Annotated in this window: 98 protein-coding genes (1 of these 98 running past the window's edge); 23 read left to right on the top strand and 75 right to left on the bottom strand. The window is 42.1% G+C overall.

Going from position 1 to position 115343, the window contains the following annotated elements; translation table 11 throughout:
* From J2W55_RS25545 to J2W55_RS25535, 3 genes are all read right to left on the bottom strand, one after another.
* A protein-coding gene (locus J2W55_RS25545; RefSeq protein WP_310103369.1) for a TonB-dependent receptor crosses the window boundary here: on the bottom strand, positions 1 to 1070 show its start. Its footprint begins 1492 nt before the window's first position; the window shows 1070 of its 2562 coding nt (coding positions 1–1070); it begins with the start codon at positions 1068 to 1070; its stop codon lies beyond the left edge, outside the window.
* Positions 1071 to 1231: 161 nt separating this feature from the next.
* A complete protein-coding gene (locus tag J2W55_RS25540) occupies positions 1232 to 2644 on the bottom strand; it encodes a sugar porter family MFS transporter (RefSeq protein ID WP_310103365.1) in 1413 nt (470 codons plus the stop codon).
* Positions 2641 to 4461 (bottom strand): class I mannose-6-phosphate isomerase, encoded by a 1821-nt coding sequence (locus J2W55_RS25535; protein ID WP_310103362.1) that lies wholly within the window; start codon positions 4459 to 4461, stop codon positions 2641 to 2643. Before J2W55_RS25535 ends, J2W55_RS25540 begins: the two co-directional genes overlap by 4 nt.
* A 270-nt stretch (positions 4462 to 4731) precedes the next feature.
* Here J2W55_RS25535 and J2W55_RS25530 point away from each other — a divergent pair, with 270 nt between their 5' ends.
* From J2W55_RS25530 to J2W55_RS25510, 5 genes are all read left to right on the top strand, one after another.
* Complete coding sequence (locus J2W55_RS25530; protein WP_310103359.1) at positions 4732 to 5460, top strand: GntR family transcriptional regulator; 729 nt, start codon at positions 4732 to 4734, stop codon at positions 5458 to 5460.
* A gap of 272 nt (positions 5461 to 5732) precedes the next feature.
* Entirely contained in the window at positions 5733 to 7217 is a 1485-nt protein-coding gene (locus tag J2W55_RS25525) for an aldehyde dehydrogenase (NADP(+)) (protein WP_310103355.1), read from the top strand.
* A gap of 698 nt (positions 7218 to 7915) precedes the next feature.
* Positions 7916 to 9052 carry an MFS transporter gene (locus tag J2W55_RS25520; protein ID WP_310103353.1) on the top strand — a complete coding sequence of 379 codons (1137 nt, stop codon included), beginning with the start codon at positions 7916 to 7918 and terminating at the stop codon, positions 9050 to 9052.
* 216 nt (positions 9053 to 9268) lie between these two features.
* Positions 9269 to 9442 (top strand): hypothetical protein, encoded by a 174-nt coding sequence (locus tag J2W55_RS25515; RefSeq protein WP_310103350.1) that lies wholly within the window; start codon positions 9269 to 9271, stop codon positions 9440 to 9442.
* A 24-nt stretch (positions 9443 to 9466) separates the two neighbouring features.
* A complete protein-coding gene (locus J2W55_RS25510) occupies positions 9467 to 9595 on the top strand; it encodes a hypothetical protein (protein WP_310103347.1) in 129 nt (42 codons plus the stop codon).
* 99 nt (positions 9596 to 9694) lie between these two features.
* On the opposite strand, the gene lpxB is transcribed toward J2W55_RS25510, so the two are convergent.
* From lpxB to rpmB, 8 genes are all read right to left on the bottom strand, one after another.
* Positions 9695 to 10807 (bottom strand): lipid-A-disaccharide synthase, encoded by a 1113-nt coding sequence (lpxB, locus tag J2W55_RS25505; RefSeq protein ID WP_310103344.1) that lies wholly within the window; start codon positions 10805 to 10807, stop codon positions 9695 to 9697.
* Positions 10808 to 11065: 258 nt separating this feature from the next.
* Positions 11066 to 11839 carry a 5'/3'-nucleotidase SurE gene (gene surE / locus J2W55_RS25500; protein ID WP_310103341.1) on the bottom strand — a complete coding sequence of 258 codons (774 nt, stop codon included), beginning with the start codon at positions 11837 to 11839 and terminating at the stop codon, positions 11066 to 11068.
* 85 nt (positions 11840 to 11924) lie between these two features.
* The gene (bshC, locus tag J2W55_RS25495) at positions 11925 to 13553 is read right to left on the bottom strand and encodes a bacillithiol biosynthesis cysteine-adding enzyme BshC (RefSeq protein ID WP_310103339.1); all 1629 of its coding nucleotides are present in this window, start codon (positions 13551 to 13553) and stop codon (positions 11925 to 11927) included.
* 46 nt (positions 13554 to 13599) lie between these two features.
* Positions 13600 to 14934, bottom strand: a complete 1335-nt coding sequence (gene rimO / locus J2W55_RS25490) for a 30S ribosomal protein S12 methylthiotransferase RimO (protein ID WP_310103336.1) — start codon at positions 14932 to 14934, stop codon at positions 13600 to 13602.
* A gap of 53 nt (positions 14935 to 14987) precedes the next feature.
* On the bottom strand, positions 14988 to 15953 hold the full coding sequence (ftsY, locus tag J2W55_RS25485) for a signal recognition particle-docking protein FtsY (RefSeq protein WP_310103333.1): 966 nt from the start codon (positions 15951 to 15953) through the stop codon (positions 14988 to 14990).
* Positions 15954 to 16186: 233 nt separating this feature from the next.
* Complete coding sequence (locus J2W55_RS25480) at positions 16187 to 16351, bottom strand: DUF4295 domain-containing protein (RefSeq protein ID WP_310103329.1); 165 nt, start codon at positions 16349 to 16351, stop codon at positions 16187 to 16189.
* Positions 16352 to 16442: 91 nt separating this feature from the next.
* Entirely contained in the window at positions 16443 to 16625 is a 183-nt protein-coding gene (gene rpmG / locus J2W55_RS25475; RefSeq protein ID WP_067063463.1) for a 50S ribosomal protein L33, read from the bottom strand.
* A 104-nt stretch (positions 16626 to 16729) separates the two neighbouring features.
* Positions 16730 to 16963, bottom strand: coding sequence for a 50S ribosomal protein L28 (gene rpmB / locus J2W55_RS25470; protein ID WP_022830076.1), 234 nt, complete (start codon positions 16961 to 16963; stop codon positions 16730 to 16732).
* Positions 16964 to 17211: 248 nt separating this feature from the next.
* Between rpmB and acs the strand changes: the two genes are divergently transcribed.
* Both acs and J2W55_RS25460 read left to right on the top strand, forming a co-directional pair.
* The gene (acs, locus tag J2W55_RS25465; RefSeq protein WP_310103275.1) at positions 17212 to 19113 is read left to right on the top strand and encodes an acetate--CoA ligase; all 1902 of its coding nucleotides are present in this window, start codon (positions 17212 to 17214) and stop codon (positions 19111 to 19113) included.
* Positions 19114 to 19201: 88 nt separating this feature from the next.
* On the top strand, positions 19202 to 19387 hold the full coding sequence (locus J2W55_RS25460; RefSeq protein WP_310103272.1) for a CsbD family protein: 186 nt from the start codon (positions 19202 to 19204) through the stop codon (positions 19385 to 19387).
* Positions 19388 to 19433: 46 nt separating this feature from the next.
* On the opposite strand, the gene J2W55_RS25455 is transcribed toward J2W55_RS25460, so the two are convergent.
* The 10 genes from J2W55_RS25455 to J2W55_RS25410 form a co-directional block, all read right to left on the bottom strand.
* Positions 19434 to 20366 carry a hypothetical protein gene (locus tag J2W55_RS25455; RefSeq protein ID WP_310103270.1) on the bottom strand — a complete coding sequence of 311 codons (933 nt, stop codon included), beginning with the start codon at positions 20364 to 20366 and terminating at the stop codon, positions 19434 to 19436.
* A 4-nt stretch (positions 20367 to 20370) separates the two neighbouring features.
* Positions 20371 to 21279, bottom strand: a complete 909-nt coding sequence (locus J2W55_RS25450) for a hypothetical protein (RefSeq protein WP_310103267.1) — start codon at positions 21277 to 21279, stop codon at positions 20371 to 20373.
* Between the two features lie 119 nt (positions 21280 to 21398).
* Positions 21399 to 22583 carry a M20 metallopeptidase family protein gene (locus J2W55_RS25445; protein ID WP_310103264.1) on the bottom strand — a complete coding sequence of 395 codons (1185 nt, stop codon included), beginning with the start codon at positions 22581 to 22583 and terminating at the stop codon, positions 21399 to 21401.
* Positions 22576 to 23040, bottom strand: coding sequence for an SPOR domain-containing protein (locus tag J2W55_RS25440; RefSeq protein ID WP_310103261.1), 465 nt, complete (start codon positions 23038 to 23040; stop codon positions 22576 to 22578). The genes J2W55_RS25445 and J2W55_RS25440 overlap by 8 nt, the downstream gene beginning before the upstream one ends.
* Positions 23041 to 23095: 55 nt before the next feature.
* Entirely contained in the window at positions 23096 to 26404 is a 3309-nt protein-coding gene (gene secA, locus J2W55_RS25435; protein ID WP_310103258.1) for a preprotein translocase subunit SecA, read from the bottom strand.
* A gap of 171 nt (positions 26405 to 26575) precedes the next feature.
* On the bottom strand, positions 26576 to 27499 hold the full coding sequence (locus J2W55_RS25430) for a bifunctional riboflavin kinase/FAD synthetase (RefSeq protein WP_310103255.1): 924 nt from the start codon (positions 27497 to 27499) through the stop codon (positions 26576 to 26578).
* A 77-nt stretch (positions 27500 to 27576) separates the two neighbouring features.
* Positions 27577 to 28296, bottom strand: coding sequence for a tRNA pseudouridine(55) synthase TruB (gene truB / locus J2W55_RS25425; RefSeq protein WP_310103252.1), 720 nt, complete (start codon positions 28294 to 28296; stop codon positions 27577 to 27579).
* 175 nt (positions 28297 to 28471) lie between these two features.
* Positions 28472 to 29266 carry an undecaprenyl-diphosphate phosphatase gene (locus tag J2W55_RS25420; RefSeq protein ID WP_310103249.1) on the bottom strand — a complete coding sequence of 265 codons (795 nt, stop codon included), beginning with the start codon at positions 29264 to 29266 and terminating at the stop codon, positions 28472 to 28474.
* 97 nt (positions 29267 to 29363) lie between these two features.
* Positions 29364 to 29642: a DUF3098 domain-containing protein gene (locus J2W55_RS25415; protein ID WP_310103246.1), complete on the bottom strand. Its 279-nt coding sequence runs from the start codon at positions 29640 to 29642 to the stop codon at positions 29364 to 29366.
* 44 nt (positions 29643 to 29686) lie between these two features.
* The gene (locus J2W55_RS25410) at positions 29687 to 30565 is read right to left on the bottom strand and encodes a cell division protein FtsX (RefSeq protein WP_310103243.1); all 879 of its coding nucleotides are present in this window, start codon (positions 30563 to 30565) and stop codon (positions 29687 to 29689) included.
* 223 nt (positions 30566 to 30788) lie between these two features.
* On the opposite strand from J2W55_RS25410, the gene J2W55_RS25405 reads away from it, so the two are divergent.
* Positions 30789 to 30992, top strand: a complete 204-nt coding sequence (locus J2W55_RS25405) for a hypothetical protein (RefSeq protein ID WP_310103240.1) — start codon at positions 30789 to 30791, stop codon at positions 30990 to 30992.
* 17 nt (positions 30993 to 31009) lie between these two features.
* Here the strand turns inward: J2W55_RS25405 and J2W55_RS25400 are convergent, their stop codons facing one another.
* The 3 genes from J2W55_RS25400 to J2W55_RS25390 form a co-directional block, all read right to left on the bottom strand.
* Positions 31010 to 32809 (bottom strand): ABC transporter ATP-binding protein, encoded by a 1800-nt coding sequence (locus J2W55_RS25400; RefSeq protein ID WP_310103237.1) that lies wholly within the window; start codon positions 32807 to 32809, stop codon positions 31010 to 31012.
* Between the two features lie 158 nt (positions 32810 to 32967).
* Complete coding sequence (gene truA, locus J2W55_RS25395; RefSeq protein WP_310103234.1) at positions 32968 to 33768, bottom strand: tRNA pseudouridine(38-40) synthase TruA; 801 nt, start codon at positions 33766 to 33768, stop codon at positions 32968 to 32970.
* A gap of 118 nt (positions 33769 to 33886) precedes the next feature.
* A complete protein-coding gene (locus J2W55_RS25390) occupies positions 33887 to 34417 on the bottom strand; it encodes a DUF892 family protein (RefSeq protein ID WP_310103231.1) in 531 nt (176 codons plus the stop codon).
* Between the two features lie 133 nt (positions 34418 to 34550).
* Between J2W55_RS25390 and J2W55_RS25385 the strand changes: the two genes are divergently transcribed.
* Entirely contained in the window at positions 34551 to 35018 is a 468-nt protein-coding gene (locus J2W55_RS25385; RefSeq protein ID WP_310103229.1) for a DUF4293 domain-containing protein, read from the top strand.
* 118 nt (positions 35019 to 35136) lie between these two features.
* Here the strand turns inward: J2W55_RS25385 and J2W55_RS25380 are convergent, their stop codons facing one another.
* Positions 35137 to 35925, bottom strand: coding sequence for a class I SAM-dependent methyltransferase (locus J2W55_RS25380; RefSeq protein WP_310103227.1), 789 nt, complete (start codon positions 35923 to 35925; stop codon positions 35137 to 35139).
* Positions 35926 to 36143: 218 nt separating this feature from the next.
* Here J2W55_RS25380 and J2W55_RS25375 point away from each other — a divergent pair, with 218 nt between their 5' ends.
* Positions 36144 to 37982, top strand: coding sequence for a DEAD/DEAH box helicase (locus tag J2W55_RS25375; protein ID WP_310103224.1), 1839 nt, complete (start codon positions 36144 to 36146; stop codon positions 37980 to 37982).
* Between the two features lie 423 nt (positions 37983 to 38405).
* Here J2W55_RS25375 and J2W55_RS25370 read toward each other — a convergent pair whose 3' ends face one another.
* Genes J2W55_RS25370 through J2W55_RS25360 form a run of 3 tightly spaced genes read right to left on the bottom strand, consistent with a single transcriptional unit; the run spans position 38406 to position 40124 of the window.
* Positions 38406 to 38735 carry a hypothetical protein gene (locus J2W55_RS25370; RefSeq protein WP_310103221.1) on the bottom strand — a complete coding sequence of 110 codons (330 nt, stop codon included), beginning with the start codon at positions 38733 to 38735 and terminating at the stop codon, positions 38406 to 38408.
* Between the two features lie 40 nt (positions 38736 to 38775).
* Positions 38776 to 39087 (bottom strand): hypothetical protein, encoded by a 312-nt coding sequence (locus J2W55_RS25365; RefSeq protein ID WP_310103218.1) that lies wholly within the window; start codon positions 39085 to 39087, stop codon positions 38776 to 38778.
* A 29-nt stretch (positions 39088 to 39116) separates the two neighbouring features.
* Positions 39117 to 40124 carry an NAD(P)H-dependent glycerol-3-phosphate dehydrogenase gene (locus J2W55_RS25360; RefSeq protein WP_310103215.1) on the bottom strand — a complete coding sequence of 336 codons (1008 nt, stop codon included), beginning with the start codon at positions 40122 to 40124 and terminating at the stop codon, positions 39117 to 39119.
* Between the two features lie 128 nt (positions 40125 to 40252).
* Between J2W55_RS25360 and J2W55_RS25355 the strand changes: the two genes are divergently transcribed.
* The 4 genes from J2W55_RS25355 (at position 40253) to J2W55_RS25340 (ending at position 47178) form a co-directional block, all read left to right on the top strand.
* Positions 40253 to 41446 (top strand): hypothetical protein, encoded by a 1194-nt coding sequence (locus tag J2W55_RS25355; protein WP_310103211.1) that lies wholly within the window; start codon positions 40253 to 40255, stop codon positions 41444 to 41446.
* 58 nt (positions 41447 to 41504) lie between these two features.
* Positions 41505 to 41666 (top strand): FeoB-associated Cys-rich membrane protein, encoded by a 162-nt coding sequence (locus tag J2W55_RS25350; protein ID WP_310103208.1) that lies wholly within the window; start codon positions 41505 to 41507, stop codon positions 41664 to 41666.
* Between the two features lie 66 nt (positions 41667 to 41732).
* Positions 41733 to 45113 carry a trifunctional glycoside hydrolase family 18/polysaccharide deacetylase/glycosyltransferase family 2 protein gene (locus J2W55_RS25345; protein ID WP_310103205.1) on the top strand — a complete coding sequence of 1127 codons (3381 nt, stop codon included), beginning with the start codon at positions 41733 to 41735 and terminating at the stop codon, positions 45111 to 45113.
* 112 nt (positions 45114 to 45225) lie between these two features.
* Entirely contained in the window at positions 45226 to 47178 is a 1953-nt protein-coding gene (locus J2W55_RS25340) for an alpha-L-fucosidase (RefSeq protein WP_310103203.1), read from the top strand.
* A 17-nt stretch (positions 47179 to 47195) separates the two neighbouring features.
* Here the strand turns inward: J2W55_RS25340 and ispF are convergent, their stop codons facing one another.
* Positions 47196 to 47678, bottom strand: a complete 483-nt coding sequence (ispF, locus tag J2W55_RS25335; protein WP_310103200.1) for a 2-C-methyl-D-erythritol 2,4-cyclodiphosphate synthase — start codon at positions 47676 to 47678, stop codon at positions 47196 to 47198.
* A 2-nt stretch (positions 47679 to 47680) separates the two neighbouring features.
* Complete coding sequence (porV, locus tag J2W55_RS25330; RefSeq protein WP_310103197.1) at positions 47681 to 48823, bottom strand: type IX secretion system outer membrane channel protein PorV; 1143 nt, start codon at positions 48821 to 48823, stop codon at positions 47681 to 47683.
* Positions 48824 to 49063: 240 nt separating this feature from the next.
* Between porV and J2W55_RS25325 the strand changes: the two genes are divergently transcribed.
* Positions 49064 to 50755 (top strand): SUMF1/EgtB/PvdO family nonheme iron enzyme, encoded by a 1692-nt coding sequence (locus J2W55_RS25325; protein ID WP_310103194.1) that lies wholly within the window; start codon positions 49064 to 49066, stop codon positions 50753 to 50755.
* A 329-nt stretch (positions 50756 to 51084) separates the two neighbouring features.
* Here J2W55_RS25325 and J2W55_RS25320 read toward each other — a convergent pair whose 3' ends face one another.
* From J2W55_RS25320 to J2W55_RS25170, 31 genes are all read right to left on the bottom strand, one after another.
* Positions 51085 to 52491 carry a RagB/SusD family nutrient uptake outer membrane protein gene (locus tag J2W55_RS25320; protein WP_310103191.1) on the bottom strand — a complete coding sequence of 469 codons (1407 nt, stop codon included), beginning with the start codon at positions 52489 to 52491 and terminating at the stop codon, positions 51085 to 51087.
* Positions 52492 to 52503: 12 nt separating this feature from the next.
* Entirely contained in the window at positions 52504 to 55563 is a 3060-nt protein-coding gene (locus tag J2W55_RS25315) for a SusC/RagA family TonB-linked outer membrane protein (protein WP_310103188.1), read from the bottom strand.
* Between the two features lie 117 nt (positions 55564 to 55680).
* Positions 55681 to 56181, bottom strand: a complete 501-nt coding sequence (locus tag J2W55_RS25310) for an acyl-CoA carboxylase biotin carboxyl carrier protein subunit (RefSeq protein ID WP_310103186.1) — start codon at positions 56179 to 56181, stop codon at positions 55681 to 55683.
* A gap of 114 nt (positions 56182 to 56295) precedes the next feature.
* The gene (locus tag J2W55_RS25305; protein ID WP_374726386.1) at positions 56296 to 56916 is read right to left on the bottom strand and encodes a DUF4159 domain-containing protein; all 621 of its coding nucleotides are present in this window, start codon (positions 56914 to 56916) and stop codon (positions 56296 to 56298) included.
* A gap of 38 nt (positions 56917 to 56954) precedes the next feature.
* Positions 56955 to 57665, bottom strand: coding sequence for a 16S rRNA (uracil(1498)-N(3))-methyltransferase (locus J2W55_RS25300; RefSeq protein ID WP_310103180.1), 711 nt, complete (start codon positions 57663 to 57665; stop codon positions 56955 to 56957).
* A 115-nt stretch (positions 57666 to 57780) separates the two neighbouring features.
* Entirely contained in the window at positions 57781 to 59121 is a 1341-nt protein-coding gene (locus J2W55_RS25295) for a hemolysin family protein (RefSeq protein WP_310103178.1), read from the bottom strand.
* Between the two features lie 7 nt (positions 59122 to 59128).
* A complete protein-coding gene (locus tag J2W55_RS25290) occupies positions 59129 to 59674 on the bottom strand; it encodes an inorganic diphosphatase (protein ID WP_310103175.1) in 546 nt (181 codons plus the stop codon).
* Between the two features lie 14 nt (positions 59675 to 59688).
* Entirely contained in the window at positions 59689 to 60333 is a 645-nt protein-coding gene (locus J2W55_RS25285; RefSeq protein WP_310103173.1) for a DedA family protein, read from the bottom strand.
* Between the two features lie 57 nt (positions 60334 to 60390).
* A complete protein-coding gene (locus J2W55_RS25280) occupies positions 60391 to 61767 on the bottom strand; it encodes an NADH-quinone oxidoreductase subunit N (RefSeq protein ID WP_310103171.1) in 1377 nt (458 codons plus the stop codon).
* 26 nt (positions 61768 to 61793) lie between these two features.
* The gene (locus tag J2W55_RS25275) at positions 61794 to 63263 is read right to left on the bottom strand and encodes a complex I subunit 4 family protein (RefSeq protein ID WP_310103168.1); all 1470 of its coding nucleotides are present in this window, start codon (positions 63261 to 63263) and stop codon (positions 61794 to 61796) included.
* 25 nt (positions 63264 to 63288) lie between these two features.
* Entirely contained in the window at positions 63289 to 65202 is a 1914-nt protein-coding gene (nuoL, locus tag J2W55_RS25270) for an NADH-quinone oxidoreductase subunit L (protein WP_310103166.1), read from the bottom strand.
* Positions 65203 to 65336: 134 nt separating this feature from the next.
* Entirely contained in the window at positions 65337 to 65666 is a 330-nt protein-coding gene (gene nuoK / locus J2W55_RS25265) for an NADH-quinone oxidoreductase subunit NuoK (protein ID WP_310103164.1), read from the bottom strand.
* Positions 65666 to 66163 carry an NADH-quinone oxidoreductase subunit J family protein gene (locus tag J2W55_RS25260; protein WP_310103162.1) on the bottom strand — a complete coding sequence of 166 codons (498 nt, stop codon included), beginning with the start codon at positions 66161 to 66163 and terminating at the stop codon, positions 65666 to 65668. Before J2W55_RS25260 ends, nuoK begins: the two co-directional genes overlap by 1 nt.
* 59 nt (positions 66164 to 66222) lie before the next feature.
* Positions 66223 to 66720, bottom strand: a complete 498-nt coding sequence (locus J2W55_RS25255; RefSeq protein WP_310103160.1) for a NuoI/complex I 23 kDa subunit family protein — start codon at positions 66718 to 66720, stop codon at positions 66223 to 66225.
* A gap of 16 nt (positions 66721 to 66736) precedes the next feature.
* Positions 66737 to 67771: an NADH-quinone oxidoreductase subunit NuoH gene (nuoH, locus tag J2W55_RS25250; protein WP_310103158.1), complete on the bottom strand. Its 1035-nt coding sequence runs from the start codon at positions 67769 to 67771 to the stop codon at positions 66737 to 66739.
* Positions 67771 to 68760 (bottom strand): NADH-quinone oxidoreductase subunit G, encoded by a 990-nt coding sequence (locus J2W55_RS25245; RefSeq protein WP_374726385.1) that lies wholly within the window; start codon positions 68758 to 68760, stop codon positions 67771 to 67773. Before J2W55_RS25245 ends, nuoH begins: the two co-directional genes overlap by 1 nt.
* Positions 68761 to 68873: 113 nt before the next feature.
* Positions 68874 to 70238 (bottom strand): NADH-quinone oxidoreductase subunit NuoF, encoded by a 1365-nt coding sequence (gene nuoF / locus J2W55_RS25240; protein ID WP_310103150.1) that lies wholly within the window; start codon positions 70236 to 70238, stop codon positions 68874 to 68876.
* Between the two features lie 7 nt (positions 70239 to 70245).
* A complete protein-coding gene (locus J2W55_RS25235; protein ID WP_310103148.1) occupies positions 70246 to 70770 on the bottom strand; it encodes an NADH-quinone oxidoreductase subunit NuoE family protein in 525 nt (174 codons plus the stop codon).
* A complete protein-coding gene (locus tag J2W55_RS25230) occupies positions 70763 to 71974 on the bottom strand; it encodes an NADH-quinone oxidoreductase subunit D (protein WP_310103145.1) in 1212 nt (403 codons plus the stop codon). Before J2W55_RS25230 ends, J2W55_RS25235 begins: the two co-directional genes overlap by 8 nt.
* A gap of 113 nt (positions 71975 to 72087) precedes the next feature.
* Positions 72088 to 72591, bottom strand: coding sequence for an NADH-quinone oxidoreductase subunit C (locus J2W55_RS25225; protein ID WP_310103143.1), 504 nt, complete (start codon positions 72589 to 72591; stop codon positions 72088 to 72090).
* Positions 72591 to 73133, bottom strand: a complete 543-nt coding sequence (locus tag J2W55_RS25220; protein ID WP_183566843.1) for an NADH-quinone oxidoreductase subunit B — start codon at positions 73131 to 73133, stop codon at positions 72591 to 72593. Before J2W55_RS25220 ends, J2W55_RS25225 begins: the two co-directional genes overlap by 1 nt.
* A 144-nt stretch (positions 73134 to 73277) precedes the next feature.
* Positions 73278 to 73649, bottom strand: a complete 372-nt coding sequence (locus J2W55_RS25215; RefSeq protein WP_310103136.1) for an NADH-quinone oxidoreductase subunit A — start codon at positions 73647 to 73649, stop codon at positions 73278 to 73280.
* 76 nt (positions 73650 to 73725) lie between these two features.
* Complete coding sequence (locus J2W55_RS25210; protein ID WP_310103131.1) at positions 73726 to 75417, bottom strand: tetratricopeptide repeat protein; 1692 nt, start codon at positions 75415 to 75417, stop codon at positions 73726 to 73728.
* Positions 75418 to 75443: 26 nt separating this feature from the next.
* Positions 75444 to 76349 (bottom strand): PstS family phosphate ABC transporter substrate-binding protein, encoded by a 906-nt coding sequence (locus J2W55_RS25205; RefSeq protein ID WP_310103129.1) that lies wholly within the window; start codon positions 76347 to 76349, stop codon positions 75444 to 75446.
* Complete coding sequence (locus J2W55_RS25200) at positions 76339 to 76569, bottom strand: hypothetical protein (RefSeq protein ID WP_310103126.1); 231 nt, start codon at positions 76567 to 76569, stop codon at positions 76339 to 76341. The genes J2W55_RS25205 and J2W55_RS25200 overlap by 11 nt, the downstream gene beginning before the upstream one ends.
* Before the next feature lie 4 nt (positions 76570 to 76573).
* Positions 76574 to 77404 carry an energy transducer TonB gene (locus J2W55_RS25195; RefSeq protein WP_310103124.1) on the bottom strand — a complete coding sequence of 277 codons (831 nt, stop codon included), beginning with the start codon at positions 77402 to 77404 and terminating at the stop codon, positions 76574 to 76576.
* Positions 77405 to 77451: 47 nt separating this feature from the next.
* Entirely contained in the window at positions 77452 to 77994 is a 543-nt protein-coding gene (locus J2W55_RS25190; RefSeq protein WP_310103121.1) for an ExbD/TolR family protein, read from the bottom strand.
* A gap of 6 nt (positions 77995 to 78000) precedes the next feature.
* Positions 78001 to 78618 carry an ExbD/TolR family protein gene (locus J2W55_RS25185; protein ID WP_310103120.1) on the bottom strand — a complete coding sequence of 206 codons (618 nt, stop codon included), beginning with the start codon at positions 78616 to 78618 and terminating at the stop codon, positions 78001 to 78003.
* A gap of 89 nt (positions 78619 to 78707) precedes the next feature.
* The gene (locus J2W55_RS25180) at positions 78708 to 79544 is read right to left on the bottom strand and encodes a MotA/TolQ/ExbB proton channel family protein (RefSeq protein WP_310103117.1); all 837 of its coding nucleotides are present in this window, start codon (positions 79542 to 79544) and stop codon (positions 78708 to 78710) included.
* A 401-nt stretch (positions 79545 to 79945) separates the two neighbouring features.
* The gene (locus tag J2W55_RS25175) at positions 79946 to 80281 is read right to left on the bottom strand and encodes a translation initiation factor (RefSeq protein ID WP_310103114.1); all 336 of its coding nucleotides are present in this window, start codon (positions 80279 to 80281) and stop codon (positions 79946 to 79948) included.
* Positions 80282 to 80285: 4 nt separating this feature from the next.
* Entirely contained in the window at positions 80286 to 81173 is an 888-nt protein-coding gene (locus J2W55_RS25170) for a diacylglycerol/lipid kinase family protein (RefSeq protein ID WP_310103112.1), read from the bottom strand.
* A gap of 217 nt (positions 81174 to 81390) precedes the next feature.
* On the opposite strand from J2W55_RS25170, the gene metK reads away from it, so the two are divergent.
* On the top strand, positions 81391 to 82641 hold the full coding sequence (gene metK, locus J2W55_RS25165) for a methionine adenosyltransferase (protein WP_310103109.1): 1251 nt from the start codon (positions 81391 to 81393) through the stop codon (positions 82639 to 82641).
* Between the two features lie 101 nt (positions 82642 to 82742).
* Here metK and fabF read toward each other — a convergent pair whose 3' ends face one another.
* Positions 82743 to 83987: a beta-ketoacyl-ACP synthase II gene (gene fabF / locus J2W55_RS25160; protein ID WP_310103106.1), complete on the bottom strand. Its 1245-nt coding sequence runs from the start codon at positions 83985 to 83987 to the stop codon at positions 82743 to 82745.
* Positions 83988 to 84429: 442 nt separating this feature from the next.
* On the opposite strand from fabF, the gene J2W55_RS25155 reads away from it, so the two are divergent.
* A complete protein-coding gene (locus J2W55_RS25155; protein WP_310103103.1) occupies positions 84430 to 85311 on the top strand; it encodes an NAD(P)H-binding protein in 882 nt (293 codons plus the stop codon).
* Positions 85312 to 85389: 78 nt separating this feature from the next.
* On the opposite strand, the gene J2W55_RS25150 is transcribed toward J2W55_RS25155, so the two are convergent.
* Positions 85390 to 87135 (bottom strand): PQQ-dependent sugar dehydrogenase, encoded by a 1746-nt coding sequence (locus J2W55_RS25150; protein WP_310103101.1) that lies wholly within the window; start codon positions 87133 to 87135, stop codon positions 85390 to 85392.
* A 187-nt stretch (positions 87136 to 87322) separates the two neighbouring features.
* On the opposite strand from J2W55_RS25150, the gene J2W55_RS25145 reads away from it, so the two are divergent.
* Positions 87323 to 88636: an amino acid permease gene (locus J2W55_RS25145; protein WP_310103099.1), complete on the top strand. Its 1314-nt coding sequence runs from the start codon at positions 87323 to 87325 to the stop codon at positions 88634 to 88636.
* A gap of 250 nt (positions 88637 to 88886) precedes the next feature.
* On the opposite strand, the gene J2W55_RS25140 is transcribed toward J2W55_RS25145, so the two are convergent.
* The 7 genes from J2W55_RS25140 to J2W55_RS25110 all read right to left on the bottom strand — a co-directional run bounded on the left by J2W55_RS25140 (position 88887) and on the right by J2W55_RS25110 (position 103272).
* Positions 88887 to 91160, bottom strand: coding sequence for a GH92 family glycosyl hydrolase (locus tag J2W55_RS25140; protein WP_310103095.1), 2274 nt, complete (start codon positions 91158 to 91160; stop codon positions 88887 to 88889).
* Between the two features lie 71 nt (positions 91161 to 91231).
* The gene (locus J2W55_RS25135) at positions 91232 to 92254 is read right to left on the bottom strand and encodes a hypothetical protein (protein WP_310103093.1); all 1023 of its coding nucleotides are present in this window, start codon (positions 92252 to 92254) and stop codon (positions 91232 to 91234) included.
* A 37-nt stretch (positions 92255 to 92291) separates the two neighbouring features.
* Positions 92292 to 94472 (bottom strand): hypothetical protein, encoded by a 2181-nt coding sequence (locus J2W55_RS25130; protein WP_310103090.1) that lies wholly within the window; start codon positions 94470 to 94472, stop codon positions 92292 to 92294.
* A gap of 70 nt (positions 94473 to 94542) precedes the next feature.
* On the bottom strand, positions 94543 to 95292 hold the full coding sequence (locus J2W55_RS25125) for a DUF3823 domain-containing protein (protein WP_310103087.1): 750 nt from the start codon (positions 95290 to 95292) through the stop codon (positions 94543 to 94545).
* An 11-nt stretch (positions 95293 to 95303) separates the two neighbouring features.
* The gene (locus J2W55_RS25120; RefSeq protein ID WP_310103084.1) at positions 95304 to 97229 is read right to left on the bottom strand and encodes a RagB/SusD family nutrient uptake outer membrane protein; all 1926 of its coding nucleotides are present in this window, start codon (positions 97227 to 97229) and stop codon (positions 95304 to 95306) included.
* A 15-nt stretch (positions 97230 to 97244) separates the two neighbouring features.
* On the bottom strand, positions 97245 to 100421 hold the full coding sequence (locus J2W55_RS25115; protein ID WP_310103082.1) for a SusC/RagA family TonB-linked outer membrane protein: 3177 nt from the start codon (positions 100419 to 100421) through the stop codon (positions 97245 to 97247).
* Between the two features lie 280 nt (positions 100422 to 100701).
* Positions 100702 to 103272, bottom strand: a complete 2571-nt coding sequence (locus J2W55_RS25110) for a Kelch repeat-containing protein (protein WP_310103080.1) — start codon at positions 103270 to 103272, stop codon at positions 100702 to 100704.
* Between the two features lie 419 nt (positions 103273 to 103691).
* On the opposite strand from J2W55_RS25110, the gene J2W55_RS25105 reads away from it, so the two are divergent.
* On the top strand, positions 103692 to 106487 hold the full coding sequence (locus J2W55_RS25105; RefSeq protein ID WP_310103077.1) for an outer membrane beta-barrel protein: 2796 nt from the start codon (positions 103692 to 103694) through the stop codon (positions 106485 to 106487).
* Between the two features lie 5 nt (positions 106488 to 106492).
* Entirely contained in the window at positions 106493 to 107269 is a 777-nt protein-coding gene (locus tag J2W55_RS25100) for a GLPGLI family protein (RefSeq protein WP_310103074.1), read from the top strand.
* Between the two features lie 186 nt (positions 107270 to 107455).
* On the opposite strand, the gene J2W55_RS25095 is transcribed toward J2W55_RS25100, so the two are convergent.
* From J2W55_RS25095 to J2W55_RS25075, 5 genes are read right to left on the bottom strand one after another with little or no spacing between them, the layout of a single operon-like run.
* On the bottom strand, positions 107456 to 108244 hold the full coding sequence (locus J2W55_RS25095) for an SDR family oxidoreductase (RefSeq protein ID WP_310103072.1): 789 nt from the start codon (positions 108242 to 108244) through the stop codon (positions 107456 to 107458).
* A 31-nt stretch (positions 108245 to 108275) separates the two neighbouring features.
* Entirely contained in the window at positions 108276 to 109553 is a 1278-nt protein-coding gene (gene fucP, locus J2W55_RS25090; protein ID WP_310103068.1) for an L-fucose:H+ symporter permease, read from the bottom strand.
* Positions 109554 to 109594: 41 nt separating this feature from the next.
* Entirely contained in the window at positions 109595 to 110806 is a 1212-nt protein-coding gene (locus J2W55_RS25085) for a DUF6786 family protein (protein ID WP_310103065.1), read from the bottom strand.
* 7 nt (positions 110807 to 110813) lie between these two features.
* Positions 110814 to 111671, bottom strand: a complete 858-nt coding sequence (locus tag J2W55_RS25080; protein ID WP_310103062.1) for a fumarylacetoacetate hydrolase family protein — start codon at positions 111669 to 111671, stop codon at positions 110814 to 110816.
* A 22-nt stretch (positions 111672 to 111693) separates the two neighbouring features.
* A complete protein-coding gene (locus J2W55_RS25075) occupies positions 111694 to 112866 on the bottom strand; it encodes a glycoside hydrolase family 172 protein (protein WP_310103059.1) in 1173 nt (390 codons plus the stop codon).
* Positions 112867 to 113182: 316 nt separating this feature from the next.
* Here J2W55_RS25075 and J2W55_RS25070 point away from each other — a divergent pair, with 316 nt between their 5' ends.
* The 3 genes from J2W55_RS25070 (at position 113183) to J2W55_RS25060 (ending at position 115002) form a co-directional block, all read left to right on the top strand.
* Complete coding sequence (locus J2W55_RS25070) at positions 113183 to 113767, top strand: Crp/Fnr family transcriptional regulator (protein WP_310103056.1); 585 nt, start codon at positions 113183 to 113185, stop codon at positions 113765 to 113767.
* Between the two features lie 132 nt (positions 113768 to 113899).
* Positions 113900 to 114616 carry a pirin family protein gene (locus J2W55_RS25065; RefSeq protein ID WP_310103053.1) on the top strand — a complete coding sequence of 239 codons (717 nt, stop codon included), beginning with the start codon at positions 113900 to 113902 and terminating at the stop codon, positions 114614 to 114616.
* An 86-nt stretch (positions 114617 to 114702) separates the two neighbouring features.
* Positions 114703 to 115002 carry a response regulator gene (locus J2W55_RS25060; RefSeq protein WP_310103050.1) on the top strand — a complete coding sequence of 100 codons (300 nt, stop codon included), beginning with the start codon at positions 114703 to 114705 and terminating at the stop codon, positions 115000 to 115002.
* Positions 115003 to 115343 lie beyond the last annotated feature (341 nt).

The raw sequence follows: 115343 nt of genomic DNA, 5'->3' as shown, positions 1-115343 counted from the left end.
GTGTTCTCGCTCGTCCAGTAGCCGCGTAACTGGTAAATGTTATTTTTAATCTCCACAGCATGTTGCTGCAAAATATAGCCGGATAGCCGGAAACGATTGGCTCGCTGGTAAATATTGTCCAGATCGGCAAAGCGAAAAGTATAGTTTACCCTCGTATTGTCATTCAGTTTATAAGCCAGCCCAACATCCACCTTTACATTATGCAGATCGTAATTGGTTACCTCCTTTTCGGCATAACCTGTTCGTGCAATGGAGTATTGTTTGCCACCCAGCGTCACCGTTTTTCGGTCTGATGATTCATTGCCATAGCCATTTACCGGATCATAACCCGGGTTATCCGGTCCCGCCGCTATGCCCAGTTTAGCGTTTGCGGTCGCGTTCAAATCCGTGGTGTTATTGGCTATCCAATCATATCCTGCAGTATAGGTTCCATTTAGCTTAAAGGCGAATTTTGGGGATATGGCTTTAGCTATCCGGAAACTGGTCTCTGAAAATAGTTTAGCCGAGGTTTCCTTATCACCAATGTGATTTATCCCAGTTTTTTGCTGGATACTGACGCCCTGGCTGGTAAAAGGGTCTTTAGTAATAAAATTGGCCAAGCCGTTAATGGCATTCAGTCCGTACAATGCTGATGCTGTACCCGGAATAATCTCCACGCTTTCTATATCCAGATCACTTGGCCCCAGGGCATTACCTATAGGGGCACCTATATGTGGGGCCTGATTATCAACCCCATCAACCAACTGGGTAAAGCGCACATTGGTAGTGTTGGCAAAGCCTCTGGTATTGATGATCCTGAAACCGAGACTGGGCGTTATTAATTGTACACCTTTCACATTCTCCAATGCGTCAAAAAACGATGGCGCTGCCGACCGCTTAAAATCCGCCGTTGTCATTTTTTCGATACTTACCGGCGAACGTAAAATATTCTCGCTAATGCGTGATGCCGAAACCACTACCTCATTCAGTTGACGTTTTTTTAATTGTGTGGTATCATCTTTTTGAGGTACAGTATCAGTCGCGATTACTTTTTTTCGGCTTTGAGCATAAAGTACGCTACAGATAAGCATCGTAAAAACTAACAAAAAGTACTTTTTGTGCATAAGGAATGTTTTCTGCTAATTTATTCGATATATTTTTATTTATATAACGATATTTAAAATAAAACCAATCCTGATAAGAATTGGTTGCCACGCCCCGGATTAATATGCCCGGCTTTTCTCCACTATTATCAATGCGTTTCTTTCCAGTAAGCTTCGATGTTTTCAAGTGAGCGTCCTTTGGTTTCAGGTATAAGTTTCCAGGTGAGCCACAACGCAGGCGAGCAGCACAATGCAAACAGCCAAAACGTCCATGAGGCGCCCAGGCCCTCCAACATAACGGGTGTTAACTGTCCGACTAAAAAATTCCCAATCCATAATGAAAGTGTAGCCAAAGCCACGGCTTTACCCCTTATGGCATTAGGAAATATTTCGCCAACTACCACCCAACAAATCGGACCGAACGAGAATGCGAAACAAGCTATAAAAGCCAAAATAAAGATCAATATCCACAATCCCGAAGTAATACCCAGGGCAAACAGGATACCAATGATAATCAGTGAGAACACCGCGCCGCCAACACCCGCAAACAATAGTGGCCTGCGGCCCCATTTATCAATCGTAAAAATGGCCACAAAGGTAAATACTACATTAACCAGACCTATGGTTACCTGTCCTCCTAACGCGTTGTTAAGGGTGAAGCCAGCTTGTTCCAATATCCGGGGGCCATAGTAAATAACTGCGTTTATACCGCTCACCTGGGATAAAAACGGCAATAACAACCCAATCCACAAAGCCCGGCGGTAAACAGGCGTAAAAAGTTCTTTTAGCGAACCCTCATCAGTATTCCCCTTCAAAACAGTAAAAGCATCTATTTCCTTTTGTGCGGCTTCTGTACCATCTATTTTTATGAGGACAGATGTGGCACTCTGTATTTTCCCCTTTAGCAGCAACCACCTTGGCGATTCGGGGACTAAAATCAGGCAGATCAAAAATATACCGGCTGGCACAGCTCCCAAACCCAACATCCCCCGCCAAAGTTCTGTCGAAAGTATTTTGCTCATACTTGTATCAAGGGCGTTGGGTGCATGGCTGGCCAGGTACGCGTTTGAAAAATAGGCCAATACAATGCCTGTAGTTAAAGCCAGCTGATAAAGGGATACCATCATTCCCCGAAAACGAGACGGCGAAAATTCAGAAATATACAGTGGCGATACCATCGAGGCTACGCCAATGCCCAAACCACCAATTAGCCGAAATAAAATTAATATTGTAAATGAGCCTGAAAGCATACAGCCTAATGCCGACACAAGGAACAAAATAGCTGAAATAATCAGTACGATTTTGCGGCCGTATTTATCGCTTAATTTGCCTGAACAGCTTACGCCAATGATACAGCCCAGCAACGCACAGCTCACAAACCACCCTTCGCTAACTGCATTTAAACCAAAATCGTGTTTGACAAGGCTTACAGTCCCTGAAATTACCGCGGTATCAAACCCGAATAAAAATCCGCCGAGAGCGGCAACCAGGCAAACAAGATACAAATAAGCATTGCCCTTTTTTTGCTCTCGGGGGTTTACTGTAGCTGATACTTTGGTCATTTTAAAAAGGCTTTAATAACTTTTGCACGTTTTTTACCCAGGTTGGTAAGGGTATATGATATTGCTGCCGCGGGTACAACAAAGGTTTCGGCGTAGGCAAAAACCTGTTCGGTACCATTAGCGGTTTTTATAGATATTGCCGATCCTTCAACCAGCATCATTACGTGACACCTGTTATCGGTTTCAACGGTAAAATCTTTATCAAATTCCATCCGGTGAATATCATAAAAATGTTCAGCATGCGTTGGCAAGTGAACCAGCTGCCAGTCATTCCCCTGTTGTATAACCGAAGGCTTTGATATAAGCTCATCCCTAACACGGTCACCCTTACGGCTAAAATCCAGATTATTAAAAGCGTGGTCAATATTAATAGGCCTGGGGTTACCGTCAAGATCAAGCCTTAACCAATCGTACATTTTAAAGGTAAAAATGTAAGGGGTAGCGCTTATCTCCAACACGAGGTTATTAACTCCTGCGCTGTGCACGGTTCCATTTGGAATTAAAAACAGATCGTGCTTCCTGGCTGCATGGGCCTGTACATAGTTTTCTATTTTAACCTCTTTGTTCCCGGCCTGGCTTTCCTCCAGCACTGCCCGGAACTCTTTTGGCTCCATATTCTCCTGAAAACCTAAATAAACCCTGGCTTTATCCTTGCAATCCAGTATATAATAGGTTTCGTCCTGGGTTATGGTTTCGCCAAAATTATCCTGAATATATTTTAATTTAGGATGGCATTGGATTGACAGGTTACCGCCATCAAAGGTATCCAGAAAATCAAACCGGATGGGAAACTCATCGCCAAACTGTTCTGCATGATTGCCCAGCACTTGATTGCGGTTATGGAACATCAAAAAATCAAAAGATGCCTCAAGCAAATAGCCGTCGCTTTCAAATATCAAACCATTCTCGGGTACAATAAGCTCAAAGGACCATGCATAGTTAACCACATCTTTATTGATATTCTTAATATGCTCCCTTATCCAATGACCGCCCCAGGCACCCGGCTCAAACCATGGCCTAACCCTGATAACCGAATTACTGATATGATTCAGCCCAGCAGCAAAATCAGTTTTGTGCATCCAGTTAATATTATCAGGCCATTGACCATCAACTATTACTGCTATTTGTTCAATTATATATTTTTTATGCGCGTTTAATAAAACCCAGTCAACAAAATAAAAGCGCTTGTACATATAAAACGGCTCATGTGCTTCACAGGCGCCCAGGTTTGTAACTGAACCTGCCCGCATCCTGAACTGTAATTCATTTTTAGGCAGATCTATATAAATTACGGGAACATTCCAGCCGCTTAGTGTGGCACCGGTGCCTATAATAATATTAATATCATATTGTTCATCGGGGAGCTGAGCGGTTAGCTTGTCCAGTTGAAAAAGATCGCTAAGCGATAATGTACACTTTGTACCCCAAACAGCGTCAGGCGTACCCAAAAAGGGGCATAACAATGCTTCAATCGCCGTTTCAGCCTTTAAATATGCGCACGTATTTATCCAGTTTGCGGTTAAACCTTTTGTGGTAAAATACTTATTTATCTCTGCCTGTATCTTATCCCAGGAAACTCCCACATAACCATCAATAAGCACCGTTCTTTTATCCGCTATGTATTGCGCCAGTGAATCATACCCGGTAAAAATTTTATTCTTTCCTAATGAACATACCGGGTAAATATTATACTCATCTTGCGAAGTATCTGTTCCGGTTAGTTTAAAGGGCATTAAAAATTGCGAGGATTTGCGAAGAGAAGCATCATCAGCTTGCTGATGAGCAGAAGTATTTGAGGCAGATTGATTGATTTTCATTTATTGTATTAATGTACCTACATATTTATTTTGCTTATAAATACCCATCAGGGGTTATGCTTTGGTAAAGTAACATTCAAAACAATTCAACTTACTATTTATTATGTACAAACATATAAATAATTCTATTATGCAAATAGTTTTCAACTTAATTTATTTTTATACGTAAACAAGCAAGCTGCTAATACTAAAAAATATTTGGATACGTCTTTATGTAGTAACAAATAAACTGTTAATGAAAATAGTTATTATTGTAATTTCCCCGGATAAATGAAATACGCTATAGATCATAAAAGCCCTATTCCTTTACATATACAGGCTGAAACCCTTTTAAGAAAGTTGATAGCAGAAGAAGAATACCGCGAAGGGAAATTATTACCGAACGAGGTTGACCTTGCCAAGAAACTGGCCATATCACGTACCACCTTAAGGCAAGCCATCAACAAGCTGGTTTTTGAAGGATTGCTGGTACGTAAAAAAAGATTCGGCACCAAAGTAGCTCAGGCGGCTGTAAGCTCAAAATCAAATAACTGGCTTAGCTTTTCGCAGGAGATGGCCTTAAGGGGGATACCGATCAAAAATTTTGAACTGCATGTAACCTGGGTTTTTCCGGATGAGGCCTTAGCCAATTTCTTTGAAATAAAAACGGACCGCAAAATATTAAAGATGGAACGGGTTAGAGGCCGTACCGACGAGCCGTTTGTATATTTCGCTTCTTATTTTCATCCGCGTGTTGGTCTCACAGGCGATGAGGATTTTAAAAGGCCATTGTATGAAATGCTGGAGCAGGACCATTCGGTTATTGCCACACTGTCAAAAGAAGAGATCAGCGCCAAGGCCGCAACCACTTTTATTGCCGAAAAACTAAGGGTAGCAATTGGCAGCCCGGTTCTGTTCAGAAAAAGATTTGTTTATGACCAGGGCGAAAGACCAATTGAATATAACCTTGGCTATTACAAGGCTGATAGTTTTGTTTATACGGTAGAGAGTTCCCGCTAATTTTTTCTTCCAATATATAACCCAAAAAACATCGGTGTTTTATCCCGGAAAGCGAGGGCTTTTCAAAAAAGCACCAATCATATCCGAATAGTACAGGATCAATCCTATCGCAATATAATTACCTGATACTTGGTAATTTTTTTGTTAAAAAGCCAAAATCCTACCATTAATAGGTAGTATCAATGAACTTTTCTGAACCATGTTTCAATATATTTGTTAAAATATATTCGGCTAAAACCGTTCCTGTTACATAACATTTTATAAGATCTGCCATGGCTAACCAGTTTAAAGAAGCAAGCGTTGAAGAAATAAATCAGGTAATGCAGCGCTCGCATGCTGCATTTGAAATTTTCCAGAAAAAGAGCATCCAGGAAAAAAGTACATTTTTAGATACTATAGCGAGTGAAATTGAGGCACTTGGTGATGCCCTGTTGCAAAAAGCATCTGAAGAAACCAACTTACCCATACCTCGTTTAACCGGCGAGCGTGCCCGCACTACCGCACAATTGCGAATGTTTGCCACTATGCTTCGCGAAGGCAGTTGGGTAGAAGCAACCATTGATACAGCATTACCAGAAAGAACCCCGCTGCCCAAACCCGATCTGCGAAAAATGCTGATCCCATTAGGGCCGGTAGTGGTTTTTGGGGCCAGTAATTTTCCGTTCGCCTACTCTACTGCTGGCGGCGATACTGCCAGTGCGCTGGCAGCAGGTTGTCCGGTTGTGGTAAAAGCACACCCCGCCCATGCCGAAACGTCTGAAATGGTATACACTGCCATCAAAAAAGCCATAACCATCTGTAATATGCCCGAAGATGTTTTTCAACATGTACATGGCACCTCGTTTGAAAGCGGCAAGGCCTTAGTACAAGCCGAACATACAGCTGCAGTAGGCTTTACAGGCTCAACGGTGGGCGGTAAGGCCCTGGTTGATTATTCGGCACAAAGAAAAAATCCGATACCGGTTTTTTCAGAAATGGGCAGCATTAACCCGGTTATCTTTTTAGAAGATACGCTTCAAAAAAATGCGGCTGCACTGGGCGCTCAGTATGCAGGATCCATAACTTTGGGTATGGGCCAGTTTTGTACCAACCCTGGTTTAATGCTGGCGATTGAAAGTGAAGCTCTGCACAATTTTCTCGATCATCTAAGCACCGGTATTGAAGCAGTGCAGCCGGCCAAAATGCTGCACGCGGGCATTCATTCGGCCTACGTTAAAAAAAGTGGCGAAGCACTTAAGCAACAGGATGTAACTTTGGTAAAGCAGGCTGCTATAGCAGCCCATGATATTGAAGCGCGGCCTGCGGTTGCCCTGGTAAGCGGCGAAGCATTTTTGGCAAACCCATTGCTTCATGAAGAAGTTTTTGGACCATACTCGCTCATGGTAAGTTGTAAGGACGAACAGGAATTGATAACTGTTTTAAAATCCGTATCCGGACAGCTTACTACTACAGTAATGGGCACCATTCAGGATTTGACCGACCATCAGGCACTGGTAGATATATTGCCGTCGATTGCAGGCCGGATCTTATTTAATGGCGTACCTACAGGCGTTGAGGTTTGTGCCAGTATGGTACATGGCGGCCCTTATCCGGCTACTACAGATAGTCGTTTTACGGCGGTTGGCATTAATGCGGCAAAACGCTGGGTACGGCCGGTATGCTATCAAAACTGGCCCAACAGTTTATTACCATTAGCCTTGCAAGATGCCAACCCATTAAATATTTGGCGTATGGTTGATAACGAGTGGAAAAAATAGCGGGCGATCATTCATTTATATTTGGCTAAAGAGCTTACCAGCCCTTTAAAATAAGTAAAGCCCCTGATGGGCAGGGGCCTTTACTAACCAATTATAAACCTAAATTATGAGAAGACTTTTTTGTGTTTTTATTATAGTGTAAAACTAACACTAACTTTCAAATTACCAAAATTTATTTTGTAATTTTTTTGTAACATTTCCCAATTAACTCCACATCCCCTATTTGATTGTCAAAAATACTAATAAAAATTTGATAAAATTATAATTTTTTAAAGTTGTTTTAAATAATACACATTAATAACAAAATACAGACCGAATTATTATGTGATGCTATTTTAATTTTGCCAATTTGATGTTTTTTAACAAATTTTAACATTAAAATCAACCGAAATATCCCAAAACCGTCAGATTAAGATCCATTTTTAATGACATCATGAAAAAAAAGGATAAAAGCACGATAAAAAATGAATTTTTCAAATAAAATCATTGAAAAACATCGTCAAACAAACTCGCTTTGTTAAAATATTAAACTCTTTAAATTCCATCTTATTATTTATTGTGAAATAAAAATTACTTAAAACAAGCATTCATTTCAAAATGCTTTGTCATTTTTGCGCCTAATTTGATACTTAAACAAGATAATGACGGTTAGCCATACAAAAAATCACCCGCATTTAACTCAATTTACATTATGGACAATGACCATTGCAACAGCACTGGTTGTGGCCAATATATATTATAATCAGCCCCTGCTTGCTGATATTGCACATACTTTTAATATAACTGATAAAAAGGCGCAGCAACTGTCGTTATTTACACAAATTGGCTATGCCTGTGGCTTGCTTTTCATTGTTCCATTGGCCGATATGGTAAAACGGAAACGCCTCATAGTGATAGATTTTGTGCTCATGATCCTTTCATTATTGATCAGCGCTGTTGCACCATCTATTTTTATATTAACTATTGCAGGATTTCTGCTTGGCCTATCATCAATTGTGCCCCAGCTATTAATACCCATGGCAGCCCATTTGGCGCAACCGCATGAACGCGGTAAAAAATTAGGTTTTATAATGGGCGGCCTGCTGATAGGCATACTGCTATCCCGTACCTTAAGCGGCTTTATAGGTGAGCATTTTGGCTGGCGGTTTATGTTTTATGTAGCTGCTGGTTTAATGGTGGCAATTTGGCTGATGATATTTTTCTTTTTACCAGAAGTTGAACCCGATTATAAAGGCAATTACAAAAAGCTAATGAGCTCGCTCATCCACCTCATTAAAACCCAACCCAAATTACGTATGGCGGCCTTTAGAGGGGCGTTATGCTTTGCAGGCTTTAGCGCATTTTGGACCACGCTGGTGTTTTTATTAAAGCAACCTCAATTTAATGAAGGCAGCGCCGCAGCCGGCGCTTTTGGTCTTGTGGGTGCATTTGGCGCACTGGCAGCCGGACTAATGGGCAGACTGAGCGATAAAATGGATTCTTATAAATTATCCGGCTTTACCTTATCGCTGGTGCTGATCTCCTATATTATTTTTTATTTCTCAAGCCATAGTATAATCGGGCTAATTATAGGAGTGATCATTTTAGACATGGGGGTACAGGCAACACATATTTCAAACCAGTCGATCATTTTTGCCTTGATACCAGAGGCCCGAAATCGTCTAAATACGGTTTACATGGTGTCTTATTTTATAGGCGGTTCTTCGGGTACATTTTTAGCCAGTCTTCTCTGGAGAAACTATCAATGGAACGGGGTATGTGCTATAGGCGGTGGACTGGCAATTATAGCGCTGGCTGCGCACCTGTTAAACTACCATAAAAATGTACGGAATTAGTACTACTGTTCGAAAACCGATAGCCTGATACGTCGATTATTTTGCAGCGTTTATATGTCTGCATAAAAAAAGCGTATTTTTTTCCAGAACAAAAACCTTTCATAAACAGTCGTTTACGTGTAATCACCAAGAAAAAATAGATCTTTTATTTATTTTTTTTTCAATAGTTAAATTTTTGGCATTGAATTGGAATAGTACTTATTAAACACCACTGTTATGGAAACCAAGAAGAAAACGGTTAAGGAAGAGGAAAAAGAATGGGACAATCCGGTGGAGCCAACAAAAACATCAGATGAACGTGATGAAGAACAAATATTAAGACAATATAAAGAAGCTAAACGCCGGAAAGATAACCTTACCGAAGACGACGAACCCAAAAAAGAAAACTAAAATTAATACTATAAAACTAAAACTATGAAAGCGAACAAAAAATCATCAACCAGCAAATTAGTATCAAGTTTTGATAATCAGTTAAAAAGGATCATTATGACTGACTTGAAAGCCATAAAAGCCAGGAATCAATTTTTACGCATTGCTTCTTAACAAACAGCAATAAACAGATAACGGTACAAACATCGCCGCTATCTGATCAACATATACACTTTACCTATGAAAACAATAGAGCCCTGCCAAAACAGGGCTTTATTTATTTAATGCATATTTAACAATCAATGCAGCGGCTTTTGCAGATGCTCCCGGCTGTCCCATCCGCTCATTAAGCTCCCTATAATTGGCCAGCATATTTTGACGATATGCTTCATCGTTGACCATCAGGTTAAGTTGTTCCGTTATTTTTAATGCGGTACACTCCTCCTGTATCAACTCTTTTACCACGCCCTTGTTCATGATGAGGTTAACCAATGATATAAACTCCAGTTTTACTACCATACGCGCTATGGCAATGGTAAGAGCATTGCCTTTATAAACAACTACCTGGGGCACATTGAATAAAGCAGTCTCCAATGTAGCTGTTCCCGAAGCAACAATAGCCGCGTGAGCATGGCTCAATAAGTTGTAAGTAGCGTTAAACAGCACAGGAATGTCCTCATCTTCTAAAAACTGGTCATAATACCCCTTATCAAATGATGGTGCGCCAGCTATTACAAACTGATAATCAGTAAATCTACCTGCCACATTTATCATTTCGGGTAACAATTTACTGATCTCCTGCCTGCGGCTGCCGGGCAGCAAAGCAATGATCTTTTTGCCCGTAAGCTGGTACTGTTGTAAAAAATCGGCATCTGGTTTAAAAGCAGCGATGGCATCGAGCAGGGGGTTACCTACATAGTCAACGTTCATACCCCAAGTTTTATAAAATTCAACCTCGAAGGGCAGTATACAAAACAAATGGTCGACTATTTTTTTGATCTTCAGTACCCTTTTCTGATTCCAGGCCCATACTTTGGGTGATATATAATAGTTTACGTTTAAACCGATGGATTTGGCATAAGCGGCAATTTTTAAGTTAAACCCCGGAAAATCAATAAGTATCAAAACATCAGGCTGCCATGTTTTGATATCCAACTTGCACTGTTTTAGATTTTTTAGGATAACCGGCAAATTTAAGATCACCTCTACAAAACCCATAAACGCCATATCGGCGTAATGCTTCACCAATGTACCACCCGCGGCCTGCATCAGATCGCCCCCAAAAAAACGAAATTCCGCGTCCGGGTCAAGCTCCTTCAGTGCCTTAATCAAATTAGCTCCATGCAGGTCTCCCGAAGCTTCGCCGGCTACCAGGTAGTATTTCATTTAATTGGTTGTAATTTAAATATAAAAACCGCCAGCATAAATATAAAGGTGACAGCCGCAATACCCATGACTGTTTTGTCCAGCTTTTTCCTGGAACAATAGCGCGCTATTAACAAATTCAAACCAATAGCTACCAGATATGGCACCCCCGGTTTATTAAATATTAAGAAATTGCCCTTTAATATGTACAGAAAAACAAACACACTTATCACGGGCAATGTTAATCCGTAAATTATGCCGGCCATTATACTATTGTTCTTAAGCATTGAATTTCCAGTTATTTAAAAAAGGGATAGCGTGATGGGCCGTCATGTCAAACTGTATAGGCACTACTGATACGTAATTATGCTCTAACGCCCACACATCTGTATCTTCGCCGCCGTCATTTAGCTGAAAAACGCCGGTTAACCAATAATAAGGCCGTTTATGCGGGTCTATCCGTTCGTCAAATTCTTCGGCCCATTTGGCATTGGCCTGCCTGCAAATCTTTATGCCTTTTATATTATCGCTGTTGGGAAAGTTTACATTAAGTAACGTGGCCTGGGGTAGCCCGTTTGTTAAAACCTGCAACGCCAGCTCTTTAACATATTTTATACAAGGGCTAAAATCGGCTTGCAGGGTAAAATCATCTAAAGAAAATCCAATCGACGGGATACTCTCAATTGCGCCCTCCACGGCCGCCGACATGGTACCCGAGTACAAAACATTGATTGAGTTATTTAAACCATGATTAATACCAGATACACACAGATCTGGCTTTTTGCCTTTGAATATTTTATTTACAGCCAGCTTTACACAATCAACCGGTGTGCCTGAACAACGGTACATTTCAATACCTTCATATATTTCAACCTTGTCCAAACGCAATGGCTTGCCTATAGTAATAGCATGCCCCATACCAGATTGCGGACTATCAGGTGCTACCACCACCACTCTGCCAATATCGCTCATGGCATCCATTAAAGCTTTTATACCGGGGGCAGTAATTCCATCATCGTTTACAACAAGTATAGTAGGTTTTGCAATTTCCATGCGCGAAATTACTCATATTTGAGGTAAAACGGGTAAACTAAAAGGTCGGTTAAAAGCAGGGGGAAGATTAGTAAAATTCCTAAGCTTATGCCTCTGTGAGGATAGTAAATTCAAAATCCAATGGTTCAAAATGGCGAATGAGTTCGTCAATGAATGATTGCCCCCATTTTACGTACATTAACCCAAAGTTTTCTGTACGTTCCTGCAGACTATCTTTTGGAAAAAGCTCCGCTTTTACTGCCGATAGCTGCTCAAGCCTTACCTGGTAGTTGCGTTTTTCGGCCTTAATTAGTTTCTTTTCCAGGTTATCAACAGCGTGTTTAAGACGCGCCTGTACCGCCGCTGCCGATGGTGATAATGTAGGATCGATCTTATAGGAACGCAGCTTTATTTTTTCAAAAACAGCGCTTAACTGGCGCCATTCTTCTTCCAGTGACAGATTATGTTCGCTATGTTTTTTTATCCATTCAGCCTGCAGGATATCCGTTTGTTTAAACAGGTTGGCGGCATCAAGATCCATGCGTTCAATTTTTGCGGCTTGTTCTTTACGTACTATCAAAGCCGAATTGCGCAATATCAAAATAGGAAAATCAACCTTGTAAAAATCAAAGTTTGATTTCAATTCCAGCCAGTACACAATCTCGGCGCCACCACCTATGTAAGCAATATTGGGTAGGATACACTCCTGGTACAACGGACGCATGACCACGTTGGGGCTAAATCGCTCGGGAGCTACTGCAATTTCCTGTTTTAACTCAGCCTCGGTAAAGCGAATATCTGTATTCATTACCTGGTAGCCATCCTGCTCAAAAACTATGCGCTCACGCAATTGATCTTTCAGATAAAAAAAGTTTATTTCGCGCGGATTAACCTGTATGTGTACACCCAGCTTTTGTAAAGCCTCATTAGTAGCGCTGATATTTTTAAAGCTGTTTTGCCCAATAATGTCCTGTTCCATAATTGGGGCAAACTGTTGTTTAAACTCGTGATCGTCGGCATCAATAATTACCAACCCGTACTGTCCAAACAATGAGTTGACCAGGTATCGGGTGGCATCGGCAAGTTTATCAAAACGGGTATAAGCGGTCTCCACAATTTCGGCAAGGTCTTTCGAGTGCCCCTCAATTCCTAAAACACCTTTATACTGGTTTAGGGCCTGGCGCATGGTATCGGGATTTATACGCCCCGTTGCCCCCGACGCTTCGTACCACCAGTGCACTTTTTTACCGCCTATGTTAGTGTAATTGATCTCGGCAAAGTCATGATCTTCACTGGCCATCCAGTATACCGGTACAAAATTCTTGTCAGGATGGGCAGCTTTTAACTGCTGCGTCAATTTAATGGCGGTAGCAATTTTGTAAAGGAAATATAAGGGACCTGCAAATATGTTAAGCTGGTGACCGGTAGTTATGGTATAGGTATTGTTGAGTTTAAGAAGCTGTAAGTTTTGAGTTACCTGTGGTTGTACATTATATGTGTTAAGGTTTGTGCCGGCTTCAATACTTTCGGGCTTAACAGCATATTGTTTGGTTAATACACGTACCAATGTTTCCCGGTTGGCTACAACCTTTTTGTTCTTCAACAGATCGGCAAAGCCGTCCATATCAGGACGGTAGTTGTAAAAGGGTCTGAGATCGGCCCGGTTTTCGAGATAATCAATAACTGTCGGCGAAAAAAAACCGGTGCTTTTATAACTTGTACAGGAGGCTTCCATTAATCCAAATGTAAAATCATTACTGGTAATGTGCCACAAATTAGCATTATTTTACAATTTGTCCATAAAGGTCAAAGTCTTCTGCGCTGTCAACCTTTACATTAACAAAGCTTCCAACAGTTGCATAATCAATACTGGCATCTATCAAAACCTCGTTATCCACTTCGGGCGAATCATATTCAGTTCGGCCAACAAAGTAATTACCATCTTTTTTATCAACCAATACTTTAAAGGTTTGCCCTATTTTTTCCTGGTTCTTGTCAAATGAAATACCCTGCTGAATTTCCATAATGGCATCGGCGCGTTGTTGTTTTATCTCATCGGGCACATCGTCAACCAAAGAATGGGCGTGGGTTTTTTCCTCGTGCGAATAGGTAAAGCACCCCAGGCGGTCAAACTGCGTTTCTTCAACCCACTGCTGCATTTCTTCAAAATCCTGCTCGGTTTCGCCCGGATAGCCTGTGATAAGCGTAGTACGCATAGCAATACCAGGAACCTTATCACGGATCTGGTTTACCAGGTCGATGGTTTTTTGCTTAGTGATACCCCGGCGCATTGATTTCAGCATATCATCGCTGATGTGCTGTAAAGGCATATCCATGTATTTGCAAATATTGGCACGCTCATTCATCACATCCAGAATTTCCATCGGAAAACCTGATGGATAAGCATATTGCAGCCTGATCCATTCCACACCATTAACATCAGATAAACGGCGCAGCAATTCATCCAGGTTGCGTTTACCATACAGGTCAAGTCCATAATAGGTTAAGTCCTGGGCTATCAGTATCAACTCCTTTGTGCCGTTTTTAACAAGGGCCTGCGCGTCTTTAACCAGTTGGTCAATAGGTGTGCTCAGGTGCTTACCGCGCATTAGCGGAATAGCGCAAAATGAACACGGACGGTTACAACCTTCGGCAATTTTAAAATAAGCAAAATGTGATGGCGTGGTTAATAACCGCTCGCCAATGAGTTCATATTTATAATCCGCACCAACTGAATGCAGCAGGTTTTGCAGATCATTGGTGCCAAAGTACGCATCAACGTTAGTAATCTCGGCTTCCAGTTCGGGCTTATACCGCTCGCTCAGGCAACCGGTTACAATTACTTTGCCCACCTTGCCCTGCTCCTTTAGCTCGCTGTATTGCAAAATGGTATCAATAGATTCCTGCTTGGCATTATCAATAAAACCGCAGGTATTTATTACAATGATATCATCGCGGTTTACCTTATCAGCCTCATGCACTACATCAAACTGGTTGCCTTTTAGCTGGCCCATCAATATCTCAGAATCGTATATATTTTTTGAGCAGCCTAAAGTAACCACGTTTACACGGGGTTTAACTACTTTTTTGGGCTGATAGATTTCTTTTGTCTTCATTTTATCTCAATGCGTCATCGCGAGGTGGCTCACAATAACGTTATTCTTAATAATTACTGCTTAAACAAGCTATCCACAAATGCCTGCCTGTCAAAAAGCTGTAAATGTTCCATGCCTTCGCCAACACCAATATATTTTACCGGGATTTTAAACTGGTCAGATATACCTATTACCACGCCACCTTTGGCCGTACCATCAAGCTTGGTTAAGGCCAGGGCATTAACGTTGGTTGCCTCGGTAAATTGCTTGCACTGTTCAATAGCATTTTGGCCGGTTGAGGCATCAAGCACCAGCAATATTTCATGCGGGGCGCCCGGTATTACCTTCTGCATTACATTTTTGATCTTGGTAAGCTCGTTCATTAAACCCACTTTATTATGCAAACGACCCGCTGTATCAATGATAGCTACGTCATCGCCATTGGCAACGGCCGAGCGCAAGGTGTCATAGGCAACTGATGCCGGATCTGATCCCATTGGTTGTGCCACTACTTTTACATCAACACGTTTACCCCAAAGCTGCAGCTGATCGACAGCTGCTGCACGAAAAGTATCAGCAGCACCTAAAACAACCTTATTGCCGGCCTGCTTTAGTTTATGGGCAAGTTTACCAATAGTAGTAGTTTTACCTACACCATTAACGCCCACCACCATAATTACATAAGGTTTGTGGTTGCCGTATTCAAAGTTCCTGAAATCGTTGCTGTTGTTTTCGGCCAGCAATTGCTGAATTTCGTCTTTCAGCAAAACGTTCAGTTCGCTTGTGCCTACATATTTATCGCGGGCTACCCGGACTTGTATGCGTTCAATTATTTTTAAGGTAGTACTTACGCCAACGTCAGAGGTTACCAAAACTTCTTCCAAATCATCAAGAACATCATCGTCAACGGTTGATTTACCGGCAATTACCTTGGTGATCTTTGAAAAAAAGTTATCCTTGGTTTTTTCCAAACCTGTATCAAGTGCTTCCTGCTCTTGTTGCGTGTTTTCCTTTTTCTTAAAAAAATCAAATAACCCCATAATTTTTCAGATGTGCAGATTTTAGATGTGCAGATGTGCAGATTTCAAATATGCCGATTTTTGATGTTTAAATTTAGCTCTGCAAATATGCCGATACTTAAGCTAACAGATATCAGGCTAATGTTATAATAACAATGATCAGTTTGCTTATCTGAAATATCAGCAACATATCCCTCAACAAAAAAAGCCCTCTCGTAAAAACAAGACGGCTTTAATATTTTAATCAGCTGTTATTACAGAGTTTTACCTGCAATTGCATCCTTAACAAAATCGTTAGGGACAATTTGCTCTTTAAATGAGTAAGCACCAGTTTTAGGTGATTTGCTCATAGTGATCACTTTTGAATATTCTTTGCCTTTACCTGCTACTTTCAGTGTTGCAACTACTTTCTTTGCCATTTCTTTATTATTGAATTAGTGAATTATTGAATTAGTGAGTTAATTGTTGTCAGAACTTCAATCCCATCAACCAATCAACTTAATCAACCAATTACTTAATCTCTTTATGAACTGTTACTTTCCTTAAAACCGGGTTGAATTTTTTCATCTCCAGTCTTTCAGTGGTATTTTTTTTGTTCTTAGTGGTAATATAGCGAGACATGCCTGGCATACCGCTTGTTTTGTGTTCAGTACATTCTAAAATTACCTGAACCCTGTTGCCTTTTTTTGCCATTGTTTTGTTATGTTGTACGTATCACCTCACGGCTTACGTAATTTTTTAATTATTTATTGCGTTTAATGTTTACGCGTTACGTAAACTTTTGAACGTAATACCTACTAAATGTATCCTTTTTTTACAAATTTATTGATACAGGCAGTAATACCGTTTTTGCTGATAGTTTTAACAGCTGATGTAGATACCTTTAAGGTAATCCATTTATCTTCTTCAGGGATATAAAACTTTTTAAGTTTTAAGTTTGGATGAAACCTACGTTTTGTTTTAACGTTTGAGTTTGAAACGTTGTTACCAACTATAGACCCTTTTCCTGTTAGATCACAAATTCTTGACATGACAAATATTTTTAATTATCAACCCTTTATTCAAAAAGAGTTTGCAAATATCAGACTTTTTACTCAAATATTCAACAGTGTCTTTAATTATTTTCAAATTCTTTTTAAAATAAGTCAAAAGCCTTAATTCCAGCATATTTACTACTTAAACAAACCCACTTTTTAAAATTATTTAAAAAGTGACGTTTTTAATTTATACATCGAGCAGAAATTATTAATTTACGCCCACCTTTTGAATACCACTTATTATGAAGATTACATCATTTGATGAATATAAACAGGTTTATCAGCAAAGTGTTGAACAGCCTGAACAATTTTGGTCCGGCATTGCCGAAAACTTTTTATGGCGCAAAAAATGGGATAAAGTACTGGAATGGGACTTTAGAGAACCTAACATCAAATGGTTTCAGGGAGCCAAGCTTAATATTACCGAAAATTGTCTTGACCGCCACCTGGAAACACTGGGCGACAAACCTGCCATTATATGGGAACCAAATGACCCGCAGGAAAATCACCGGATTTTAACCTACCGCCAGCTTTATGATAAAGTTTGCCAGTTTGCCAATGTGCTTAAAAACAATGGCGCAAAAAAGGGCGACCGTATTTGCATTTATATGCCAATGGTACCCGAACTGGCAATTGCCGTACTGGCCTGCGCCCGTATTGGAGCTATCCATTCGGTTGTGTTTGGCGGGTTTTCGGCACAATCAATAGCCGACAGGATCAATGATGCTACCTGCAACATCGTTATAACTGCCGACGGTGGTTTCAGAGGCAATAAAGAGATCCCCCTGAAATCAATCATTGACGATGCCCTGGTACAATGCCCAACCATACAGAAAGTAATTGTACTTACCCGCAGCCGCACGCCGGTTTCAATGATCAAGGGCCGCGATGTTTGGTGGGAAGATGAGGTAAAGAAGGTAGAGACACAGGGTAATGTAGATTGCCCGGCAGAAGAAATGGATGCTGAGGATATGTTGTTCATCCTTTATACATCCGGATCAACCGGCAAGCCAAAAGGGGTTGTGCATACCTGCGGCGGTTATATGGTTTATACAGGCTATACATTTGCCAATGCTTTCCAGTACAATAAGGGCGAGGTTTATTTTTGTACTGCCGATATCGGCTGGATCACCGGCCACTCTTATATCGCGTACGGTCCGCTATCACAAGGAGCTACCGCTGTGTTGTTTGAGGGCATTCCCTCATGGCCAACTCCCGGCCGGTTTTGGGACATTGTTGAAAAATATAAGGTAAATATATTATATACTGCGCCAACGGCTATCCGCTCGCTAATGGGTTTTGGTGACGATGCTTTAAAGGGAAAAGATTTTAGTTCGATTAAAAAACTGGGCTCGGTTGGTGAGCCAATTAACGAGGAAGCCTGGCACTGGTTTGACGAAAAGATAGGCCATAAACAATGCCCTATTGTTGATACCTGGTGGCAAACCGAAACCGGCGGCTTTATGATATCGCCAATTGCCGGGATTACACCTACAAAACCGGGTTATGCTACCCTGCCCTTACCTGGCGTACAACCTGTACTGGTTGATGAGAACGGCAAGGTGATTGAAGGTAATGGTGTAAGCGGCAACTTGTGCATCAAGTTCCCATGGCCTGGCATGCTGCGTACCACTTATGGCGATCATGAACGGTGCCGCACTACCTACTTTGCTGCTTACCAGGATCTTTACTTTACCGGCGATGGTTGCTTACGCGATGAGGACGGATATTACCGCATTACCGGCCGCGTTGATGACGTGTTGAATGTGTCGGGCCATAGGATTGGTACAGCCGAGGTAGAGAACGCCATTAACATGCACAGCAGTGTGGTAGAATCGGCAGTAGTTGGTTATCCGCATGATATTAAAGGACAGGGCATCTACGCTTTTGTGGTTTGCCCAAAACACCATGCTGATGATGACCTTACCCGCAAAGATATCATCATGACCGTATCCCGCATTATTGGAGCTATTGCCAAGCCGGATAAGATACAATTTGTAACGGGCCTGCCCAAAACCCGCTCCGGTAAGATCATGCGTCGTATACTACGTAAAATAGCTGAGGGTGATACTTCCAATTTAGGAGATACCTCTACCCTGCTTGATCCTGCTGTAGTTGATGAAATAAAGGCCGGTGCATTGTAGAGAGAGATTAAGGACGTCATTATCCATTTCTCAAAAACCAAATTCTAACCACGGTGTTCTTTAAATACATCTAAATAAAAGAAACATTATGGACAGATTAGAATTAAAAGGCGGCTGGAACGAATTAAAAGGAAAAATAAAGCAAGCCTACGGAGATTTAACCGACGATGACCTGGTAAGGGAAGAAGGTAAAGACGACGAACTGTTAGGAAAACTCCAGCAGAAAACGGGAAAATCTCGTGAAGAGCTGGTAAAATGGATTAATAGCTTATAAACAACAAAGCCCCTGTAAAACAGGGGCTTTGTTGTTCTTCACTTTATCAAAATATACATTCATTACGCACCTTAATATTTCTGTTTTCAAGGTCGTTCTGTAACTGTTTCCATGTTGTGCGTCGTAATGCTCCTGCCATATATAAATTGCTTTCAAAATCTTTGGTTACAATTCTTAATGAATAAGGCATTTTAGAATGCTGCTGTTCAAAAACAACTTCCTGTATATCATTGAGCCGGTATTTTGTTCTAATCCAAATTAAGTTAGGATTTTGAACTACAAAGTAATTATCTGATATGCCAAAATAATACACCAAGCCCGAAAATATCAAGAAACAAACAATACCAATACAAAACATAACCATCATTAAGCCGACGTTACTTGCTACTATAATAGCATAAAGTAAAAATGCAAGCGTCAGCGATAAAACCATTCCTCTGAAGCTGAACCATTGACTGCCTTTATACCATACAAATTGCTCACTACTACCGGTTGCAGGTTTATCTTTTTTGAGTATTATGCTTTGCTGACAAGGCTTAGTAAGAATATGATGACTTATGAATTGTTTAAGAGCAGCTGTATTAGCGTACATGTCATCATATACATAAATTTCTTTACTACCTGTAAATTTAAGCATCATCCCTTCCCGTGGATAATCAAGCATAAATTTAAAGGGCCATTTGCCCGACATTTGAATGCGTTCCAGATCCTTCCAAAAAAAAGTACCGTTACGGGTAAATGTTACCGAAATGGTATTGACGCAAAACTCCGGAGCATTTTTAAAATAACGAATTATGGTATATAACGCCATAATTACCAGGCACAGGCAAATCAAAATTATAAATATTTCCCCTGCTACTGAAAGCGCTTCTTTGTAAAGTAATCCCACAGCGGCTGCTAACAAAAGGAAATAAAGTGTTAAAAGAAACACATTTAAATAGAATTTTTTCCAATGCCGCCGACTGGTAATTTCTTCCATCAAATTATTCCTTTTTATAATCTTTATGCACTATTAAAAAGCTGGCACGCTCCTCTTTATGGAAAGGAATATTCCAGTTGCCCTGGTAGGTTATTTTAGTTGGCAATAGCTCGCCCTGAAAGTTGTTGAGCTCAATATTCATTTGTACATTAAAATCAACAAACATATTACTGAACTTCATATCAATATAACGGCCCAGTATCTGGAATGTGCGTTCATCAAATATGGTGGTCATTTCCTTGATCATGGTATCGCCATCTGATGTGCTTGGTTTGCATCGCACTCTAAAGCGGTAAACCGGGATAGTGTCCAGGTATTTGCCACGGGCAAATTCGTAATAATAATATTCGCGCATATCACCTGAAAATATTTCTGTTTTGCTACTGATGAACGGGATACCTTTTACCTTACGGCCAGGCGTGAATATAAGTGTTTTAAGCTTGTCTTTATATGATTCATTTTTACCGCCTGACCCTGGCAGGGCATCCCCCTTAACAAAATCAGAATTGTAGGCATTCATGAAAATATAGTCGAACATTTCTACTGTATACAGTTGGTATTTGCCGTTCTTTTTAAACATGTTCCCACTGTCCAGCTTGGCTAAATATTCCATTTTATGCTTGCCTGCGGTATTGGCATGCAGTATTTTACGGTATATTTTGCCATCTACCTTATTCTTTTTATCATAGGTAAAAATGCGGTTCTCGGCTATGAAACCATAACGTTTCATGTTTTGAAAAGCTTTATAAAAACTGGTATCGGCCAATACCGCGTCAATAAAATCCTGCGCGTTTAATTTATGCGATTTAATATCAACCAGCGAATCAATAACAATGGTTTTAATAGTATCCGGATTAAAACGATTGATCTGCTGTGCAAAAGCAGTGCTGCCAGCCATAGCTAAAGCCAGCATGAATAATATTTTTTTTATCACTGTTGATAGATGTACAAAAATTAAAAAAATGCCCCCCGCACATTGCCTTTCATGAAAGATGCCGAAGTAAACCCGGTATCACTCATTGCCTGCGAATATTAATTCCCAAGTTGCTTTATGGCCAGGTAGGCCATTAAACCTGTGCTTATTTTAAAGGCGTCTTCCTCAATATCAAAAGTTGGGGTATGTACTGACGAGGTAATGCCACGGCTCTCATTACGTGTACCTAAACGATAAAAACAAGAGGCCGCCGCTTGCGAGTAATATGCAAAATCTTCCGCAGCCATCCAGATATCCAGGTCAAGTACATTCTCTTTACCTAAATAATCTTCTGCATAGCCACGTGTAGCCGCCGTTAACTTTTCTTCATTGATCAGGAAAGGGTATCCCCGCATAATAGTGAATTCGCAACTGCCCCCCATACTTTCTGCAATGCCTTCGGCCATTTTTTTCATGCGTTTATGGGCTTCTTCACGCCATTTTTCATCCAGCGTACGGAATGTACCCTCCAGATAAACTTCATTCGGAATCACATTGGTGGCGCCATTGGCAATTACCTTACCAAATGACAATACCGACGGGCTTTTTGGATCGGCAAAGCGACTTACCACCTGTTGTAACGCGGTTAGTATATGGGCGGTAATAATTACCGGATCAATATTTTGTTGTGGTTGCGCGCCATGACCGCCCCTGCCCTTTACAGTAACATAAAGCTCATCAGTTGAGGCCATATATTTACCTGCCCTGAAACCTACCTTACCTGCATCAATTAAAGGCATTACATGCTGCCCAAATACCGCTTGTGGTTTTGGGTTTTCCAACACCCCTTCTTTGATCATGATACTGGCCCCTCCGGGCAGCTTTTCTTCGGCTGGTTGAAATATCAATTTTATTGTACCGGCAAACTGGCTTTTTAACTCCGTTAAAATACGGGCCGTGCCCAATAATGATGATGTATGCACATCATGGCCACAGGCGTGCATTACCCCTACGTTTTGCGATTTATAAGGTACATCATTAGCCTCGGTAATAGGTAAGGCGTCCATATCCGCACGAAGGGCTATCACATTATTTGATGGCTTATCGCCTTTTATCAGGGCTACCAAACCGGTATCAGCCATTTTGTGATATTCCAAGCCCAATTCTTCCAGTTTGTTGGCTACAAAAACAGAGGTTTGCAACTCATGGAATGAAAGCTCCGGATGGCTGTGTAAATGGCGGCGGTTGGCCACCACATCATCAAATATTTTATTAGATAACTCCTGTATTTGCTGTTTAATCATTATCGGTATCAGTTTTGGGCAGGTTTATTTTTTCAGATATAATGAACAGGCTCGAAAATGAAGTCCGAAGCTCCTGCATTAACTTTTCAGCTTCCAGACGTGTCCTGAAATCGCCGGCGCGAACCTTAAAATTGGGTTCGCTGTAAATGATATACGTCCGCAATTCGGGGTATTCACTTTGCAGCCGCGCTTGCGCATTATAAGCGTCCTTACGATTTGATCCGCTAAATATTTGCACACGGTACCCGTACGATGAAAATGCCGGCGTTGTGCCAACTTGCTTATTCAATTCAAATCGTTTGGCTATCAGGGTATCAACGAGGGGATCTTTAATTACCTCAACCCTGCCCCGGGCTTGCTGGGCAAAGGTTGGGACTGATGCTGTTGCCAGCACAAAAAAAATGCAGTATTTGATGAGGGCTGATTTAGCTTTATGATCAAATACTGCTGTTTTCATAGTTTTATATAAACCGTCATTGCAAGGCACGAAGCAATAACGTGGTGTTGAACTCTTAATTCTGTCCTACGCCGTGACAGTTTTTATATTTTTTCCCACTTCCGCAAGGACATGGATCATTACGACCTATTTTGTTCTCGGCCCTAACCGGGGTAGCCTTTTGCGGTTCACGGAAGTCATCCATCGGCAAACCACTACTTTCGCTTACCAGTTCAGGTTTTGAAGTTTTCATTTTACGCAAATCAAGCTTAGGCTGTGGTTTGGCTTCTTTCACCTCTTCGGCCTGTTGCTGAACCGGGATGCCACCTCTGAACAAGAAACTCACGATTTCTTTGTTTACATTAGCCAGCATTCCTCTAAATAGTTCAAAAGCTTCAAACTTGTAAACCAATAAAGGGTCTTTTTGCTCATAAACCGCATTCTGAACAGATTGTTTTAATTCATCCATTTCGCGCAAGTGCTCTTTCCAGGCATCATCAATCAGGTACAGGGTTACGTTCTTTTCAAACGATTTGAATACTTCAACCCCATGATTATCTACCGCCTTTTTAAGCGGAACAGAAACCTGTATACCGTGTATACCATCACTAAATGGCACCACTATATTTTCTACGTACTGGCCGCGGGTATCAAACACGTCTTTTAACACAGGGTAAGCCTGCTGGGCTACCGCCTCTGCCTTGCGTTTGTAAAAGTCCATTACGGTTTGGAAGGTCCTGTCAGTAAGGGCAGGAATGGATGTTGCCGCAAACTCATTGATATCTAATTCAATATCAACCGAAAACAAGCGAATGATCTCTAATGTAAACCCTTCGTAATTGTTGGTTTCTTTATATTCGGTAACAATATCTTCAACAACATCAAAAATGGTATTGCTTAAATCAACGTCAAGGCGTTCGCCAAACAGTGCATTCTTACGCTTGGTGTAAATAACGGTACGCTGTGAGTTCATCACATCATCATACTCAAGCAAACGCTTACGGATACCAAAGTTGTTCTCTTCTACCTTTTTCTGCGCACGCTCAATTGATTTAGATATCATGGAGTGCTGTATCACTTCGCCCTCTTCAATACCCATACGTACCATCAGGTTTGATATACGCTCTGATCCGAATAAACGCATCAGGTTATCTTCTAACGATACAAAGAACTGGGATGAACCCGGGTCGCCCTGCCTGCCCGCACGACCACGCAACTGCCTGTCAACCCGGCGCGATTCGTGACGTTCGGTACCTACAATGGCCAAACCACCGGCGTCCTTAACGCCAGGCCCTAATTTTATATCTGTACCACGGCCCGCCATGTTGGTAGCAATAGTTACCGTACCAGTTTTACCGGCTTCGGCCACAATGTCGGCCTCTTTCTGGTGCATTTTGGCATTCAGTACATTATGTTTAATGCCGCGCAGCTTGAGCATACGACTCAGTAATTCAGAAATTTCCACTGAGGTTGTACCTACCAGTACCGGTCTGCCGGCCTCTGTAAGCTTAACTATTTCTTCGGCAACAGCATTATATTTTTCACGCACAGTACGATAAACAAGATCTTGCCTGTCATCACGGCTTATTTTGGTGTTGGTTGGTATCTCAACCACATCAAGCTTGTAAATTTCCCAAAACTCACCTGCTTCTGTTACGGCCGTACCTGTCATACCGCAAAGCTTATGGTACATCCTGAAATAGTTTTGCAGGGTAATAGTAGCAAATGTTTGCGTTGCATCCTCTACCTTTACATTTTCCTTAGCTTCAATAGCCTGGTGCAAACCATCAGAGTAACGGCGACCATCCAATACACGGCCAGTTTGCTCATCCACAATTTTCACCTTCCCTTCGTCCAAAATATATTCAGTATCTTTTTCAAAAAGGGTATAAGCCTTTAATAGCTGGTTAACCGAATGTATACGTTCTGATTTGATCGAAAAATCGCGCATTAATTCATCTTTACGAGCAATTTTTTCTTCTGCGCTCATACTTGATTTTTCGATCTCTGCAATTTCGGTACCTACATCAGGCATCACAAAAAAGTGAGGGTCTTCGCCCGAAGCAGTGATCAGTTCAATACCTTTTTCGGCAAGCTCAACCTGGTTATTTTTTTCGTCGATAACAAAGTAAAGTTCGGCATCAACCTTAGGCATATCCTTGCCCTGATCCTGCATATAATGATTTTCAACCTTTTGCAAAATTGTACGGTTGCCACCTTCACTCAAAAACTTGATCAGAGCTTTGCTTTTCGGCAGCCCCCTAAAGGCTCGCAGTAAAGCCAGCCCTCCGCCATCAACATCGGCATTGCCTTCATTAATTGCCTTTTTAGCTTCGTTCAGTACACTATTAACATAGGTTTTTTGCGCGTTAACCAAACGCTCAATGCGCGGTTTTAGCTCATAAAACTCATGCTCATCGCCACGTGGTATAGGGCCTGATATAATCAAAGGTGTACGGGCATCATCAATCAACACCGAGTCAACCTCATCCACCATTGCGTAATGTAATTTGCGCTGCACCAATTCTTCCGGGCTACGTGTCATATTGTCACGCAGGTAATCAAAACCGAATTCATTGTTGGTACCAAAAGTAATATCCGCCAAATAAGCGGCACGGCGCTCTTCGGAGTTTGGCTCGTGTTTATCAATACAATCAACTGATAAACCATGAAATTCGTATAGCGGCCCCATCCACTCACTATCACGACGGGCCAGGTAATCATTCACCGTTACAATATGAACACCCTGACCGGCAAGTGCGTTTAAGTATGCAGGCAGTGTGGCTACCAGCGTTTTACCTTCGCCTGTGGCCATTTCAGCTATTTTACCCTGGTGCAGTACAATACCGCCAATTAGCTGAACATCATAGTGTACCATATCCCAGGTTACCTCATTACCGGCAGCAAGCCAGGTATTGTGGTGTATAGCCTGATCGCCTTTAATCACCACATTACTTTTTCTTGCGGCAAGTTCGCGGTCAAACCCGGTAGCTGTAACTTCAATGGTTTTGTTAGCTGCAAAGCGGCGGGCAGTTTCTTTTACTACCGCAAAAGCTTCGGGCAAAATGTTTAACAATATATCTTCCAGCTCTTTATTTCGGTCTTTTTCCAGTTTGTCCAGCTGGGTATAAAGCTCTACCTTTTCGCTCACATCCATATCCAGTTCGTTTTCAGTGCGGTCTTTAATAGCTTGTATCTCGCTATCAATGCCTGAAAGCCCCTGGGCTATGGTTTCTTTAAAATCTATGGTTTTAGCTCTAAGCTCATCATTGCTGATGTTGTCGAGTTTTGCAAATTCAGCCTTAATTTTTTCAACTATAGGCTGTATCCCTTTTACATCCCGTTCTGATTTGCTTCCAAAAAGCTTACTGATAAAATCTAACATATTAATTTGATATGATCCTACAAACTCAACAATTGCGCCAAGGCAACTGTCAGAGCCATATTGACAGGTAAAGGTACGAAACCCCCTCTAAATCTCCCCCGATTGAGGCGACTTTTTAAAAAAACTAAGATTAATGCTTAAAAGCTCTCTCAAAAAGGGAAAGTTGGTGGGTTATAACAATGCCAGCACATCTTCCCTGTCTTTTGCCAACTGTACTTTAAGCTCATCAAGAGAGGCAAATTTAATATCACCGCGTACGTAATGGTGAAAATCCATACGGATGGGCTGGTTATAGATCTCCTTATCAAAATCAAATATATTTACCTCAATATTGCGGGTAAGGCCATTTACTGTAGGGCGGCTGCCTATATAAGCCATGCCTTTATACCCAATGCCGGCAACATGCACTGTTACAGCAAAGATACCGTCGGAAGGGATGAGCTTGTAAGTTTCTGCGATCAGAATATTGGCCGTTGGATAGCCCAGCTGCCTGCCAAGCTGATCGCCGCGGGTTACTGTACCCGTAATAAAAAAGGGATATCCCAAAAATGAATTGGCCAGGTCTATCTGTCCGTTTAATAAGGCTTTCCTGATGCGGGTTGAACTGATGGCCACCTCGTTTATATCCTGCTCGGGTATCTCGGCTACATCAAACCCATAAACCGGCCCAAGCCTTAGCAGGTCGTCAAGGCCGCCCTGCCTGTCTTTACCAAAACGGTGGTCATAACCTATTACAATCTTTTTGGTGCCTATTTTATTCACCAGCACGTCACGGATATACTCTTCGGCGGTCTGATTTGAAAAATCTCTTGAAAACGGTGTAATGATCAAATGGTCAACCCCTAAAGCTTCCATCAATTGCGCCTTTTCGGTAATGGTAGTGATCAGTTTCAGACTTTCATCCTCAGGGTGCAATATCATGCGCGGATGCGGAAAAAAGGTTAAAATAACCGTTTCGCCATCTGTGCTATCGGCCAGTTCTTTTATCCCTGAAATTATTTTACGGTGACCAATATGTACCCCATCAAAGGTTCCGATGGTAACTACTGCATTTTTTACCGCTGTAAATTCGTCAATGTTATTGTAGATCCTCATTTTATGAGTAAAAACACAAAGTTAATTTTTTAGTTGACCGTATTAAACCAGGCGGGTATTTTGACGTAAAAATGTATTTACTCTGTCGCCGGTTCATTTGCTTTTAGTTCCCTTATCATATTTACCAACTCCATTACCTCCCAGGCATCAGCAACCTGGTAGCTACCGCTGCGTGTGCGCCTTAATTTTGAAAGATATGCCCCGTTATTCAACGCCGCTCCGAAATCATTTATTAGCGAACGGATATAGGTTCCTTTGCTGCAAACTACCCGAAAATCAACCTCCGGCAGTTCAATACGGGTTAGCTCAAACGCCGTAACGGTCACGTTGCGTAAACGTTTCTCCACATCTTCGCCCCGGCGCGCCTTTTCATACAAACGTTCACCATCAATTTTTACAGCCGAGTGCGCAGGTGGATATTGCTGTATATCCCCAATAAACTGTTCGCAGTTATTACGCAGCTGATCTGGTGTAAGTTGGCTGATATCAAATTTATTATCAGGCTCGGTCTCCATATCGTACGATGGCGTGGTAGCGCCCAATGTCATGGTGCCTGTATATTCCTTTTCTTCGGCTTGAAAGGTATCGATCTGTTTGGTCATTTTACCGGTACAGATGATGAGCAACCCTGTAGCCAGCGGATCAAGCGTACCTGCATGACCCACTTTTAATTTAAGGGGTTTAAATGTGTTGCGTATCTTACCTACAACATCAAAGCTTGTCCATTTGTAGGGTTTATTAACCAGCAGCAATTGGCCTTCGGCAAATTCTTCTATTTTGGTATAAGTTTTTTTCAATATGGATAATTTTGCCCCGACCGTGCGGGATTCGCGGCAAAGGTAGGATTTTTGCCCGAATCAGAATTTCGGGCTTTAATATGAAGAAGATTGTCGCCATTTTCTATCCGGCGGCAATATACCCTGTAACAACACAGCGCGAACAGATTCTTCGCGTTATAACAGAGATACGATTTTAAATAGTTTGTAGCTGGTGTCCGGTCAGTATCAAACCAATGATCACCGCTCCAACCACAATGCGATACCAGCCGAAGATCACAAAACCCTTCCGCTCTAAAAATGTAATGAACGTTTTGATGGCCAGCATGGCTACTATAAACGCAATTACATTGCCAATAGCCAGTAATTTAATTTCCTCGCCAGTAAATATGTGGCCTTCTTTATGGAAATCATATAGTTTTTTGGCAGTTGCCGCAAACATGGTGGGTACTGCCAAAAAGAAAGAGAACTCGGCAGCCGCGGTACGGGTTAATTTTTGCGACATACCACCTACAATGGTTGCTGCCGACCGTGATGTACCCGGAATCATGGCTAAACATTGAAAAAAGCCAATTTTAAGCGCTGTAAAATAGTTGATATCCTTCTCGGCCTTTACGGTTGGCTTATTAAACCATTTATCAACAAATAGCAATATGATACCCCCAACAAATAAGGTAATGCCTACGGTTAACGCGCTCTCCAGCAAGGCATCTATTTTTTTGCTGAACAACACCCCAAATATGGCTGCAGGGATAAAAGCTACAAGCAGTTTTACATAAAAATTAACAGATTGCAGAAACCTTTTGTAATATAAAACCACTACTGATAATATGGCGCCCAGCTGTATGGCGATAGTAAAAAGTTTAACAAAGGGATCGGCGGCTATGCCCATTAGTGATGACGCAACGATCATATGGCCGGTTGATGATACCGGTAAAAATTCTGTTATCCCTTCAATTATAGCAAGGATAATAACGTGTATGATATTCATTAGGGGTAGATGGCTTGATATGTTAAATTGAGCTGGTTACACTGTTTGGATAGGTTTAGTTTTAACCTCACCAAACACTCACAACCAATTGTTGCAATTAATTAACTGACGGCTTTTTTAAAATTGCAAAAAAGCCCAATGCAAATCCTGCCAGCACCACAATAGGGGCAATAACAATTTTGGCTGTGCTGTAGATGTCAGTTGTACCAGCCATTAATACGAAGCCCAAAGCTACTACAGCAACGCTGATGATCAATAACCGGTAGTTACTTTTATCAAATATAAATTGTACCGGCTCGGTACCTGTTGCTTTTACTGCGGGTTTAGCTTGTGCTGTTGTTTTTACAGTTGAAGCCGGTTTAAACTGTTGTGCCATATATTTTAACTGCTAAATTGTTGAGTTAGTGTCTTGTATTTAAACTATCTATATAGATCGTATATTTTTAAACGTAAAAATTTGTTGACCGCCAAAAAGGTGCTAAAGGCCGAAATGAATATACCTATTCCTATAACTCCTAAAAACACGATGCCAAACTCGGTTTTATTTTGAAGTATTACCAGGTCAGGAACCTGCCTGTATGCCAGATAAAGCGTGCCTATTAATAAGATAATTGCTATCAACCCTCCCAAAAGCCCGTGCCACATGCCATAAAACAAAAATGGTTTGCGGATAAAGCCTTTTGTCGCTCCCACTAACTGCATTGACTTGATGAGGAAACGCTGCGAGTAAATAGCCAGTCTGATGGTATTATTAATTAACGCCACTGACAATACTACAAATATGCCTGCAAATACCAGAATGACCAAGCTTATTGAACCAACATTCTGGTTCATCTGATCAACCAGAGATTGCTGATATTTTACCTCTTTAACCAAAGGGTTCTTCAACAAATCGGCCTTAAATTTTTCAATATCTTTGTTATTGGTGTAGTCGGCTTTCAAATAAACATCAAGTGATTGCGAAAGCGGGTTATAGCCTAAAAACTTCACAAAGTCCTCGCCCAGATCCTTTTGCAGGTTACGTGCGGCCAGTTCCTTGCTTACATACTGGGTTTGTTTAACCATGGGGTTACCATCCAGCTGTTTTTGTAATTGCAAAACATCGGTTTCGTGCGCGGCATCATCAACAAAAATATTAAGTACTATATTTTCTTTTACATAACGCGAAAGATTGTTAGCATGTACTAATATAAGGCCAAGGAGCCCTACCATTACCAATACCATGGCAATACCAAATACGGTAGATATGTATATGGTCTTTGTTTTTTTTGACGATGCACTTGCTTCAAATTCTTCCATTCTGTATAGATATGAGATGTGAGGTTTTAAATATGAGATGATAACCGCTCATACACAACCACCCACCCGGATTTGTGCGAAATTAAGAAACACGCCTTAAAGGTAAAAGTTTATTAGTTATAAATGTTGTTTATTAGCGCATTCACGATGCAGTTTTAACATTTATTAACGTCTTTATCTATACAAAATAAACAAAAACCTTCAATTAATTGTTAAAAAATGCATGACAAAGCCAGCAAATTCACCAAACAAACCATCACCTTCGGACACACCAACCGACCGGCCTAATGACAATGGCGGCAAAAGCAAGGTGCGCAAAGAAGACCAACAATACCATGCCGACAAACCCCACCGAGGAAACATCGCTAAAAAGCATGAGAAGGAGGAGCAGCCTGTTTACCCGATAAAAAATCCGCCTAAAGATTAAAGTTTATATGCACGTTCCTACCGTGCGATCCCTGCCGAGTTAAACTGCAGGTCATAGAGTTTGCGGTAGTGACCATTTTCAATTTTAAGGAGTTCCTGGTGGGTTCCGCTTTCCATGATCTCGCCGTGATCAAGCACAATGATCCTGTCGGCGTTTTGTATGGTAGACAGTCGATGGGCTATTACAATGGCAGTACGCCCCTGCATTAACTTGTTAATAGCGTTTTGTATCAGTATCTCGGTCTCGGTATCAACTGATGATGTGGCTTCGTCAAGAACCAAAATTGCCGGATCATACACCAAAGCCCTGATAAATGATATGAGCTGAGACTGCCCTGCCGAAAGTGTTGAGCCCCTCTCCATCACATTATAATCATAACCACCGGGCAGGCGTTCAATAAATTCATGCGCGCCAACATCTTTAGCCGCGGCGATGATCTGCCCGCGTGTGATAGCCTCATTGTTCAGGCTGATGTTGTTGGCAATGGTATCGGTAAACAAAAACACATCCTGAATAACGGTTGCTATCTGCGAACGCAAAAACTCTACCTGGTAATCGCGTATATCATGCCCGTCAACCTTTACGCTGCCTTTGCCAATTTCATAAAAACGGTTCAGGATATTAATGGTGGATGATTTACCAGCGCCGGTAGCACCAACCAGGGCCAGTGTTTCGCCGGGTTTTACATGAAAATTAATATCCTTTAAAACCCAGTTCTCATCGTTATAAGCAAACCAAACTTTGTTAAACTCAATATCGCCCCGCAACCTGCCGGTGTTTATCCTGCCGGTATCAACAGCCACCTCATCGGTATCCAGCACTTTAAATATCCTGTCGGCGCCCACCATACCCATTTGCAGGGTATTAAACTTATCGGCCAGCTGGCGTATCGGTCTGAACAGCATGTTGAGCAGTACAATAAAACTGGTAATTACACCGGGGGTTATACCGCCTGGTTTTGCCGATATCGCGGTAAGCTGACTGTCCGACAGCATTCTTTTACAGCCATACCATACCAGCAGGCCCATGCAAATGGCAAACAAAATTTCAACAACCGGAAAAAATATGGAATAGTACCAGTTAGAGCGAATGTTGGCATCGCGGTATTTTTTGTTAACCGCCTTAAACTTGCGCATTTCCTGGTCTTCGCGGGCAAACAGCTGTATAATCCCAATCCCTGAGATATGCTCTGCCAAAAAAGTATTTAAACGCGCTACCTGTGTACGCACTTCCTGGAAAGATGATTTTATGGCCTCTTTAAAAACATAAGTTGAGGCAAACAGGAACGGCATCGGGATCAGCGTAATAAGCGCAAGTTTCCAGTCCTGGTAAAGCATAAAGCCAATAACGGCAAACACCAGCAACATGTCGCCCATTATCGAGATCAGGCCTTCTGAAAAAATATCGGCGATGGTTTCAAGGTCAGATACGGTGCGGGTAATAAGCATGCCGATGGGCGTGCGATCAAAGTATTTAAGCCTTAAACTGGTAATGTGATTAAAAATATCAATACGCAGATCACGTATAACAGACTGGCCCAGCGTATTGGTTAAATAGGTTTGATAATATTGCGCCGCGGTTTGTATAATGAGCTGCGCTACCATAAGCCCCGTCATAAAAACCAGGCCGTCGTAATTGTCATTCAAAATATCAACATCAAGTGTATGTTGAATGAGCAAGGGCTGCGCCAAGGCGCTAACCGCCAAAAAAATAGTTAAAAACCCGGCTGTTACAAACATGCCGTTATACGGTTTTACATACCGCATAACCCGCTTTAACAGTTTCCAATCAAGTGCTTTACCGGTTACTTCAGACATTTTTTATTTTGGATTTCGGATGTTCGATTTCGGTTTTATAAAATTATACATTTCTTAATTAGCTTTTTTTGCAAAATTTTGCAATCTGACATTAACAATCGAATAGTTTTTCAATAACAAATTCCGAAATAGAACATCCGAAATCCGAAATCATTAAACTACAGATAATTGTACTTCACTTCTGTTAAATACAAACCGCAGGCCGGCACACTGGTGCCCGCGTTTGAGCGGTTCTTGCTTTCAATAATTTCCCGAACAGCATCCGGCGGCATCTCCTTTTTGCCCACCATCATCAGCGTACCAACTATGGCCCTTACCATGTTACGTAAAAACCTGTCGGCCGAAATATGGAAAACCATACCCTGATCCGTTTTTTCCCACTCGGCTCTGCTTATTTTACAATTATTGGTTTTAACTTGTGTATTTGACTTACTAAAACAACTAAAATCGGTATATTCCATAATAATGGCGGCGGCCTGGTTCATCAGTTCCATATCGGGCACATCACGCACCAGCCAGGAGTATCCATGTAAAAAAGGGTCCTTATGAAAATGGAGATGGTATTGATATGACCGCAGGGTGGCATCAAAACGGGCATGTGCATCTGCATGTACCGGGATAATATTTTTTATCGCGATATCAGGAGGGAGAATAGAATTAAGCCCCCGAAGCTTTGATCCGTGATCACCGGCATGTGGTTCTGTTTCCGTTTTGTTATTTTGGCCGGCAAACAATAACCCGTTTGCCTCTTCAGCATCAAAATGTGCAAAAAACTCGCGCGCGTGCACACCGGTATCTGTACGCCCGCAGCCCGTGGTTTCAATTTCCTGCCGTAAAATGGTAGTCAGGGCCTTATTTAATAGTTCCTGTACGCTTACAGCATTTTGCTGTATCTGCCAGCCATGATAGCTGGTACCATCATAAGCCAGTTCAATAAAATAACGTTGTTTACCAGTCACGCCGCAAAGTTAGTAATATAGCGGATAAGGGCATTCATTAATTGGTCAAAGTAAATTCACGAATGACGATTATACCCTACCGATATAGCTGCCCAAAGACCGTCCGATTACCCCATTGTTAAGGGGCGGGTTCGCTGATGTATTCTTTGTAAATAGATTCAAACATGATCTTGTCTTCAACTGCCTGGTTAAAAGGCTTGTCTAAAAAGGTATTGCTGTAGCCAATTGCTTTTGCCAGGTTTTTCAGCACTTTAAAATAGGTAACCTCAATACCCTCAATCAACTGCAGGTAAAAAACTATGAACACATCACGCTCCATTGGTGTTTTACCGGCTTTTATAGCCGATATATAAGCCTCAAGCGTCATGGCCTTCATGCCTAAAACACTGGTCTTTGACTGATCTTCATTAATTGAATTAAATATGCCATCCAGATGCTGCAGTTGCTTATGAGCATCCTCATTACATTCCTGTATGGCATTTTTTAAAAACTTCAGTGTTGCCAAACCCTGAATTTCCTCAAAAAAATGTATTAAGTGCTGTTTGCCGCAGTAAATACTGTTCAGGTGCTCAAGGAATATTTTTTTTAAATGTGTGTCCTCAAATTTCACATCCTGAGGCGATAGATGATTAACGGGGGGCTGGGTCATCGCGAAATAATTAATCAGAAATAATTTATAAATATAACTGTATTAATTATCATTCAAAGCAAATTTTCCATTCAATAAAATGCTCCGCGGCAATAATTTAAAACAATTATATTTGCCTTATAATTTTTATACTATGCTGCAACGTATTCAAAGCATTTACCTTTTGTTTGCCAGCCTTGTGCTGTTTGCCCTCTTCTTTTTTCCACTGGCCCATAATGTATATGTTGACAGCAAGCCTGTAAGCGTAATGGTTACCGGTATTTTTCAGGACATGAATGGCGCTCAACAATACACCGAGCATTTTACGGCGCTTACAGCTATAACGGCCATTGTTGCCCTGGTGCCTTTGGTCATCATATTTTTATATAAGAACCGCAAACAACAGATAGCCATTTGCTATAGCGCCATATTGGTATTAATTGGTTACAGTTTTTGGATGGCGCAAACGGTTAAAAAAGCAATAGGCAGCGTTCAGCTTGATTCCCGTACTATGGGCATAGGGTTGTTCCTTACCTCGTTAAGCATTGTTCTCCTTATCCTGGCCGCCAAAAGCATACAACGGGACGAAAAGCTGGTTAAATCTGCAGACAGGCTGAGGTAATTAGCACTAAGCCGCAGTAATCAGATTGTTGCCGCTTATTGCAGAGCCTAAATAACTTTATAAATCTTTAAAAATGCCCGGCATGTAAAAAGCCTGATGCCGGTTTATGTATACCGTATTACGAATAATCAAAGCTTCCCTTTTTAAATGGTAGTTTAAAAAAAGCAAGCACCACGTTGGCTATATGCTTTAAGCGGTACCTTAAGTTCTTGGTAACAAGTGCCATACCATGAGCCTCCAGGTTCATTGGCGGTGTTTTGATGGTTCCGGTTTGCGATGCCGAGGGCTGCGGCGTTGGCCGCTTTTCAACTACCACAATAGAATCATAATAATGTACAGAATTTACCGAGCGGGTAAAAGAGCTAACGGGTAATGATTTTTCGACAGAATGATAGGCATTTAACTGATCAATGAAATTTTTGGAGTATTCGATAAAGCTGCCACGCCTTTTATGACCGCCGCCGTATCTTAACCAGTACGAAGTATGAACGTCTTCGCAAAGATATACGCCATCAGGCTTCACATGGTCAAAAAGCTCTTCGTATGATACAATTTGCTGCAGCATGGTATGGCCGCCATCATCAATTAAAATATCAATAGGTGGAATTTCCTGTTTTACCTGTCTTAAAAACTTGCGGTCGGTTTGCGAGCCTATAAATACCTTAATATTCTCTTCTTCAACGGCTTTACAAGCCGGGTTTATGTCCATTCCATAAATTTTGGCCCTATCGCCAAAGTAATGCTTCCACATTTGCAAACTGCCGCCATGCAGGGTGCCTATCTCCAGTATCACAATATCCTTGTTTCTGTATTTACTAAAATGCCTTTCATAAACATCAAAGTAATGCGCCCATTTAAATATTACCCTCTTGTTATTATTGTTAAAATATAATTCCAGATCGTTCATTATTACTTCATTAACGGCTTTAAACCTACATAAAAAACCCGGTTGCCAAAAGTTAAATTCAATTAACGTTACGGCATATTGCGCTATTGTAGCTTAACTATCAAATTATCAAACTATTATCAATTTTTTAAAAATATGTTACTCTATTTGATTTGAAAAATATAATAGCTATCTTTGCGCCCGATTTGGCGATGTTGCCAAATTCGTTATTTTAATTCATGAACCCATTTATTCAACTGGGAATCCGTCATGATATTGTTAATGCCATCTCTGAGTTAGGATTTGAAAATCCTACACCAATCCAGGAACAGTCAATTCCGGTATTGTTAACAGGCAGCAACGATTTTGTCGGATTAGCCCAAACCGGGACCGGTAAGACTGCTGCCTTTGGCCTACCATTATTAGAGCTGTTGGATTTCGAAGAAAATCATCCACAGGCGCTTGTTTTATGCCCCACACGTGAACTTTGTTTACAGATCACGAACGACATTAAAAATTACGCCAAGCAAATGAACAACGTTCACGTTGTTGCCGTTTATGGCGGTGCAAGTATATCAGATCAGCTACGCCAGATAAAACGCGGCGTACAGATTGTTGTGGCCACACCAGGCCGTATGCTTGACATCATTAACCGCAAGGCCATAGATTTTTCGCAGGTAAAATACGTAGTATTGGATGAAGCTGATGAAATGCTCAACATGGGCTTTCAGGAAGACATTGATAATATCCTATCTACCACGCCCGACGAGAAAAAAACATGGCTGTTCTCAGCCACCATGCCTGCCGAAGTTAGGCGGATCGCCAAAAAATACATGGAGAATCCGTTTGAGCTTACCATGGGCACAAAAAACACCGGCAATGCCAACATTGAGCACGAGTACTATGTAGTGCGTGCCCGTGACAAGTATGCCGCTTTTAAACGTATTGTTGATTTTAACCCTGATATTTTTGGTATTGTATTTTGCCGTACTAAAATTGAAACCCAGGATATTGCAGAAGCCCTGATTAAAGACGGTTACAATGCCGATTCTTTACACGGCGACCTGTCGCAACAACAGCGTGATAAGGTAATGAAACGTTACCGTGAGCGCAACCTGCAATTATTAATTGCTACTGATGTTGCCGCCCGTGGTATTGATGTTAATGATGTTACCCACGTTATTAACTACTCATTGCCTGACGAGGTTGAAAACTACACCCACCGTAGCGGCCGTACAGCCCGCGCTGGTAAAACCGGTGTATCAATTGCTATTGTTAATGCTAAGGAATTAGGTAAAATCCGCCAGATTGAACGTGTTATAGGTAAAAAGTTTGTTAAAGCCGAAATACCTACAGGATTTGATGTTTGCGAAAAACAACTGTTTTCAATAGTACATAAAGTACATAACGTAACAGTTAATGAAGAGCAGATTGAACAATACCTGCCACGTATACTTGAAGAGTTTAAGGATTTTAGCAAAGAAGATTTTATAAAGCGTTTTGCTTCAATTGAGTTTAACCGCTTCCTTGACTATTATAAAAATGCACCCGACCTTAACGCGAGCTTTGAAGAAGGCCGCCGCGACGAACGTTCTGACCGTGGCGACCGTGCTTCGGGAGGTAAATCAGCATATACCCGTTTATTTATAAACCTGGGTTCTGTTGATGAATTTAACCGCGGCGATCTGTTGGGTTACATTTGCAGCACTACCAAAATAAGCGGCCGTTCGGTTGGTAAAATTGATGTTAAAGGTGTTTATTCGTTTTTCGAGGTTCCGCATGAGGATGTTGAAAAAGTAATGAGCAGCTATAAGGATATTGAATTTAAAGGCAGGCCGGTAAGGATAGAAGTATCCGGAGAAGGCACCAGTGATAACCGCAGCAGCGGATACCGTGGCGGCGACCGTCGTGAAGGCGGATACCGTGGTGGTGGTGAGCGCCGTGAAGGCGGTTACCGCGGTGGCGATCGTCGTGAAGGCGGATTCCGCGGCGGCGAAAGAAACAACACCGGTGGCGGTTTCCGTGATTTTTCGGGCAAGAGCCGGGAAGATCGCCCTGAACGCCGCAGAAGATTTTAATTCAAAGAGTCGGAAAAACAGACTCATGATTCAGGATAAAAAAGGTTCAATTAATAAGTTCCTTTCCTGATTCCGGGTTCTAAATTTCTTGATTCTGGCAAAGATAGTTTTCATACGCTTCTCTGGTAAGGAAGCATTAGTTTTAGTTTAGTTTTGTTAACAGAGCCTTCAGTTGCACCCGCAGCATGAAGGCTTTTGTTTTAACAGCTAATTTGAAGTTTGGCTCAGTATTAACCTATTGCTCTTAAGGTCTGGCTCTCAAAAGGCTATTTATAAAAAACAGGCCGCCACTGAGGTACGAAGCCCCTTCTAAATCTTCCGGCAGGAAAATCTCGCTTTACGCCCTCGCCTCTGGGCAAGGGTTGGTTAGGGCTTCATACCGCACGATGACGGGTGAATATGGTGTTCCTTTGGAAGTTTAAATTAACGGGAAAACTCAACAATGTCCGAGTCGGGGTAAAATAAAATAAGCTTATGATCGTCAAGGTTTTTGATCAGGAACTTGGTAAAAGGCCGGCTACCCTCGTATGATGTAAAGATAGTATCGTTCTTTACAAAATAATCTTCAGTAACGGGCTTGCCGTCGTCCATGGTAAAACCTTTGTCGGTTATTTCCAATTTCACATCACCGCTTTTTGACTGCCATTTGCCTACCAGTTTTTTATTCACCGGATATGTAGGCTCAGATCCGCAGGCAAGGGTTAGCAATACCCATCCAAATACCGGTATAATTAAAGCTTTTTTATTCATCATGCGTTTTTTATACCCGTACCAGCTTTGCCGAATTTATTATTTACTGGGCCGGTTTATCTTTCAGGTCAGCTTTTTTCACATACACCCTGTGACCTTTTTTATTTATATAGTAATAATACGAATTTTTATCAATGTAAATGGTTTGCCCGTCAGGACCAACCTTACTTGCATACTTTTTATCAACTACGCCGGCCGCGCCTTTGGCTGCAATTTCCGATGTTTTATGGCCCACATTTTTAGCGGTATGACTTATTTTATGTCCCAGCGTTGAATCTTTATGCGTTTGCGCAAAGGCAGGTGATATCATAAATGTTCCGGCTGCAAACAACGCTATCTTGAGTGAATTTTTCATAACTGATTGTATTTAAGTTTATTTAAATATCAACTCAATTTTTCTGCCAAATTCCTCATTTCAAGTGCCGGAGGGCTTTTTTGGTATAAAATAGCATAAACAGCATCGCAAACAGGCATATTTACATTGTATTGTTTATTTACCTGATGTAGGCAATTTACTGCATAATACCCCTCGGCTATCATATTCATTTCCAGCTGTGCCGATGTTACGGTATAGCCTTTACCTATCATATTGCCAAATGTGCGGTTGCGGCTAAACTGTGAGTAAGCGGTAACCAGCAGATCGCCCAGATAAGCCGATTCCTTAATGTCTCTGTCAATGGGATGTACCGCGTCAACAAATCTTTCCAGTTCGCGTATAGCATTTGATATCAACACAGCCTGAAAGTTATCGCCGTAACCAACCCCATGACAAATACCGCTGGCAATGGCATACACATTTTTTAAAACAGCGCCATACTCGGTTCCGTAAATATCGTCAGATACGATGGTTTTAATATAACGGGTATTGATCATAGCGGCAAATTCAGCAGCCAGCGCGGTATCCCGCGACGCTATGGTGAGGTATGACAGTTTTTCCAATGCAACCTCTTCCGCGTGGCATGGCCCGCTGATCACCATAAAATCATCAAACTCAACCCCCATTTTGCGGTTCAAAAACTCACCAATAATTAAATTTTCATCAGGCACTATGCCTTTTATGGCCGACACTACCTTTTTTCCGGCAAGGTCATCTGCTGTGATACCGCGCAGGGCTTCTTTTAAAAAGGCTGCCGGTACATTCAGCAATATAATATCAGCAGGTTGTATAAGTTCTTTTAAGTTATTGGAAATGTTTTGCGGTGGAAGTTTTATCTCAACCGAACTCAGATAATACGGATTATGGCCAAATTTGTGCAGGTGTTCTACAGCCTGCGCATTACGCATCCACCAAAAAATTTCCTTTTCTGTAGTATTATCAGCCAGCATTTTAATGTTGGCTGTAGCCCAGCTCCCTCCGCCTACAACCGTGATCTTGTTTTTTTGTTTATTCATCAAGTGATGCTGCCAGGTTTTAATTGACAAAGCAAATTAATGAAATATTATGCATACTTTTTTTGAGGAAGGACAGATGGATAAAACACAAAGGATAAAATTAAATTAATTAAGTTTGTTCATAGCATATGGATCCATCTGTCAGAAAAATATTTAACCGGGGCTTTACGGATCAAAAATACCGGGATTTCCTGAACCGGCTCAATGATAACCTGCACGCGCCCGTACCCTTCCGCGTAGCCGAAACACCTGTTTTTTTGACTGCCGCGTTCCGGGATAAACTGATAAGCGCCGGCAACGATATTATTGATACCATTTTGCAGCCAGGCTTTAAGGAGCTTACCGAACGCGCCATCCCCGATAAGTGGCGGGTGGCCAATGAGAACGGGCACCCTCATTTTATCGCGCTTGATTTTGGCATCTGCAAAGATGACGACGGCCAGATAGTTCCCAAACTGATAGAACTGCAGGGCTTCCCCTCCTTGTATGGTTTCCAGGTTCACCTGGGCAATACTTACCGCGAGGCGTTCAATATCAGCACCAATGAAACCATTTATTTTAACGGATTGGATGAGCATGCCTATATCAACCTGTTAAAAAGAACCATCCTGGGCGCGTATCAGCCTCACGAAGTGGTATTAATGGATGTAAATGCCCCCGAACAAAAAACATCTGTTGATTTTTATCTTACCCAACAGTACCTGGGCATCCCGGTTATTTCATTAAGCGATCTGCAGCAGGAAGGCAGCCAGCTTTTTTATGAGACCGACGGCCCAAAAAAACGCATCAAACGTATTTATAACAGGCTGATATTTGATGAAATAGACAATGATGATACCATATTTGACCGTGTAGTTGATATAAGGCAGCCGCTTGATGTGGAATGGATAACCCACCCAAACTGGTTCTACCGCATCAGTAAATTTACCATGCCTTTTTTAAGCGGCGATTACATCCCAAAAACACAGTTTTTGCATAAAATAAATCAAATACCTGCCAATCTGGAAAACTATGTGCTAAAACCGTTGTTCTCATTTGCGGGCCAGGGGGTTATTATTGATGTTACCGAAAGTGATATTAATAATATTAATGACCCCGAAAACTGGATATTACAACAAAAAGTAAATTATGAGCCTGTAATTCAGGCCCCTGATGGCGGTGTAAAAGCCGAAATTCGCTTGTTATATTTATGGCCCGACGGCAATACAAAGCCTACATTGGCCATTAACCTGGCCAGGCTTAGCCGTGGTAAAATGATAGGCGTACGTTATAATAAAGATTTTGACTGGGTGGGCGGAACAGTAGCCTTTATGCCCCGTTAAACTTTATACTATTTGGCACGTCTGTACGTATATATTAAAAATGTAGTATTTTTGCGACATGAATATTCAGACCATTATTGTAGTAATCCTTTTTGCCTCAGCGCTTTTTTACATCGGTCGTATGGTGTATAAAAGCCTAACCGCAAAAAAAGGCTGCGGTGGTAATTGTAAATGCGGTGTTGATTTTTCTGGTATTGAAACTGATAAAGCACATCAATAATCAGCGGTTACCATTCATTAAATCTTCATCTGTAAACAATACTTTTAAATAAAAGTAAATCACTTAATGTCTTCAAACAAGCAAGTTTTTCAAGCCGACTCACCCGGTAGGTGGAATAAGTTTAAGTGGCTTAGTCGCATACTCCTTGTAGCACTCGTTGTTGGAATAGTTGCCGTAATAGTTACCATCAAATCAACTTATTATCCTGATCTTCCAAATTTGAACCCGGCACCTAAAAAAATGTCGAAAGAAGAGCTTGATCAGTTAAAAAAGTCAACCAAATTCAGGTCTTTCCGCATACAAAAATCCGAGCTCGAAGACCTGGAACGTAAAAGGCGCCTGCACCAGCGCAAGCTGCCCAATAATAAAGACCGGATAAACGCCGCATTTTATCGCGCATGGGAACCACAGGCTTATAATTCACTGGTTACCAACATAAGTCGGCTGGACATGGTAGTGAGCGAGGGATTTTCCATTGCACCGGGTGTTGACACCGTTATAACCAAGGTAGACACCGGGCTTACCAACCTCAATAAAAAGTTTAAAAAACCTGTTTTAATTACCCTTTCAAACTATGTTAATTACAATAATGTAAGCGGGGGGTATGATACCAAGGATATTGAACGCATCATTAAGAACAAAAAACTAAGGGCAGGTTTTATAAACAGCATCGCTAATTCGCTTACAAAAAATAAATTTAAAGGCGTTAATGTTGATATTGACGATCTTAAAGACAGGAACAGCAAAAACTATTTAACCTTTTTGCAGGAACTTTACACCACCCTGCATGCCAAAGATTTCCTGGTTACGCAAAACGTGGTACCTGAGGATGAGGCTTACGATATTGTTAAACTGCAGCGATTTAATGATTTTCTGTTTGTAATGGCCATTGATGAGCATAGTGAATCAAGCAACGCCGGCGATCTGTCAAACCAGCACTGGGTTGAACAGATATTGGATGATGTTTGCTCAAAGATACCCAGCGAAAAGGTTATTTTAACTTTTGCAGGTGGCGCTTATGACTGGCCCCAGGGCAGTGTAGGTAAATCAATAGGATATCAGCAGGCTATCAGTACGGCACAGGAAAACCAAAGCAAGATCACGTTCGACCCCATGTCGGCTAATTTGCATTTTAATTACCTTGACCAGGACAGCCTGCAGCATACGGTTTATTTTACTGACGCGGCTACCAATTTTAATGTGATCCGCATGGCCGATGATTGGGCTACCGGCGGTGTATCATTGTGGCGCCTGGGTGCCGAGGATCCGCGTTTGTGGTCTTACTTTCAAAAAAATCTATCTATTGATTCTTTGAAAAAAACCGGTGTCGACATCAAAAAACTAACCACCGTTGGTTTAAATAATCGCGTAAACGTTGATTATGACGGTGATGGCGAAGTACTCGACCTGATAACCACCCCTACCACCGGCGAAATTGATGTAAAGATGGATACCAGCAACTTTATTATAACCGGCCAGCGTTATATTAAGTTGCCTACCAAATATGTGATACGCCGTTATGGTTATAAGCCCAAAAAGGTGGTTTTAACCTTTGACGATGGCCCCGACCCTGATTATACGCCGCGTATTTTAGATATCCTTAAAAAAGAGAATGTACCCGCAGCATTTTTTATAGTTGGCTCCATGGCCGAAAAAAATATGCAGATAGTGCGCCGGGAGTATGAAGAAGGCTACGAAATTGGGAACCATACCTTTTTCCATCCAGACATTTCTACCATAAGTCTTGACCGGGTTATCCTGGAGCTGAATGCCACGCGCAAGCTGATTGAATCAATAACCGGCCGAAGCACCATCCTGTTCAGACCACCGTTTAACGCCGATGCCGAGCCGCAAACCCTGGCAGAGGTTATCCCTGTTGCTGAAAGCCGCAGGCAAAGCTACATCACCATTGGCGAATCAATAGACCCATGGGACTGGCAACCAGGTGTAACCGCTGATAGCATCATAGCACGCACCATAAGGCAAAAGGATAATGGTTCAATGATATTGCTGCATGACGCCGGGGGCGATACCCGTGAAGAAACGGTAAAGGCATTGCCTGCCATTATTCACTATTTCAAATCGCACGGGTATGAGTTTACAACCATTGCCGATGTACTTGACAAAACCAAGGCCGACCTTATGCCGCCAATTCCAAACGATCCGCATAGTGGCATAATGGGTCCGCTATATGACGCGGCTGTGCATGGTTACTATTATATTAACTGGGTGCTCATCTACGTATTTTTATCAGCCATTTTCCTGGCTATTGGCCGTATCGTTTTAATCGCCGTCCTGGCAATAAGGCAGCATGGCGAAAATAAAAAGATGGTGCGCCTGCGTGGTACCGATATTGCGCTGCCTCCTGTAAGTATTATTGTACCGGCTTATAATGAAGAGGTAAATGCTGTTGCCACTATTCAAAGCTTGTTAAAAACTGAATACCCTTCGTTCGAGATCATATTTGTAGATGACGGATCAAAAGACAAAACTTTTGAGGTTGTTACTGCTGCATATGAGGGTAACCCACTGGTTAAAATATTAACCAAACCAAACGGAGGCAAAGCATCGGCCCTTAACTTTGGTATCACAAACGCCCAAAACGATTATGTAGTTTGTATTGATGCCGATACGCAGCTAAAAACAGATGCCATTTATCATTTAATGACCTATTTTACTGATGATGAAATTGGAGCTGTAGCCGGCACGGTTAAAGTGGGCAACGAAACCAATATCATTACCCGCTGGCAGTCTATTGAGTACATTACTGCTCAAAATATGGACCGCCGCGCCTTTGATCTTATCAATAGCATTACAGTTGTACCGGGAGCAATAGGTGCATTCAGAAAATCGGCCATTTTTAAGGCGGGGGGCTTTACTTATGATACCCTTGCCGAAGATTGCGACCTTACCATGCGCATATTGAAACAAGGCTATATTGTAAAGAACTGTGCCGAGGCAGTAGCTTATACTGAGGCTCCGGAAACCGTTAGCATGTTATTGAAACAGCGTTTCCGCTGGAGCTTTGGCGTAATACAAAGTTTCTGGAAAAACCGCGACGCCCTGTTCAATAAAAAATATAAGTTTTTTGGAATGGTTGGCATGCCTAATATCCTTATATTCCAGATCATATTACCGTTGTTTTCGCCCCTGGCCGATCTGATGATGATATTTGCCCTGTTTGGCGCTAAGCCCGAAAAAATGCTGTTCTATTATATAGCTTTTGTACTAGTGGATTTTATAGTGGGTATCATAGCCTTCCGGATGGAAAAAGAAGACTATAGAAAGCTCATTTATATTATACCACAGCGTTTTATGTGGCGCCAGCTAATGTACTATGTACTATTTAAGTCTATCAGGAGAGCGTTAAAAGGCGAATTAAGCGGATGGGGAGTATTGAAACGTACCGGGAACGTTAAGGTTGAAGAAGAAAAGGAGATACAGTAGCACAAATTATAATTCACTCCAGCAAACTTCAAATATTATTCAAGCCAAATAACAGTAAAAAGGTAAATTGAGTTTATATAAATGCTCAATTATGCAATTAACGCGTTAATAATTGAGCGATATTGGCCGGTATCATATTCCTGTACATATGGCCAATAAGATATCAACCATAGGGCTTTCGTGCGCTCAATACCTGTTTATTTTATGTTTTAGTATATCCGCGTTAACAGCAACTGCGCAGGATAAGGGCGATGAGGACAAAACCATGGCCAACACCGTCAAAATACGTGATCAAAAGGCTATTGATGAAGCTGTGAACGGCTGGTGGTCGGCATCAATGAAAACGCGCGATTCACGGATAGCCTGGTGGCGCGACGCACGTTTTGGAATGTTTATACATTGGGGCATATATTCATTACCCGCCGGGGAATGGGACGGCAAAAATACAGGTGGATATGCGGAGCACCTGATGCGTAAAGCAAAAATACCACGTTCAACGTATCTGGAACTTGCACACCGGTTTAATCCTATAAAATTTAATGCCGACAAATGGGTGCAAACCGCCAAATATGCGGGTATGCGTTATTTGATCATTACTGCAAAGCATCATGATGGCTTTGCAATGTATAATTCGCAGGTTTCTGATTATAATATTGTTAAGCAAACTGCCTGGAAACATGACCCTATGATTGACCTCGCGGCAGCCTGCAAAAAATACGGCATTAAATTCGGCTTTTATTATTCGCATGCCTTTGATTGGGAACACCCAGATGCGCCAGGTAATGATTGGGATTATCAAAATCCCGGCGGCGATCTTAATTTGTTTGGTGGCCGAAATTGGTATGACCTTCATCCCGAATTACTGCCAAAGGCGGTTAACTATGTAAACACAAAGGCTATACCTCAAATAAAAGAGCTCATCACCAAATATCACCCGGATATATTGTGGTTTGATACACCGCAAAAGCTGCCGCTATCAGAAAACATCCGCATCCTGAAGGCCATTCGCGAAACAGATCCAAATATAGTAGTGAATGGCAGATTGGCACGCGGGAGCAATGATTTACAAATGGGCGACTATAAAAACACCGGCGACCGCCCGGCAGAATTTTTCCCTGCAACCGGCGATTGGGAAGCTATACCTACCACCAATGAATCATACGGTTATTCAAAATTTGACAAAAGCCATAAACCGGTCAGCTTTTTTATCAGGTTGCTGGCTAAAGCGGCATCACGGGGCGGCAATTTGTTAATGAATATAGGTCCCATGGGCAATGGTGAATTTGCTTTTGAGGATATGGCAATTTTGAAGGGTATAGGCAGCTGGATGAGCAAAAACTCGGCAAGTATATATCAAACTACCAAAACCCCGTTACCTTATCAAAGCTGGGGCGTATCAACCAGGAAAAACAACCTGCTCTATTTACATGTATTTAGCTGGCCAAAAAATGGAAAACTTACAGTTGGGGGCCTGAAAAGCACTGTTCGTAAAGCCTGGTTACTGACCGATCCGGACAAAAAAGAGTTAACGTTTAGCAGGGTCAACCCTCTTGACATTGTCATAAACCTATCCGGGAGGGCTCCCGATACCTGCAATACCGTTATTGCAATGGAAACAACCGGCCAAATAGAAACCGATACCCTGCGCCTGTTAGCAAGTACCGGAACAATTAACCGTTTATTGGCATTTGATGCCCGGTTAAAAGGCAAGGGTTTTGGTTTTGGTGATGGAAAAACCAATAGTTATTATGTAGAAGGCTGGAAAAAGGCGGATCAGTCTGTAAACTGGGATTTTAGATTAACCGAACCGGCAACTTATAAGGTGCTTTTAAAATATGTAGCAGATACTGTTGATGAAGGTACTTATGAATTGAGCGTTGGCGGCTTTAAGGTGAAAGACGCTATTGCTGCTATACCTAAAGGTGCCCAGGTTAACGAGCATGCCCTGGGTACTGTAACCCTTGAACCCGGTGTGCACAGTTTAACTATCTCGCCGGTAGAGATAAAGAAAGCCGGTTTAATGAAAATATTAGAGGTACAGCTGGTGCCGGCAAGCAAACCATAAAGTTTAACGTTAAAGGATTAATCGCGCTCGATAAGACAAACCGCATAAGCAACAACACCTTCTTCCCTCCCGATAAAACCCATTTGCTCGTTGGTGGTTGCTTTAATAGATATATCTTCTTCACTGATGGAAGCCGCCTCGGCGATATAAGCCTTCATGGCTGGTATGTGCGGATTTATTTTTGGAGCCTCCAGGCATACCATAGCATCTATATTGCCAATACTAAAACCTTTTTCTTTAATCAATACCACCACATGTTGCAGTAATACCAGGCTGCTTATGCCTTTCCACCTGTTATCTGTATTGGAAAAGTGAAAACCAATATCCCTCAGATTTGCGGCCCCCAACAAGGCATCGCAGATAGCATGTAACAATACATCGGCATCGGAGTGCCCATAAGCCCCCGAATGGTGCGCTAACTTTACACCGCCTAAAACAAATGGATGCTGTTCTTTTAACTGGTGTACATCAAACCCAAATCCTACCTTTATTTTACCCATTATTATTTGCTCACATTTGTTGTACCGCCAAAATTTGCCGACAACGTAAAACGAAGCGTATTGGCCAAAGGGCTATTTTGCTGGCTGGCTGCCAGGTACGAAAAATCGAAATTAAAAATATTATATTTCATACCTAAACCAAGGGTTAGGTAATGCCTGCCGCCTTTGGATGGGTTTTCATAAAAATACCCGGCCCTTACGGCAAACTGTTGATTATACCAATACTCAGCACCCGGCGAAATATTGATCTCTTTCAGTTCTTCACTAAAACCGCCCCGCGCATCAGTAAACGACCTGAAAATACCTGACGGTACCGATACATCGGTTATAACACCTGTTGAATCGCGCCCGGTGGGCACCAGTAACTTATTGAGATCAAGCGTAAGGGTAAGCTGATTGGTTTCATCAAAATTCCAGGTATTTGCAGCACCTATTTTCAAATTCGCCGGCAAAAAATAGCTTGGCCCTACGTCACTATAGCTTATTTTTGATCCAATGTTTGATATGTGTGCGCCGAAAGCAAAAAGGTTATCATTGCCATAAGGCTTTTTATAATACAAAGAAACATCGGCGGCAACCGCATTACCCGGTTTATTGACCTGGCCCGAGCCTTCCGCAAAGGAAATACTTGATATGCTTGACCGTATATATCGCATTGTTAAACCCAATGACAAATTTTCGCCAAATTTTCGCGCAAACGAAGCGTCGAGCGAAAATTCATTCGGGGTATAAGTTCCCTGGTCATTGGATTGATTATCAGTTAACTGTACCGAACCATAATTAAAATAACGCAAAGACGCGCCAAAGGTATTGCGTTCATCTATTTTGTGCGCATAACTCAGGTATGACAGGCTAATATCAGGCACCAGGTGCCTTAACCATGGGCTGTATGATAGTGAAAGCGCGTCGTTACTTTCTAAAAATGCAAGTTTTGACGGGTTCCAGAAGTTGGCATTAACATCAGGCGACAGCGCCACACCCGCATCTCCCATTGCACCCGATCGCGAATCCGGAGAAATGTTTAAAAAGGGTACCTGTACCGGTACCGCGTTATTGCTGCCGTCGGTTGAGGTTTGCGCTATACCCGTCAGGGGTAATAAGCCCAATACCGCATATACTATGTAGTGAAAGGTATTTGACTTCATTGAGTGCAATTTAGCTTTTATAATTTAAAAGCAATACAGGTAAACTAAAATTTAGTTAATCATTTTAATGGCCCATTTGAATGATTTATCCATCGAAAAAACCAGGCTGCTGCAACTAATTTGGGCGATTTTTCGTTCAAGTGTCTGATAATAGTTTGACTTATTTTGAATAATGGCTTACAAGCATTAGCATTATGTCCATTTTTTTATAAATTTACTTCATAATATAACTGTAAAAATATGAAAATACTTTTTACTAAAACTGCTTTCGTGCTGTTGGCTTTGGGTGCCGTATTAAGCAGCTGCAGTAAACGTGAACAGTCGCAAAAAACAGGGATCACCTATAACGACAAGAATAATGGTGGTTATGTGCGTTTCAGACAAACCCATCCTTCGCCGGGTCCGGGTCTTGTACCTATTGAAGGCGGCACATTTGTAATGGGCGGCAGTGCCGACCAGGATGTCACCTATGATTATAACAATGTGCGGCGCAGGGTAACTGTTCCGTCGTTTTATATGGACGAAACAGAAGTTTCAAACCAGGATTGGCTTGATTATCTGCACTGGACAGCCGTTACCTTCCCGAATGATCGTGAATTATACTATGATGCCCTGCCAGACACCATGGTATGGCGCAAACCACTATCATACAATGAGCCCTATGTAGATAATTACCTGCGTCACCCTGCATTTCAGGATTATCCTGTTGTAGGCGTAACCTGGGATCAGGCACAGGAATACTGCCAGTGGCGTACTGATCGCACTAATGAAAACATTTTACGCGAGTCGGGCCGGATGCTGGCATGGAAAGACCTGAATGGCGGTGGTAAACAAGGTGCAGCTGCCGCAGCGGGTACAGCAGGAACCGGAACAGCGGGTGCACAACCATTTAACACTGATATTTACCTGAATGGCCAGATCAGGGGTCCGGGTGCTGATGGTAAAAAAATGATGCCGGATCTAAGTCCTAATGCAAAGGCTGGTGCCGGTAAAGGCGGCAAACCTGTAAGGCCCGTACGCATGGAAGATGGTATATTAAAACAAGGCTATCGCCTTCCGTCAGAGGCAGAGTGGGAATATGCTGCTTTGGCACTGGCCGGCAATACCCAATTTGAAAATATTGATGATGGTAAAATGTATCCATGGAATGGCTTGGGTGTACGTTCTGCCAAAAGCAAAACCCGCGGTTTAATATTAGCCAACTTTAAACGTGGCAACGGTGACAACGCCGGTGTGGGAGGCTACCTGAATGATAAAGCCGATATTACCGCCCCGGTAAGGTCATATGCTCCAAATGATTTTGGCCTATATAATATGGCTGGCAACGTAAATGAATGGGTGGCCGATACCTATCGCCAAACATCTTTTGAGGAATTTGATGATTTTAACCCTTTCCGCGGTAACGAATACACCAATAAACGTTTGGCTGACCCGTCAAAGGGCCTTTATGCCAAAGATAAATATGGCCGCCCTATCAAAGATCCTGCAAAATCAAATAAAAAATTAACATACAGTGAGCTTTTAGCTCAGCAAGGTTTAAGGCCCGACTCGGCCAATGCAGCCCCTCAAGCCCAGCCTGCAGATCCGGCTAATGGCAATGCGGCAGCAAACGCAACAACTTTGCCTCTTGCCGCCAAAAATTCAGGAAAACCTTTTAATCCCGACCTTAGGGGCGAAAAAGACACTGTTAACATGGCATTATATGGCACTACCACGCTGGTTAATAACCATTCAAAGGTTTATAAAGGTGGTTCATGGAATGATATGGCATATTGGTTAAACCCGGCAACCCGTCGTTTTATGGACCAGGACGAAGCAAGCGCCGAGGTTGGTTTCCGCTGTGCTATGACACTGGTGGGCGCGCCTGAAATACATCCGGTAGGCAAGCCGCATTATGGTGTTAAAAAAGCTAAAGCTTATAAATCAAGATAACAACTTTAACATATAAACAATAAAGGCCGTTCTGTTTGGAACGGCCTTTATTGTTTTACATCACCTCTGCGTTAAACGGAGCCTTTGAACCAACGAACCCGTCATTCAGAAATGGCCTGCTACATTGCTGAAACAACAAGTGAATAATTAACCTTAACACATTATAGCTTTTTATGACATGTAAGGTGATCTTATAGGACATGATAAGCCAGAATAAAAAGGATAGTTGCCAAATCAACCATGCGTGTGAACATCTGAATCAGAAATTATGGCACAAAAAACCCCGGCATTGTTCATATGCCGGGGCTAAAATTTATGACAGATCTAAATTATTGATATCCTTCATTTTGTGTTAAGTTAGGATTGGCATCCCGCTCGCGTTTAGGGATTGGGAATATTAGCTTAGGCGAGTTCCATTGAAATGTTTGTACTGGGTTACCATCGCCATCAATTGAATGAGTGCTTTCCGTATATCGTTTTAAATCCCCCAATCTGAAACCTTCAAAAGGAAGTTCAACGCGACGTTCCTTTTTAACTGCTGCAAACAGAGCATCTTTTGTAACCGCTGTTGTGTTACCTAGTTTTGCCCTATTTCTTACCATATTTATATCAGCGGCTGCGCCAATTAAATTGGGTGTAGCCTTTCTTACCCGTGCTTCGGCCCTAATCAGGTAAATTTCGGCCAAACGGATGGTAATTACGTTTCCAAAAGTGTTATTAAACTTAGTTGTAAATGGATCATCAGTAAACTCATTGGCTCTATCATCACCAGGTTCATAGCGGTCAAGGTGCTGTTGGTTTATATATGTTTCTCCACGGCCGGAAAAATCAGAACTTGCATAAACTTCGTTCAGGGCATTAAAACCTGATTGATTTGAAATCTGGATCGCAAATATATCTTCAGTGGAATTAAACACATGAGTCGCTTGCGCCGGCTTCTGGAACTCTTCTGTAAAATTCTTTACTAGCGTGAAATCTCCAGCGTCAATTATTTTTGTAGCCTCGGCTTCCGCCAGATCAAATTTTTCCTGAGTCAGGTAAATCCTTGCCAATACTGCCGACGCTGCGGACGAACTTGCATAAACAGACTTGCCAACTTCCAGATTAGTTTCAGCTGTTGTTAAATCAGCTATTGCCTGGGCATAAATTTCGGCAACCGTGTTCCTCTTAACCTTTTGTATGCCTGGTATAGTAGTGGTTGGTGTTAACACCAGTGGTACAGCCAGGTTTGTTGCTGGCGAACCATTAGTATCATTCCAGGCTCTACCAAATGCACGTGCCAGGTCAAAATAAGTCATACCACGCAAAAACTTTGCTTCGCCCTCCACTCTCTTTTTATTAGCCTCGTCAACTAAATTTAAGTTTGCTAAAACTGTATTACAAACTCCTATAGCATTATATCCGTCGTCCCATACTCCTTCAACAAAAGCATTATTAATGGTTATTTTCTTATCGTTAAGTTCTGTGTACTCAGAAAATGTACCAAAGTATGAGAAATCTCCATCATCAGCCAAGAAATCGGTTGTTGCCTGCAATCTTCCGCCATACAAGTTTCTTAAACCAGCAGCAGTATATGCGCCAATAAGTACCCCTTGTACGTCTTTTGATGTTTTTAAAGCCTGATCGGATTCAACAGTATCATGCGGCTTTATATCCAACTGCTTTTGACAGCCGGTATTATACAGCATTATTATTGTACTTAACGTTATAATTGAATATCTTATTTTTTTCATCATCTTCAGCTTAAATTAAAATCCCACGTTTATTCCAAAGGTTATTGTTTTAGCCTGCGGGGCCGCGTAAAAATCATAGTTCTGGGTAATATTTCCTGAGAACGCGTCAGAGTTCAGCTCGGGATCCCAACCTTTATATTTGGTCCAGGTTGCTAAATTAGTGGCCTGTGCATATATTCTCAGGCTTTGTAATTTGATTTTAGCAAGTACTGATTTCGGGAAGTTATAACCTAAAATTATGTTCTTTAAACGAAGGTATGACCCGTCGTCCAAAAATCTTGAGCTTGGACTTATACCATTGCCGCCAAATAATCTTGCCTCTGGCACCATTGTAATATCCCCCGGTTTTTTCCATGATTTAAGCTGATCGATCGTTTGATTATCAGCACCATTATTAAAACCAACTGACATGTATTGTCCGCCACCGTTATATATTTGATCACCATTTACCTCCTGTAATAAAAAGCTAAAGTCAAATCCTTTATAACTTACTGTATTGTTTAAACCAGCAATAAATTTAGGGTTAGGATTACCAACAACCACAGGTGTTGCCTGGTTATAATCATTAGTAGTTGCCCTGTCGCGTTTGCCGTTACCCAGATCAGTATTTTTGTAGTAAAGTGCATCACCATTAGCCGGATCGGCACCTGCAAACTCTACAGTGTAAAATACACCTAATGGCTGGCCCTCAACAGCGCGGTTCACTGCATCGCCTGCACCCGTAATAACCTGCCCCTTCAGATCAGTAATTTTATTACGGTTAACAGAGAAGTTAAAACTTGTGCTCCAGGTTACTTCTTTACCTACTATATTCTTTGAGTCGATCTGCAATTCAAATCCCTTGTTTTGCAGTTTACCAAGATTTTCTGTAATCGTGGTAAATCCAGAAGTAGCAGGGATCTGAACGTTCAGCAACAGGTCTTTAGTTTTCTTCAGGTAAACATCAAACTGCCCCGATAAGCGGCCATTAAAGAAACCTATATCTAAACCCAGGTCAGATTGCGCCGTAGTTTCCCACTTTAAATTAGGATTAGGTAGTTGAGTTGGTCTTGCGCCAGCAACACCAGCGTATCCAAACTCTGTAAATAATCCGCGTGATGGAAAATTACCGATCTCTGAATTTCCTGTTATACCATAACTGGCCCTTAACTTCAATTCAGAGATTAGTTGTTGTTTTTTCATGAAGCCCTCTTCTGAAACAATCCACCCAATTGAACCTGCAGGAAAAAATCCATAACGATGATTGGCGCCAAACCTTGAGGAACCATCAACGCGGCCACTTAACGATAAGAGATACTTCTCATCAAACTTATAGTTTGCCCTGGCAAAATAAGAAAGTAATGAATATGCAGTTGTTGAGGATGTAGCAGCGGTAATATCAGCAGCACTGATCAACTTTTTATATGCATCACTCGGAAACTGACGCCCGGTAATGGAATTCAAATCATTTTGCTGACGTTGATAGGTCATGCCACCCACAACATTGATATTACTTTTACCAATATCTTTAATAAATTGTAAAAAGTTGTTGGTGTTAAAGTTCACAGATGTAACAGATGAGTTAAACCCGAAACCGTTTGGAGTACCAGAGTTACGTGCTGTTAAGCTGCCCGAAAAACTATCCTCACCTGAATTTAATATATCCACACCAACCTCAGAGCGGAAGCTTAATGATGGAAGCAACTTCACCTGGGCATAAACATTACCGAGATTCCTGTAATCTGTGGTGTTAAAAAAACTATTTTGGGCATTTAATAACGGATTAAAATAGATTGGAAAATCGCTATTAGGAAGGCCGCTTACCGGATCAAGTGCACCGCTTGTTAAACCTGTTCGTGGATCAATAACCGGTGTAATTGGCGATAAAGCCGCAACTTGCATTGGGGTTGAAAATTGATTGTCATTATCCAAACGATAATTCTTGGTACGAGAAACACTTAGGTTGGCCCCTACTTCCAACCACTTGTTAGCCTGGTTACTTACGTTAGTCCTTAAGCTGTATTGGTTAATAGCATTCCCTATCAGAAAGCCTTTCTGATTATTATAAGTACCTGATATATAAAACTTAGTTTTATCGTTACCGCCCGATAATACCAGGTTATAATTTTGTACAGGGGCATGTTGGGTAATTTCCTTCTCCCAATCGGTATTTACTTTGTATGTTTTATAATCGTCACTCCCGGCGGCATATCTTTTTAACCTTGCCTCAATTGAGGTGTTTGAGTATCCGCCAGCTATACCTGCAGCTCTTAGTGCCGTAACATATTGTTCTGCATTAAAAAACTCACGCTCACGAGTAGGTTTGCTAAAGCCATAGTATTGATTGTAAGTTATTTTGGTATCACCGGCTTTGCCTTTTTTAGTTGTTATCAAAACTACACCATTTGATGCCCTTGAACCGTAAATTGCAGATGCAGATGCATCCTTTAATATATCTATCGATTCAATGTCATTTTGGTTCAGATCAACCAGCGGGTTAGTTGACGCTCCATTGGTTGAAAAGTCATTAACAGTGATGGGCAAACCATCAACCACATATAATGGCTGATTACCCGCAGATACGGATGAGGCTCCCCGAATGCGTACTTGTATACCCTGGCCCAATTTACCATTCTGTGCCTGTATATATACTCCCGGGGTGCGGCCTTGTATAGCTGATTCCAAACTGGGTACGGGGATGTTCTCAATATCCGCTCCTTTTATTTTTGATACAGAACCGGTTAATGAACGCCGGCTTTGTGTACCGTAACCCACTACTACAACCTCGGTAAGTTGTTTAGAGTCAGGTTCAATCTGAGCGTTGACAACATCGCCCTTTATAGAAACCTCCAAAGATTTATACCCCACAAAACCAAAGACAAGAACCTTTGCAGCACCTGGCACAGATAATTTATATGAACCACTAATATCTGTTTGTGTCCCTGTACCAGTAATGCCTTTTACGGTTACGCTTACTCCAGGCAGGGGCGACCCATCTTTTTGATCTGTTACTTTACCGGTGATAATGCGGTTCTGTGCCAAACCAAATGAAATACAAGAAAATAACAATAAAATTGTTAGTAAATTTTTCTTCATAAAGTAATTGTTAAATTAAAAGAAGTAAGCTATTAAAAAAAAAGCGCAGAAACAATAAAAATATCAAAAATACGTTGTTTTTATTGCAATATCACCAAAAGTAAGATTCAAATAATATCAGAACTCAATTAAAATCTGACTTTTTTCTACTTTATCGCCCGCTTTTATCTTTATTTTTTTTATTACTACATCAGCCGGAGATTTAATTATATTTTCCATTTTCATGGCTTCCAGCACAAACAGATTATCGCCTTTTTTTACTTCGTCGCCTTCGGCAGCAAAAACCTTAAGTACCATTCCGGGCATAGGCGCCTTTATTTCACTCACCTTTGTACTGTTCAGGTTGCTCAAACCAAGCTTATCAAGTAAAATATCAAACTGATCTTTTGCCGAGACTGCATAAATGGTATTATTTACCTTGATCTCTGCTGTTTTCAAAGCTCTGTTAAAGCTAACTATTTCTACGCTGTACGACGAAAAGTCGTTTCCAATAACATGGTATATTCCCCCGCTTATGTATTTAACATCAGCTTCGGTCTTTTTATCATCTATAAACAAACCTTGTTCGGTCCGGTTAATTTCAAAATCATGCAGGCCGTTCACATTTAGCTTGTACATATAGTAATGAGTTTTGAATAATAAGTTAAAGCATTTTATAGAAATACTATATTAGGTATTTTTTATAGATAAATAACCATTTTACTTTCACTAAAGATCGCGAACGGCTAATACTTATTGGGTAAATACGTACTGAATTAAATTAGCCCCCATTTTTAAGGCTTTTAAGCGCGTCTCCTGCGTATCGCCTGCATAAGTACCATAATCTTCCCAACCGTTGCCCAAATCGCACTCATAGGTATAAAAACAAACTAACCTGCCTTTATATATCAATCCAAAGCCTTGTGCACGTTTACCATCGTGTTCATGGATCTTCGGCAGCCCGTTGGGGAAACTAAATTTTTGATGATAAATAGGGTGGTTAACCGGCAATTCCACGAAATCAAGCTCAGGAAAAACTTTTTTCATTTGCGGACGAACAAATTTATCAAGTCCATAATTATCGTCGATATGTAGAAATCCGCCGCCGGCCAAATACCTGCGCAAATTCCGGGCTTCCTGGTCTGTAAATATTACATTACCGTGCCCGGTCATAAAGGTAAACGGGTAATTAAATAATGAGGTACTGCCGGCTTCAACCACGTCATCGTCGGCTTCAAAATTTGTTTTTAAATTTTCGTTACAAAATTTTATCAGATTGGGCAACGCGGTACGGTCTCCATACCAATCACCGCCGCCATTATATTTAAGCCGGGCTATTTTATAAGCGGGCGAACTAAAACCGGTAATAACCATGATGGCAGCAAAAGCAACTACAATACATTTGGCTATTCTCATAAGCGGTTTAAAAAGTTTATTTCAAAGCAGGCCTCCAATGCCGCAGTTTCGGTACGCAAACGGCTTTCACCTAAAGTTATGGGTTTAAAGCCGCTTTGCAAAGCGCTTTCTATTTCGGCAGGAGTAAAATCGCCTTCAGGTCCTATCAGTACCAGGTAACGTCCCTGTAATGCAAGTTCATCACGCAGATTCAATTTATCGCGTGGCTCACAATGCGCAATGAATTTTTGGCCGTTAAATGGCTGCTGCAAAAGTTGCCCCAGTTTAACAGGCTCGTTTAAAACTGGATGATAGGCTTTTATAGATTGTTTTATAGCCGCGGTAATAATCTTGTTCAGCCGGTCGGTCTTTACCTCTTTACGTTCAGACCGGTGACTGATGATCAATGATATTTCATCAATACCAATTTCAGTGGCCTTCTCCAAAAACCACTCCAAACGTTCAATATTCTTTGTGGGGGCAACCGCAAGATGCAGGTAATGGTTACGCTGGTTAAAACCATTAACTACCGAAGTGATATTAAGTATAGTGCGTTTGGGGTGAGCATCATGGATAACAGCGGTATAAAAGCCACCGCGACCGTCAATTAACTGAACTTCGCTACCTGCTTCGAGCCTTAATACTCTAACGGCATGCTTGCTTTCTTCTTCACTAAGAAAATATTGCGGATGTGCGGGTTCAATATCAGGAGTATAAAAGAGTTGCATTTTTATCAGATTATCAAGCGATTAGCGACCAGTATCACGACAGTTGCATTTGATTTATGTAACCCAAAAAAAATCCTGATACTAGATGCTAACTATTGGATACTAATATTTGATATTAGTGTAAATCTACCGCATCTTCTTCATTTATCAGCAATTCGAGCTTAACCGATTCAATATTCTGGTCAGATTTTCTTAGCACGGTGATATTGTATCCGTTTGATTCCTTTTGCTCGCCAACGTCAGGTATCTTACCAAATATGTGACCCAACCAGCCTGATACGGTGTCAAAGTCGCCGTCTTCGGGTAAATCATGTGGTAAATGCTCGTTAACATCATATATGGGAGCCAGGGCATTTACTATAAATTCACGGTCATTAACTTTTTCAACAATAGGTTTTTCTTCATCATACTCGTCCTGTATCTCACCTACCAGTTCCTCCACAATATCCTCCAGCGTTACCATACCGGCTGTACCGCCAAACTCATCAAGCACAATGGCTATTTGTATGCGTTTCTGCTTCATTTCGGCCATCAGATCATTGATCTTTTTGGTTTCCGGAATGAAGTATGGTTTGCGAATAATATCTTTTAATATGATCTGCTCACTACGAGCCAGTAACGGCAAAATATCCTTGGCATGCACAATACCAATTATCTTATCAATAACCTCATCATAAACCGGCATACGGGAATAGCCCTCGGTTATCAGTATCTCGAGCAACTCATCCTTAGCGGTGTCAACCTCAATACCTGATATTTTGGTACGGGGTACCATGATATTTTTAACCACACGCTCGTTAAAATCAAACACGTTCTGTATCAGTTCGTGTTCATTGGAGTCTAGTGCCCCGGTCTCCCTGCCCTGCTCAAGCAGGTATTGCAACTCCTCCGAACTGTGATGTGCTTCGCCGCCGGGCAATGTTTGTATACCTAACAATCTTAATATAAAATTAGCGAAGGTATTGAGCACCCATATAAACGGCCTGAAGGTAACATAAAATATGCGGAGGGGTAATGAAACCGTCATCACGGTACGTACGGAACGTTGTATTGCCAATGACTTAGGAGCAAGCTCACCAAATACAATGTGGAATACAGTAATGAGAGTAAATGCCGTTATATGACTTATGTTAATAACTACATTAGAGGTAATGGTTAGGCCCAGCTCAGAAAACAACCTGAGCATAATTGTGGTAACCACGCCCTCGCCCACCACGCCAAGCCCAAGTGAAGCTATGGTTATCCCCAACTGTGTTGCAGCGAGGTAGCCATCTAAGTTATACATAATGCCCCGGGCCACTTTAGCCATGCGGCTGCCGGTTTTAGCCTGCAGCTCAATCTGCGATCCTCTTACACGTACCATGGCAAACTCAGCGGCAACAAAAAAACCGTTAAGTGCAACCAGTGCAAGTGTAGCTGCTATGTAATAGCCATTTATTTCGAGGTCCGGGGCCATTAATTATTTATTTGTTAGCAGGAAAGGTAGTTTTGTATAGTTCCAAGCTTTCCTGTATCACTTTATGCGCATAACGTAAACCCAATAAATGCTCAATAGTTACGTTTTTGCCTTCCAGCTTTTTATAATCTTTAAAAAAACGTACAATTTCAGTCATCGCGTGTGGCGGTAATTCATTAAGATCATTAATATAATTTACCGACATATCATTCTTTGCCACGGCTATGATCTTATCATCCTGCTCCCCATTATCAACCATGTGCATTACTCCTACTACCTTTGCTTCGATGATCGACATCGGAAATACATCAATAGAACAAAGTACTAATATATCAAGTGGATCTTTATCATCACAATAAGTTTGAGGGATAAAGCCATAATTGGCAGGATACATTACCGACGAAAATAAAACACGGTCGAGTTTTAGCAAGCCAGAGTCTTTATCAATTTCGTATTTTGCTTTTGAACCTTTAGGTATTTCAATTATTGCATTTACAACTTCGGGAATATTTTCACCTGGAGAAACCTGGTGCCATGGGTGTAGTGTACTCATTTAGTATATTATATTTATTTTTTATTCTCTTTAGCTTCTAAACATTTCTTTCTTACATAAGCCACAATAAGCGGAATTGTTGTAGCAATAATAAGTCCTAAAACTATATATTGCAGATAGTCCTTTAGCTGCGGAAACCTTTTGCCTAAAAAAAAACCGCCCAACGTAAACGAACATACCCAGGTAACACTACCTATAAAGTTATATAAAGTAAAACGCTTTATATCAACCTTAACTACTCCTGCAAATATAGGGGCAAATGTTCTAACTATAGGGAAAAATCTACCTAAAATCAATGCCATGCCACCGTACTTATTATAAAATTCGCTGGCAAGCGTTACATATCGCTTTTTAAAAAATAATGAGTCATTCTTATTAAAAAGCACTGGTCCTGTCCGATAGCCAAACCAGTATCCGGCAAAGTTTCCAAGTACCCCGGCACCAACAAGCGACAAAACCAAAGTGGATATAGTTACATCAACCTTACCGGCCGAGCATAATAACCCTGCCATAAACAGCAGGTAATCTCCTGGTAAAAAAAAACCAAAAAATAAGCCGGTTTCAGCAAAAACAACAATAAGCAAGAGATAAAAGCCTCCCCTGCTTATAATGGATTGAGCGTCCGTTAAATTTTGAAGGTATTCCCAAAAACTTTCCATTCACTATATCTGTAAAACTACAAATATTAAATCAATTTGCAGTTATCCGTTTACTGATTAAATGAACCTGGCAATAAAATCGGGGTAAATACCGATAATGATTGTAACCAAAGCTGAGATTGCAAATACAATTTTATAGTATGCAGGTACAACCAGTTCCGCACGGTCGGCCGAGCGAAAATACATAGCAATAATAACCCGGAAATAATAAAAGATACTGATAATAGCATTTATTACGGCTATAATAACAAGCCAGATCTGGTATTTTGCCAGCGCACCTGAAAACATAAAGAATTTGCCTATGAAACCTGCAGTAAGCGGTATCCCCGCCAATGAAAGCATGGCTATAGTAAGTACCAATGCCAAAAACGGATTGTTTTTAGCCAGTCCATTAAAACTTTCAAAGTTATCACTTCCGCTTTGTTGCTGCACCAGTATCAAACTGCCAAAGGCGATGATGGAGGCAATGGAATAAGCGGTTGCATAAACAAATACCGAATTAGCCGAGCCTGAACCTAAAGCCACTATAGCGAAAAGTAAATAACCCGCATGTGATATGCTTGAAAATGCAAGCATACGTTTAAAGCTTTGTTGGTATAATGCAGTTATATTACCGATAAACAAAGTGACGATTGTAATGATCAGCAATACCGGTACCCAAAAATCAGACAGTGGCGCAAAACACGCAGAAAATAAGCGCAGGAAGGCAGCAAAGCCAGCCGTTTTAACCACAGTTGACATGAAGGCGGTAATAAGTGTTGGCGAACCTTCGTACACGTCTGGTGTCCAGAAATGGAAGGGAGCAGCACCTACCTTAAAGCAAAGCCCTACAATGATCAAGGCTATACCGGTATAAAACATAGGGTCAATATGCTGATGAGATATAACCCAATCGCGTATGGTTTCCAAACTGAAAGAACCTGTTGAGCCATACAGTAACGTAATACCAAATAACAGGAAGCCGGTTGAAAAAGCGCCCATCAAAAAGTACTTTAAAGCGGCCTCGTTTGATGCAAAATCGCTTTTCTTGATACCTGCCAGTATGTATAAGCTTACCGACATGATCTCGATACCGATAAATAGCATAACCAGGTTATAGAACGAAACCATAACAATGATACCGGCCAGCGAAAACAGGATAATAGCATAGTATTCGGCCACGTTCCGGCTGATCTTTTCAAAATACCCCCCCGATAACATCAGGATAAGAATGGTTGCTATAATAGTAATGCCCGAAAACGCGATAGAAAAATTATCGAACATCATCATACCATGATAAACTGGCTGTGCAACATTATTCCATTGAGCAATGGCTAAGCCTAAAGCAACCAACAAGCCCACGATGGTAACCGGCAATATCAATTTTGTAGCCTTATATAAGCCAAAGTACAAAAGTGCTATAGGTAAAACAGATATGATGATTAAAGTATTCATTTATTTTCTTGAAATTCTAAAAACAATTAGAGTTTTCCGTTTAATGATAATATTAAATTATTAACAGCCGCTTCTGATATATGCATAATAGGATGCGGGTATACCCCAATCACAATTATTAATATACAAATTATTGCCAACGTTAATTTTTCTGATCCGGTGATATCCGTAAATGTGGCTGTTAGTTCATTGGTTTCGCCCTGCATTACATTTTTATACATACGCAACATGTACACCGCGCCAAAAATGATGGTAAGCCCGGCAACTGCCGCCAGTGTAATGCTCACATAATGCGAAGCGCTATATTGAAAAACACCATTCAGTAATAAAAACTCGCCTATAAAGCCATTGGTTAAAGGCAAGCCTACAGTGCCCAGCACAATAATTAAAAAGGCAATGGAAAATTGCGGCGCCACTTTGGCTATACCACCAAGCTGGCCAATATCACGGGTATTAAGCCTGCGGCTAATAATATCCCATATAAAGAACATACCTACCACGTTAATACCGTGATTAAGCATTTGTATTAACGCTCCCTGTATACCTACAGCGTTCCACGCAAATATGCCGGCAGCTATTAAACCGACGTGTGCTATTGATGAGTAAGCTACCAGGCGCTTTCCATCTTTTTGGTTAAAGGCGATAAGCGAAGCATATATAATACCTATAACCGCCAATATCATTACCAGGCTTTGCCATTGTAAAAAGCCAAGCGGAGCGTTTGGTATTAACCAGCGAATAACTCCATATATCCCCATTTTTAACATAATACCTGATAACATCATGGTACCAGCTGTAGGTGCTTCGGTATAAGTATCGGGCTGCCAGGTGTGGAACGGAAACAGCGGCATTTTTATAGCAAAGGCAAGGAAAAACGCCCAAAATACCAGCGACTGGTGGTGCGCATCCATACCTAATTTATAAAACTCATGCAGATCATACGTTTTGCCGGGAGATTGCAGGTACAGATAAATAATACCTACAAGCATGAATAACGAACCCGCAAACGTGTATATAAAAAACTTAATAGTAATGCGGATACGATTTTCGCCGCCCCACAGGGCACATATAAAATAAATAGGAATCAACGCGGCTTCCCATCCAACGTAAAATAAAAACCCGTCTAAAGCCGTAAAAACAACCAAAAGCCCGGCTTGCATAAACAATATCAAACCATAAAAAGCACCCGCATTTTTATGCTCGTGCTCAAAAGTTGATAAAATGATCAGCGGCACAAGCAATGTGGTTAATAACACCATGATCATACTGATGCCGTCAATTCCGGCGCTAAAGTAAATGCCGAATTTTGTTATCCAGGGTACATCAATAATAAACTGGGTACTTGCATCAGGTGTAAACCGACTTAAAAATATGCCGGCTATTACCAGTTCGGCAACAGAAAAAAACAACGCTGCATACTTAGCAGCCCCGCTTTTTATTAAGGCTACTATAATTGCGGCAACTACTGGTAAAAAAATTAATATACTAACGGTCATGTTATATATGGTAAACGCTTGTCGTTTATATTTTAGTTAATCCCAATATGCTGTATGCCAATACAGCAATAATACCCAGTACCATGATGAATATGTAAAAACCTACATTTCCTGTTTGCAACAGGCGCAAGCCTTTGCTGGTTTCTATAGTGCCTTTACCTATTCCGTTCACCAAACCATCAATGCCCAGGCGTTCCACCACGTTATAAAAAAATGTAGAAAGAAAATCCAGCGGTTTGCGCACAATCATATCGTAAAGCTCATCAACATAAAATTTATTGTATGAGATACTGGTTAGTGCAGGGCGCTCTTCTGTATCAGCAACCGGAACACTGCCATTTTTGGCATATTTGATATAAGCATATATCAGGGCTATTAAGGCAACCCCAACTGAAACCGCCATTAATATCCATTCGGTACTTGCCTGCAAATGATGCTCACCCATCAACGCATTTGATTTTTCAAATACCGGCGCCAGGAAATGCTCCAGCTCGTGGTGACCGCCTAAAACTTCGGGTACGCCAATAAAACCGCCAACTATAGAAAGGATAGCCAGCACAATAAGCGGAATGGTCATGTTTGCCGGCGACTCATGCACATGGTGTTCCTGTTCATGTGTACCGCGGAACTTTCCGTAAAAAGTAAGATACAGCATCCTGAACATATAAAAGGATGTAAGCATGGCGGTAAATACGCCAACTACATAAAATGTAGTACTATGTGCATAGGCATGAGCCAAAATTTCGTCTTTTGAAAAGAAACCGGAGAAAGGGGGGATACCAGATATAGCGATGGTTCCGATAAGCATGGTAACGAAAGTTACTTTGATCTTTCCCTTTAAGCCACCCATTTTGCGCATATCCTGCTCACCCCCCATTGCGTGGATCACTGAACCCGCGCCAAGGAATAATAAAGCTTTAAAGAAAGCGTGTGTTAACACATGGAAAAATGCACCTGTATAAGCGCCAACGCCTAAACCTAAAAACATATATCCCAATTGTGATACAGTTGAATAGGCAAGTACCTTTTTAATATCGGTTTGTGTTAAAGCAATCAGTGCAGCAAATAGCGCGGTTGCCAAACCTACTATCGCCACAATCTCCATTGTATCCGGTGCCAAAGTATAGAATATATTGGAGCGGGCTATCATATATATACCTGCTGTAACCATGGTGGCAGCGTGTATTAATGCCGATACTGGCGTTGGGCCGGCCATTGCATCGGGTAGCCAGGTAAACAGCGGCAACTGTGCCGATTTACCAACCGCACCTATAAACAGTAATATGGTGATAGAAAAGAATGGCGCGGCACCGATATGTAAGGTAGCGGCCTTGGGAAAAATTTCGGCAAAGGAAATACTTCCGAAACTGTAAATAATAATGAACACTCCTAATAAAAAACCCAGATCGCCGATGCGGTTCATGATAAAGGCTTTTTTTGCCGCATCTGCATAGCTTGGATTGGTATACCAAAACCCTATCAGCAGGTATGAACACAGGCCTACACCCTCCCAACCTATAAACATGATAAGGTAATTTGAACCCATTACCAATAGCAGCATAAAGAACACAAACAGGTTAAGGTAAGCGAAAAACTTACCAAAGCCATTATCATCATGCATATAGCCAATAGAATACAAGTGGATGAGGAAACCAACGCCTGTAATGATGAGCAACATGATGGAGCTTAGCTGGTCAACCAGGAACGCGAATGGTATTTTTAATTCTCCTACGGAGATCCAGTCGAAATAAGTGATGTTAACAGGTGCTCCTGTTGATTTGATCTGGAAGAAAATGGCCAGGCTTAGACCGAAAGAAACCAATACCAGTAAACTGCCAATAAAGCCAATTATGTTCTTTGATAATGAATTGCGGCCAAGTCCGTTAATAATAAAACCGGCTAACGGTAATATGGGAATAAGCCAGATGTATTGATTCATATGCCCCTTCTAAATCCCCCGGTAGGAGAGATTGTTAGTTTTTTATTGTTTATTTATAAGCCTTTCGTTTTTATGAAAGGTGTTAATTACTCATTTTTAAAGCCCCTCTCCTGAGGAGAGGTTTGGATGGGCCTCTACCATTTTAACCTGTTCAATACGTTGATGTCAACCGAATTGGTATTGCGGTATATCATCACAATAATAGCCAACCCTACAGCAACCTCAGCTGCAGCCAGCGCCATAATGAAAAACACGAAGACCTGCCCGCTGGCATCCCCCCTGTAAACAGAAAAAGCACTAAGCAGCAGGTTAACTGCGTTAAGCATCAACTCAACTGACATGAATATCACGATAGCATTGCGGCGGATCAATACGCCAATGACGCCTATCGAAAAAATGATGGTGCTTAATAATATATAATGATTAAGCGGCACAGCATGTATAGTATTTGTTAAACTTTCCATTATGCGGTTTTAGGGTCTTTTGTTGCCAGCAGAACAGCACCTACCATTGCCGATAGCAGCAATATGGATGATACTTCAAACGGCAGTAAAAATTCGTTAAACAATACTTTACCTAAATTTTTAACCAAACCCAGGTCTGGATTTTTTAATATCACGGGGTTAGACACACCAATGGATTTTAATGAGGCCACCAGGGCTACAATTAAAATTCCTCCGCCTACTACTCCGGCAAACTTTACCATAAATGGCTTCACCGGCTCGCTTTCCTTATTCAGATTAATGAGCATTAGGGTGTAAAGGAACAGCACCAATATAGCTCCCATATACACAATAAAATTAACTACGGCCAAAAACTGGGCGTTCATTAAAATATAATGTACGGTGAACGTAAAAAAGGTAAGTATAAGATAAAGGATACTATGTACCGGGTTTTTGGCCGAGATCACCAGTATCGAGAAGAATATGGATAAAAACGCGATGAAGTAAAATGTACTCATGTTTATATTTTACAAAATACCCTTGCCCGTTAAAGAGTTGGGCAAAGGTATAAAACTTCTTATTGATTTAAGGGGGCTTCTACTAATTTGTCTTTGCCGTAAATAAAATCCTTCCTTAAATAGTCGGCCGGCACAATATCGCCGTCAAGATAAATAGCTTCTTTAGGGCAAGCCTCTTCGCATAAGCCGCAAAAAATGCAGCGCAGCATGTTTATTTCATAAACAGCGGCATATTTTTCTTCACGATATAAGTGTTCTTCGCCTTTCTGGCGTTCGGCAGCTGTCATGGTTATGGCCTCAGCTGGACATGATAGCGCGCACAAACCGCAGGCGGTGCAGCGTTCCCTGCCTTCTTCATCGCGTTTAAGCGAGTGCATCCCACGAAAATTCTCAGAAAACTCACGTTTCTCCTCCGGATAACTAATTGTTACCGGTTTCCGGAAAAAGTGTTTCATGGTGGTTGCAAGTCCGCTAACTATAGCCGGCAAGTAAGCGCGCTCCATTAAATTGAGTGGCTTTACTTCCAGTACTTTGCGCTTATTACTTAATGATTCCATTTATTTGAACTCCAATCTAACTAAATAATGTAGTAATTATGCCCGTAAGCACAATGTTGGCAATAGCCAGTGGTATCAATATCTTCCAGCCCAGGTCCATCAATTGGTCGTAGCGGAAACGTGGTATTGTCCAGCGTACCCACATAAAGAAAAAGATGAACAGGAAAATTTTCACAAAAAATACGCCTACACCAATCAGCGGACCAATAGCAGGGCCTGTATGGGCCAGCACCCAATCCATACCGGGATAGTTATAGCCGCCCCAGTAAAGGGTAGCCATCACTGCCGATGATATAAACATGTTGATATATTCCGCAAACAGGTAAAAACCCAGTTTCATGGATGAGTACTCTGTATGATATCCACCCACCAGTTCGGTTTCGCACTCAGGCAAGTCAAATGGTGTACGGTTGGTTTCGGCAAAGGCACACACCAGGAATAAAATAAAGCCAACGGGTTGTCTTAACACATTCCAGTGCCAGCTGTGCTGTTGTTCAGCAATTTCGCGAAGACTTAAGGTATTGGTTAACATCAGTAAAGCGATAATGGATAAACCCATTGAAATTTCGTAACTGATATTTTGCGAAGCCGCACGGATAGCACCTAATAAGGAATATTTATTGTTTGACGCCCAGCCACCTATCATTACACCATACACACCTAAGGATACCACACCAAAGATGTACAATATGCCCACGTTGATATCTGTAACCTGCAGATCAATAACATGACTGCCAATGGTCATTTTTTGTCCCCATGGAATAACCGCCGAACCTATACAGGCCGTTAATATGGCCAGCGAAGGGCCCACTATAAATAGAAAGGGCGTTGCATTAGATGGGATTATCTCCTCCTTTAAAAACATTTTTCCACCATCGGCCAGGGGTTGTAAAATACCCCATGGACCGGCGCGGTTAGGCCCTATCCTGTCCTGAAAAAACGCGGCAACTTTACGTTCTGCATAAGTTGAGTACATGGCCACAACAAGGCTGATAGCGAAAATGATCACTATTAATACCAATTTAATTATAATATCTGCAGTAGTTCCCATTATAAGCGTGTGTCTCTTTCAAATTGTTCTTTATTCGCTTCCATCAGTACCGGGTTAGTTTTAACAACCGGCAGCGGTATAAATTCATAATGATTTGAGCTGATCACTGATTTATGCGACACTTTTCTGGGTCCTTCAATTACCCAGTCGGATGTTTTCTTTTTATCAAAACGGCAGGTATTGCAAATAAATTCCTCTACCTCGCCATAAACATCTTTACGGCCGGTTACCCTGATCACATCATCACCTTTATACCATAAAGTAACCTTACCACAACATTTATCGCAGTCGCGGTGTGCTTCCACCGGTTTGGTAAACCATACGCGATTTTTAAACCGGAAAGTTTTATCGGTTAAAGCGCCAACTGGGCAAACATCTATAATGTTACCTGAAAAGTCGTTATCAACCGCTTTAGTTATGTAGGTTGATATCTCGGAATGATCACCCCTGTTTAGTATGCCATGCAAACGAGTGTTGGTGATCTGATCGGCAGTGAATACACAGCGATAGCATAAAATACAACGGGTCATGTGCAGCTGTATCTTGTCGCCAATATCAATTTTCTCAAATGTGCGGCGGTCAAACTCATAACGGGTTTTAGCAGCGCCATGTTCAAAACCCAGATCTTGCAGGTGGCATTCGCCGGCCTGGTCACACACTGGGCAGTCAAGCGGGTGATTGATCAATAGCATCTCAACCACGCCTTTGCGGGCCTCAATAACCTCGGGCGAGGTAATATTTTGCACCTCCATGCCATCCATTACCGTGGTGCGGCATGATGCAACCAGCTTGGGCATTGGGCGCGGGTCTTTTTCAGATCCTTTGCTCACCTTAACCAAACAGGTACGGCATTTACCGCCACTGCCTTCCAGCTTGGAGTAATAGCACATAGCAGGCGGAACGATATCGCCCCCGATCTGCCTTGCGGCATTCAGGATAGTTGTCCCTGGTTCTACTTCAACGGGTATCCCGTCTATTGTTACTTTCATTGACATTTTATATAACGTCCTTTTTATTTTGTCCCTATTACCGGGTATAATTCTTATTCATTCATGTCATTGGGAACAATCCTTAGTTCCTCAGGATGACAAGTTTTCTTCACTTATCCGGCAACAGATTCTAACTTCGGAAGCGGATCAGCATAATGTGCCAGTCCATAATTCCTGGTTGTTGCTTCACCCGCGTTTGTCACATGCCATTCAAATTCATCCCTGAAATGACGAATGGCACTGGCCACCGGCCATGCTGCCGCATCACCCAGTGGACAAATTGTATTCCCTTCAATTTTTTTAGATACATCAACCAGCAGGTCCATATCACTCATTTTACCGTGGCCGTACTCTAAACGATGCAATACCTTTTCCATCCAGCCGGTACCTTCACGGCACGGTGAACATTGGCCGCAGCTTTCATGATGGTAAAAACGGGCGAAGTTCCAGGTATTACGAACAATACAGGCATCCTCGTCATAAGCTATAAATCCGCCGGAACCCATCATGGTTCCGCTAACAAAACCGCCATCAGCCAATGATTCATAGCTCATTAACCGGGGCTCGTTATTAATAGTTTTCAGAATAAGGTTGGCTGGTAAAATTGGCACTGAGGAACCTCCGGCCACAACTGCTTTCAGGCGTTTGCCATTAGCAATACCGCCACAATATTCATCAGAGTATATAAATTCTTCAACGGGTAACCCCAGGTCAATTTCATAAACGCCCGGTTTTTTCAGATTGCCACCTGCCGAGATAAGCTTGGTGCCGGTGCTTCGGCCAATGCCTAATTTAGCATATTCATCGCCGCCTTCGTTCACAATTGGCACTACCGCCGCTATTGATTCTACGTTATTTACAACCGTTGGGCAGCCATATAACCCAGCAATAGCCGGGAATGGTGGTTTTATACGCGGGTTACCACGTTTGCCTTCCAATGATTCCAGAAGAGCGGTTTCTTCGCCGCATATATAGGCGCCGCCGCCGGGTTGTACATAAAGCTCAAGGTCATACCCAGAGCCTAAGATATTCTTACCAAGAAATCCTTTCGCCTTTGCTTCTGCTATGGCCCGTTCCAATATCCTGATCTGCGGCATCATTTCACCACGTACGTATATATACGATGTGTTGGCGCCCAATGCATAGCTTGATACAATCATCCCCTCAATTAACAGGTGAGGGATATATGTCATGAGATAGCGGTCTTTAAAAGTACCTGGCTCTGATTCATCAGCATTACAAACCAGGTAACGGGCTACACCCTCGGGCTTGGCCAAAAAGCTCCATTTCATGCCGGTTGGGAAACCCGCGCCGCCGCGGCCCCGTAAGCCCGACGTTTTCACTTCCTCCACTATCGCCTCGGGCGACATGGTTTTGATAGCTTTCTCAACAGCCGCGTAACCGCCTTTTGAGCGGTAAACATCAAATGTATTGATGCCGGGTACGTTTATATGTTCTAATAGTAATTTCCGTCCCATGATACTGTTAATTTTTTGTTCCCGCCTTTAAATCACCGATCAACTTATCTACCGATTCGATAGTTAAATTTTCGTAAAAAGTATATTCAGGACCAATTTGTAAAACCGGGCCAAAGCCACAGGCAGCAAGGCATTCTACACCGCGCCAGCTAAATAAGCCATCGGCGGTAACTTCACCTTCTTTAACCCCCAGCTTTTGCTCAATATGATCCATGATCTTTTCGGCGCCTACCAGGCAGCAACCGCTGGTACGGCAAACCTCCAGCACATATTTACCCTGTGGGCGCAAAAAATACATGGTATAAAATGAGGCAACCTCATAAACTTCAATAGGAAGTATATTTAAATACGCTGCCACCTTATCCATTGCAGGTACACTTAACCAGCCAAATTCAGCCTGTACAAGGTGCAGTACAGGCAACAAGCCCGATTTCTGTTTTCCCTCAGGATAACGGCTAACTACATCATCAAATTTACTGATCAGCTCCGGCGAAAAATCAACCGGCACCTGAGTATCTTCAACTTTAAGCATCTAATTCTCCGGCTATAACGTTTAAACTACTCATATTAATAATCGCGTCTGATAATAACATTCCACGGCTCATTGGCGCATACATCTGGTAGTTGATAAAGCTTGGCCTGCGGAAATGCAAACGGTATGGACTACGTCCGCCATCGTTCACCAGATAAAATCCCAGCTCGCCATTGGCACCCTCAACCGAGTGATATACTTCGGTATTAGGAGTTGGTATTTCGCCCATTACAATTTTAAAGTGGTAAATAAGGGCTTCCATGTTATTATAAACTTCTTCTTTTGGCGGCAGATAAAACTCGGGTACATCGGCATGAAAAATATCCGATGGTTCTTTTTCCAGTTTCACCAATGCCTGCTCAATAATGCGAAGGCTCTGCCACATTTCTTCGTTACGCACCAAAAACCGACTGTAAACATCGCCATTGGTACCCACCGGAATTTCAAAATCAAAATCTTCGTATGACGAATATGGATTCATCGCCCTTACATCATAATCAACGCCGGCAGCGCGTAGTAAAGGACCTGTCCAGCTATAGCTTAATGCCGTTTCGGCAGTAACAGCTGCAACATCTTTGGTACGGTCAACAAAAATACGGTTACGGTTAAAGAGCGATTCAAACTCTTTCAGCGTAACAGGAAAATCTTTCAGGAACTTACGCAATTTGACAAATGCAATAGCATTAAAGTTACGTTCAAAGCCGCCAATGCGACCAATATTTGTGGTAAGCCGCGATCCGCAGACCTCTTCATATATCTCGTATATAGCTTCGCGATGTTCCATCATGTACAGGAACCCGGTAAATGCACCTGTGTCAACACCTAATACTCCATTACAGATGATATGGTCAGATATGCGCGCAAGCTCCATGACAATCACTCGCAGGTAATCAACACGTTTTGGCGTAGTAATGCCCAGCAGTTTTTCAACTGTCATGTGCCAGCCCATATTGTTAATAGGCGACGAGCAATAGTTTAAACGGTCAGTAAGCGGGGTTATCTGGTAAAAAGGCCTGTGCTCTGCAATTTTTTCAAAAGCACGGTGTATATAACCAATGGTTGATACGCCGCTAACAATTCTTTCACCATCCAACTGCAGCACATTCTGAAACACGCCATGTGTAGCGGGGTGCGTTGGACCCAGGTTAAGGGTTGAGTACTCGGTTTGCGGATCGTTGTCTGTATATACAGGATGATTTTGCATCAGTATAATTATTAATTTAGATATGAGATTTGAGAGGTGAGATTGAGATCATTTCCTCTATATTAGGTAACAGTCCAAGTGTCAAATCTCACGTCTCAAATCTAATCTATATGTTATCTTCCGAAGAAGTAGTCTTTTTTATCAACGCGATTGGGGTCTTCCAGCGGAAACTCTTTGCGCATTGGAAAAGCAGTCATGTCATCAACATTTAATATCCGGCGCAGGTCAGGATGCCCGTCAAATATTACCCCGAAAAGGTCGTATGTTTCGCGCTCCATCCAGTTGGCACCATCCCAAAGCACGGTAGCTGTAGGAATATGTACATCCTCATTAGCTAAAAATACTTTTATACGGATGCGGGTATTAGTTGTAAGACTGTGCAAATGATATATCACTCCAATTGGCCTTTCCTGTTCAGGATAATGCACACCGGTAATATCAGTTAAGAATATAAACTTCAAAGCGGCATCAGTCTTTAAAAAAGTTAACAGATCAATGATCTGTTCCCTGCCGGTTTCTACCGTAAGCAAGCCATAAGGCTCTCCTACTACGGTTACCTGCTGGTCAAACTTTTCGCCAATTCTTTTTAAAAGTTCTTCGTTCGGTATCTGGGCCATTATTGAATTCCGTATTTAGCTAACAGTTCCTGATATTTAGGCTCATTCCTTCTGCGAAGCGATTCTGTTTGAACCAATTTTTGAATATTGATAAAGCCATCAATAATAGCTTCAGGACGTGGCGGGCAGCCTGGCACGTAAACGTCAACCGGTATTACTTCGTCTATACCCTGTAAAACGGAGTAAGTATCAAATATACCACCGCTTGATGCACACGCTCCTACAGCCATAACCCAGCGGGGCTCGGCCATTTGCAGGTACACCTGCCTTAGTACAGGTGCCATTTTTTTTGCAATGGTACCCATAACCATTAAAAGATCGGCCTGACGCGGAGAAAAGCTTAATCGCTCGGCACCAAATCTTGACAGATCATAATGAGAGGCCATAGTTGCCATAAACTCAATACCACAGCATGAGGTAGCAAATGGCAGGGGCCATAATGAATTTGAGCGTGCTATACCTATTACTTTATCAAGCGAGGTAGCAAAAAATCCAGCGCCTTCTATTCCTGCAGGGGCATCAACTATTTGAATATCACTCATTGAACTATTTTATAGACATTGAACTATTTTATAGAAAAACAACTATCCTCAAAAAGGTGGATAGCGTTCACAAATTTACAAATAATAAAGATGTAAAAAGTACACGATGGGTAAGCAGCAGACATATTTAGAATCAATCTAAACTTAGTCCCAATCTAAAGCCTTCTTTTTTATTACGTAAATAAAACCCAATAAAAGCGTGCCCATAAATATGAACATCTCTATCATACCATCTTTACCCATCTCCCTGAAATTAACAGCCCAGGGGTACATGAATATTACTTCCACGTCAAAAAGTACAAACAGTATAGCAACCAGAAAGTATTTAATAGAGATTGGCGTGCGGGCGTTGCCTACAACTTCTATCCCCGATTCAAAGGGGGTCAGTTTATCTTTAGTAACCCGTTTAGGGCCAATTTTGTGCGTTACAAACATAGTTGTTACCACAAACCCTATAGCCACCAGCATTTGGAATATGATGGGCAAATAATTAACCGGTAAACTTTGTAATTCCATGGTGCAAATATACTAATGCAACTATAATAAAAAAGGCCTCTTTTTCAAGAGGCCTTAATCTGTTCAATAATTTTTATTATTTGCTTTTACCGGCACCACCTTGTTTTGCAAAGTAGGCCTGAACCTGTTTATTAGTAGGGTCATTATCTCTTGCCTTTGTATAACTATCAGTAGCTTTAGCTGCATCCTTTTCTTTAAAGGTATAGTAATTACCTAAATATACATAAGCCTCTGCAAGGTTCTTTTTGGATCTGTCATCCGGCGCCCCTTTAGCAGTTATCAGCTCAATATATTTATCATAAAAAGGTTTGGCAAAGCCTTGAATGTTATTACGATCTTTTTCTTTTAAGTCGTTAACACGTGCACGATATAAAAATGCATCGGGATACGGGCTTGTGGCTGTTTTCTGAATCACATAGCTAAAAGCACTGTCAGCCTTGGTTAACAAAGTATCTGTAGAAGGATTCTTTGGATCATAACCAAAGTAGTAGCTTATACCTTCGTAAAAGTAATCAGTTAGCTTAACATTACGACCACCTTTTTGAGTAACCAATTTATAAGCATCACCTGCCTGTGCATACTTTTTCTGTCCGTATAACGATTTTGCAATTTCGCTGTAAACCTCAGTTTGTGTGGTGTCAAGCTCTAATGCTTTTTTCAGGGTGTTGATACCTACAGAGTCCTGACCGGATGCCATTTGTAAACGTCCCATGTATAAATAGTCACGTGGCATTATCCTTTTAGGATCTGCTTTTGTCATCCAGGTATTTAATGCGGTTACACCTGCAGGGTAATCTTTATTTTCATAAGCGGCATAACCTAAATAGCGGTATACCCTTAAGTTTGTTTTTGACGATTTTGCCAGATCTGCAGCCACTGTCTGTAATTCAGGGAATTGACCAGCGCTGATCAGGAAGTCGGCATATCGCATTTGCGACTCAACAGAAACATCTGTTAAGCTAAGATATTTTTTATATTCCTCAACAGCTTGTTTAATTTTGGTTGATGCCATCTTCGGATCGGTATTGGCCCAGCGGTTATCTGTCTCTGCCCATTCGCGGTAAGCCGGACCATAGTTAGGGTCAATGGCTAAAGCATCCTGAAATTGTTTTTCTGAATCTTCAAAGTTATTGGCAAATTTCCATAATACACCGGTAGCTACTTTTGCAGCCGGATTTTTAGGATCGATGGTTGACGCGTCAGAGTAAGCCTGGTAAGCTTCATTACTCTTTAGTTGTGAACGATATGCGTTACCTAAAGTGATCAACAAATCTGCATCTTTTGCATTTACCGCTTTACCTTTTTGCAAAACAGCTATAGCTGCATTTGCATCAGCCGGAGATATCTTTCCGTCGGGAGTAAGTGGTAATAAATAAGCCTCACCTACATATTGATATGGTTTGGAATTTTTACCGGCCAATGCAATGGCCTGATTAAAATTGGTTGTTGCTCCGGCATTATCTTTATCTAAACGGGCAACCGCACCTAAGCCTGCATAATTTAATGCAGATTTGGAATTTACAGCTATTCCTTTATTAAAGGTTGTCTTTGCAGAATCGGTATAATCCTGTTTAAGATACACCCATCCCAGATAAAAGAAATTTTCGTCCTTATCGGCTTGCGTCGTCGTAAGGTTTTTTAGCATCGATTTAGCTTTCTGATACTGTTCGGCATCAATAGCTTTTTTGGCGTCGGCAAGACTCTGCGCAAAAACTGACGAACCTCCTAATACCAGTCCTAATGATGCCGTGGCTATTCTACTAATCATTTTCATCGCTCGTATATAAATTTTAGTTAGTGTTTAATGTTTATTTCTCTCCCAGGCACGGATTCAGGCATTAAGTTTGATTTTAATATGATCCTTTGCCCTTTCTCACTTAAAACAAATTCTGAAAAACCGGTACCTAATCCCATTTTGCCGGTACTGTTTATAATAAATAGTTCCCTGCTCAGAGGATACTGTTTTAAGACAAGCGAACTTTGGGATGGTTTAAAGTATTCGTTATTAAACTTCTTATTGTTCTCGTCTTTAACAGCTACAATTTTGACATTATTAACAGCATCAGCATACTCTTTATCCGGGTCATTAAGCCAGTTAAAGCCGATAATACCAATGGCATTGGGATGCTGATTTACATATTTAAGCACCTCAACATTTGATTTCAGCGCGTAAATGTTTTTTTGTTTTAACTCCTTACTACCAGATAAATCCTTCAAATACCTTACCAAACTTGAATTTGGATTGTCGAAAACAATATTTTTATCTGTTTTAATTTTTCCGTTCAGCATACTTTTAATTTCGCCTACGGTAATTAGCGTGTCATTTGATGCCTGGTTTACAATCAAAGCAACTGCATCTATGGCAAAAGCCCTTATAACCGGCGGTAAGGTTCTTCTTTTTAATACATTTACCTCACTTGTATCCAAAGACCGGGCCAGTATGGCCACGCGCACACTATCATTAAGCAGCATTCGCAAAGCCTCGTTTTCTGACCGGTAAATTATATTGGGTTTAGCCTCGGGATATATGCCTTTAAAAACATACGCTTCTTCACTAATTATCGGCTTAAAAGATTCATCGGCAACTAAACTCACACTACCTGTTACAAAAGTATCAGATGGGGTTTTGGTTTTATCCTGACAGCTTTGAAAAAGTATTGCACTTATAGCTATCAAAACCAATTTTAAATTATTTGTCATCCGGGTTATCTTTAAACAGCCTTGAAAATCTGATCAAACCGTATATTAAAAAAAGAGAGCCGAATATGATACGTTGTGTTTGGGTTAAGCCCAGATCAAGCCTATCCCAAAACATGATCATGATACCCATGGTGCATACACATACCAGGGTGACGACTCCTAAAATAAGCAAAAACCGCCTTTTGGGCGATTTTTGCTTGTAATTAAAATTAAATGGCATTATTTTAATTATCGCTTGCTAATGTAAAGCTGATTGGAACGCTGTATTGTACACGAACCGGACGACCGTTTTGTATACCAGGTTTCCATTTAGGTGAATTTTTCAATACACGTACTGCTTCCTCATCGCAACCGCTGCCAATACCTCTTGTAACTTTAATATCGGTTAAGGAACCGTCCTTTTCCACAACGAAAGTAACAATTACACGTCCTTGTGTTCCGTTTTCACGGGCAACAGCTGGATAACGGATACTTTTACCTAAATAAGCGCCGAACTTATCCAAACCTCCCGGAAATTCAGGAACCTGTTCAACCGAGGTAAAGATCTGGTTGGGATCGGCCTCAACTACTTGTTTAATATCTGAGTTACCTACCGGCTCATCAATTCTGATGTCGGCATTTGGGTCACCTTTTTGGTCCTTTTGTCCAGGATCCGCAACCTGCAGTTCTTTTACTGTAGGCGGTTCTTTTTCCCTTACCTCATTATCCGGTTTTACTACCGGAGGAGGGAAACGCACCTGGTCAACCTTTGGTTTAGGTGGTTCAGGAGGTGGCGGAGGTGGTTTTTTGGTTTGATCTACTGGTGGTGGTGGTTGTAACACAACATCGGTGACTTTCACCTTCTCCTGTGCCTTCGGAATAAACCCTTCAAGTTTATTGATGATGGTTTTCAACGAAATAAGAAAAACAAAAAGCACTACACCAATAACTAAAGCTCTGTTGGTGTGTCTTGGATTGTCTTTTCTTAGTTCGTACGCGCCATAAGCTTTATTACGGCCCGTAAAAACCACGTCGATCCATTCCGGTTTTAATATGTCTAATTTTGATCCTAACATTATAGGTTTTTATTTAGTATGATGTTAACGTTCTCCGTGGTTATTTATTACTTACTATTATACAAACCGTCTTTTTGCAATAAGGCTATCTCAGAGGGAGTTATATCTACAATACCGTAACCTTGTATATTGGTTATGTTAATTTCGTCAAGCACGTCAACCAAATTTTTATAAGTTGATTTATCGCTTGGTTTAATTACCACAAACATAAATTTACCGGTACTGGCCTGTACTTCTTTTCCCTTTTCAATCAGTGTTTTACGTAAACCGTCTTTACCATAGTTATCAACGGTAGGCGCCGATTTTCCCGGCTCACCAATGTACCATTCCAATTTATTATCACTGCCTAACAGCAATGTTAATGACCGGGATGCTGCAATTGGCAACTGATCTTTTGTTTTTTCATCCTTATCCGGCATGGCCAAATCCATTGCTTTTGGTTTAGCAAGGGTAGTGGTAAGCATAAAAAAGGTAATTAATAAGAAGGCAAGGTCAACCATTGCAGTTAAATCTACACGTGTTGAGGCTTTTTTACTTCTTACTTTCCCACCTTTGTGCTTACCGCCCCCGGAGGTATCTAATTCTGCCATTATCTTTTATTTTTTAGGCGCGGCTCTCAGCGCTGTGATTAAACTGAATTTGTTAACTTTTTGCTTCTGCAAAATACTTACTACCTTTTTAATTGTAGGGTACTCTTCATGGCTATCGCCTTTAATTGACACCCTTAAATCTTTATTATGCAATGCTCTCGCTGCAATTCGAGCTTCACGTATCCAGTTAAAAAGTTCATTATTCGCGGTAGTATCATTAGGGATACCTGGCTGTTGGTAGGTTTTCTTCTGTTCTGAAGTTAACGCTAAAAACTGGTGCAAAGCATTAAATGGAACCCCAAAAACTTCTGTAACGGCAAACCTGTCATATTCTGCCTGTGAAAATTTTTGCTGGTATTTTTCGGCCATTTGCTGCAGCAACTGTTTACGTATATCGGTACCGTCAACACTGAAGAAAACTTTGCCTTGTCCTACAGTCAGGGTGGCCATGTTATCGTCAGGTACAGGCTGTGTAATTACAGACTGTGGCACCTCCGCCTTAATCGGGTCTTCCGGTTTAGGCTTTGCTGTTAGTATGAAAAAGGTAAGCAGCAGGAAAGCTACGTCGCACATGGCGGTCATATCTATAGCTGTACTTTTTCTTTGGACTTTTACTCTTGGCATATTACTTTCTATTTAAAAATATATAGTGTTATTAAAAAATCACGCTGCGTTACTACCTAAGTAATAACGAATTAACCACTAATATATTTTTATTTGTTTTTGTGAGATGCAGCAAATGTTTGCACGATGCTGAACCCAGTTTCGTCAATAGCGTAAGTAAGTTTATCAATCTTTGATGTAAACACATTGTACATTACAATTGATATAGCTGATGTACCGATACCTAATGCTGTGTTGATCAAAGCTTCAGAGATAGCTGCTGATAATGCAGTTGTGTTTGGAGCGCCTTGTGCTGACAAAGCCGCGAACGCCCTGATCATACCGATTACCGTACCTAACAGACCAGTTAACGTACCGATAGATACCAAAGTAGCGATGATAGTTAAGTTTTGCTCAAGCATTGGCATTTCTAACGCTGTTGCTTCTTCAATGTCTTTTTGAATAGCTAAAGTTTTTTGGTCAACATCAAGATTTGGCTCTTCTTCCATTTCTTTATATTTCTTTAATGCTGATTTGATAACGTTTGCTACAGAACCTTTTTGTTTGTCGCACTCAGCAGATGCGCCTGAGATGTTACCGGCATTTAATTGCCCTTGAATTTTTCTAACAAATGCATCTACGTTACCTGTACCTGATGCTTTTCCTATTACTACGAAGCGCTCAATAGTGAAAACAATAACCATCAATAGGTATGACATGATGATAGGTACAATAACACCGCCTTTGTGCACAGTTCCAAATAAATCTGTTGGATCGCCTTTTTCTACATCACCGCCCTGATAGTGACTTGGATCTCCCAATATGAAGATAAAAATGCAAATTGCTACAATGATACAAATTGGAATCGTCAAAGTCGCAAACATGCCCGATGCACTTGAGCTTTCATTTTTAACAGTAGTAGTTGGTTTTGTTGGTGCGTTTGCCATTACTTTTAATTTTTAGTTTTAGTTTTTGTTTATATTATAAGTTAGTTAAATGTGCTTTTTAAATTAGCGAATAACAAAAATAGAATTTTAATGAAATAAAAAAATCTTTTATGTTATTCTTTACAATTTTTTAATACCAAATTACATTTTGGATTCAATTGGTCATAATTAACGTAACAATGCATAAATATTGTGTGTTGTCACGACAATTATTTGCAATGAAAACCATTTTTTTTTATATTATCAAGCAATCCCTAATAAAAATTATGTTACTAATGTGTTACAATATCGTTTTAGTTCGGGTTTATAATGCCTGTAGAGCGTTATAACAATAATAGTGATTTTTTGTTTTAGTGTATAATATACGCTTAGTACCTACTTAAAAGCCTGTTTTGAACAAATTAGCCGCCTGCTTTTTTTGCCTTATAGCCATCTGTTTGCAGCAAGGTTAAAATTTTATCGCGAAAATCGCCCTGTATCAATATTTCACCATCCTTTACCGAGCCGCCAACGCCACATTTTGTTTTCAATTTTTTACCTATAAGCTCCAGATCTTCACCTGTACCTATAAAGCCGGTAATGCGTGTAACCAGTTTACTGCCGCCTTTACGGTCTAAATAAATTTTCAAATTTTGCTGTTGCGGAGGCAGGGTTTGCTGAATGTCTCCCGCGTTTTCCTGGTATTGAAAATCAGGATCAGTTGAATAAACCACGCCCGTAAAATTTTTTTTAGCCATAATATTAGTTTTTGTATGATGGGCCTACTATTACTTTTAATGAATTAGGAACAACGCTTACATGTACATGCGTACCCATTACCTGCGGTTCGCCGTCAAGGTGTATAGGTCCGGCGATTTGCCTGGTTACATTAATTTGCCTGCCTCGAATAATTTCTACATAACTTGTGCCTTCAGCTGTTTTGGTAAGCATCCTGATGCCCATTTCCGGAAAACGCCACAATGGAAATTTTTTTATCACACAAACATCAAGTAATCCATCCTGTACCGATGCTCTTGGCGATATATGCGCGTTGTTACCATATTGGGATGAATTAGCGATACTTAACATAAAGGCTTTGCGGTCATACATCTTCCCGTCAATTTCAATATGATACGTTTGTTCATTATAGGTAGCTATCTCGCGCATGGATGATTTAATATACGATATAAAGCCGCGCTTTTTCCCGTGCGAAAACACCTCGCTGATGTGTGCATCAAACCCCATGCCCGCCATATTAAAAAAAGGCTGCCCGTTAACGGAGCCAGAGTCAATACATTCAACATGACCGGTGCTTAACGTTTGTATGGCCTGCTGCGGATTCATCGGAACACCTAAAAAACGCGCCAGTCCGTTGCCCGACCCATAAGGTACAACACCAAGCGCAGTATTACTCCCAACAATTGCCGAAGCTATTTCATTAACCGTACCATCCCCGCCCACGGCAACAACAATATCGTATTTATTTACCGCTTCGGATGCAATTATGCGCGCATGTGATACCCCGTCACTAAACACTATGGTGGCATCAAACACCTTTTTATCAAGGTTTTGATCTATCAGCTCAGGTACACCGTCCTTTTTCTTACCACCCGATATTGGGTTTATTATAAATAACGCTTTACGTTTCAATTATATGTATTATTTCAGCCCCCAAAAGTAAATGTATTTTCGGCTTTGTGAAATTTGTTTTATTTTAGCCGCCCGAAAGTGGACTGATTTAATTGCCTCATTTAAATATCAGGCTGGATTGCAACCACGTAAAAAAGTGCTAAAACCCTGCTTCTTTTTACTACGATCCGTTAAAACTTTCTTTTCGACTTGTTAAATTAAATTAATAAAAATTTATATGCCATATTTATTTACTTCTGAATCCGTTTCGGAAGGACACCCGGATAAAGTTGCTGATCAGATATCAGATGCGCTTATTGACCACTTTTTAGCTTTTGATCCAAATTCAAAAGTTGCCTGCGAAACCCTGGTAACAACCGGGCAGGTTATGCTGGCCGGCGAAGTAAAATCAAAGGCTTATTTAGATGTACAAAAGATAGCCCGCGAGGTGATCAACAAAATTGGTTACACCAAAGGCGAATACATGTTTGACGGTAGCTCATGCGGTGTACTATCAGCCATTCATGAACAATCTCCTGATATTAACCAGGGTGTTGACCGCCAGGCTAAAGAAGAACAAGGCGCCGGTGATCAGGGAATGATGTTTGGATATGCTACTATTGAAACTGATAACTACATGCCTTTAGCATTGGACATCGCCCATGCCCTTTTGATTGAATTAGCTGCCATCCGTCGCGAAAATAATGAGATCAAATACCTGCGCCCGGATGCAAAATCACAGGTAACGCTGGAATATAGCGATGATAATAAACCAATCCGTATCGACGCTATCGTTATATCAACCCAACACGATGATTTTGGCGATGAAAAAACCATGCTCGAAAAGATCAGCCAGGATATCATCAGCATTCTTATTCCGCGGGTAGAAGCAAAATATCCTAAATACGCACACTTTTTTAACGATCAGATCAAGTATCATATTAACCCGACAGGTAAATTTGTTATTGGCGGTCCGCATGGCGATACCGGCTTAACCGGCCGTAAGATTATTGTAGATACTTATGGTGGCAAAGGCGCGCATGGCGGCGGTGCTTTTTCGGGTAAAGATCCTTCAAAGGTTGATCGTTCTGCAGCTTATGCTACCCGCCACATTGCTAAAAACCTGGTAGCTGCGGGCGTTTGCGATGAGGTTTTGGTACAGGTATCATATGCTATTGGCGTAGCACAACCTATGGGAATTTATGTAAATACTTATGGCACCACCAAAGTAGATTTACATGATGGCGAGATAGCTAAAAAGGTAGAGGAAGTTTTCAACATGACCCCTTACGCTATTGAAACCCGCTTTAAGCTACGCAACCCCATTTACAGCGAAACTGCTGCATACGGTCATTTTGGCAAACCAAATGAAGTGGTAACCAAGTCGTTCATTGCCCATGATGGCACCGAGCTCAAGCGCGAAGTTGAGCTGTTCACCTGGGAAAAACTGGATTATGTTGATAAAGTAAAACAAGCTTTTGGTTTGTAACAAATTCAATATTATAACTATAAAAAAATAGCGGCAGAAATATCTGACCGCTATTTTTTTATATGAAAAAGCAAACAACGCACACTCCTTTCAGAATGCGGTTATAACTTTCCAAAAACTACTATACCATTATGGCCACCAAACCCAAAGGTATTGCTCATAGCTAAATTAACCGGGTAATCAATGGCCTCATTTAAAACAATATTAAGGCTATCAGGTACCGCCGGATCCAATGTTGTGGTATTAATTGTAGGAGGTATTACCTTATCGCGCATTGCCAGCAAACATATAATGGCTTCAATGGCACCCGCAGCTCCGAGTAAATGCCCGGTCATTGATTTTGTAGCACCAATCCTGATCTCGTTTTTCTCGCCTTTGGTAAGCGATAATATGGCCTTCAACTCCGAAAGATCGCCTACATGGGTCGAAGTCGCGTGCATATTCAGGTAATCAATGTCGGTAATAGAAGCGCCTGCTTCCTGCAAAGCTAACTGCATACCTTTTGTAGCACCCAAGCCTTCGGGATGGGTTGCGGTCATATGATAAGCATCCGCAGTCATAGCAGCACCCCTTACTTCACCATAAATATGTGCACCTCTTTTTACAGCATGTTCATATTCTTCCAGCACCAAAGCACCGGCCCCCTCGCCCATTACAAAACCATCCCTGTCTATATCAAATGGCCGTGAAGCCGTTTCGGGGTCATGGTTACGGGCCGACATGGCTTTCATAGAACTAAACCCACCAAAAGACGCGGGAGTAATAGGGGCCTCGGACCCACCGGTTACAATGATCTTAGCTTTATTAAGCCTTATATAATTGTAAGCATCCATAATGGCCGTGTTTGATGTGGCACAAGCCGAAACAGTGGTATAGTTAATACCCATATAACCATTGCGGATAGAGATCATCCCCGAGGCCATATTGGTAATAAGCTTGGGCACAAAGAACGGGCTAAACCTTGGATGCCCGTCACCAAGCGTATATTCTTTTACCTGTTCCTCAAAAGTTTCCATACCTCCCTGGCCCGAACCCCAGATCACACCTACATCAAACGGATCCATTTTCTCAAAATTGAACCCCGAATCTTTTATTGCCTCATCTGATGCAACAAGCGCGTACTGCGTAAAAGGGTCCGTCCGTTTAATGTCTGCCCTATCCAGAAAATCAGAAACATTGAAGTTCTTTAGCTCGCAGGCAAACTGTGTCCTGAACCAGGTTGGATCAAAATGGGTGATCCTTGCCGCAGCACTTTTTCCGGCTACTACATTTTTCCAAAAATCAGTTACCTTATTACCAAGCGGCGTAAGGGCGCCTAAACCGGTTACCACTACTCTTTTTAACATGGCTGTAAAACTATTAAATAAACCGCATCAAAAGTAATTATAAAAATACCGAATGGTATATTCATAATGTAAATTTCCTCTATGGCTTACAACGCTTTTCATTTGTTTTTTAAAAGAGATAGATTGAAAACCCTCAACAGGTGTCATGAATTTGGTTAAGCGATTGTATGATCAGCTAGATTATCCCCTTGCTGATATTCACCTTTTGTTCTTATGGTAGTAACGTCTCTTCATACGATAAATATTAAATAAAATATTTTACTTAATAATATCGAAACCTGGTTATAACTATTGAATTATCAAAGATTATTAAAACAACTGTTAAGGCAAGCGGTTTTTTAAATTACCAACAAGAAACGCTTTCTATAATATTATTAAATACCACAAATACCTATAGATGAGCAATTAATAACTATAAACCGATAATTTTAATTACAGAAATATGGATATTATCATCGGAGCTTCAGGTCAGGTTGGGTCAGCCATTGTAACTAATCTGATAAAAAAAGGACGAGCTGTAAAAGGCATAGTAAGAAACAATGAAAAAGCGGAATTACTTAAAAAGCAGGGCGGTAATTTTGCCATTGCCGATGCTTTTAACCTGTCGGCTTTAACCGAAGCAATAAAAGATGGGAAAACACTTTTTATTATAACGCCGGAAACCGGAAAAGGCGATGATGTAATAGGCGACACCAAAAAGTTCCTTGAAAACATCAGAAAAGCAATAGAAAAATCAACCGTTAAAAAGATAGTTGGCCTATCATCAATAGGTGCACAATATGATAAGGGTACAGGCAATCTGCTCATGTCCTACCTGCTTGAGCACGCTTTTAAGGACATGGAGGTTGAACAAAGCTTCATCAGGCCCGCTTATTATTTCAGTAACTGGCTCGCCTATATTCCGGTTGTTAAGGATATGGGCATTCTCCCATCCTTTTACCCGGTTGATCTGTCAATACCCATGATATCGCCAATGGATGTAGCGGAATTAGCGGCAGACATTATTGCCGATGATAATAGCGGAAGTAAAATTTATGAGGCTTTCGGCCCGTCCGCGCATAGCTCAACGGATGTGGCGCATGCTTTTGCCGAAGCGCTTAAAATCAATGTAAAAGCACAGCAGATACCACGCAGCAAGTGGGATGAAACGCTGCGGAAGATAGGTTTTTCGGATGATGCCATTAAGAACTTTATAGCCATGACAGATCTGGTAATATCTGGTGACATCCATCCGGAAAATAAGGGCACCGTTACTTTGAACGGCGAAACAACGCTGCAGCAATACATCAATAATGCAGTAAAAAATCCTCCAAAACATAAGTAATGAGGCGTTTTTAACACAAAAAGGCTCTAATACATAGCAGTTAAGCCGATATTATCACCTAAACTGCATAATTGAAAATTATTTTACCTGTAAACTTGCGCGTACTTTTTTTACTTCGGATGCTGTTACCAAACTACTGTTATTACCAAAATTATTGCGGATATAGGTAAGCACGCGGGCAATTTGATCATCGCTCAAAAAACTATGTTTGGGCATAACACTATTGTATGGCTTGTTTTTAACTTTGATAGGCCCCTCAAGCCCGTTAAGCAAAACCCTGATAGCCAAATCCTTTTCCATGTATTTACCGCCTGTAACCCACTCAGACCCGCTTAATGGCGGAAAAAGGTTTCCGTCGCCCTTGCCATTTTTTTGGTGGCAGTTGGCACAGTAGGTAGTATAAATTCGGGCGCCGGCTGTAAGCATGCCGCTCATCAGGTTATTACGCATTACATCAGGAATTTTAAAGCCCGGCAGCTTTTTCCGCAATTCCATTTTGGCCAGCTGGGCATTAGTAAATTTAGTTTTATCGCCCTGGTAAAATATTCGCCATACCCTTCCTTTTTCGGTGTCGCTTATATATAATGATCCATCGGGGCCCATTGAAACACCCATTGGCCGGTAAACTGCATCGCTTACACTGACAACGGTGTTGCGGCCTGCAAAACCATCAGCAAAAATTTCCCATTGCCCGGTGGGTTTTCCGTTTTTAAAAGGAACGAAGCAAACAAAAAATCCGGCTTGCGGGTAAGGCGACCTGTTTGTTGAACCATGAAAGGCAATAAAAGCCCCATTCTTATACCTCTGCGGAAACTGGTTGCCTGTGTAAAACATCAGGTCGTTAGGTGCCCAATGCGCCTGAAAAGCCATAATGGGTTGGGCATATTTTGCACCATTCCCGGCTTTTTTGCCGTCGCCTCCATATTCGGGGTTGAGCAGTTTTTTCTTTTTTATGGGGTCATAATAATAGTAAGGCCATCCTACATCGGTGCCTTCCTTAACTTTTATAAATTCCTCGGCGGGTAGTACCGCGCTTTGCCAGGCGCTAAATTTACGGGGGAATTGTAAACGCAGGTCATCACGCCCATGCGCTACCACATATAAACAGCTATCGGCGGTGTTCCAGTCCATAGCTACCACACTGCGCAGACCCGTTGCATACCGCATGCCATCCTTTTGCAGCTGGTTTGGCTTTGCCTCATCAAACTGCCAAATGCCGCCATAATCATTTAACAGCGGGCAACCTTTAATACCCATTGATCCGGGTACGCGGTTTTGCTCCTGGCACGCATTTGATGGAGCCCCAAAAGCAATATACATATGGCCTTTATTATCAAAAGCTATAGGTTTGGCATCATGCTCATGCTCGGGATGTATATCATGCACAATAAGTTCAAGCTTACCATCGGGCACCAGTGTATTGGGATTTAGCTTAACCCGGTAAACATTAATTTGTGAACTGAAATATAAATACCCTTTATGAATACGCATACCGGTGCCATAGCTTCCTTTATCTTCATAGTCAGCAAATTTTTTGATAATATCAGCCTTGCCATCATGATTGGTATCGCGCAGCGCAACATTGCCCCCTATAGAGTCGGGAAACCTAAGTTTTACATAAATATCGCCGTTGCTGTTAACCGCCAGATGGCGGGCACGCCCCTCCAGACTGTCAACCACCACCACGGCCTTAAAATTACCCGGAAGATATAAGCCCCCGTTATTTTTATCGGCCATGGGTAGCTGATCGTCTTTTACTGAAACAAAGCTGATAATAAAAAGTGCTGAAATAGTTACCAGGAATATAGGAGCAAATTTTTTCATGAGGAGCTTAAAAGCTGATGTATCCTGCTATAAAGGATTTTGCACCATAAATGTTTAAGCAAAATACCGTTTTTTTGATTAAAATGCAGGGTATTGCCCGCTCTCGTTTTCTTTATAAACCCACCGTGTTATTTTAACCCGCCTATTTTATAAATACCTATCTTATCTTCACAAAAAAAACTACAGTATGCCCGCATCATCAGCAAAAAAATTAGGTTTATGGACCAGCACGTCCTTAGTGGTGGGTAACATGATAGGCGCGGGCGTTTTTTTAATGCCGGCTGCTATGGCCTCCTTTGGCAGCATTGGCTTGCTGGGCTGGCTGTTTTCGGCAATTGGCTCGTTTTTTTTGGCCAAAGTTTTCAGTAACCTGAGCAAGCTCCTGCCTCACGCTACGGGCGGCCCATATGCCTTTACCCGTTACGGACTTGGTGATTTTGCCGGCTTCCTGGTGGCATGGGGTTACTACCTGGCGGTTTCATGTGCCAACGCTGCCATAACCATTTCCTTTGTAAGCGCATTGAGCACGTTTTTTCCGGTACTGGCCTCCAGCGCGGTTACGGCAATAGCTACCGGCTTGTGTACCATTTGGTTGCTTACTTATATCAATACCCTGGGCGTGGTTACCGGCGGAAAAGTTCAGCTGATCACCACTATTTTAAAGGTAGCTCCGTTGCTGCTGGTAGCCATAGGGGGCTTGTTTTTTGTACAGTTCAAAAATTTCATCCCGTTTAATGGCAGCACCACAACCGTTTACGGCGCACTCACGGCTACAGCTACCATGACTATGTTTGCTTTTATTGGTATTGAAAGTGCTACGGTACCGGCGGGCAGTGTAGCCAATCCGCAAAAAACCATTCCCCGGGCCACTTTACTTGGTTTATTAATAGCTACCCTGGTATATATCTTAAGCAGTTTTAGTGTGATGGGCATTGTACCGGCTGCCGCTTTGCAACGGTCGGTTACTCCTTTTGCTGATGCTGCTGTAGTAATATATGGCAGTAACGCGCGCTATTGGGTAAGCGCCGGTATTGCCATAGCCGCGTTTGGCTCGCTAAATGGCTGGACATTACTGCAAGGCCAAATGCCTTTTGCCATTGCAAATGATAAATTATTCCCGGCTGCTTTTGCCCGGCAGAATAAAAAAGGGGTACCATATGTTGGGATCCTGGTAAGCAGCATTATGGTTTCCATTTTTATGAGCATGAATTATACCAAAGGCCTGGTTGAGCAATTCCGTTTTCTGTTGCTGCTGTCCTTATTGTCTATACTTATTCCTTACCTGCTATCTGCGGCAGCTTACCTTATAATCAGGATAAAGCAAAAACAAATGAATGGGTTAACCGGAGCCGTTACGCTGGCTATCCTGGCCTTCGGCTATGCCCTGTGGACCATTGCCGGTACTGGTAAAGAAGCTGTTTATTATGGCTTTTTACTACTGATGGGCGGTATCCCATTTTATGTATGGCTGGCTTATAAAAAGAATAGCGATGTGGAGTAGGCGGGTTGCTGGGGCGCGGGTTAACCTAAAACACTCACAAATGAGATTGCCACGCTGCGCTCGCAATGACGTGATCTTTAATTAAATAAGCCCGTGAAGTTTTAAACTTCCCGGGCTTATTGTCTTCGTTCCAATGACGTGGTTTTATATTTGTCATCCTGAGCGCAGTAAAAGATCTGATCACCAGCATACATGGCTTACAATAGATGCTTCGCTGCATTCAGGATGACAAATTGATAGTGCTTAAACCCTACTTCTCATTACTCATGGAGTAAGGCACATCGCTGGCTTTGGTTCCGCGTTGTTTATTTGGTGTTGCCGACATGCTGAAATTCAGCTCGGCACCATTTAACAGTGCCTTGTGACTAAGCCAGTTAAAATTGTATGGTTTGCCATTAATATTAAGTCCGCTTACATATTTGTTATCGGCACTGTTATTCGGCGCATTTATAGTGATGGTTTTCCCATTTTCAAGATTAACCGTTAACTTTTTAAACAAAGGGGTACCCAATACGTACTGGTCGCTGGCCGGAGTAACCGGGTAAAAACCCATGGCCGAAAACACATACCAGGCAGAGGTTTGTCCGTTATCCTCGTCGCCGCAATAGCCATCGGGAGTGGCTTTGTAAAGTTTGTTCATAGCTTCGCGCGCCCAGTATTGGGTTTTCCAGGGTTCGCCGGCGTAATTGTACAGGTATATCATGTGTTGAATAGGCTGGTTGCCATGCGCATACTGGCCCATGTTGGCTATCTGCATCTCGCGGATCTCATGGATCACTCCGCCGTAGTAGCTGTCATCAAAAACAGGCGGCATAGTAAATACCGAATCGAGCTTAGCTATAAATTGCGGTTTGCCGCCCATCAGGTTTATCAAGCCCTGTATATCATGGAAAACGCTCCAGCTATAATGCCAGCTGTTCCCTTCGGTAAAGGCATCGCCCCATTTAAAGGGATTAAATGGCGTTTCAAATGATCCGTCTTTATTTTTACCGCGCATCAGTTTGGTTTGCGGATCAAACAGCTTATGATAATTCTGGCTGCGTTTTTTGTAAACCTCAATCTCTGATGCGGGCTTTCCAAGCGCCTTACCCAGTTGATAAATGGCAAAATCGTCATAAGCGTATTCAAGGGTACGGGCCGCGTTCTCGTTGATCTTTACATCATAGGGTACATAGCCCAAAGTATTATAGTATTGTACACCACGCCTGCCGGTTGCATTTGGCCCTTCATTATTGGCGCCATGTTTCAGCGCTTCATACAAGCTGTTGATATCATATCCGCGCAGGCCTTTCAAATAAGCCTCGGCAACAACCGAAGCCGAATTATTACCGATCATACAGTCGGCATAGCCCGGGCTTGACCACTCCGGCAACCAACCGCCCTCTTTATAAGAGTTCACCAAACCCTCCTGCATTTCTTTATTGATGGATGGGTAAACCAGGTTTAGGAAAGGATAAAGCGCCCTGAAAGTATCCCAAAAACCTGTACCTGCAAAATAGTAACCCGGTAACGTTTTACCATTGATGGGGCTATAGTGTACATTTTTCCCATTGGCATCAACCTCATACATTTTATTAGGGAAGAAAAGCATTCGGTATAAGCTGGAGTAAAATGTTCGTGTTTGGTCAATAGTGCCGCCTTCAGGCTTTAAGCGGCTCAGCGTTTTGTTCCAGGTATCTTTTGCTTTTTGCTCAATAGTTTCAAATTTACCGGTACCCACCTCTCTTTTTAAGTTGAGTTCGGCCTGTTCTGCACTAATAAAGGACGAGGCTACCCGCAGGTGTACCTGTTCGCCCTTTTGGGTTTTAAAGCTAATAACCGCTCCTGCATGATCGCCCGTGTATTCGAGTGAACCATCTTTTTTCCAGTCATGCCATGCTGATGCCAGTTCAAAAGGCTTATCGATATAAATAACAAAATAGTTTTTAAAATTGACTGGCACAGCGCCGCTATTACGGGTGCTATAACCTATTATTTTTTGCTCGCCCGGAATTATTTTGACATACGAACCCTTGTCAAACGCGTCGATCACAATATGCGAGCTATCACTTTTAGGAAATGTGAACCTGAAACTGGCTGCCCGCTCCGTTGGTGTAATTTCGGTGGTCACATCATAATCGGCCAGATAAACGCTATAATAGTAAGGTTTTGCTACTTCGGCTTTGTGCGAGAACCAGCTGGCGCGTTCACCCTCATTCAATTTCAACCTGCCGGTTTCCGGGAACACAGAAAACATACCATAATCATTCATCCAGGGCGATGGCTGATGGGTTTGTTTAAAGCCAAGTATTTTATCGGCCTCATAAGTATATTGCCAGCCGTTACCCATTTTACCGGTTTGCGGTGTCCAAAAGTTCATACCCCAGGGCAGCGCTACGGCCGGATATGTATTTCCATTTGACAGCGATGGTTTAGACGCGGTGCCCATTAAAGGGTTAATATAGTCAACAGGGGTAGCAGCCGGCGACTGGGCGAATAGTTTAATTGGCAAAAGCAGGGTGGCAAGCAATGTTACTTTTTTCATTTATAGCAATTGTTGTTTATGAAAAGGCCTTACCATTTGAGTAAGGCCTTAGTTTAATAATTTAATGCGTTTTATAATTTCTTGTAATAGATCAATTCGCCAGCCTCGCCATTTGCCGAAAGCTGTGAAGGGATAAACTGCGTAATAACCAGAGCCGGCTTACCATCAACGGTTAGCGCGGTAATGGTTGGGTTTGCAAACGCCTGGCTCCCGCCGTCGGTATGAATATTTAACTTATCGGCGTTGCCAGTTTGATAATCATACAGATAACAGCGCCATGTTCCGAAATCATTTTTAGCCCCCTGCCCTTCAATAAGGCCGAAGTTAAAGTTTTGAAATTTAAGATACCCGTCCCTGTCGCCAATATTGCCTTTTACACCCCAGTATAAAATGGCATTATCAATTTGCGGCTGCGCGGTTGAGCTCCACGATGTCCAGGTTGTTGTACCCCGGGCCTGGCGGTCAACATCACAGTTTGACCAGTAATGAAAGCCAACATCAACAGCGGTACTGCTTGCTGAATATATATTTGGCGTGCCCTCGGCACAAGTAGAAAGTGTATGCGGAGCTTCATAAGTTTTAGCAACCGCGCCGTTCTGCAAGTCTGTCCAGCTGTTAAAATAACTAAATTTCAGGTGATTGTTAGGCTCCTGCTCCCAAACCAACACAAAGCCGCCCGTAGCAGTAGCGGCAATGGCAGGCTGTGACGCGCCTCCGTTATTGCTCCCGGCAAGCTCGCGGATCCATGTCCAGTGCAGCAGATCGGTTGATGATGCTACATTGGTTTTAAATGTCCCGTTGATCATGGTATGGTATACGCCTATATAACCCCCTGATGGATTAGCGATTATTTTTAAGCAGTCCATGGTTTTGCCGGTGTTATCCTTAGCGTTGTAAATTTTACCGTCAGCCGTGGTTACATTTTCAATGATACTGCGGAGCGCCGCCCGTGGCGTATCAGACGGAGGTGCCGCGGTTACTTTTTTTGTGCTGTCTTTTTGCTTATCAGCAGCAGCGGTGTTGTTGCTTTTTTGGCATGATGCAAATAGCAGCAGCAACAATAAAGTGTTCATCATCATGGTGTTCTTCTTCATAGGTGCATGTTAAGGTTATATAATTGGATTTACATTTTCACCACTTTATATCAACCCTGATACCATCGGGGCTATTGGCAAAACCCATATAAAGGGTATTTGACGATGCATCCCAGGATGTTTTTACATCGCTGATATTTTGGCCCGCGCTATCGGTCACCTTTGTTTCTTTAGGCTGTGCAGGCAACAGCACACGTACGCTATTTAATGTTTTAGCAGGGCTTTTGGCTACAAATGAGTAACTGCCGGTCTGTGATTTTTCATCATAGATCCTTGATGCGGAAGCCAAAACCTGCGGCTGCTTTTTGTTAGGTACACGACCAACCACATATAACAATGACTGTTCGCCCGGGTTTACGGTTTTTTGGGCTAATACCGGTAATTGCGGATCAAAAAGATCAATAACCGGACCTTTGATGGTATATGGCTTGCTGTCGGCGTTTTCATCCAATACCGAAACCACATCATAAGGACCACGTTCCAGGTACAGGCTGTTTTTAAATGTAAGCTCCCCTCCTTTGACATCCTTTTCATAAGCCTGTTTTACCGTGCTGATATAATTATCGTCTTTGCCGGCTTGCAGTACATATTCCTTGGGGTTTTGCCTTAACACATACACAGTGCCTTTGCCTACTTTAAATTTCTGCTCATCGCCGGTTGGATTGATATTGAGCAGTTTAAACAAATGCTGTGATGGCGCTGTAAATTTATTGCCTTTGGTGTTCCACCATTCCATTACCGACTGGTAAGGATCATCATCGCGGCCGCAATAAACCAGGACGCCGCCTTGTTTTACCCAATTGGCTAAACTGGTGTGCACCGCTGCCGATACAGGCTTCATATTGGAGTAACTTACTACCAACACCTTCACATTTTTTAATGATGCGGCGTACTGTAGGTTTTCCATGTGCACAGTTTGTACCGGAACACCGCGTTTTATTAAAGGCAGTGTTTGCCCGTAAAAGTTAGAAAACTGCGGGTCTTCAAAACCATTGTGGGTAGGAAAACGCTGGAACATGAGCGTATTACTCATTAATACACCTATACCATTAACTCCCGATACCCGGTTGGCTGATGCCGGCATACTGTTCAGCGCATTCACCATGATCTGCATTTGGGTAGAGTAGTATTGAGGTATCAGTACTTTGGTATCACTGTTGGCTACTTTGTACGGATGGGTGTAAATACGCTCGGGCCATGGCATCACCTCATAATCAGCAACCATGGGGTATAATAATTTGGCGGTGAAGGTAGCCTGGTAGTTGCGTTTGTAATCGCTCCAGTCGCGTGGCCAGTCTTCAATAGGGTCGGTCAGGAAAAAAACCTTACGACCAGTTGGCGCGGTCATGGAAACCACTGAGCCATATTCAAGAAAAGCGTTTTCAAATACACGTTCCTTACGCTGGCCGTTAAAAAAGGTAGGTTCGCGGGAGGTGCCTGTCCATACCTGTGCGATGTAGCCATCAATACCGGGCAACGAAGCCAGACTGGCCTCGGGGCTCACAATTTGCCATGATGAATAATTAACCAGCGAATGGGTTGCTATGAATACTTTAATATTTAACCCTTTGCTTTTGCCATACGCCTTGGCGTAGTTGGATACTTCTTTTATGGTTTCATAGTATAAGTGATATTTTAACTTGCTCGACAGGTAGGTATTCTCAGCCGATGCATCCTGTGGTTTCCAGGGAAAGCCGTAATATTTTTGCCATTGTTCTTTAAAGCCCGCGCTGTAACCCGCGCGTGCCCAAAACTCAGGTTCCTCCAAAAAAATGGTGGTAATGCCCGCGTTGATCACTTTTTTTACCACCGCGGTTTTCATGTATTCGATAAAGGATTTATCAGGCACTATATAAGGCATATCTTTTCCGTGGAAAATGGTATCGCCTTTCATGGTTACCTGCCCAACGCCAAGGTGGTTTTTGCCATCCCATTTACCCAAAAAATAATCTTTATAATCGCCCCAGGCTATCCCGGTCATAAAATTTACCTGGTAGCCGTGATCGCGCCATGATTTTACCCGCTGCTCAAAGGTTAACCCCGGGCGGTCATTAGCGCCGTAAACAATGGCAATGTCAGACCGTACATCAATTTCGGGTATCCATGGACTGCTGGTTTGGAAAGCAGTTTTTTCGGGCAGTTTAGCCGTGCTGGATTTTTGCGCGTAGCCGGTAAATGACAGCGCGATAAGGCAACATAAAAATAAAATGTTTTTCATAGATCTTGTTGGTAATAATCCTGTGTGCAGCTGACACGCCGGCCCTCTGCACACAGGTATTATATATTGTTTAAGGAAGGGTTACTGTTTTAACGTCGGTATAATTATAATAATTAAGGCCGTACGATATCCTTGCGCCTACACGTAAAAAGTAACTCCTTTTACCCGGCAGCGCACCGCCGGTTGTAGTAAGGCTTATAGTTTTCCCTACTGAACTGTTAGCATCAGCGCCGTTAAGCTTAGGCGTATAACGATTATCATAGTTATTGTTACCCACATATTTGTTTGAATTAACAAACACGGCTAAGTCACTTACATCTTGCTGAAAAGCAGGATTGCTGGTGCCCCGGGTAATTTTAAAACTTGTAGTTATGGTACCGTCGGGATTTATAACAGGCTCGCCCACCCATTCTATCCTTAAAAATGGTTCAACCGAAAAGTTAACCGTAGTTACATCTTTAACATCAACCGTCTGGCTTTTGTCAACAATGGTTTTACCGGCATCGTCAACCTGCACCAGGGGAACGAATGGCCCCTCGGCCGAGATCACGTTTTTCCCTGCAAACAGTTTGGTATAGTTGTAGGTACCATCCTGATACGAAGATATATAAAAAGGCGTTGGATTGCTGCTATAGCTTATCTCCAATAATTTGATCCTGGTACCTGATCCCTGCTCGGTTTGTATACTTTTACCTGTAGAGGCATCAACTACGGCCCCTTTTAACGTTACGTTAGGCGCTGCATAATTATCAACCTTTTTGCATGAGCTGCCCGCGGCAACTATCACGCTTAATGCTATACTATAAAATAGTTTCTTCATCTCACTTAAAATTAATAACCCGGATTTTGAATTAAATTCTGACTCTTCTGTATCTCGCCCTGCGGAATCTGTTCGTAATACCAGCGTACATCGAAGGTATAACGCGAGTTGCGCTCATCTAAGCGGGCGTCCAAGAAGTACTTACCGGCATCAGCCACATAAAATGGCATCAGGGTACGGTAAATAGTGCTATTCTGCTCTTTATCAATTACCCTCCAACGGCGTAAATCCCACCAGGTTTTGTTTTCAAATCCCAATTCTTTTCTTCTTTCATTACGCACAACATTAACATTGTTCAAATCGGCAGTGCTGGTAAGCAGGTTAGCGCCGGCCCTTTCGCGTATCTGGTTAATGTCTGTAAAGGCATCCTGCAGATAATTTTTATCTGACTGCCCCAAAGCGTTCAGTTCATAAGCGGCCTCGGCACGGTTCAATAAAACCTCGGCATAACGCATCTCAATCCAGGTTTGGTCTGAGCGGTTTTCAAGCACTTCGGATGTTGGCTTATCAGGCACCAGATTTTTACGGATAGAGAAACCTGAAACAGAGCAGGTACCATCGCCGGTGAAATAACCGCTTAAACCGGCTGGGTTCATGGTTGTACCGTTTGGTAATTTATAAGGCGTTTGGCTTGCATTTGCCGACTCCACAATATTATTAGTAGGATAGTGCGCGGTTGAACCAGCCGGTAAAAGCGGACTGATACCGCCAGCTGAACTACCGGTGTAAATACCACGGCGTATTTCAACACTTACACCTTTAAACACATCGCCCGGCAATATTACTGTTGCACGTAATCTTGGTTCGGCATTGGCAAACAGGTCCATAGTGTTGGTATACAGATCATATTTACCGCCGGTTGTGGTTTTAATAGTACCGTCAGCATTTTTAGGGATACCGTCAAACAGCTCCACAAAATTAAGCGTAGGGTTAACCTCGGAAGAATAACCGTTGGCGCCCATTAACTGACGCGGCACATTGTATGCGTCATAACCATGCACCGATTCGGGGTAATGATATTGACGTACAAATACATTTTCGGAGCTTGTAGCATCAAAAAACAGGTTTACATAATTTTGATATTGCGCGGTTTTATCGCCGGCTGCCCAGTTTTTTTTATAAAGACTGTATTTGCCTTCTAACAGTACGGCGGCGTCATAAGCAGCTTTGAAGTAAGTGCCAGCTTTGGCTGCCGGGATACCACAGAGCCTGTTGCCGCTGCCATCAACCAACGAGATCTGGTTATATTTGGCAATTGAACCTGCATATAGCATAGCCCTTGACTTAAAGCCCGCAGCAGCATATTTATTAGCACGGCCCACCTGGTTGGTTTCGGGTAAATTGGTATACGCATAATCAAGGTCGGTCGCTATGAAATCATAAACCTTTTCTTCTGATGAACGCGGAATTTTTAATTCATCAATACTTTGTTGTGGATATTGCAGCACTTTATCAACAATAGGCACACCGCCATAGCGCTTTGCCAAAGCAAAATAAGTAGCGCCACGGATAAAGCGGGCTTCGCCCAGCCAGGCGTTGATCTGGTCAGGTGTAAAGTTCGACGCGTATTTAGGCAGGGTTTCCGCAAAATAGTTGGCATCCCTGATAGTTTGATAGCAAAGTGACCAGGTTGTGGGTCTGTCATCAAAAGTAAGATTTTCCTGCATGGCACCATTCTGGTCGCGGCTCAAAGCTTCGCCGCTTACAGCGCTGAACGGACTGATGATCCAGAAAAAGTTTAAACCTCTTTGAGGAGAGTACCTGAAATCTTCAATAGGCAGCTCGCTGTACATACGGGCCATGTAAGCCTGTATACCGGCACTGTTTGAAAAAATGTCGTTGTCGGTAACAATGCTTGGCGGCAGCGTGTCCAGCTTTTTACATGCCGTTGTCCAGCAAAGTAATGCAGCAAATATGATATATGTGTATTTTTTCATGATCTGTAATGATTATTATAATTTAACATTTACACCAATAGAGTATATTTTATCCAGTGGATATAAATAACCGTAATTGGCCGATGGGTGCTCAGGATCAAGATATTTTAAACCTGTGATGGTTAAAATGTTATAACCGTTTGCAAAGATCCTTGCCCCTTTAATGCCCAGTTTCTTCACAACTCCATCGGGCAGGGTATAGCCCAGCTCGGCCGATTTAAGCCTTACATAAGCCGCGCTGTGGATGTTTGAAAGCGAGCTGGTATTGGCGGTTGAACCGGTAAGCGCAAAATAACCAGGTGTCCATGCGGTGTTAGGGTTATAAGGGTCAGCCTTAGGGTCTGTTGGGTGGTACCTGTCAAGGAACATACCCAACGCGCTGCCGCCACCCCATAGCGGGATGTTCAACTGCTCAATGTATGATACGCTGATACCGGTAGCGCCCTGCCATACGGTGTTAATATCAAACCCTTTGTATGAACCGCCAAGCGTTAAACCAAAAGTTGTTGTTGGCGAAGAATAGTTATTATTACTTACGTTTTGCGCAATCGGGTGTTCGTCCTGGTTATTGATCACACCATCGCCATTCCAATCCTGCAAAATATAATCGCCAACCACGGCATTACGTGATACAAACTGAGGGCTGTTCAGGATCTGCTGATAGTTCTGAAATTGCCCTTCGGCGCCATATCCCCAGAAAATATTATTGTAACGATTGTCATTATTATTGCGCCAGTTATCATATGAATTACCAAAAACTGAATGCACTTTGCTGATCCATTTGGTGCGGGTATAACCAAAAGTACCTTTAACAAAATAGTTAAAGCTGCCGATATGGTTGCGGTGATTCAGCTCAATATCAAAACCCTGCGCCTTATCGCTGTCAAGGTTTTCCTGCGGCAAACCTGCTCCTACCACGCCCGGCAAATTATCAGCCCTGGTGTTAAGCAAACCGCTTCTGTCGCGCCTGAAAACATCAACCGTTACACCCAGTAAACCATTCCAGGCCTGCAGATCAATACCGGCATTATATGTTTTGGCTACTAACCAAAATATATATGGATTAGGGATACCGCGGTTTTGCGCACCGTTAACAAAAGACCCGTCAAATACCGACCCGGGAGGCGTTGTGTTATTGCCCCCGCCTGTTGCCGGGTAGTTATAGCCTGAAAGATAATTGAACCCATCAAGATTAGTATCATCACCCAGCTTGGCATAAGATAAACGGATCTTCAGATCATCCACAAATGAAAGTGCCGAAGCGTTTTTCCAGAAATTCTCTTGCGATACCCTCCATCCTACTGATGCCCCGGGGAAAAAGCCCCATCTTTTTAGCGGTGAGTTTTTGGAGTTGGCGTCATCCCTGAAACTAAACTCGGCCAGGTATTTTCCTTTGTAATCATAATTTATCCTGCCCACAAATGATTTAGTGACAAAGTCAAAAGGGAAATCATCGTCAACCGTTGCGGTTTGGTTCAGGGCGTTACCAGACCCTAACTGATCGACAGGTAGTGATAGCTGACGCTGCGCGTTAAAGTTATCGCCTTTTTGCTCTCTTTCTTCATAAAGCGCCAGCGCGGTAACATTATGCCCGCCTGTAAAAGCGTGGTTATAGTTTAATGACAGCTGCATTAAACTGCTTGGCTTTTCATAAAACTGCCTGGTAAGTGATCCTGGCGTTTGGTTGGCTATTGGGCTGTATGTGTTAGAGTTGGCATCATAATTATACTGGTTATATGACCGCTGATATAATTTGTTGCTGGACATGTAATAGTCATAGTTATACAAACCCTTAGCGCTTAAGCCCGCCACAAACGGCACATTATAAGTTGCCGATACTGTGGACTGTAGCCATTTGTTGGCGATGAGTTTATAACCATTAATATCGGCATTAGACATAGCCACCGGATTTGAGCCATCAACCTCACCATTGTTCAGGTAAGCGGGGTTATTATTGGCATAAATACTCTGCGTTGGCACCTGACGCCAGAACGAGCGGATGATCCACCAGGCATCCTGGTAAGGCTGGTTCTTATCTTCCAGCGTTCCGCTCAGGTTTACATCTACGGTAAGGTTTTTGTTCACTTTGGTGGTGATGTTTGAGCGAAGGTTATATTTTTTATAGTTTAAATCACCGCTCTTGAAAAAACCGTCCTGATCGGTAACACCCATGCTTATAAAATAGTTGGTATTTTCATTACCGCCAATGGCATTCAGATTATGCTGTTGTTGCGGGGCGCTGTTTGCAAAAACAGGGCTATACCAGTCGGTACTGGTTTTGCTGCCGTTTTTGTAGGCGGCAATGTCGGCATCGGTATATTTTACCTGGCCGCCGTTTACGTTATGCAGCAACTGCTCGTTAACTAAGGTCATGTAATCAACAGCGCCAACAGGTTTTGGCATGTATGATGGTATTTGCCAGCCATAAGTACCAGAATAGTTTAACTCTACAGAACCTTTTTTACCTTTTTTAGTAGTTACGATAACCACACCATTGGCGGCGCGTACACCATAAACCGCGGCAGAAGCATCTTTCAATACGGATAGGCTTTCAATATCATTGGGGTCGAGCCTTGTAATGTTGTCACGGGGCACACCGTCAATAATTACCAGCGGGTTGCCAAAACCACGAATATCGAAGGTGTTGCTGAACGAGCCCGGCTCAGATGTATTTTGGGTAATACGCACACCCGCAACCTTACCCGACAACATGTTCAGCACGTTCTCGTTCTTGGTGGTCACAATCTCGCTGTTGGTAACAGACGCTATTGAGCCGGTAACCGTTGCCTTTTTTTGCGTACCATAACCTACTACCACAACCTCGCTCATGCTGGTTGCGTTAGGAATCAATGATACTTTAATGCTCGTTTGGTTACCAACAGCTACCTCCTGCGGCGAATAACCCAGAAAGCTAAAGGTGAGGGTTTGGCTGCCTTCGGCATTAATGGAGAATTTACCGTTAACATCGGTCACCGTTCCTATGGTTGTACCTTTTATTTTAATACTTACACCTGGCAGCGGCTGTGCTTTTTCATCAGTAACCACACCAGTACGGTTACTGCCCTGGGCAATAGCCGAAGTGCAAACCAGCAAAAACAAAAAGGACAGGACACAATACTGCATCCCTCTTTTAAATTTTGCCGCATAATGGGTACTATGGCACCCACCATAATTGGTAAAAATTTCCTTCATAAATAATTGGTTAAATAAGTTTATAATAATTTGCCCAAAACAGATGTTATAATTAAACGGGCTGGTTAAACGCGTTCTCATAACCTACGTTCCATTTGGCGCAACAATTATATAGCGGGTGGTATTAAAAGATGGGTTAATAAATGGATTAATAGGCCTAAAATTTCATTAACCATAGCCAATTAACCCACGCAATGATTGCGTGAACACTATTTATTGAATTTTGAAATCTTTGGATTTATGCTGTACATCCGTTCGGCGCAGCGTACCCAGTCACTGACTACCTCGGCTCGGTTTTGCCGGAACAGATCTTATCAAAGGGAACGTGGTACTCAATGCCCAGTGATTTTTGATATTCGGCTGTAAAATCTTCATAGGCCTTACGGGCGTATTCAATGCCCTTTGTACGTCTGAGCGCTTTTAGCTTGTATTTTAAAGCAGTATCATTAAACGGATCAATGTTTAAAACAACCCGGGTTATCTCCAGCGCTTTCCTAAAATCGCCGCTTTCATATATCCTTTTGATCTCTGGTAAAATTAATGGCATCAGAGCTTCTTCATAATCCAGCTTAACGCTGTCAAGCCAGGTTTCGGGTATATGCTGCAATAAGCCTCCGCGGGCAATAAGATCAAAATGATTTAATATGGACTGATCGGTATGGGTTGTTTGTTTAATGGCATCAGTTACCGCAAAATAATCGCAAAAAACATTATCACCTAATTTAAAGCAATAGGTATCATTTAAAAACGTAAGTTCAATACCTTCAATATCGGCAATAATGTTTCGCAGGTGATTAATGGTAACCCCTTTGATGTTCTTGGTTTTCGCAACGTCCTTTTCGGGCCATAAAGTGGTCGATATTTTTTTGGATACAACACCGCTTTCGTCCTTGCTGTTTAATAGTATCAGGATAAACAACTGTTTTATTTTGGGGCTGAACAGATAGGTAATATCCCGGCTATTCTTGTCATACACGGTAAATTCTCCCAGCAAATAAATTGCATTTGCCTTTTTCTCATCTTCCTTTGCATTTACTACAACCGGAGCAGCGCCTTCCGTGACCGGCTGCTGCTGTTCAACCTTGCCAGGTTTTCTTTTAACAATTATCACCCCCGCAGCAGCCAGCAAAGCTGCCCCTATTCCCCAAAACAAATATTTATAAGCTGAACCGGCGGGTACAACTGCCTGCTGCGCCCGTTGATAATCCTGCTGGCTTACCGGCGGAAACTCCAGCGCCAGTATCCTGATGGTTGAGTTGGATGGTGTTGTAAATTCCTGTATGGCACAAAAAAACTCATCCTGTTTAGGGTTAAAAAAAAGGTTAATATCGCTCTCAATACGCTCAGATGTAACAGGGATGGTTCCGCTGACTACTTGATACGACCCATCCCTGATGGAAAATTTATATAAACGCAATTGGGTTTTTGACCTTTCATGCGGGTAACAGAGCGCGTAAAAATATTTCTTGTCTTTTGATATGATCAGGTTGTTGGCCGGTACAAAATCTTCCTCATTAGGTTTTATCTCCCAGCACTTTTTTACCACATGGGTTGTAAGGTTAACCCGGTAAAGATCATAAAAATGCCTGCCGCCAACAATTTGGTTGCCCGACTGGTTGCCGTAGCCGCCAAATATATACACCTCGTTATTTTCATTGGCCTGGCTGCTGGCCGAAAAAAAGCGGGGAGTGATCCTGTCGCCGGTAAATACCTGCTTATCCCAGTTGTCTGTTTGCTTATTGTATCTGAAAAAATCATTATGATAGGCAAATGAACCATAGCCGCCAAAAAGGTAGAGATCATTCTGGTCATGATCATAAAATATATTATGATGGTGCCTTTGCTCCCTGATGTTCGCATTGCCAACTACCTCCCATTTTAAGGTAGTAAGGTCAAACGCCGCAATGCAGGGCGATGGTTTGGGCGCCCGCAATACCTCATAGGTATAGCACTTATTCTCTTTTGTATTTACGACGCTTTTGCCAAGCAGCAGTGGTACCGGAATTTTTTCCTGAAAAGCCTTGGCCGATACATTGCCGCTTTTCATATCATAAGTAAGCAGCGAATCACTTTTAAATATGATCAGTGTTTGATTACCGGGGTTAAAATTAACTCCTGCTACTTCATGGAATTTAAAGCTGGCCCGCTTTTCCCAAAAATAGGAACTATTGATAAGCCAAACAGGGTTATCTACATGGCCGCGCACCTCGCCTGCGCTATCATATACATTATTGCCCGACCACTCGTTTAGCGCAAACGTATAGCTTTTATTACCGTCGCTTATTTTTAAATTTCTGACGGCCATTTTAGGCACATCAGAGTAATGAGGGTTTTTACCGAAGGTGATAACCGGTGTTATCTTACTGTCGAATCCAAAATCACTGGCTTTGTACCACTTACCATTTACGTAAAACCCTACCGTATTGGCCTTTAAATCGATGTAAACTTTTATTCTTATCCAGTTTCTTTTATTTAACTGGGCCAAACTAATGGGTATTTTGATCTTGTTGCTCTTGCTGTCAATATTAAAATTTAAGCTGGGCGATCCGTTAAGGTTATAAATGTAAGTAAGGCTGTATGAATTGCTGCGGCTGTCAATAATGTTAAACACATACCCCAGGTGCTCGTTATCCCATAACGACAGGTCAAAATCCATGGCCAAATGATCATAAAACGTAGGAATATCAGAGGCAAACACCGTATATGACGTGCGTTCGCCCATCAGATAGTCATTTGATTTAAACATTAACCCCTGGGCATTGCCTTTAAGTACAGGCAACAGCATAACAAAAAGCCATAGGATCTTATATACCTTTAAATTCAGCAATAAACCTTTATCTTTTTCTATCATTTCCAGGGTACAAATTTACTTTAAATCAATCGGGGCGGGGCGCTTAAATAACTATGCTAAAATATACTTTTTTTAAGTAACAGATGGTTACCCAAATTGGCCAGTTTAAGAAAATGCAGAGGTGGCTGTTGCAAAACATTAAGTAGGTGAGTGTAAGCACACGCCGCAAAAAAAGCCATTTATGATCATTGGCCTGCATTGCCGAAAGTATTATTTGAGGTGCGAGGTATGTTTTATATCAATAAGTACCTTCTCAAATATTACGATGTACAAGAATCTGTCCATCTAATTATTATTTATCTGACAATCAATACATTAAATAAAATCAATTGTTAATAAATGTTAAATCCACATATAAAATACCAAAACAACTTTGATTACTAAATTTTTAGTTATATCTTGTTTTCACAAATAACCTTATGAAAATCACAATTACTGCAGTAATAATACTTTGTTTAAGTACTGGTGTATTTGCGCAAAACAATTATTCAATAAAAGGTTCCGTAGCCGATACCGCTTCCAAATCAAAGCTCACCAATGCCACAGTTAGTGTATTAAATGCCAAAGATTCCATACTTCAAAAATTTACCCGGGTAAGCGATGGCAACTTTGCTATATCTAATCTAAAAAAAGGCAAATTCATATTGCTGGTTACCTATCCGGGCTATGCCGATTATGTTGATTACTTTACCTTAGATTCTGCACATGTCACGCGTGATTTTGGCCGCATCAGCCTTATACTTAAATCAAAGCTGCTTGCCGAAGTAATTATAAAAGGTACCGCGGCTGCTATTAAAATAAAGGGCGATACCACAGAATACAATGCCGCTGCCTTTAAAATACAGCCAAACTCAAAGGTTGAAGACCTGCTTAAGCAATTACCGGGCATACAGGTTGACAAGGATGGCAAAATTACCGCGCAAGGCCAAACAGTGAATAAAGTATTGGTTGATGGTGAAGAATTTTTTGGCGACGACCCTACCCTGGTAACCAAGAACATACGCGGCGATATGGTTGATAAAGTACAGCTTTATGATAAAAAAAGCGATCAGGCTGCGTTTACCGGTATAGACGATGGAGTGAAAAACAAAACCATCAACATTAAACTTAAGGAAGATAAAAAGAATGGCTATTTCGGCAAACTGGATGCGGAGGGCGGCACCGATGGTTATTACCAGGAACAGGCCATGTTTAACCGGTTTAAAGGGAAGCAGAAGTTTTCGGCCTATGGCACTATTGGCAATACGGGCAAGGTAGGCTTGGGATGGGAAGAGAATTCAAAATATGGCGGTGTTGGCCTGGAAGTTACCGATGATGGAGGACTTTATTTTAATGGCAGCGGCGGCGGCGACCTGGATTCATTTAATGGCAGGTATGACGGGCGGGGCATCCCCCTTGCGCGCGCTGGCGGGGCACATTTTGATACCAAATGGAATGGCGATAAAGAAGCAATTAACAGCAATTACAAAATTGGCTCATTAAATGTTGATGGTAACGTAAATACCCAGACGCAAAATAACCTTCCGGAGGGCAAATATATCAACACCAATTCTAACCAGGATTTTCACAATCATATTTTTCGCCAAAAGCTGGATGCCACCTACCAGATCAAGCTTGATTCAACCTCCAATTTAAAAATAGCTGTTGATGGCACAACCAAAAACAACACTACCAACAGTTCGTACAATAGCATCAGCCGCCGCAGTAACGATACTTTACTAAACAGAAATAACAGGAATGTAACCAATGACGGTAACCAAAAAATATTTAACGCCAGTATATTCTACAATAAGAAATTCAAGAAAACAGGCCGCACTTTTTCGATAAATGTAAATACGGCTTTAAATCAAAATGAAACCAAAGGTTTTTTAAAATCAGAAACAGATTATTATGATGACCAGGGCGTGCTTGATAGCTCCCGTACCAATAAGATAGACCAGTATAAAACCACCCTGAACAAAAACTCCGTAGTAAATACCAACCTCACCTACTCCGAGCCATTCACCAAAGCATTTGCCGTGGTTTTAAACTATGGAATCAGCATAAACAATGGCCGGTCAGACAGGCGCACATTTGACAAATCACCGTCAGGCGAGTACAATATACTAAATGACAGCCTGAGCAATAATTTTAAATTGAACCAGCTATCCAACCAGTTTGGGGCCATTTTTAATTATAAAAAAAATAAGTCCATCATCAACTTCGGTACCAGGGTATCAACCGTAAATTTTAAACAGATTGATGAATTTACCGGTAATATATTTACCCGCAATTTTGTTAACTGGAACCCCCAGGCCAGTTTTCAATATAAGTTTTCACAGTACCAGGCATTCAGGTTAAATTACAATGGCAATACCAGCCAGCCCACTATTGATCAAATACAACCGGTAAAGGTAAATACCGACCCATTGAACGTAAGCCGCGGCAACCCCAATCTTAAGCCGTCATTCACGAACAGGCTGAGCGCTTCATACAATTCGTATAAAGTAATAAGCGGCCAGTCTATCTGGTTAAATGGTTCCTATTCGCGTACCATGAACCCAATAGTAAGCAACGTGGTTACTGATACCTCGGGCAACAGCACCTACCAGTCGTCAAACCTTAAAAATAAGCAAACCACCAATCTCAACTTCAATACTTCCTTTGATAAAAAAATACAAAAGCTTGATTTTAATGCAGGTGTGGGGCTTAGCGCAAATGGCAACACCTATTTTAACATGACCAATGGCCAACTAAATGAAACCAAATCATACACGTACTCGGCCCGGCTCAGGTTTTCAAAATATAAGCAGAAAAAATATGATTTTTGGTCAGGTGCCGGTCCTACCTACACCATTAACTCTTCATCGCTGCAACGGCAGGTTAACAATAACGGCCGAGGGTTTAATGCCTATGGCGGATTTAATATTTATCTGCCCGGCAAATTTGAGATAGGCTCAGATGTGGATTATGTTTTCAATGCAAAAACACAATCGTTCAACGAGGATTTTAAACGTACTACTATAAATGCCAACATTGGCAAAAAGTTTTTTAAGGACGAAAGTTTAAAGCTCAGCCTTTCGGGCAACGACCTGCTGAATCAAAATACGGGATACAACAGAACCGGGTCAACCAATATTTTAACGCAGGAACGCTACACTGCTATACGAAGATATTTTATGCTTTCGCTGGTTTGGGACTTTAACCACATGGGCGGGGGAGCACCTAAAAAATAATGATGATGAAATATATTCTGCTATCAGCCACCTTTCTATTCCTGCTTGCGGGTAACCTGCTGTTTGCTCAAAACGCGCATTTTACACAACATGGTACCATTGAGTTCGAAAAATCGGTAAACATGTATGCCTTGCTGCAAAAACAGATCAATAAAGATAATGAGGATTTTTTTCGGCCCATTTTGGAGTCATATAAAAAGACGCAGAAACAGTTCAAGGTTTTAAAAAGCACTTTAACTTTTGCCAATAATAAAACTTTGTTTACCCCAATTGAGCCTGAAACCAACCAGGGCGGTTTTTTTAGTGATAGTCCCATGGCCACCCAGGTAAATACCATTTTTACCGATCTTACTACCAGCACGATCAACAGTCAGAAAAAGGTTTTTGAAGAAACGTTTTTGGTGAAAGACAGCACACGGAAAATAAACTGGAAGATAACCAGCGAAACCCGAGACATTGCCGGTTATGCCTGCCGCCGCGCCAATGCCCTAATTCTTGACTCGATATACGTAGTGGCTTTTTATACCGATGAAATACCGGTTTCGGGCGGTCCGGAATCATTTAGCGGCTTACCCGGAATGATATTGGGTGTGGCCCTGCCTCATGAAAACATGACCTGGTTTGCTACCAAGGTAACCGATGTACCTATTGACGACAAAGCCCTGGCGCCACCCAAAAAAGGCAAGGTGGTCGACAATAAAGGGTTGCTGACAACCTTAAGATCAGTAATGAAAAACTGGGGCGACTATTCTAAACTATACCTCAAAGCTTTTTCACTATAGAAAGGCATTAAAGCTTTTCAAACCCTCTTTGCGCCGCGGGCGAAGAGAGGGTGATCCAGCGAAGCGTAGATCGGGTGAGTTGTAGCCGAGAAGCATAACGCAGAAGATCCTTCACTTGATTCACTGTGATAAAAATGTAATGGAGACGCACTATTGCATCTCCATTACAAGATATTCTACCCTACATCAGGCATTGGCCAGCGCACGGTCAAGGTGCACATAGCCCCCGTCAACATATACCAGTTGCCCAGTGGTATGGCTTGATTTTGGCGACAGCAGGAAAGCCGTTGTATTGGCAATTTCCTCGGCTGTGGTCATGCGGTTGCCCAGGGGTATCTTTGATTCAATTTCGCGCAGTTTGCCATCCGGGTCGGCCAGTGTTTTTATCCAGTTGGCGTAAAGCGGTGTCCAGCACTCGGCCACTACAATAGCGTTTACACGTACCCCGTATTTCAATAATTCAACCGCCCACTCGCGGGTAAGGGCGTTGCGCCCGCCGTTTGATGCCGCATAGCCCGAAGTATGCCCCTGCCCGGTATCTGCCGTTTTTGAGGTGATATTTAATATAGCGCCTCTTGATTTTTTCAATTCCGGCAGCGCGTGGTGAGCCATCAGGTAATAATGCACCACATTTTTATGCAATGATGCTATAAACCCTTCATAATCCCCGCTTTCAAGGCCCACGCCGTCATTTACCCCGGCGTTGTTTACCAGGCCATCAATGCGGCTAAACTGCGCCACAACGGCTTTCACCGCGTTCTCACTTGCTTTTGGATCGGTAAGCTCGGCTACCACCTGGAAGGCTTTGCCGCCCGCGGCTTCAACGGCCTGTACCACTTTAAGGTTATCAGCCTCTACACGGCCTACTATAACCGGTATGGCGCCTTCGGCGGCCAGCACCTTTACAATCCCTTCGCCAATGCCCTTAGCACCGCCTGTTACTATAATTACCTTATCTGTGAGTTCTAAATTCATCGTTATACGTTATAATAATTCAATACTTTAATTAATGGGCCATGGTTAATTTCACTTCTTTAACCCGCAGGTTTTTCACTGCAAAATAAAACACAAACAAAAAGCAGGCTGCAGGTACCAGGTAAGCTATCTGAATATTGGTTAAGTCAGACAGACGGCCCATGATCGGTGGGAAAACAGCACCGCCTACAATGGCCATGATCACCAAAGACGACCCCTCTTTAGTTTTACCGCCCAAACCGCGAATACTTAATGAGAATATGGTAGGAAACATGATCGACATAAAAAACTCAACCCCTATTAATGCAAATACAGGGAATTTGCCATGCAGAAAAACCGACAGCACGATCAACGCCACATTGGTGATGCCAAAAATAGCCAGCAGCTTTACCGGGTTTATAAACGTCATCAGGAAGGTACCAATAGCCCGGCCAGCCAAAAACGCGAACATGGCCGCGGTTAAATAATAAGCTGCAGATTTTTCGTCCATGCCGGCCACACGCTCAGAAAAACGAATAAAAAAGCTGCCTACGCAAGCTTGCGCGCCCACATAAAAAAACTGGGCAATTACGCCGGCCCGCAGGTTCTTTTCTTTAAACAGGGCGCTCATTCTTTGCAGCAGCGACAGGCTTTCATGATGTTCCATTCCTTCGCCTTCTTCGGTAATTTGGGGTAAATGCGTTCTGTATAATAATATAGCAACAATTAAAACGCCCACGCCTATAATAATAAAAGGCATTTGTACTGATGATGCCTCTTTATTTAAATACTCATTGAGCTGTGCAGGCGACATGGCGGCTTCCTGCGCAGCGGTTAAGGTTTTTCCTGACAAAATAACCAGGCCACCAACAAACGGAGCTAAAACCGCGGCCAAACCATTAAACGATTGCGCAAAATTGATACGCTGTGTAGCCCCTTCAGGATCGCCGATCACCGTGATATAGGGGTTGGCTGCAGTCTCCAGAAAAGCAGCTCCCGAAAATATAATGAACAACGCTCCCAGGAAAAACGCGTAATTCCTTACTATTGACGCGGGATAAAACAAAAAGGCACCAACAGAAAACAATATCAGCCCCAACAATATCCCCCCTTTATAACCGTACCGTTTCATAAACTGGGCAGCAGGTATTGGTAATAAAAAGTAAGCAATGTATGATGCCGAATCAACTAACGATGATTGCAGATCGCTTAATTGACAGGCTTTTTTAAGATGCGGGATCAATATGGGATTAAGGTTTAAAGCAAAGCCCCATATAAAAAACAGGGAGGTGATAAGGGCTACTGCAAACAGATCTTTATTTTTTGCCATTTGGATGGTTGTAATTGGTTGTATAATTAGGGTTGGGTGAGTTATTTAAATGTTGTTGTAATATCAGTAAGCGAAATGCCCAGTGTTTTCAATGCAATTTTATCCAGCGCGTCCTTATCTCCGGTAAAATGGAATACGCTGTGCCTGTGCGACAGGCTTTCGCCAGGTTTCAGGAACGCGGCCGGCGATACGCTTTCAATTTCATAAAATGGCCCCATCTGGCTGCCGTTGGCCAACGGCCCGTCATTATAAGCGTTTACAGCATCGCCGGTAAACGGCTCGGTATCTGGTTTCCATTCCTGGTTCAGGTAATCGGCCTTGCTGTCCAGGTCAAACAGGGTAATGGTTAATACCTGATCGGCAGCATCATAGCTGCCCGCCATATTTTTAGCCCGATTTGGCGGTATGCCCAGCTTACCGCGCGATTTCCCGTCGGCCTTAAATAGTAAAACGCCGTTTTTATAAGCTATCCTGTCTTTGGGTATTTCGCCAAAGTAGTTGGTAGTAGCTATTTTTCCGGCAGCGCTTTGCTGGTAAGGTACAACTATTACCGTTTTTGGCGATGGGGTAAACATATCCAGGTTCCATAAGCAAGGTGCGCCGCTGGTTTTGTCCCAGGCGGCAGTACCCGCGTTTGTTATGGTATTGGCTGTGCTAAAAGCTACGGATTTTACACCGGCACCCAAATCAATGCCCAGCAGTTGTTTTACATCGGCGGGTTCCAGTATCTCAATGTCACGTTGCAGCTTTATGGTTAAAGCGGTGCCCGCGTAATTTTGCATGCTGGTATTTTTTGTTAAACTGACTTTTTTATCTGTTGACGAAACCAGGTCCCAGCTTTCATTATCAATAGCCGGCGGGGTATGCCAGTTATCAAACTCCATTTTTGTTCCCGGCTTAAAAAATAGGGAAAATCTGCCGCCTTCGGGTCCAAGCCACAGGCGGTCTTCGCCCCCATAGGCGTTCATGTGCGCATCGGGCGTTTTGGCATCAAATGTTTCATACTTTATCCAGCCAAAACTTTTGCCAGCCAACCCATCGGCCGTTGAGGTAAATACTTTAGCCTGGTATTTTGGCGAAACGATTACTTGTCCGTTGCCATCGGTACTTTTTAAAACAATTACACTGTCTTTTGCCTTTAAAAACTCCAGGTCATAGCCAAATGTACCTTTGGCAGCCGGGGTTTCTTTCTTATCGCACGCGCTTAAACCTGTCATCAGTAATGTAAAAAACAACATTTTATCCGTTCTCATACCCTCATCATTTATGTTTTGGATTAAGGCCGATGGTATTTATAAGCGTACCTATACCATCAATAGTAATTTCCACCACGTCGTCCTGCTGCAGGGTAAATGTTGGCGGCGGCACCAAACAGGTACCCGTCATTAAAAAGCATCCGCTCGGAAAATCACACTCGCTGTATAAGTAGCCCGCCAGCTCGGTAAGAGAACGTTTCATGCGCGATACCGTTGTAGCATCCTCATAAACACTGTTCCCGTTACGCTTAATAACCATTTTTATAACCGATTCGGCAGCTATGGGCTGCGGCGCTACCCACAGGCAGGGGCCAAGCGCAGCGCTTTTTTCATATATTTTAGCCTGCGGCAGATACAAAGCATTTTCACCCTCAATGCTGCGCGAGCTCATATCGTTACCAATAGTATAGCCCTGTATATTGCCCTTTGAATTAATGAACAGGGTAAGCTCGGGCTCGGGCACGTTCCATTCCGAATCTTTACGGATGTAAACTTCGGCGCCATGTCCTGAAACCCGTTGCGCTATGGCTTTAAAAAACAATTCAGGCCGGGGGGCATCATACACTTTATCGTACAAACTTGCGCCGCCCGAAGTTTCAGACTCCTCCATCCTTGCATCCCTGCTTTTAAGGTAGGTAACGCCGGCCGCCCAAACTTCCTGGCTGCCAATGGGTGGTAACAAGTGCCCCGTAAGGTATTCATTTTTAACTTCAGCGGTTATGGGAGTAGTATCGGCCGATACCGATTGCAGGTACCCGGCCAAATCATCACGGTTGATCAGCTCGTCCCATTCATCATCAATAATATAAGCAGCATCATGGTATTCCAGCAAAACGCCTTTGGCTATTTTATACAGTTTCATCAGGTAGTTTTATATTTCAACATTAGTTAACTTCCAGTTCATCACGTGAGGGGAGTTTTGGGAAAGGGCCGTGCGGGCCGCTCTGGTACCAGAACACCGTAGAGGCCAGATCGTCCTGCAAGGGCATATACCGCCCGTCATGCCGCCAGCCCAGTGCCTGTATGGTAACCTTCAGGCTTTTCTCAAACCTTATAGGATCGGCAATATGCCAGCGGTATAAACCAAATCGCTGTGCAATGTTATAGTGCCCGTCGCCACGGATCACCTGGTGCAGCCCGCTGTATGGACTGCAAAATTCGGTATATTCTGTTTTATCCTCTTCTTTGCCATTAGCATCTTTGTGGTGGGTATCAAAATCATATGATCCGCAAAAATAATCCTCCGTGCCGGTACCATTTATGGTAGGGAACTTAGTGTCGCCATCCATAAAAAATTTGATCTCACCCTCGCCCCACCAACCGTTTTTGTTGGAGCCGTAAGCCAGGTAAGTACCCACATATTGCCCTTTGCCTTTAATGCTGTCAACCAACACAAAATCCTTTTTATAAGGCAAGGGGTTTACTCTGCGAAACTGGGCATGAAAATAAGCGGCATCATCAGGCACCTGAGTAAGCGTATAGTCAACCTGGTAATAAAGCACCATATCCTTATCGTCGATATTCTCCATAGTTATGCGGCATTTTTTGCGGAAAGGCATAGGCCAGTAACAGTTAAAGGCGCTGCCCGGGTTTACCGCCACCGCCAGCGATTGCAGGGGGGCATACTTACCCCAGCCCATGCAAAAAAAGTCGCCCACGGGTACTTCAACAGATGGGGTTGTTTCATCGTCCCAGTAAAAGCGGAGTATAGAGTAGCGCCAGTTGCCTGTTGGTGTCATCCAGATATGTTGTACGGCGCCGGGTCCGTCAATTTCGGCAATAGTATAGGTGGTGCCTTTTTTGATGATCACGCTTGGGCTTACCTTCCAGGTTTGACCGAGATCACGCGAGGCATTGGCCCCGGTGCCTGTTGTAGCCATCCCACCCTTACCTTTTTCGCCGGTAAAGTTTTCGGGACTTATTGACCGCGTTTTGGCATCAGACAAACGGTAAATATTGCCCAGGTTTACATCAAGGCCGTTAAATTTTTGCTGGCCAATTGCTGACGATGTAACAAAAAGAAACATCCAGATCAAAAAAGTGTAATTCTTCATCATAAGGTATCTCTATTAACAGTTAGTTTATGCATTAATTGGAATGCACATCAGGTTTACATTGTTTGCAAATTACCGCCGGCACATAGCCATCAGGTATTCACAATCTTATTAATAATTTTTAATTTATAAATCCTGCTTTTTAAGCATAACATACCTTTATTTTGGCATTAAAAGGGCTTATTTACGCTAAATAGGGGTAAGAATCACAGGTTTTAGCAAAAGCTAATTTATCATTTTATTAAATTAAACGCCACCTCAAAAAGAATATTTGCCTGTACCCTGCCCTGTATTATGATAAAAACCTTTTTTTTGCAGTATGCCGTTTAAACTCATACTTGATAACCTTTCCAAGCACATTCATTTAACTGCCGGTGAACAGGAAATATTTTGCACTTACTTGCAGGCAAAAAAAATAAAGCGTAAACAGTTTTTACTTACTGATGGCGACATATGCAAGCATTCGGCTTTTGTAACCGCCGGATGTTTAAGAGGTTATACGGTTGATAAAGGCGGCATTGACCATGTGCTGAGCTTTGCCCCGCCTGACTGGTGGATAGCCGATATGTACAGCCTGTTATCGCAAAAACCGGGTATCCTGAATATAGAAGCGCTGGAAGATACAGAGGTATTGCTGCTCTCAAAAGTTAACCAGGAAATTCTGTACCAACAGATCCCAAAATTTGAGCGGTTCTTTAGGATACTTACCGAAAACTCACTGGTGGCAAGTCAGCAAAGATTGATAGATGGCCTTAGCCTTACCGCCGAAGAACGCTATCATAATTTTTGTAAACGTTACCCCACGCTGATAGATCACCTGCCTCAAAAACAAATTGCGTCATATATTGGGGTAACCCCCGAGTTTTTTAGCCGCATGAGAAGTGAAATGGTGAGGAAGAAGTAGGGCCGCAGCCTCGCGTAATGTTTAGCTCGCTCTCCTTTGGAGAGGGCTGGGGTGAGGCCTTTTTTCTTAATCTACATCAAGTGCCGCCGCCCGGTATCACCTTAACTTTGTGATACTAAAAAGGTAAACATTATGGCACAAACCATTTTACATAAAGCCGGAACCCGTGGTCATGCCGACCACGGTTGGCTAAGCAGCTATCAGTCATTTAGTTTTGCAAGCTATTATAATCCCGAAAGGATGCACTTTGGCGCCCTGCGTGTATTAAATGATGATACAGTAGACCCCGGCATGGGTTTTGGCAAGCACCCTCATGATAATATGGAGATCATCTCCATCCCGCTGGAGGGCGACCTGGAGCATAAAGACAGCATGAATAATGTGGCTGTTATTAAAAACGGCGATATCCAGGCCATGAGCGCAGGAACCGGTATATACCACAGTGAATACAATAACGACAGAAACAAGGATGTTAAATTTTTGCAGATCTGGATATATCCCAACAAAAAGAATGTTGAACCCAGGTATGATCAGCTTACATTAAGCCTGGAAGACAGGCATAATAAGCTGCAACAAATATTATCGCCCAAAGCCGATGACGCGGGCGTGTGGATCCACCAGGATGCCTGGTTTCATCTGGGTAAATTTGATAAAGGCGTTGCTACCGAATATGCCATCAAAAAACCGGGTAATGGTGTTTACGCGTTTATAATTAGCGGTGAGGTTGAAATAAACAATCAGGTGCTTAATACACGTGATGCTTTGGGTATTTGGGATACCAATAAGTTTACGATAACAGCGAACAGCGAAGCTGAATTTTTGCTGATAGATGTTCCAATGGAGTTTTAATTGAGTTTTAATGATGATTGATAAGCTTTGACCGCCCCTCGCCTTGTTTGATGGCGGGGGAACGTCAGGGCGAAAAGGTAATAACAATGGATCAGATACAAATATTAGTTATAGGCCGGCATCCCGAAATATTGCAAACTGTGGTACGGTTGGTAAATAACAATCCGGACTGGAATGCAACCGGCTGCATTACCGATGAGGAAGCAATAGACGCTTTTAATAAGCAACGCTTTGCTCTGGTACTACTTGGTGGCGGTATTGAAGATGAATCAGAAGATAGGTTATGCGCTTATTTCAGGAGTAGCAATCCTGATGTTAAAATAGTACAGCATTACGGAGGTGGCAGTGGATTATTAAGTGCGGAAATATACGAGGCCCTGGGATAACAATATCAATTGCAGTTTTAATGTAGAGACGCATGTGATGCGTCTTTTTTTATTGGCTATGCTTTTCCTGCTCACAAAGCGAACAGTTAACGTTTGTATAATTCCTTCTATTGAAGAGGGGGTAAGATAGATTCCAAAATGGCCGCGCAAGGCTTATAAAGTAAACCAAATTCGCGATGCGGCTAAACCCCTTCCTACTCCTTCCCCGGGGAAGGAATCGCACAATGCTCAAGCTTTCTTTTATCCAGTGGTGACAGCGTTTTGTCAGTAGGGTATTGTTTTTAAGCGACTGATTACCAGGAGTTCACGGGTGTTCACGAGCGTTCACGGGGCGTGAACAT

Source organism: Mucilaginibacter pocheonensis, assembly GCF_031456535.1.
Lineage (GTDB): Bacteria > Bacteroidota > Bacteroidia > Sphingobacteriales > Sphingobacteriaceae > Mucilaginibacter > Mucilaginibacter pocheonensis.
The sequence above is the reverse complement of the archived record's forward strand: the minus strand, read 5'-3'. Positions and strand labels throughout refer to the sequence as shown.

Excerpts from the sequence above, each read along its gene's own strand:
- J2W55_RS25210 (WP_310103131.1), bottom strand. The coding sequence starts at position 75,417 with ATGATTAGTAGAATAGCCACGGCATCATTAGGACTGGTATTAGGAGGT.
- J2W55_RS25245 (WP_374726385.1), bottom strand. The coding sequence starts at position 68,760 with ATGAAAGTAACAATAGACGGGATACCCGTTGAAGTAGAACCAGGGACA.
- J2W55_RS25305 (WP_374726386.1), bottom strand. The coding sequence starts at position 56,916 with ATGGTTATTACCGGTTTTAGTTCGCCCGCTTATAAAATAGCCCGGCTT.
- J2W55_RS25065 (WP_310103053.1), top strand. The coding sequence starts at position 113,900 with ATGGCACAAACCATTTTACATAAAGCCGGAACCCGTGGTCATGCCGAC.
- J2W55_RS25290 (WP_310103175.1), bottom strand. The coding sequence starts at position 59,674 with ATGAGTACACTACACCCATGGCACCAGGTTTCTCCAGGTGAAAATATT.
- acs (WP_310103275.1), top strand. The coding sequence starts at position 17,212 with ATGAAGATTACATCATTTGATGAATATAAACAGGTTTATCAGCAAAGT.
- J2W55_RS25140 (WP_310103095.1), bottom strand. The coding sequence starts at position 91,160 with ATGAAAAAAGTAACATTGCTTGCCACCCTGCTTTTGCCAATTAAACTA.
- surE (WP_310103341.1), bottom strand. The coding sequence starts at position 11,839 with ATGGAAATTGCAAAACCTACTATACTTGTTGTAAACGATGATGGAATT.
- J2W55_RS25230 (WP_310103145.1), bottom strand. The coding sequence starts at position 71,974 with ATGCAAAATCATCCTGTATATACAGACAACGATCCGCAAACCGAGTAC.
- ispF (WP_310103200.1), bottom strand. The coding sequence starts at position 47,678 with ATGGGTAAAATAAAGGTAGGATTTGGGTTTGATGTACACCAGTTAAAA.
- bshC (WP_310103339.1), bottom strand. The coding sequence starts at position 13,553 with ATGGAAGCCTCCTGTACAAGTTATAAAAGCACCGGTTTTTTTTCGCCG.
- J2W55_RS25120 (WP_310103084.1), bottom strand. The coding sequence starts at position 97,229 with ATGAAAAAATACACATATATCATATTTGCTGCATTACTTTGCTGGACA.
- porV (WP_310103197.1), bottom strand. The coding sequence starts at position 48,823 with ATGAAGTCAAATACCTTTCACTACATAGTATATGCGGTATTGGGCTTA.
- J2W55_RS25345 (WP_310103205.1), top strand. The coding sequence starts at position 41,733 with ATGTCTTCAAACAAGCAAGTTTTTCAAGCCGACTCACCCGGTAGGTGG.
- J2W55_RS25355 (WP_310103211.1), top strand. The coding sequence starts at position 40,253 with ATGGATCCATCTGTCAGAAAAATATTTAACCGGGGCTTTACGGATCAA.
- fucP (WP_310103068.1), bottom strand. The coding sequence starts at position 109,553 with ATGGCAAAAAATAAAGATCTGTTTGCAGTAGCCCTTATCACCTCCCTG.
- J2W55_RS25205 (WP_310103129.1), bottom strand. The coding sequence starts at position 76,349 with ATGACAAATAATTTAAAATTGGTTTTGATAGCTATAAGTGCAATACTT.
- J2W55_RS25315 (WP_310103188.1), bottom strand. The coding sequence starts at position 55,563 with ATGAAGAAAAATTTACTAACAATTTTATTGTTATTTTCTTGTATTTCA.
- J2W55_RS25390 (WP_310103231.1), bottom strand. The coding sequence starts at position 34,417 with ATGACCCAGCCCCCCGTTAATCATCTATCGCCTCAGGATGTGAAATTT.
- J2W55_RS25380 (WP_310103227.1), bottom strand. The coding sequence starts at position 35,925 with ATGAACGATCTGGAATTATATTTTAACAATAATAACAAGAGGGTAATA.
- J2W55_RS25520 (WP_310103353.1), top strand. The coding sequence starts at position 7,916 with ATGACCATTGCAACAGCACTGGTTGTGGCCAATATATATTATAATCAG.
- J2W55_RS25405 (WP_310103240.1), top strand. The coding sequence starts at position 30,789 with ATGACAAAGCCAGCAAATTCACCAAACAAACCATCACCTTCGGACACA.
- J2W55_RS25225 (WP_310103143.1), bottom strand. The coding sequence starts at position 72,591 with ATGGCCCAGATACCGAACGAAGAACTTTTAAAAAGAATTGGCGAAAAG.
- J2W55_RS25125 (WP_310103087.1), bottom strand. The coding sequence starts at position 95,292 with ATGAAGAAACTATTTTATAGTATAGCATTAAGCGTGATAGTTGCCGCG.
- fabF (WP_310103106.1), bottom strand. The coding sequence starts at position 83,987 with ATGTTAAAAAGAGTAGTGGTAACCGGTTTAGGCGCCCTTACGCCGCTT.
- lpxB (WP_310103344.1), bottom strand. The coding sequence starts at position 10,807 with ATGAAATACTACCTGGTAGCCGGCGAAGCTTCGGGAGACCTGCATGGA.
- J2W55_RS25255 (WP_310103160.1), bottom strand. The coding sequence starts at position 66,720 with ATGGAATCATTAAGTAATAAGCGCAAAGTACTGGAAGTAAAGCCACTC.
- J2W55_RS25150 (WP_310103101.1), bottom strand. The coding sequence starts at position 87,135 with ATGAAAAAATTTGCTCCTATATTCCTGGTAACTATTTCAGCACTTTTT.
- J2W55_RS25510 (WP_310103347.1), top strand. The coding sequence starts at position 9,467 with ATGAAAGCGAACAAAAAATCATCAACCAGCAAATTAGTATCAAGTTTT.
- J2W55_RS25530 (WP_310103359.1), top strand. The coding sequence starts at position 4,732 with ATGAAATACGCTATAGATCATAAAAGCCCTATTCCTTTACATATACAG.
- J2W55_RS25285 (WP_310103173.1), bottom strand. The coding sequence starts at position 60,333 with ATGGAAAGTTTTTGGGAATACCTTCAAAATTTAACGGACGCTCAATCC.
- J2W55_RS25200 (WP_310103126.1), bottom strand. The coding sequence starts at position 76,569 with ATGCCATTTAATTTTAATTACAAGCAAAAATCGCCCAAAAGGCGGTTT.
- J2W55_RS25145 (WP_310103099.1), top strand. The coding sequence starts at position 87,323 with ATGCCCGCATCATCAGCAAAAAAATTAGGTTTATGGACCAGCACGTCC.
- J2W55_RS25180 (WP_310103117.1), bottom strand. The coding sequence starts at position 79,544 with ATGGCAAACGCACCAACAAAACCAACTACTACTGTTAAAAATGAAAGC.
- nuoK (WP_310103164.1), bottom strand. The coding sequence starts at position 65,666 with ATGGAAAGTTTAACAAATACTATACATGCTGTGCCGCTTAATCATTAT.
- J2W55_RS25215 (WP_310103136.1), bottom strand. The coding sequence starts at position 73,649 with ATGGAATTACAAAGTTTACCGGTTAATTATTTGCCCATCATATTCCAA.
- J2W55_RS25480 (WP_310103329.1), bottom strand. The coding sequence starts at position 16,351 with ATGGCAAAGAAAGTAGTTGCAACACTGAAAGTAGCAGGTAAAGGCAAA.
- J2W55_RS25430 (WP_310103255.1), bottom strand. The coding sequence starts at position 27,499 with ATGAGGATCTACAATAACATTGACGAATTTACAGCGGTAAAAAATGCA.
- J2W55_RS25195 (WP_310103124.1), bottom strand. The coding sequence starts at position 77,404 with ATGTTAGGATCAAAATTAGACATATTAAAACCGGAATGGATCGACGTG.
- nuoL (WP_310103166.1), bottom strand. The coding sequence starts at position 65,202 with ATGAATCAATACATCTGGCTTATTCCCATATTACCGTTAGCCGGTTTT.
- J2W55_RS25130 (WP_310103090.1), bottom strand. The coding sequence starts at position 94,472 with ATGAAAAACATTTTATTTTTATGTTGCCTTATCGCGCTGTCATTTACC.
- J2W55_RS25365 (WP_310103218.1), bottom strand. The coding sequence starts at position 39,087 with ATGAAAAATTCACTCAAGATAGCGTTGTTTGCAGCCGGAACATTTATG.
- J2W55_RS25540 (WP_310103365.1), bottom strand. The coding sequence starts at position 2,644 with ATGACCAAAGTATCAGCTACAGTAAACCCCCGAGAGCAAAAAAAGGGC.
- J2W55_RS25075 (WP_310103059.1), bottom strand. The coding sequence starts at position 112,866 with ATGATGAAGAATTACACTTTTTTGATCTGGATGTTTCTTTTTGTTACA.
- J2W55_RS25370 (WP_310103221.1), bottom strand. The coding sequence starts at position 38,735 with ATGATGAATAAAAAAGCTTTAATTATACCGGTATTTGGATGGGTATTG.
- J2W55_RS25155 (WP_310103103.1), top strand. The coding sequence starts at position 84,430 with ATGGATATTATCATCGGAGCTTCAGGTCAGGTTGGGTCAGCCATTGTA.
- J2W55_RS25455 (WP_310103270.1), bottom strand. The coding sequence starts at position 20,366 with ATGGAAGAAATTACCAGTCGGCGGCATTGGAAAAAATTCTATTTAAAT.
- J2W55_RS25375 (WP_310103224.1), top strand. The coding sequence starts at position 36,144 with ATGAACCCATTTATTCAACTGGGAATCCGTCATGATATTGTTAATGCC.
- J2W55_RS25420 (WP_310103249.1), bottom strand. The coding sequence starts at position 29,266 with ATGAATATCATACACGTTATTATCCTTGCTATAATTGAAGGGATAACA.
- J2W55_RS25410 (WP_310103243.1), bottom strand. The coding sequence starts at position 30,565 with ATGGAAGAATTTGAAGCAAGTGCATCGTCAAAAAAAACAAAGACCATA.
- J2W55_RS25070 (WP_310103056.1), top strand. The coding sequence starts at position 113,183 with ATGCCGTTTAAACTCATACTTGATAACCTTTCCAAGCACATTCATTTA.
- metK (WP_310103109.1), top strand. The coding sequence starts at position 81,391 with ATGCCATATTTATTTACTTCTGAATCCGTTTCGGAAGGACACCCGGAT.
- J2W55_RS25400 (WP_310103237.1), bottom strand. The coding sequence starts at position 32,809 with ATGTCTGAAGTAACCGGTAAAGCACTTGATTGGAAACTGTTAAAGCGG.
- J2W55_RS25535 (WP_310103362.1), bottom strand. The coding sequence starts at position 4,461 with ATGAAAATCAATCAATCTGCCTCAAATACTTCTGCTCATCAGCAAGCT.
- J2W55_RS25275 (WP_310103168.1), bottom strand. The coding sequence starts at position 63,263 with ATGACCGTTAGTATATTAATTTTTTTACCAGTAGTTGCCGCAATTATA.
- J2W55_RS25360 (WP_310103215.1), bottom strand. The coding sequence starts at position 40,124 with ATGAATAAACAAAAAAACAAGATCACGGTTGTAGGCGGAGGGAGCTGG.
- J2W55_RS25325 (WP_310103194.1), top strand. The coding sequence starts at position 49,064 with ATGAAAATACTTTTTACTAAAACTGCTTTCGTGCTGTTGGCTTTGGGT.
- J2W55_RS25415 (WP_310103246.1), bottom strand. The coding sequence starts at position 29,642 with ATGGCACAACAGTTTAAACCGGCTTCAACTGTAAAAACAACAGCACAA.
- J2W55_RS25060 (WP_310103050.1), top strand. The coding sequence starts at position 114,703 with ATGGATCAGATACAAATATTAGTTATAGGCCGGCATCCCGAAATATTG.
- J2W55_RS25525 (WP_310103355.1), top strand. The coding sequence starts at position 5,733 with ATGGCTAACCAGTTTAAAGAAGCAAGCGTTGAAGAAATAAATCAGGTA.
- J2W55_RS25190 (WP_310103121.1), bottom strand. The coding sequence starts at position 77,994 with ATGGCAGAATTAGATACCTCCGGGGGCGGTAAGCACAAAGGTGGGAAA.
- J2W55_RS25385 (WP_310103229.1), top strand. The coding sequence starts at position 34,551 with ATGCTGCAACGTATTCAAAGCATTTACCTTTTGTTTGCCAGCCTTGTG.
- rpmB (WP_022830076.1), bottom strand. The coding sequence starts at position 16,963 with ATGTCAAGAATTTGTGATCTAACAGGAAAAGGGTCTATAGTTGGTAAC.
- ftsY (WP_310103333.1), bottom strand. The coding sequence starts at position 15,953 with ATGGGGTTATTTGATTTTTTTAAGAAAAAGGAAAACACGCAACAAGAG.
- J2W55_RS25445 (WP_310103264.1), bottom strand. The coding sequence starts at position 22,583 with ATGATTAAACAGCAAATACAGGAGTTATCTAATAAAATATTTGATGAT.
- secA (WP_310103258.1), bottom strand. The coding sequence starts at position 26,404 with ATGTTAGATTTTATCAGTAAGCTTTTTGGAAGCAAATCAGAACGGGAT.
- J2W55_RS25220 (WP_183566843.1), bottom strand. The coding sequence starts at position 73,133 with ATGAGTGATATTCAAATAGTTGATGCCCCTGCAGGAATAGAAGGCGCT.
- nuoF (WP_310103150.1), bottom strand. The coding sequence starts at position 70,238 with ATGGGACGGAAATTACTATTAGAACATATAAACGTACCCGGCATCAAT.
- J2W55_RS25260 (WP_310103162.1), bottom strand. The coding sequence starts at position 66,163 with ATGAGTACATTTTACTTCATCGCGTTTTTATCCATATTCTTCTCGATA.
- J2W55_RS25105 (WP_310103077.1), top strand. The coding sequence starts at position 103,692 with ATGAAAATCACAATTACTGCAGTAATAATACTTTGTTTAAGTACTGGT.
- rpmG (WP_067063463.1), bottom strand. The coding sequence starts at position 16,625 with ATGGCAAAAAAAGGCAACAGGGTTCAGGTAATTTTAGAATGTACTGAA.
- J2W55_RS25460 (WP_310103272.1), top strand. The coding sequence starts at position 19,202 with ATGGACAGATTAGAATTAAAAGGCGGCTGGAACGAATTAAAAGGAAAA.
- J2W55_RS25135 (WP_310103093.1), bottom strand. The coding sequence starts at position 92,254 with ATGAAGAAGAACACCATGATGATGAACACTTTATTGTTGCTGCTGCTA.
- J2W55_RS25095 (WP_310103072.1), bottom strand. The coding sequence starts at position 108,244 with ATGAATTTAGAACTCACAGATAAGGTAATTATAGTAACAGGCGGTGCT.
- J2W55_RS25085 (WP_310103065.1), bottom strand. The coding sequence starts at position 110,806 with ATGAGAACGGATAAAATGTTGTTTTTTACATTACTGATGACAGGTTTA.
- J2W55_RS25350 (WP_310103208.1), top strand. The coding sequence starts at position 41,505 with ATGAATATTCAGACCATTATTGTAGTAATCCTTTTTGCCTCAGCGCTT.
- J2W55_RS25300 (WP_310103180.1), bottom strand. The coding sequence starts at position 57,665 with ATGCAACTCTTTTATACTCCTGATATTGAACCCGCACATCCGCAATAT.
- J2W55_RS25100 (WP_310103074.1), top strand. The coding sequence starts at position 106,493 with ATGAAATATATTCTGCTATCAGCCACCTTTCTATTCCTGCTTGCGGGT.
- J2W55_RS25310 (WP_310103186.1), bottom strand. The coding sequence starts at position 56,181 with ATGTACAAGCTAAATGTGAACGGCCTGCATGATTTTGAAATTAACCGG.
- J2W55_RS25175 (WP_310103114.1), bottom strand. The coding sequence starts at position 80,281 with ATGGCTAAAAAAAATTTTACGGGCGTGGTTTATTCAACTGATCCTGAT.
- J2W55_RS25295 (WP_310103178.1), bottom strand. The coding sequence starts at position 59,121 with ATGGCCCCGGACCTCGAAATAAATGGCTATTACATAGCAGCTACACTT.
- J2W55_RS25110 (WP_310103080.1), bottom strand. The coding sequence starts at position 103,272 with ATGATAGAAAAAGATAAAGGTTTATTGCTGAATTTAAAGGTATATAAG.
- J2W55_RS25080 (WP_310103062.1), bottom strand. The coding sequence starts at position 111,671 with ATGAAACTGTATAAAATAGCCAAAGGCGTTTTGCTGGAATACCATGAT.
- J2W55_RS25515 (WP_310103350.1), top strand. The coding sequence starts at position 9,269 with ATGGAAACCAAGAAGAAAACGGTTAAGGAAGAGGAAAAAGAATGGGAC.
- rimO (WP_310103336.1), bottom strand. The coding sequence starts at position 14,934 with ATGAAGACAAAAGAAATCTATCAGCCCAAAAAAGTAGTTAAACCCCGT.
- J2W55_RS25280 (WP_310103171.1), bottom strand. The coding sequence starts at position 61,767 with ATGAATACTTTAATCATCATATCTGTTTTACCTATAGCACTTTTGTAC.
- J2W55_RS25450 (WP_310103267.1), bottom strand. The coding sequence starts at position 21,279 with ATGCTGGCTTTAGCTATGGCTGGCAGCACTGCTTTTGCACAGCAGATC.
- J2W55_RS25320 (WP_310103191.1), bottom strand. The coding sequence starts at position 52,491 with ATGATGAAAAAAATAAGATATTCAATTATAACGTTAAGTACAATAATA.
- nuoH (WP_310103158.1), bottom strand. The coding sequence starts at position 67,771 with ATGGGAACTACTGCAGATATTATAATTAAATTGGTATTAATAGTGATC.
- J2W55_RS25115 (WP_310103082.1), bottom strand. The coding sequence starts at position 100,421 with ATGAAGGAAATTTTTACCAATTATGGTGGGTGCCATAGTACCCATTAT.
- J2W55_RS25235 (WP_310103148.1), bottom strand. The coding sequence starts at position 70,770 with ATGCTTAAAGTTGAAGATACTCAGGTGCCGGTTGATTTTTCGCCGGAG.
- J2W55_RS25185 (WP_310103120.1), bottom strand. The coding sequence starts at position 78,618 with ATGCCAAGAGTAAAAGTCCAAAGAAAAAGTACAGCTATAGATATGACC.
- J2W55_RS25440 (WP_310103261.1), bottom strand. The coding sequence starts at position 23,040 with ATGAAAACAGCAGTATTTGATCATAAAGCTAAATCAGCCCTCATCAAA.